Origin of the sequence: Plantactinospora sp. CA-294935, from assembly GCF_050936445.1 — a bacterium.
Taxonomy (GTDB): domain Bacteria; phylum Actinomycetota; class Actinomycetes; order Mycobacteriales; family Micromonosporaceae; genus Plantactinospora.
The window spans coordinates 4,457,315-4,572,657 of the sequence record NZ_JBNJMU010000001.1; the positions used below are offsets into that span (position 1 = coordinate 4,457,315).

Genomic DNA, 115,343 nt, shown 5'->3' on the forward strand with positions numbered 1-115,343 from the left:
CAATGGTTGACATAACTGTAAGCCTCTAGTAGAGGGTGAGGGTTACCCTTCGCCTCTCGTACCGAATGGTCGTCGGCCTCGCTCCGGCCGGATCGCCGGGCGGGGTAACGGCCGCCGAGATCGAAGGAAAGGGACCGGCGATGACACCTCCGCACAACTACCTGGCGGTCATCAAGGTCGTCGGCATCGGCGGCGGCGGCGTCAACGCCGTGAACCGGATGATCGAGGTCGGGCTCAAGGGCGTCGAGTTCATCGCGATCAACACCGATGCCCAGGCCCTGCTGATGAGTGACGCCGACGTCAAGCTCGACGTGGGCCGGGAGCTGACCCGGGGGCTGGGCGCCGGCGCCAACCCGGACGTCGGCAAGAACGCCGCCGAGGACCACCGCGACGAGATCGAGGAGGTGCTCAAGGGCGCCGACATGGTCTTCGTGACCTGCGGCGAGGGCGGCGGTACGGGTACCGGCGGCGCGCCCGTGGTGGCGAACATCGCCCGCAAGCTGGGCGCGCTCACCATCGGCGTGGTGACCCGGCCGTTCTCGTTCGAGGGCAAGCGCCGGCAGGTGCAGGCCGAGGCCGGCATCGACGAGCTGCGCAACCAGTGCGACACCCTGATCGTCATCCCGAACGACCGGCTGCTCGCGCTCGGCGACCGTGGCATCAGCATGATGGACGCCTTCCGGCAGGCCGACCAGGTGCTCCTCTCCGGTGTGCAGGGGATCACCGACCTGATCACCACGCCGGGTCTGATCAACCTGGACTTCGCCGACGTCAAGAGCGTGATGAGTGGCGCGGGCAGCGCGCTGATGGGCATCGGCAGCGCCCGGGGCGACAACCGGGCGGTGGAGGCGGCCGAGGCGGCCATCTCCAGCCCGCTGCTGGAGCAGAGCATGGACGGTGCCCGGGGCGTGCTGCTCTCCATTGCCGGCGGCTCCGACCTCGGCCTCTTCGAGATCAACGACGCGGCGCAACTGGTCACCGACGCCGCGCACCCGGATGCGAACATCATCTTCGGTGCCGTGATTGACGACGCGCTCGGCGACGAGGTCCGGGTGACGGTGATCGCGGCGGGCTTCGACGGCGGAGCCCCGGCGTACAAGCCGGTGGAGCAGGCCCGCAAGGTCACCCCGCCGGCCGTCGCGCCGGTCTCGCCGCCGCCGTCCCCGCCGCCGGCGCAGACCCCGCGTCGGGTGCTCTTCGACGACGTGGACGTGCCGGACTTCCTCAAGAACGGTTCCTGAGCCGCCAGATGACCGAACCACCCCTCCCGGCGCCGGACGACGCGCGCCGGGCAGAACTCGCGGCCAACCTGGCCCGGCTACGGTCCCGGATCGACGCCGCCTGTGCCTCGGCCGGCCGGGATCCGGCCGACGTGACCATGGTCGCGGTGACCAAGACCTACCCGGCTTCCGACGTGGCGCTTCTGGCCGAGCTGGGCGTACGCGACGTGGGGGAGAACCGCGACCAGGAGGCCGCGCCGAAGGCTGCCGAGGTGGCAGCGACCGGTGCCCGGGTGCGCTGGCACTTCGTCGGGCAGCTCCAGCGCAACAAGGCCCGCTCGGTGGTCCGGTACGCCGACCTGGTGCACTCGGTGGACAGCGTACGGCTGGCGGGCGCCCTCGCCGACGCGGCGGAGCGGCACCGGGAGCGCCCGCTGGACGTGCTGGTCCAGGTCAACCTGGACGGTGCGGCCGACCGGGGCGGTGCACTGGTCGCGGGTAACGACCCGGACCGGGGGGTCGGCGCGGTCGCCGCGGCGGTGGCCGGGTCGGATCGGCTGCGCCTGGGCGGGGTGATGGCGGTCGCCCCGCTCGGAGTGGATCCGGAGCCCGCCTTCGCCACGTTGGCCGGGGTCGCCGCCGCGCTGCGGGCCGAATATCCGGGGGCGGTCGCGGTGTCGGCCGGGATGAGCGGTGACCTGGAGGCGGCGATCGCACACGGCGCGACACATGTGCGGATCGGCAGCGCGTTGCTCGGAATGCGTAGCACGCTGCGGTAGCCTGACAACCGGACACCAAACTACATCAGTGTTGTTTGAGGCGGCATCCCCACTGGCGGGGGTCGGGGTGAGACCGGTTTCACGGTCGTGCCGGGGGTTGCCGTCTCGGGCCGGTGGGCACTGCAGTGTTCACGCGCGTGACAGGGGCACGGCACGGGGGGTGTGTGTCGCACGGCGGACGGAGGGGCGCGGGATGGGTGCACTGCGCAAGGCGGGGGTCTGGCTCGGCCTCGTCGAGGAGGACGACGAGCGGGCCTACGACGACGGTGGCTACGAGAAGAGTGGCTACCGCGAGTCGCGTTACCGGCAGAGCCGGTACGCCGACGAGTTCGCCGACGAGGACGAGGAGCAGGACGAGGCGCCACCGCCCCGGCCCCGGGCCGGTGAGCGGACCCGGCTGGCCGAGCGCAACGTCGGCCGTTCCGTCGAGCACGACCGTGCCGACGGTGACCGTCCGGAGCGGACTGAGCGCGCAGAGCGATCCAGCGTACGGTCGATCAGCCGGCCGAGCAGCGCCGAGCCGTCCACCGCGCTGACGTACCAGACCCGGGACAATCTCGCGTTGGCCCCGCAGGCCCAGGTGCGCGAGCGACCGGTGCCTGTCGAGCAGCCGGAGCAGCGCTACCAGATCACGACGCTGCACGTCACGACCTACCGTGAGGGCCGCACCATCGGCGAGCACTTCCGGGACGGCGTTCCGGTGATCATCAACCTCACCGAGATGGACGAGGCCGATGCCCGCCGATTGGTCGATTTCGCCGCCGGTCTGGCGTTCGGGCTGCGCGGTACGATCGAGCGCGTGACCAACCGGGTGTTCCTACTCTCACCGGCTAACGTCCAGGTCACCGCGGAGGACAAGGCCAAGATCGCTGAGGGTGGGTTTTTCAGCCTGAGCTAGCCCGACCGAGGGATCCGCCTGCCGTGTTTCTACCCATCCTGTTTCAGGTCCTCTACCTGATTCTCTACGTCTTCCTCCTGGTGCTTTTGGCCCGGTTTGTCCTAAGTGCCGTTCTGCAGTACGGTCGTCGCTGGCAGCCGAGCCGGGGGGCGGCGGCAGGAATGGAGTCGGTGTGGAGCGTCACTGATCCGCCTCTCAAGGCGTTGAGGCGTGTGATCCCTCCATTGCGAATTGGTACCGTGAGCATCGACCTGGCCTCCCTTGTGCTCCTGGTTATCCTGTTCGTGCTGATGGAGTTCGTGTTAAGGCCGTTGATCTTCAGTTGAACAACCTGGTGACCGGCGTGCCGCGCGGCCGCAACTGACCCGAGGAGTTTCGATGCCGCTGACCCCGGCCGACGTGCACAACGTCGCCTTCAAGAAGCCGCCTATCGGCAAGCGGGGGTATGACGAGGAGGAAGTCGACGCGTTTCTGGACGAGGTCGAGCGCGAGCTCGCCCGTCTGATCGAAGAGAACAACGAACTGCGCGCCCAGGTGGAGCGCGGCGGCCGAGGCGGCGCACCAGCCGGCCCGGGCCCCGACCCACGCCTGGCCGCCGAGCTCAACGACGTCAAGGCCCAGCTCGACCGGGTGCAGCGGGACAAGGCCCAGGCCGAGCAGGCCGCCCGGGCGATGCAGGCCGAGCTGGAGCAGGTCCGGGCCCAGGGCGGCCCGGCGGTCGGCGGCGGCGACGGGGAGCAGCAGGCTCTCCGGGTGCTGATGATGGCGCAGCGCACGGCGGACGACCACGTCTCCGACGCGCGCCGCGAGGCGGACCAGCTCCTCTCCGAGGCGCGGACCAAGGCCGAGGAGGTCACCCGCGAGGCGCGGGCCAAGGCCGACGCGCTGGAGCGGGACGCCCGCCAGCGGCACCAGGAGGCCATGGGCGGCCTGGACGCCAAGCGCACCGCGCTGCAGAAGCACATCGAGGAACTCAAGCAGTTCGAGCGCGAGTACCGCACCCGGCTCAAGGCGTACCTGGAGAGCCAGTTGCGTGACCTCGACGGGCGTGGCCAGGGCCTTGAGGTGGAGATGACCCGGACCGACGGCAATCGGTCCGGCGGCAGCACCCCCGGCCTCGCCACCGCGGGCCTGGCGAACTCGTACGGCGGGAGCGGGCGCTCCGGCGCGCTCGAGACCGGGCGCTGATCCCGTCAGGGACCAACGTCGTACGACAGGACGCCGTACGACAACCGGAACCGATGCGTCGGGGGTGAGCCGTGATAGTCGGCAGTCTGGTGCTCATCCTCGCCGCCGTCGCGCTGCTGGTGCTCGGCCTGGGGAGCGGGTCGAGCGGGCTGCTGATCAGCTCGATCGCGGTCAGCCTGCTGGCCGCCGTCGCGCTGGTGGTGGGCGCCCGGCAGGCGGCCGGGATGCGGGGCGCGGCCAGCGGCTTCGCCCCGGACGGGCTCGATGACGACGGGCGGGCCGCGCGTGGCGGCGGCGAGGCGGGCGAGACCCGCCGTCGCCGGCCACCGACCGGCCCCCGGATGGCACCGACCGACCCCCGCCTCGGCGGCAACGGCGGGGCCGATCCGTTCCCCGAGAGCGGGTCGGTGCAGACCGAGCCCGTCGAGGTCACGGTTCCCGCCCAGGCCACCCGGCCCGGCGCCGACAACGACGACACCGGCTGGCGGCAACCGGCCGGCGCGTCGGAGGGGCCCGCGGCCGGTCCGGTCGGCCAAGGCGAGCCGGACGACGACGTCCCGGCGGACGAGCCGGCACCCCAGCCGGTCTCCGAGGCCGACGCCGCGCTGGTCGCCGCGCTGCTCGACGACGTGTACGTGGTCGACGGCCGGCCGCGTTACCACCTCGCCGACTGTCCACACCTGTCCGGTCGGGAGAGCGAACCGCTTCCGGTGAGCGAGGCGGTGGAGCTCGGCTTCACCCCGTGTGGGCGCTGCGAGCCGGACACTGCCCTGCTCACCGATGCGCACCAGGGCTGACGGCCGGGCGCCGGTGGCTTCCGGCGTGTCGGGGGCGCGGACGGTTCCGGTGTGCCCGACGTGACCGAGCCCGCAGCGCTGACCGTCGCGGTCCGGGTCAAGCCCGGCGCGTCCCGGGCCCGGGTCGGCGGCCGGTTCGACGGCCCGTACGGGCCCGCGCTGGTGATCGCCGTGCATCCGCCGGCGGCCGACGGCCGGGCCACCGAGGCGGCCCGGCGGGCGCTCGCCGAGGCGCTCCGGCTGCGACCGGCGGCGGTCAGCCTGCGTACCGGCGCGGCCAGCCGGGACAAACTCTTCCTGGTCGACAGGGCCGATCCCGACATCGACGCGCGGTTGCGCCAACTGCGCGACGGACCCGTGCGGTGAACCTTCTGCCACCTCCGCTCGGGCTCTGCCGTGGCCGCGAGTCGGGGCGGATACGCCGAGCGGTCCAGGTCGACGAACGCACAGCGCTCGCCCGGCCCCGTGCGCGGCGGCCGTGACCGACCGGCTCGACGTCGCCCTGCTGATCGGCGCGGCGGTCCTGCTCGTCGCGGTCGGCGCGGTCCGGCTCTCGACCCGGCTCGGTGTGCCGAGCCTGCTGGTCTATCTCGCCATCGGGGTGGTGATCGGCGAGTCCGGCCTCGGCATCCGGTTCGACGACGCCGAGTTGACCCGGGCGCTCGGCTTCTGCGCGCTGATCGTGATCATCGCCGAGGGCGGCCTGACCGCCAGGTGGAGCACGCTGCGACCGGTACTCGGCATCTCCGTCACGCTGGCCACCGTCGGGGTGGTGGTCAGCATCGCGGTGGTCGGGGTGGTGGTGCATGCCCTGCTCGGCCTGGACTGGCGGCTCGCGCTGCTCTACGGCGCGGTGCTCTCCTCCACCGACGCGGCGGCGGTCTTCGCCACGCTGCGCTGGCTGCGGCTGCCGCGCCGGCTGGTGGCCACCCTGGAGGCCGAGTCGGGGATGAACGACGCCCCGGTGGTACTGCTGGTGGTGCTGCTCTCCACCTCGTCACTGGCCGGCCACGTCTGGTGGTACGAGGTGCTGCTGGTCTGCTACGAGCTCGCCGTCGGCGCCGTACTCGGCTTCGGGGTGGGGATGCTCGGGCGGTGGACGCTGCGCCGGGCCGCCCTGCCGTCCTCCGGGCTCTATCCGATCGCCGCGGTCGGCCTCACCGTGCTGGCGTACGGGGTGGCGACCGTGCTGCACGCCTCCGGCTTCATCGCGGTCTACGTCGCCGGGGTGGTGCTCGGCAACTCGCGGTTGCCGCACCGGCAGGCGATCCTCGGCTTCGCCGACGGGCTGGCCTGGCTGGCCCAGATCGGCCTGTTCGTGCTGCTCGGCCTGCTCAGCGCGCCGGGCCGGCTGGAGGACGCGCTGCTGCCCGCCGTGGTCGCCGGGCTGGCGCTGACCTTCCTGGCCCGGCCGCTTTCGGTACTGGTCAGCGTGACCGGGTTCCGGGTGGGTCCGCGGGAGCAGGCGTTCCTGTCCTGGGCCGGGCTGCGCGGTGCGGTGCCGATCGTGCTGGCCACGATCCCGCTCTCCGAGGGGTTGCCCGGCGCCGCCCAGCTCTTCGACACCGTCTTCGTGCTGGTGGTGATCTTCACGCTGGTGCAGGCCGGCACCCTTGGCCCGGTGGCCCGCCGGCTGGGCATCGCCGCCCCGGCCGAGCTGACCGAACTGCGGGTGGAGACCGCTCCGCTGGAACGGATGCAGGCGGACCTGTTGCAGTTGGAGATCCCGCCGGGCTCCCGGCTGGTCGGCGTACATCTGGACGAGCTGCGGCTTCCGGTGGGTGCCTCGGTCACCCTGGTCTCCCGGGACGGTGTCGGGTTCGTGCCCGCCCCGGACACCCGGCTGAAGGTCGGTGACAGCCTGTTGATCGTGGCCACCGCCCGGGTCCGGGACGAGGTCGAGCGCCGGCTGCGGGCGGTGAACCGGCGCGGTCGGCTGGCCCGGTGGTTTGGGGAGCACGGCGACGATCGCAACAAATAGTGCTATTGTTCCTTTTGCCCGGTTTACGGATTATTACGGGTTGAAATCGGTAACATCGGTGCGGCATGTTGTCGGACGTCTGTACGTTCCGTATTCTTGCCAACCTCCGGAGTGCGCGGCGTCCCGCCGCGCGCCCGTTTTGCAATTGGGGGACGTCGTGGTCGGACGGGCGAGGGTCGGAGGCAAGACAACCGGAATGTCCGGTTCGTCGCTCGCGCCCGACACCGCCCGGCAGCCCCGCACCGCCGCGCGGCATCGGCGACCGGCGCCCCCGGGACCCGGTGACGGTGGATCCCGTCGCCGGCAGCACCCCACCGGTCGCGCCCGCCGGAGCGACCGCACCGCGCAGGACCCGCCGGACCGTCACGGGAGCGTCGGAGGTTCCTGTCCAGGCACGGCCGATCGCCGCGGAGTCCGCGGCCGAGGGAGCGACGATGGCTAAGCCAGCAGAGACCAGGACCGCCGGCCGCAAGTCGGCACCGAAGACGTCGCGCAGCGCCGCGGAGACCGAGAAGATCCGCGCCGCACTGGCGGCCCGCCGGGACGAACTCCGTGCCGAGTACGATCAGACGCTGAGCGAGATCACCGAGCTGCAGCGCGACCGGTTGACCGACTCGGCCGGGGACGACCAGGCCGACACCGGCACCAAGACGTTCGAGCGGGAGCAGGAGATCTCCCTCGCCAACAGCATCCTGGAACGCATCACCCAGGTGGAGCGGGCCCTGGAGCGGCTTGACGAGGGCAGCTACGGCTGGTGCGAGCGGTGCGGCAATCCGATCCCGGTGGAGCGGCTCGCCGCGTTCCCCTCCGCCACGCTGTGCGTCTCGTGCAAGCAGTTGGAGGAGCGCCGGTGAGCCCCACCGGGTGGTGAATGGAGGAAAGGGACTCCTGCTGAACATCGACGACGAGCGGACGACCAACGACGACGGGCCGACCGCCGAGGCCCTGGCGAGCGGGTCCGGGCCGGATCGAGCCACCCCGGGGCGGACCCGGCGGGTGGCCGTCACGGTACTGCTGGCCACCGCCGTACTGGCCTGGCTCGCCGATCTCGGCACGAAGCACCTCGCCCTGGCGGCCCTGACCGACCGGGACCCGGTACGCCTGCTCGGCGGCGCGGTCTATCTGACCCTGACCCGCAACAGCGGAGCGGCGTTCAGTCTTGCCTCCGACCACACCTGGGTCTTCCCGCTGGTCACCGCCGGGGTGATCGGCTGGATCGGCTGGATGGCGGCCCGGCTGCGCTCGCTGCCCTGGGCCATCTCGCTCGGTCTGGTGCTCGGCGGTGCCCTCGGTAACCTGACCGACCGGATCTTCCGGGCCCCCGGTCCCTTCGTCGGGCACGTCGTCGACATGGTCAGCCTCTTCGACCCGTACGGGCAGATCTGGCCGATCTTCAACCTGGCGGACAGCGCCCTGGTCAGCGGCGTCGTCCTGGCGGTGCTGCTGGAACTGGGCGGCCGGCAGCGGGACGGCACCCGGCTGCGCTCCCGGCCGGAGAGCACCGACCCGGGTTCGGGCACGCCGTCGAGCGGGTCCGGGCGGGACGGGTCCGGAGCCGAGCCGGCCGCCGGGGCGCCGACCGAGTCCTCGACAGCCGTCGGGGCGTCGGTCGAGTCCTCGACAGCCGTCGGGGCGTCGCCCGAGTCCCCGACAGTCCCAGGAGCCTCGGCCGAGCCCGCCGCGGCCGCCGGGGCGCCGACCGATTCCGCGCCGGCCGGGAGCCGGACCTCCGCGCCGGCCGGGAGCCGGACCGAGGCCGAGACCGAGCGACGGGACCTGTCGTGACCTCAATCTCCGACGCGGGTCCGGTGCGGCCCGCCGGCGACCGCCGCTCCCTGCCGGTACCCGACGGACTCGACGGCATGCGCCTGGACCAGGCGGTGTCCCGGCTCTTCGGCCTTTCCCGCACCGTGGCGGCGGCGCTGGTCGAGGCCGGTGACGCCCTCGTCGACGGTGCCGCCCGGCCCAAGTCCGACCGGGTCTCGGCCGGCTCGTGGCTGGAGGTGGTGCTGCCCGCGCCGCCCACCGCCCCGACCGTCATCGCCGAGACCGTGCCCGGGCTGCGGGTGGTCTACTCCGACGACGACATCGTGGTGGTCGACAAGCCGGTCGGGGTGGCGGCGCATCCGAGCCCGGGGTGGACCGGGCCGACGGTGATCGGCGGGTTGGCCGCGCTCGGGCACACCATCGCGACCAGCGGTGCCGCCGAGCGGCAGGGCGTCGTGCACCGGCTGGACGTCGGCACCACCGGCGTGATGGTGGTGGCCAAGAGCGAGCAGGCGTACAGCCTGCTGAAACGGGCGTTCAAGGCACGCGAGGTGGAGAAGCGCTACCACGCGGTGGTGCAGGGCCACCTGGACCCGCTGCGCGGCACGGTCGACGCGCCGATCGACCGGCACCCGACCCACGACTACCGCTGGGCGGTGGTGGCCGACGGCAAGCCGAGCATCACCCACTACGACACCCTGGAGGCGTTTCCGGCGGCCAGCCTGCTCGACGTACGGCTGGAGACCGGGCGTACGCACCAGATCCGGGTACACCTCTCCACCCTGCGGCACCCCTGTGTCGGTGATCTGACATACGGTGCCGATCCCACCCTGGCGGCCCGGCTCCGGCTCACCCGGCAGTGGCTGCACGCCCGCGAGTTGGCCTTCGCGCACCCCCGGACGGCCGAGCAGGTCCGGTTCGTCAGCGACTACCCTGACGACCTGGAAGTTGCACTCCGCATCCTGCGCGACTGACCGACCGGCAGGGATCACCCGACGAGGGAGTTCGTCCGTGCGCCTCGGCGACCTGTTGCGACAGTTGGACAGCCGACTGTTGCCGCCCCTGGCCCGGGGCATGGCCCGGCTCGGGCACGGCCGGCCGCGGCTGCGGCTGCTGGCCACGGTCGCGCTGTTCTGCTCGGCGGCCGTACTGGTCACCGCCGTGTGGGCGGCCGATCGGCGGCCGGCCGGCGACCAGACCGTCGGCGAGGTCACCCGGGTCGGGGTGGTGCAGGGCGAGTCCATCCCCGGTTACCTGGAGGCGACCCGGGGAGAGCTGCGGTCGCTGGTCGCGGCCGGCGCGGCCGACCCGGCGCGGCCGACGTACGCCCTGGTGACCATGTCGGCCTACCTGGCGCCGGACCGGCTGACCCCGGTGCTGACCGGGATCGGTGTCTCGGAGGTCTTCGCCCGGCTGTGGCGCCCCGGCACCCAGACCGAGATCGTGCGCATCCCGGCCCTGCGCCTCCCGGACGACGTGGTCGCCGGGATGTCGGAGGTCGCGGCGCGCAAGGACCGGGAGGCCCGGGACTACCAGGAGCGGGCCGCCGGGGTCACCGGCGAGGGGCCGCAGGAGCAGGAGCTGCGCCGGTTCTACTCCAGTGGTGCCCGGGTCGCCGACGAGGAGGCCACCGCCTACCGGGCCCGGTGCTCGTGCGTCTACGCCGCCGTGGTGCGGGGCGAACCGGCCACGCTGGAGCGGATCGCCGCCCGACCCGAGGTACGTGCGGTGGACCCGGCGCCGGAGGTGCAGCGGCTGGACCGTACCGTCTTCACACCGCCGCTGCCCGAGCAGAAGGACGTGGCGCGTCCGCCGGCCGACGTGAGCCTGCCGGCGATCGACGCTGACGGTACCGACGGGCCGGACGCCGGAGGTGAGCCGGACCGGGCCGTCCCGACGACCTCGGCCGGCCCGGCGGCCGATTCGCCCGTCGCTCCGCCGGCCGTCGTGACCCCCGGCCCGGGCGGTCCCGGTGCGACCGAACCGCCGCCCACCCTGGACCCGCCGCCGGACCCGACAGCCGGATCGCCGCCGGTCGAGATACCGTCGGACCGGCCGCCGGTCGAGGCACCCCCGGCCGACCTGGCCACCATCGGGGGGAGCGGCGGAACATGACAGTGGACGGCAAGATGGACGTCTTCGCCGGCGGGCACGCCGACGGCGGTGGATGCGCTCCTAAGGTGGCCCGAATAGGGTTTGCTTCGTAGCCTGTCAGGGCGGGGACCGATGGTGCTGGGAGGGGCGAGCCGTGGACGGCACCGAGACCGGCTGGGGCCGGCCGGCAGAATCAGCGCCGCGTTGGCGGGCGCTGCTCGACCGGGCCCTGCACGGTGGCCGGACCGACGAGCAGCAGGTTCTCGACGAACGACCCGGCTCCGAACCGGCCGCCGAGGGCGGCCACGCCGCCGGCCGGCTCGCCGGTAACGGTTATCCCGGCAGGCCGGAGGCGGACCCCCGGACGTCCACTCCCGGCCACCCGCCCGCGCCCGGATATCCGCCCGCGCCCGGCTACGGCGGGGCCGGTCATCCGGGCGAGTCCCGCTACGCCGCGCTGGAGGACGGCTACCGGCCCGATCCCGGCTTCGGTGCCGGGCGACCGGCCGACTCCGGCTACCGGCCCGGCCCGGGTCATCCCGCCGAGCCGGGCGTCCGGCCCGGCCCGGACTACCGGTCGGGCGCCGACCGGCGGGAGCCCGACCATCCACCCGGCGGCTACCGGTCCGACCTCGGCTACCGGCCCGACCCCGGCCATCGACCCGAGCCGATGGAGCCCTACCGGCCCGAGTCGGCCGGCCCGGACTATCCGGGCGAGTCCCGCTACGCGGCGCTCGGCAGCGGCTACCAGCCTCCGCCGCCGGTGGTGCCGGGGCCGCGACCGGCCCTGCCGAGCCCGCCGCCCCCGGCCCGCCGCCCCGACCCGGGGGCCGCGCCGGCCCTGCCGCAGCGGGCGGTGCCGCCCCCCGCCACCGGTCGGTCGGTTCCGGCGCCGCGTACCGCGCTGGCGCCGCCGGCCGCACCGTCGATGGCCCCGCCACCCGGCCCGACACCGCCGCATCCGCCGGCCGCCGGGTATCCGGCGGGAGACGTCGGGTACGCCCCGGTCGCCCGTCGGGCCAGCGTCGAGCCCTATCCGAGCCGGCAACAGCGCTCGGCCGACCCGGAGGTGGAACGCGCCCGCAACGTGCTCCGCCGGGAACTCGGCTCACCCCGGGTGGTCGCCTTCGCCAATCCGAAGGGCGGGGTGCACAAGACCACGGCGACGGTGCTGGCCGCCGCGACGGTGGGCAGCGTACGCGGCCGTGGCGTGCTCGCCTGGGACGACAACGAACTGCGCGGCACCCTCGGCCTGCGGGCCGGCAGCGCCCGGCACGCCCGGACGATCCGGCACCTGGTCGCCGACCTGATCGAGATCGAGGCGCTGCCCAGCACCCAGCTCATCGACCGGCTCGACGACTACCTCCGGCACGCCTCCGACGGCTCGTACGACGTGCTGGCCGGCGAGGAGAGCCCCCGGTTCGCCCAGCGCCTCGACCAGCACACCGTCCGGCGGGTGCTGGAGCTGCTCCGCCGCACCCACGACGTGATCTGCGTGGACACCGGCAACAACGTGGAGAGTTCCAACTGGCAGACGGTGCTGCGCGCCGCCGACCAGTTGGTGGTCACCACGGTGCCCCGGGAGGACGCCGCGTTCACCGCCGACTGGATGCTCGACCTGCTGCACGACATCGGGATGAGCGAGCTGGCGGACAACGCGGTCACCCTGCTCTCCTGTCCGACCCCGGGCCGGTCTCCGCTGCTCGACGACCTGTTGCGGCACTTCGCCACCCGGACCCGCGCGGTGGCGGTGGTGCCGTACGACCCGGCGCTGGAGACCGGCTCGTCGATCGAGTACGCCCACCTGGCGCAGGAGACCCGGGACGCCTGGCTCCAGGCGGCGTCGATGATGCTGGAGCCGTTCGCCCGCTGACCCGGCACCGTGCCGTCCGGGCGTGTCCGGTCGCCGGTCCGGCCGGGACGAACGGGTCGGACGACACGCCCGGAGACGGAATGTGGGACACCTCGCCCGGACGGGTGTCAAGCCTGGAGACCGCGCGGCCCTGGGACTAGGCTCGGGGGCCGGTGGTCGCGCGTCGGGGTACGCGCCCTGCCGTCGGGGCACGGATCGTGCCGTCCGGCCTGCGCTCGCCAGGCGCTGCGTGGTGCCGTTTGGGGGATGCGTCGCTGGGTGACCGGCAGCCGCCGTCGACCGTTCGTCGGCGGGCCGGCCGACAGCCGCGTGAGGGAAGGGGGCCCTGGGTGTCTGACTCGTTCGTGCACCTGCATGTGCACACCGAGTATTCGATGCTCGACGGGGCCGCCCGGCTCAAGGAGTTGTTCGCCGAGACCGACCGGCTGGGCATGCCGGCGCTGGCCATGACCGACCACGGCAACCTCTTCGGCGCGTACGACTTCCACAAGCAGGCCACGGCCGCCGGGGTGAAGCCGATCATCGGGGTCGAGTCGTATGTGACTCCGGGGACCGACCGGCGGGAGCGGACCCGGGTCCGTTGGGCGGACGGTGGCGAGAACGACGTCTCCGGTGGTGGTGCGTACACGCACATGACGATGATCGCCGCGGACGTGGATGGTCTGCGGAACCTGTTCCGGCTGAACTCGCGTTCGAGCCTGGAGGGTTACTACTTCAAGCCGCGGGCCGACCGCGAGCTGCTGCACCAGTACGGCAAGGGGATCATCGCCACCACCGGCTGCCCCTCGGGCGAGGTGCAGACCTGGCTGCGGATCGGGAACTTCGACAAGGCGTGCGAGTCGGCGGCCGAGTTCCGGGACATCTTCGGGGCGGAGAACTACTACCTGGAGGTGATGGACCACGGGCTCGACATCGAGACCCGGATCCGTCAGGACCTGATCCGGCTGGGCAAGAAGCTCAACCTGAAGCCGGTGGCCACCAACGACCTGCACTACACGTACGAGAAGGACGCGGAGGCGCACGAGGTGCTGCTCTGCGTGCAGTCCGGCTCGACGCTGGCCGACCCGAAGCGGTTCAAGTTCGACGCCCGGGACTTCTATCTGAAGTCGCCGGCCGAGATGCGCGCGCTGTGGGACTCGGAGGTGCCCGGGGCCTGCGACAGCACGTTGGAGATCGCGGAGCGGATCGGCGACTACTCCGAGCTGTTCGCGCCGCGCAACCTGATGCCGCAGTTCCCGGTGCCGGCGGGGGAGACCGAGGAGACGTTCCTGCGCAAGGAGGTGATGCGCGGGCTGGAGCGGCGGTTCCCGGGCGGGGTGCCGGAGGACCGTCGCCGGCAGGCCGAGTACGAGCTCGACGTCATCCTCAAGATGGGCTTCCCGGGTTACTTCCTGGTCGTCGCCGACCTGGTCGCGTACGCGAAGCGGGAGGGGATCCGGGTCGGGCCGGGGCGTGGTTCGGCGGCGGGTGCGCTGATCGCGTACGCGCTCGGCATCACCGAGCTGGACCCGATGGCGCACGGCCTGCTCTTCGAGCGGTTCCTCAACCCGGATCGTGTGTCGATGCCCGACATCGACATGGACTTCGACGAGCGTAGGCGCGGCGACATGATCCGTTACGCCACCGAGAAGTACGGCGAGGAGCGGGTCGCGCAGATCATCACGTACGGCACGATCAAGGCCAAGGCGGCGATCAAGGACGCGGCCCGGGTCCTGGGTTATCCGTTCGCGATGGGTGACCGGATCACCAAGGCGATGCCCCCGGCGGTGATGGGCAAGGACATCCCGCTCGGCGGCATCTTCGATCCCGGCCACCCCCGTTACCAGGAGGCGGCCGAGTTCCGGCAGCTCTACGACGGCGACGGCGAGGTACGCAAGGTCGTCGACACCGCCAAGGGCCTGGAGGGGTTGAAGCGGCAGTGGGGGGTGCACGCGGCCGGGGTGATCCTGTCCCGGGATCCGCTGGTGGACGTGCTGCCGATCCAGAAGCGGGAGCAGGACGGCTCGATCATCACCCAGTGGGACATGGGTGCCTGCGAGACCATCGGTCTGCTCAAGATGGACTTCCTGGGCCTGCGCAACCTGACCATCATGGACGACGCGCTGGAGGCGATCCGGGAGAACCGGGGCGAGGACCTGGTCCTGGAGGACCTGCCGCTGGACGACAAGGCGACGTACGCGCTGCTCGGCCGGGGCGACACCCTGGGGGTGTTCCAGTTCGACGGCGGTCCGATGCGGGCGCTGCTGCGGTCGATGGCGCCGGACAACTTCGAGGACATCTCCGCGGTCGGCGCGCTCTACCGGCCCGGCCCGATGGGTGCGAACGCGCACAACGAGTACGCCGACCGCAAGAACAACCGCAAGCCGGTGGTGCCGATCCACCCCGAACTCGCCGAGTCCCTGGAAGAGATCCTGGGCGACACCTACGGGCTGATCGTCTACCAGGAGCAGGTCATGGCGATCGCCCAGAAGGTGGCCGGCTACTCGCTCGGCAAGGCCGACCTGCTGCGCCGGGCGATGGGCAAGAAGAAGAAGGAGATCCTCGACAAGGAGTTCGCGCCGTTCGCCGCCGGGATGAAGGACAACGGCTACAGCGACGCGGCGATCAAGACGCTCTGGGACATCCTGGTCCCGTTCTCCGACTACGCGTTCAACAAGGCGCACAGCGCGGCATACGGGGTGGTCTCCTACTGGACCGCCTACCTGAAGGCGAACTATCCGGCGGAGTACATGAGCGCGCTGCTCACCTCCGTCGGCGACGACAAGGACAAGTCGGCGGTCTATCTGGCCGAGTGCCGGCGGATGGGCATCAAGGTGCTGCCGCCGGACGTCAACGAGTCCAGCGCCCGGTTCGCCGCCGTCGGCACCGACATCCGGTTCGGACTGGCCGCCGTCCGCAACGTCGGCACGAACGTGGTCGAGTCGATCCGGCGGTCCCGCAAGGAGAAGGGCAACTTCACCGACTTCTACGACTACCTGCGCAAGGTCGACGCGGTGGCCTGCAACAAGAAGACCGTCGAATCGCTGATCAAGGCGGGTGCGTTCGACTCGCTCGGGCACACCCGCAAGGGGCTGCTCGCCGTGCACACCGACGCGATCGACTCGTTCATCGCGCTCAAGCGCAACGAGGCGGTCGGCCAGTACGACCTCTTCGGCGATGCGTTCGGCGGCGGCGGTGACGGCGGGGCCGGTGGCGGCATGGTGGTGACCCCGCCGATTCCGACCGGCGAGTGGGACAAGACCGACCTGCTCACCTTCGAACGCGAGATGCTCGGCCTCTACGTCTCCGACCACCCTCTCTTCGGCGTCGAGCACGTGCTCGCCGCCGCCGCCGACATGTCCATCGCGGCGCTCGCCGAGGAGGGCGGGGTCGCCGACGGGCAGGTGGTCAACCTGGCCGGCATCCTCTCCGGGGTGCAGCGCCGGATCACCAAGCAGGGCCGGGCCTGGGCCTCGGCCACCCTGGAGGACCTCGGCGGCGCGGTCGAGGTGCTCTTCTTCCCGAACACCTACGAGTTGGTCGGGCAGTACATCGCCGAGGACGCGATCGTGGTGGTCAAGGGCCGGGTCGACCGGCGCGACGACCAGCCCCGGCTGATGGCGATGGACCTGTCGATGCCCGACATCACCGCAGCGGACGAGGTCAAGCCGGTGGTACTGGCCCTGCCGCCGTCCCGCTGCACGCCGCCGCTGGTGGAACGGCTGCGCGAGGTGCTGACCAGCCATCCCGGCTCGGCCGAGGTGCACGTCAAACTCGTCAACGGCTCCCGGGCCACCCTGCTGCGGCTCAGCCCGCTCCGGGTCGCCCCCACCACGGCGCTGATGGCCGACCTCAAGGCGCTGCTCGGGCCGAGCGCCGTCGCGGGCTGAGTCACGCCGAGCCACGCCGACGACCCCCGGCCCGGGACAAACCGCAGCTCCCTGGACACCTCGACAGCCCCCGGACCACGCGACGACGACCGCCGGCCGGGACGGCGCGGTGGGGCGCCGGCCGTGGCGGCACGGGCGACCTCCGGGTCGGGCCTCCGGAGGGTGGCCGGGCCTGAGAGGATCATTTCGTGAGTCCGGCAACCTCCCCTTCCGACGGCCCGCTCGGCGACAGCGACCACGGGGGTACCGGCGTACCGCCGGCACCTCCTCCGGCAGCCCCGAACCCGCCGTCCGGCGTACCCGCCGGGGCGGTGCCGGGCATCCCGACCGGACCGGGCGCGGGTGGCACGCCGACCGGATCTGCCCCGGAAACGCCGGGTGCGCCGGCCGGGGCGGTGCCGGCCGTGGAGCCGCTGGCCTGGCCCGGATCGGATCCGGTCGCCGCGAACGGAAGCTGGCCGGCTCCGGAAGGCCCGCCCGGTGCCGCGCCGCCGGTCGCCGGCAACCCGGCCCGCCGACTGGTCCGGGGCGGGGCGGCCACCGTCGGTGCGTTGCTGGTGCTGATCCTGCTGGGAATCCCGTTCGGCCTGGTCTGGTCGGCCGTCTCGCCGGGTGTGCCGGTGGTGCAGACCGAGGACGGCGCGCTGCTGGCCGCGCCGCAGCCGGAGGAGTTCATCGCCGCCGACGGCTGGTTCAGCGTGCTCGGGTTCGGTCTCGGTGTGCTGGCCGCGATCGCGATGTGGCTGCTGTTGCGCCGCCACCGGGGCCCGGTCGGGATGCTGGTGGTGGTGCTCGGCATGCTCGGCGCCGCCGTACTGGCCTGGCAGCTCGGCCGGCAGATCGGCCTGTCCGGCTACGAGCGGCTGCTGGCCAGCGCCCCACCCGGGGCGACGTTCAGCAAGCCGCCGGACCTGCACGGCGGGCAGTACGACCTGCTGCTCGGGTTCATCCCCGCCATCCAGGACCTGCTGGTGCCGGCGTTCGGCGCCGCGGTGATGTACACCCTGCTGGCCGGCTGGTCCCGGTATCCGGGACTGCGGCCCGAGGCCGAGCCGGCACCCGCGCCGCTCAGTTGGGACTTGCCGGTACCGCCAGCTCCGTCAGCGGCACCGGCACCGCCCGTACCTGACGCAGCAGAGCCGCCTCGCGATTGAGCAGCCGGAGTTCCGCGCTCAGCCGGCCGGCGGTGTCGGGCAGCGCCAGCAGCCGCTGCCGGTCGGTGAGGGTGAGCGCGGCGGTCGCGGCCACCAGGTGCGACAGCACGGTGGGATCGTCCGGCAACTGCTCGGAGATCTCCTCCGGATCGTCCCGGACCAGGGTGAGGTAGCGCCGGAAGACCGCCAGCACCCGGGGCGCCAGCAGGTCGGCGAGCTGCTCCTGTCCGGCCGGCTCGGGCAGCCACTCCACCTCGGCGGTCAGGTACGGGGCGGAGCCCTCCTCGACGCGAGCGATCCGGAACCGCCGGCGGCCGACGGTGACCACGTCCAGCCGGCCGTCCGGCAGCTCGGTCACCTGCCGGAGTTCGGCGGTGCAGCCGACCTCGTGCAGGGTGACCGGCGAACCGTCCGGGCGCCGGTCGGTCAGCTCCGGCTGGCCCGACCGCGGCTCCGCCTCGGTGCCGCGGGACTCCGGCTCGGGGGCGGCGGAGACCGACGCCGGCCCGCCGCTGCGGATCGCCACCACGCCGAACTCCCGGGGCGTGCCCTCCGGCAGGCCGCGCAGGTGCCGCATCAAGTCGAGATAGCGCGCCTCGAAAATGTGCAACGGCAGGACCAGACCGGGAAAGAGCACCGTCCCGAGCGGAAACACCGGCAGCCGCGCGTCCACCGTCCGAGCCTACCCGGACGCCTCAGAGGAAGAGCATCAGCGTTTCGTACTCGGAGCCGCCGGGAAAGGGCCGGCCGTAGCCGACCCTCTTCCAGCCCCAGGCCGCGTACGCCGCCTGCGCCGGCCCGGCTTCCGGGTGCGCGAGCAGCGCCACCTGACTTTCCGGGCGCTCCGACATGAAGGCGTCATGCAGCCGGCGGGCCACCCCCTGGCGCCGAAACCCGGCCCGGACCAGCAGTTCGCTGACGTACGCGGTGAGCTGGAGTGGTGGCGACTCAGCCCTCTCCCCGGCGGACCGGATCAACAGGCTGTCCCACAGCGGCGCGTCGACCTCCAGCCGGAAGCCGTAGAGGAAGCCGATCAACTGATCACCCTGCCACATGCTGGCCAGTCGGAACCCCGGCTCGTGCCGGTGATCCGCGAGCCTGTCCTGGAACGCCCGAACCTCTTCCAGTCCCTCGTGATAAGGCGGCTCGGCGTACACCTCGGCGTAGAGTTCGTCGAGGGCCGGCACGATCTCGCCCACCGATACCCGATCGTCCCGCCTCAGGCTGACAGCCATGGCGACCTCCGCTCTGCAATAGCGCAGCGAGACCGGGACATGCCGGTCGACGACGGCGCCGCAATCCTACACTCGACCGGAATCGGCTCACACTGTCGAACGGTCCGGATTCGGGGAACGATCCGTGCTGTGCGCGGCCAGCCAGGTCCCGTTCGGCGGATCCTCCGTCTCGGCCCGCCGCCACAACTCGTTCAGGCGTGCCACCAGGGCCGGTCGCCCGTCCTGGTCGGCGAGCAGGTCGAGCCGTTCGATCAGTGAGCGGGACTCGGCGTAGGCAACCTCATGCAGGGCGTTAGCTTCGAGCCCGGAAGCGCAGAAAGCCTCGCTGCGTTGCCGAGGGTATCGCCGATGTCGCCCCCCACCTGTCCGGGGAGGCCGCCAGTCGACCGGAAGCCGGCCAGCGCCACCACCGCACGCGGCTCGTCGAACCGGTCCCGCCAGCTCGCACCGCAGGCGCTCCGGCGACGCGTAGCCGCTGTTGCAGATCCGCGTCGCCAGGGCGAGGTCGGTCGACGCCACTCGGTAGGTGACGTTGGGAATGCCGCCGAGATATTCGGTGTCCAGCGGTTCGGCCATGCCGTAGAAGGCGGCGATTTCCCGAATCTCCCCGGACCTGATAGTCCGGTCGGCGAAGTTCATGCCACCCGGTCCTGCCGTCCTTTGGTAATAGATGCTCCGGAAACGGATATGCAGTATGGCAATCGGCCACCAGCAGGCCGTGGACGCACGTCGTCGGGCCCTTGGAACGTACGTCGTGACCGCTGTCTCGTGCACCCCGCCGTTCGGGCGGCACGTGGTGGATGATCAGGCCCACGAGCCGCCCGAGCCGCGAGCCTGCGGGTCTCGAGCTTGATTCCGCTGCGGCGGGCCGTCTCAGTCCGCAGACGCCGCCGACGCGTCGCCGTACCTGCTGGCTACGATGGCGTCCATGCTGTTGGCTGATGGTCTGGTGGTGCAAGACGGCACCCGCGCCGTGCTGCTCGATCTCGACGGAGTCCTGATCGACACGCTCGCGATGGACTACGACCTGGTGGAGACGCTGCTGCGTCCGCACGCCGACGTCACGGTTCCGCGCGAGGTCATCCGCCGCCATTTTCCCCACGCGCTGCCCGACTTCTGGGCCCGGGTCACCGAATCCGTCGGGCTCGAGTTGAGCGGCGACGCTCTGGCGGACCTGGTTGCCCGGCACGAGAAGGAGCGCCGGCTCGTCGTTCCTGTGGTGCACGCCGGGGTTCCCGAGATGCTCCGGGACGCGCGGGCCGCTGGCCTGCAGGTCGCGGTGGTCTCGAACAACCCCCGCGCCGACGTGGCCGCGCTGCTCTCGGCCGCCGGCCTGCTCGACTGGGTCGATGAGGTGGTCGGCAACGACGAGGCGGGACTGCGGAAGAAGCCGGCGCCGGACCCGTACCTCGCCGCCGCAGCCCGTCTGGGCTGCCCGCCCGAGTCCTGCGTCGCGATCGAGGATTCCGTGCTCGGGCTGGAGTCCGCCAGCACCGCTGGTTGCCGGGCGGTCGGGGTGGCCACCGGCGCGGCGACCTTCACCGAGCTGGCCGCCTGCGGCTACGCCACCACCTGCTACACCCACCTCGGACCACGCCAGCTCCGGCTCGGGCGGGAGGGGGTCACCAACAAGATCCTGGAGACCCCAAACGACTTCGTCAGCCACATGGTGGAGCACATCGCGTGGCGGTTGGGCTGCTCGATCGAGCTGCGCTGGACCAGCGACGACTGGGTGGAGCTGGGCAGCGCGCTCGGCCGGGAGATTGCCCGCATGTCGCAGCTGCGTGACAGCTCGGCCGCGCTGGGCATGATCGACGACGGCAGCGCCGAGGTTCGGCTCCGGACGGCCCCGGCGGAGGGCGGCGCTCGGTTCTCCGCCTCCGCCCAGCTCGACCTGGACTGGTTTCTCTCCGTGCGCTGCGAACAGCTCGCCCACGGCGGGCCGCTGGTCGAGATGCTGGACGCTCTGGGCCGGGCCGCCGGGCTCGACATCGCGGTCGCCATCGGCGGCTTCGAGGATCCGCACCACACCTGGGAGGGTGTCTACCGAGCGGTCGGCATCGCGCTGGACCGAATGTACAACCCGCCAGTGCCCGAGCCGCCGCTCGCGGACACGTCGCCCGCCGCCCGGCCGTTGGCCGAGCCCTCGGGGCGCGCCGTCGAACGGGGCTGGTCCGTCGAGACACTCTCTGAGGTGGCGGCCCGGCTGCGCCGCGAGACCGCCGAGAGCGTGGTGACCATCGACGTCCGGATGGCCGGTGAGGCCGAGCCGGGGGCCGAGGTCACCATCGACGTGGCCGACTCGGTCAGCGTGACCGGCCTGGCCGGACTCCTCGACTCGTACGCCAAGGCTGCCGGCCTGCTGCTGTCCGTGGGCTTCCACGCCAGCCGGCTGAGTTCCAGCCACGTGGTGACCGAGGACGTCGGGCTCGGGCTCGGCCGGGCTCTGCGCGGCATGGCCGTCGAGCGGATGAGCGAGTTCGGCATCTACGGTGCCGGCTCGAACGTGCGGGATCCTGACGACGTCGGGCGCCCGGTCCGGGTCGGCCTGAGCATGGAGGGGCGGAAGTTCTGGAAGTACGTCCCGTTCGGCGAGGATTACCCAACTTTCCGGCGCTCGTTCCTGATCGGCCACACCCTCTGCGGCGACCTGTTCAGCGAAGACCTCGACGACTTCGTGGACGGGTTCGCCGGTGGGCTGCAGGCGAGCGTGATGGTGCACGTGGCACCTGGGATTGGTGCCGAGGAGGGGTGGCCGGCGGTCTTCCCGGCGCTCGGCGAGGCCACCCGGGAGCTCCTCTCGGTCAACCCATACCGCAAGGCCCTGGCCCCGGGCGTCAAGGCGACGCTGGCATGATCGGGTGGAGTGGGGCGACGATATGACTCGGATCGAGAACCAGGCCGGTCTGCGTTTTCCTCCGACGGTGCGACGGGCCACGCCGTACGTGCCGGACTGGCAGGGCCAGGACCGCAAGGGACTGATCCGGTTGGACCGCAACGAGGCGACGGTGCCGCTGTCGCCAGCGGTTGCCGAGGCGCTGGTGGCGCACATCGGGCAGCACGGTGTGCACGGCTATCCGGAATATCCGCAGCTCGTGGCAGCGCTGGCGGGGTACACCGCCCTGCCGGCCGACTCGATCCTGCCGACCAATGGGTCCGACCAGGCGATCGACATCTGCCTGCGGGCCTTCCTGGCGCCGGGCGCGACGATGCTGGTGGCGCGGCCGGAGTTCGTGATCTTCGGTCACTCCGCGGGTCTGCTCGGTGCGGAGGTGGTCGGCGTGCCGTACGGCCCAGATCTGGCGTTCCCGTACGCCGAGTTCCGGGCCGCCGCGACCACCCAGCGGGATCTGATCGTCTTCGTCAATCCCAACAACCCGACGGGTACCGCAGTGGACGTGGAGTTCATCGTCGAGACGGTCGAGGCCAATCCTGGCACGCCCGTCGTGGTCGACGAGGCGTACTTCGAGTTCACCGGGGTTACCGTCGCGCCGCTGATCGACCGGTACGCCAACCTCGTCGTGCTGCGTACCTTCTCCAAGGCGTTCGCCATGGCGGGGCTCCGGCTGGGCTACGTGCTGGCCCGACCGGAGGTGATCGACCAGTTGGTGAAGATCCGCAATCCTTTCGACGTGAACTCGCTCGCGGTGGTCGCCGCGCTGACCCAGCTGAGTCGGGTCGATGAGATGCGGGCGTCGGTAGCTGAGACGATGGGCCGGACCAAGCCGATGGTGCTGGAGTTCTTCCGGGAGCACGCGGTCCCGGTCTGGCCGGGCGCGGCGAACTTCCTGCTCGTCCGGCCGGCCCGGTGCGACGAGACGGTGGCCCGACTGCGCGCGGCCGGGATCCTGGTCCGCCGGATGACCCAGCCCGCACTGGCCGGGATGTTCCGGATGAACCTCGGCACTCCGGCAGAGATGGCAACCTTCATGAAGGTCTATCGTGAGCTGCTGCCCGTACTGGGCGGCGGGGAGGCGAAGCAGTGACACTGCAGGTCAACCGATACCACCTGGAAAGCCTCTCGGGTGCGGAGCGGCGGGTGCTGATGCAGCGTGTACGCGCCGACTACCGGTCCGTCGAGGCGGACGTCCGGGCTATCGTCGGGGACGTCCGGGAACGTGGCGACGCCGGTCTGCTGGCGCAGACCGCCCGGCTGGACGGCGTCACGCTGTCGCCCGCCGCGCTGAAGGTCACCGACGAGGAGTTCGAGGCGGCCGAGGCGGCGGTCAGCCCGGCGGTGCGGGATGCGCTGGTCAGTGCGATCGCCAATATCCGGCACCACCACGAGGCCCAGCTGCCAGCGTCGTCCTGGATGCAGGAGGTCCGCCCCGGCGTGCTGGTCGGCGAGCGGTGGACCCCGATCACCTCGGTCGGGCTCTACGTCCCCCGGGGCAAGGGCTCCTTCCCGTCGGTGATGACCATGCTCTGCGCGCCGGCCGTGATCGCCGCGGTGCCGGAGGTGGCGGTCTGCACGCCCCCCGGTCCGGACGGCTCCGTCGACGCGGCCTCCCTGGTCGCGGCGGCGCTGTGCGGGGTGCGGACCATCTACAAGATGGGCGGCGCGCAGGCCATCGCCGCGTTCGCCTACGGCACCGAGAGCGTGCGCCGGGTCGAGAAGATCGTCGGCCCCGGCAACGAGTACGTCTCGACCGCCAAGCGGCTCGTGTACGGCGAGGTGGACCCCGGCCTGCCGGCCGGCCCCAGCGAGTCGGTGGTGCTCTGCGACGGCGCGGCCGACCCGGAGATCGCCGCGCGCGAGCTGCTGGTGGAGGCGGAACACGGCAGCAACTCGGCCGCCCTGCTGGTCACCCATTCGGTGGCGCTGGCCGACGCCGTCGAGAAGCTGCTGCCCGACCTGGTGGACGCGCTTCCCGAGCAGCGCCGGGAGTATTGCACCGCGGTGCTGTCCGGCTACGGCGGCATCGTGCTCACCACGGATCTCGCCGCGTCGGTGCGGTTCGTCAACGAGTACGCGCCGGAGCATCTTCGGGTGCTCGTGACGAATCCGTTCGAACTGCTTCCCAAGCTCGATAACGCTGGCGAGGTGCTGCTAGGAGAGAACACCTCCATCCCGTTCGGCAACTTCGCGGTCGGGGTGAACGCCATCCTGCCCACCGGCGGCACGGCCCGCAGCCAGTCCTGCGTCGGCACGATTGACTTCATGAAGCGGTCGTCCTTCGCCTACGTCTCGGACGAGGGCGTCGCGGAGGTGGGGCCGACGGCGGTGACGTTGGCGACCTACGAGGGTTTTCCCGCGCACGCCGCAGCCGCGCAGTTCGTCGTGGATCGGGCGGCGGCGCGGACCCGGGCTGCGGAGGGCTGATGATCGCTTCCACCGCCAGAGCCCGGTCGTCCCGGTCGGCGGTTCCAGCCGGTCGAGGTGTCAGGGGTAGTTGAAGGTCACCGGCGGACGGGCGGACCGGTCCTGGGAGAGCTGGCTGATCCGGTGCAGTTCCGCCTCCAGGTGATACTTGGCGGCGAGTCGCCGGGCCTTGCCGAGTAGGCGCGCCGCTGCGGTCGGCCGCCCGGCCGACCGCAGCGCCATGGCGGTCGCTTGATAGCACTGCACGGTGCTGTGCCGGAGCTGCTTCGTCTCGTAGGTGGCCCGGACCCGATCGTAGAGCTTGAAGTCCAGCTCGCCGCTCTGCCGTTTCGCCTCGGCGAGACCGACTAGCGCGTGGGCCTGCTCGGTCTCGCTGGCGGTGCTCTCGAAGCGCGCCCCCGCCGCCACGTAGGACTCCCGCGCCCAATCGTTGCGGCATGAGGCCCGGTAGGTCTCAGCCAGCCCGAGCAGGGCCCAACCCTCGCTGCGCGTGTCGCCGACCCGCAGACAGAGGTCGAGCCCGCTCCGATGGTGCCGCTCTGCCTCGGTGTAGTGTCCGGTCAGTCGGAGCACCTCACCGATGCCCCACAGCGCGTACGCCTGCCGTTCCGTGTTGTCCCGGGCCTCGGCCAGAGCCAGCGACCGGCGGTACGCGTCGAGCGCGGCCGGCCAGTCCTCCAGCAACCTCAGCACCTCGCCGAGCCCGAACACCGCCTCGATGGTGCCGCTGTCGTCGAATATGTCTGCGAACGCCTGGCGGGCCTGCTCGTACCGTTCACGTGAACGTCGATAGTCGGCGTGCAGGCGGTCCAGCTTCGCCAGGCCGAGCTGCGCCCGGCCCAGTTCCCGGGCCGCCTCGGCGCCGGCCTGCCCGCGCGCCGAGCGGGCGGCCTCGGCATACTCCTGTGCTGCCTCTGGATAGCGGCTCGCCATCCGGAGGCTGTCGGCACGGCGATTGTGCATGATGGCGGCGTCGAGCGTGCCCCGCCGGCCGGCGACGGCGACCTTCCAGTGGTGTGCCGCCCGCGCGTAGTCGCCGCGGATGCTCTCGCAGCTGGCGATCACCGCGTGCAGCCGGGGCAGCCAGTCCGGGTCGACTCGGCCCCGGTCGTGTACCCGTTGGGTCAACACCCGCATCGCGTTGCCGCCGCCCCGGGCGAGGATGTCGTCCCGATGGGTGAACATCAACTCGATCGCTGCGGCGGCGTCGTCGGCGTCCAGCAGAACCCGTGCCGCGGAGAGCAACTGGCCGGTCTCCCGGAGGTGCTTCGCGGCCCGGTACCGGACCTCGGTGAGGGTAGCCCGGTCAGTGGTGGCCAGCACCGACCGCGCGACGTTGGAGTGCAGGTAGAGCCGTCCGTCGGCGCTGCGGACCAGCGGCGGGCTGTGCCGGAGCGTCTGCAACGTGCTGGAGAAGTCCGCGGTTTCCGCCGTGTTCGCCACCGTCGATCGGGTTGTCGGCGCGGCGATCACCGCGAGGGCCAGCAGCACCTGCCGGGCCGCCGGTGAGACCTGGGCCAGGTAACGGTTCAACCAGTGCTGGTGCAAGTCCTCCGGCTCGGCCGGTTCGAGGTCGCCGCGCTCCACGGCCCGCCGCCAGTCGGCGCTGCGGATGAACTGCTCGACGCAGGTGATGTCTTCGCCCAGCGCGCCGATCCAGTCCAACGCCCGGTCCGAGACGGTCAGCCCGTGCATCCGGACGAGATCGGTGACCTCGTCGGGAGTCAGACCGGTCGTCTCGGTCACCGGGGCGGTGAGCTGCGGGGCGAGCCGGTCCCACGAGGTCAGTACGATCTGGGACTGGCCCTGGCTGGCCGCCCAGAGCAACTGGTCCAGCAGTTCCACGATGTCCCGCAGTCCGTCCCGTCGGGCGAAGTGCGCGTTGTCGAAGACCAGCAGATGCCGGCCGGCCCGCACGGCGTCGATGGCGGCTCGAATCGCCGGTCCAGGATCGCGGAGAAAGGTATCTTCGAGGACGGCCTCGATGGGTTCGATCACGCCCTGGTGTTCGAGCAGGTACAGGGTGAGCCCCCGGAGCAGCCGCTCGATGGTCCGGTTCGGGGGCGGCTCGAAGTCGTACCAGTAGACGGAGTCGACCCGCCCGGACCGCAGGAGGCCGGCCGCCAGGTCGGCGGCGATCATCGTCTTGCCGCTGCCCGACGGGCCGTGCAGCACCACCGCGGACCGGGCCGAGTCGCGCAGTTGGGCCCGGAGGTGCCGGACGGTGTCCCGATCGGCCAGGTAGACTTCGGGCAGCGGTGGCGGCGTGGCCGAGGCGGCCAGCCGGGACAGTTCCGGGTTCGTTGACGCCAGGTGCGCCACGGCGCGCCGCCGCCACCTCCGGGCCAGCTCGGCCAGGTCGAGTGCGAGCCCGACGCCAGCCAGTACGCCCCGGTCGACCAGCGCCGCATCGGCGGTCAGTCTCTCGTCCTCCCGGAAACCCACCACCGAGCCGACCACGGTGTGGCTGCGCAGGTCGACCACCGGACCGCCACTCTGGCCCTGACTGCGTACGGAGAAGGCGATCCGGAAGCGACGGCGTTGGGGGACGGTACGGAGGAACTCGCCGCTGATCGCGCCGAGCCCGGCGCGGCCCTGGTCGGCGACGGTGAATCCGTACACCCGCACCGGGGCGCAGTCGGCGCCGGGCCCGGTGAGTACGTCCGACTCGGCCAGCGGCAGGTAGCCCGGCGGGTCGAGGTCGAGGTGGAGCAGCGCCCAGTCCGCCTCGCGGTCGGCCCAACCGGGCTCGTGCCGGGCCTCGATGCCGGATACGTCGAGCCCACCGGCGAACTGTACGTCGAGCGGAAAGCTACCCGGCGTACGGTGCAGGTGAGCCTTCACCGCGTGAAAGGCGGTCACCAGGTGTCCGACCGGCGAGATGAAGAACCCCGTGAACACCCCCTCGTCGAAGCCGGGATCGCGGAGCCGGACGACGCTCTCGCGCACCGCCTCGGCGAGGAAGCCGCTCAGCGCCGAGGCCCTCTCGATCATGGAGTCGGAGCGACCGCGTCCGGCGGGCAGAGCGTGTCGAGCCGGCGCCGGACCACCAGCACGGCGGCGGTGCTCAGCGGATCGATCACGAGTTCCGCCGCGACATCGGTCAGCAGGGTCGCGACCAGGCCGACGAGCGCTACCTCGCCGACCTGCTTGCTGCGCTCGCCGAGCCGGGCGTACCGGAGCCGCTCGCAGAGCACGATCCGTAGCCGGTCACGGCTGCTGTCCAGCCAGCGGTCAAAGAACTCAGCGAGTTGGCCGGGGCTCGGCCTGCCGCCGCCGGCCAGGATGAGATCCGGATCTTCCTCGGCGGCGAGGTACTGGGCGTACCAAAGCCGTAGCGCCTCGCCCGGGTCGGCGAGCAGCGCGCGGATCTCAGGTTCCGAGGGGGACAAGGGCCTGTCTCCTTTGGTGCGGCGGACTTCCCGTGCGGATCGAATGGAGGCGATGATATCGGCGCGAAGGGTGTCCGTCCCGCTACCGTCGAGTCGGATTTCGTTAGGCCACGGGCGGCGGCTATTGTTCGTTCGGTGAACTCTCTGCTGCCGGTGGCGTTGTTTGCGCTCTCCGGTGTGCTGATCGGCGGATTGTGGTCGATGCGGCGCCAGGGCTCGTCCCGCGCCGTTCTCGGCCTGATGACTGTGCTTGCCCTGCTGGCTGCGGCCGGCGGCGTGCTCTGGCTGCTTCCGGGAGACGGCTGATGCCCCGGGTGGTGGTGCTGGACTACGGCTCGGGCAACCTGCGCTCCGCGCAGCGTGCGGTGGCCCGGGCCGGCGCCGAGGTGACGGTCACCGACGACCTCGACGCGGCGGCCGCCGCCGACGGTCTGGTGGTGCCCGGCGTCGGCGCCTTCGCGGCCTGCATGGCCGGGATCGAGGCGCTGCGGGCCGGTCCGGTGATCGCCGAGCGGGTCGCGGCGGGCCGCCCGGTGCTGGGCATCTGCGTCGGCATGCAGGTCCTCTTCGAGTACGGCGAGGAGCACGGCGTCGTCACCAAGGGGCTCGGGCTGCTGCCCGGCGGGGTGACCGGGCTGGCCGCCCAGCGGGTGCCGCACATGGGCTGGAACACCGTCGCACCGCCGCCCGGGTCCCGGCTCTTCGCCGGCCTGCCGGCCGACGCCCGGTTCTACTTCGTGCACTCCTACGCCCCGACCGACGCGGCCGGACTGGCCGCCGCCGGTGCGCTGCCGACCACCGCCGAGCACGGTGGACGGTTCGTGGCGGCGGTGGAGCGCGGGCCGCTGTCGGCCGCCCAGTTCCACCCGGAGAAGTCCGCCGAGGCCGGCCGGCTTCTGCTGCGCAACTGGCTGGCCACGCTGTGACCGCGCCCCGGACCGGGGGCGTCCCGGTGGGCCGTGCCGGGTCAGGTGTCGCCCGGTGAGCAAGGAACGGGCCCGGCGCCGCGCGGTCCGGCTGGCCGAGGCGGAACGGGAGCGGGCCGCCCGGGCCCGGAAGGTGGCCCGCCGCCAGCGCCGGCGTGCCCTGCTGCGCCGGCTCGCCCCGCGACTGCCGGACCGGCGTACCGGGCGGTTGTTCGCGCGGCGCAGCCGGGGTGAGCGGGCCGGGGTGGTCGTACTCTCGGTGGCGGCGGTGATCGGCATCTGGCTGCTCGTCGACGACCTGGCCCTGCGGCTCGGCCTGATCGCGCTGCTGCTGCTGGTGCTGCCGGCGGTGGTGGTGATCGCGCTGGGCCGCCGGACCTGAGCCCCGGGCAGATGCCTCCGACCCGTCGATCGCCGTACCGGCCGGACGGCCCGGCGGATCCCACGCCCCGGCCCGCCGTGTTTCCCGCCGACCCGTCGGCCAGTCGACCACCACTCTTTCGCCAACCGAGGAGAGCACGTTGAGCCTGACCCTGCTTCCCGCCGTCGACGTCGCGAACGGCCAGGCAGTCCGCCTGGTCCAGGGCGCCGCCGGCAGTGAGACCAGCTACGGCGAGCCGCTGGAGGCGGCCCTGGCCTGGCAGCGCGACGGCGCCGACTGGATCCACCTGGTCGACCTCGACGCCGCGTTCGGCCGGGGCTCGAACGCCGAACTGCTGGCCGAGGTGGTCGGTCGGCTCGACGTCTCGGTGGAACTCTCCGGCGGGATCCGGGACGACGGGTCGCTGCGGGCGGCGCTGGCCACCGGGGCGGCCCGGGTCAACATCGGCACCGCCGCCCTGGAGGACCCGCAGTGGTGCGACCGGGTCGTCGGCGAGTACGGCGACCGGGTGGCGATCGGGCTGGACGTGCGCGGCCGTACCCTGTCCGCCCGGGGCTGGACCCGGGACGGCGGCGACCTGTTCGAGGTGCTGGAGCGGCTCGACAAGGCAGGCGCGGCGCGGTATGTGGTGACCGACATCACCAAGGACGGCACGATGCGCGGGCCCAACCTCGACCTGCTGCGCGAGGTCTGCGCCCGTACCGACGCCCCGGTGATCGCCTCCGGCGGCGTCTCGACCCTGGACGACCTGCGGGCGCTCGCCACGCTGGAACCGATCGGGGTGGAGGGCGTGATCGCCGGCAAGGCGCTCTACGCCGGGGCGTTCACCGTGGCCGAGGCCCTCGCCGTGCTGGCGCAGGCGTGACGGCGTGCGTGGCGGCGACGGCTAGGCTCGGGCCATGACGGTGGCGGTACGGGTGATCCCCTGTCTGGACGTGGACGCGGGGCGGGTCGTCAAGGGGGTCAACTTCGTCGACCTGCGGGACGCGGGCGACCCGGTCGAGTTGGCCGCGGCGTACGACGAGGCGGGCGCCGACGAGCTGACCTTCCTCGACGTCACCGCCTCCTCCGACGACCGGGGCACCATGCTCGACGTGGTACGCCGGACCGCCGAGACGGTCTTCATCCCGCTCACCGTCGGCGGCGGCGTACGGCGGGTCGCCGACGTCGACGTACTGCTCCGGGCCGGTGCGGACAAGGTGGGGGTGAACACCGCCGCGATCGCCCGGCCGGAGTTGATCGCCGAGATCGCCGAGCGGTTCGGGCGGCAGGTGCTGGTGCTCTCGCTGGACGTGCGGCGTACCCCCGCCGGCAGCAGCACCGAGAGCGGGTTCGAGGTGACCACCCACGGCGGCCGGCGCGGCACCGGTATCGACGCGGTCGGCTGGGCCGCCCGGGCCGCCGAGCTGGGCGCCGGGGAGGTCCTGCTCAACTCGATGGACGCGGACGGCACCAAGGCCGGATTCGACCTGGAGCTGATCGGCGCGGTGCGGCGGGTGGTGGACGTACCGGTGGTGGCCAGTGGCGGGGCCGGCGCGGTCGCGCACTTTCCTCCGGCGGTGGCGGCCGGCGCCGACGCGGTCCTGGCGGCCAGCGTCTTCCACTTCGGCGAGCTGAGCGTCGGCGAGGTCAAGGACGCACTGCGCGGCGCCGGGCATCCGGTCCGCTGACTCCGCGCCGGTTCCGCCGGCCCGCCCGCCGTTACCGCCGGGGTGGTAAAGCGGCGCTCATCCCCCTGGGGTAGCCGGCCCGCGCACGCCTGCGCGGGCGCGCGTCAGTTGCCCGGCTGCCCCGGAGGTCGCGAGGGCGGGAGAGGGGGTCGGAACCGCCGCAGTGTGGGGACGGCAGGCCGGGCGCCCCGGAGGTCGGCTCGGTGGACTATCCGCCGTTCTCCGGTGAGCGGCGCGGCATCGGCAGGGTGAACCGGGCGGCGTACTCCTGCACCGCCGCGGCGTGCTCGTCCTCGGCGAGTTCCCAGTCGTGGCTGCCGGGGGAGTGCCGGCGGGTCAGCACCCCGTGCACCGTCTCGACCGTGGTGGCGAGGCCACCGTGCGGCCGGGTACGCCACAGGTGCTCGCCGGCCGAGGTGACCCGGAACCAGCCGTCCGAGACGGTGATCAGCCCGGCTCCCACCAGGCGGCGCACCGCGGCCTCGATCTCGTGACGGGCCGGGAGCGCCCGGTTGAGATGGTCAGCGGTGGAGAGCACGTCGGCGAGCCGGACGCCTTCCGGCCGGCGGGTGCTGCTCGACCGGCGGTGCCGGCCGGCACCGCCGGCGATGATCAGCGATACGAAGATCCATGCGTCGGACCAACGCCATCCCTCATCCCCCATGGGGGAAATGATGCCGTGCCGCGCCATCCGACGGAACCGTTGTGCACCGGTTCATTCCGCCGAACCGGGGCGACCCTCGTTCCACGAGGGATGATCCGGTGCAGATCGACGATCTTTTTCCGACCGTGCGTCGTGCGCCCGCCGGCACCTGTCTCCCCGGCGCCGGAGTGGCTGTGTCGCGGGTCAGCCGGTACCGGCCTCGGTGACCGGTCGGGTCAGGTCGCCGGGGTCGGGCCGCGACGCCGGCGGCACGGTGAACATCGGGATGAAGGCGTGCGCCAGCGGGCCGATGGCGAGGGCGTACGCCACCGTGCCGATCCCGACCTGGCCGCCGAGGGCGAACCCGATCGCCAGTACGGTCAGCTCGATGACCGTACGGACCAGCCGGAGCGACCGGTGCGGGCGGCGGGCGACGTACCCGGTCATCAGGCCGTCGCGCGGGCCGGGGCCGAGGCGGGCGCCGATGTACAGGCCGGTCGCCATCCCGTTGAGCAGGATGCCGGCGACCAGGAAGCCGATCCGGGTCGGTAGTGCCTCGACGGTTGGCAGCAGGGCCAGTGCGAGGTCGACGGCGAGCCCGATGACGACGACGTTGCTCACCGTGCCGAGGCCGGGACGCTGCCGCAGCGGGATCCACAGCAGCAGCACCAGGGCACCGACGGCGATGGTCACGGTGCCGATGGAGGCTCCGGTGAGTTCGGACAGCCCCTGGTGGAAGACGTCCCAGGGGTCGAGCCCGAGGGACGCCTCGACCAGCAGCGCCATGCTGACCCCGTAGAGCGTCAGGCCGACGTAGAGCTGTCCGAGCCGCCGGGCGAGCCGGTCGCCACGGTTGCCAATTTTTGCCATGCATGCCACTCTGAGGGCCAATCCAGTCGCCATGAAGTGCCAATCGAGGTGAAGTGGCTATGACCAGCCTCGTCCGAGGCGCACAGCTCGGCCGGATGCTCGGGCAGTGGCACGCGCTGCCGGGCCGCCGCCGCAGCCCCGACTACGTCGCCCTGGCCGGGGCGGTGCGCGGGCTGCTCGCGGACGGCCGGCTGCCGCTGGGCGTACGACTGCCGGCCGAGCGGGAGCTGGCCGAGGCGCTGCGGGTCAGCCGGACCACCGTCACCGCCGCCTACCGGGAACTGCGGGAGAGCGGGCACCTGAACAGCCGCCGGGGCGCCGGCAGTTGGACCACCCTGCCGGACGGGCACCGGGTGGCCAGTTCGGGACTCTGGACCCCGCAGGACGACCTGGACATGATCGACCTCGGCTGCGCCGCGCTGGCCGCCCCGGCGGCACTCGCCCCGGCCGCCCGGGCCGCCGCCGAGGACCTGCCGCGCTATCTCGGCGGCGCCGGATACCACCCGACCGGGATCGTCGAGCTGCGCGCGGCGGTGGCCCGGTCGTACACCCAGCGTGGCCTGGCCACGAGTCCTGAGCAGATCATGGTGACCAACGGGGTGCAGCACGCTCTGGACCTGGTGCTCCGGCTCGCGCTGCCGACCGGCGGCAGCGTACTCGTGGAGTCGCCGACCTATCCCAACGCGCTCGCCGCGCTCGCCGCCCGCCGCGCCCGGATCGCCACCCACGGCCTGGCCACCGAGGGTACGGGCTGGGACGCCGACCTGCTGCTGGGCAGCTTCCGGCAGACCCGTCCCCGGCTCGCCTACCTGATCCCCGAGTTCCAGAATCCCACCGGTCACCTGATGCCGGCCGAGCTGCGCGAGCGGGTGGTGGCGACCGCGCACGCCAGCGGCACCGACCTGGTGGTCGACGAGTCCTTTGTGGACCTTGCTCTGGACGGCACCGAGGTGCCCCCGCCGACGGCCGTCTTCGACCGGCACTCCCGGGTCGTCACCATCGGCGGGATGAGCAAGCCGTACTGGGGCGGCCTGCGGATCGGCTGGATCCGTGCCTCGGCACCCCAGGTGCAGCGGCTGGCGGCGGTCCGGGTCGGGGTGGACATGGCCGGTCCGGTGCTGGACCAACTGGTCGCGGTGCGGCTGCTCGCCGACGCCGAGACGATCGTGGCGGCCCGCCGGGTGGAGCTGGCGGCCCAGCGCGACGCCCTGCTGGCCGCGCTCCGGGCGGAGCTGCCCAACTGGCGGGTGCGTACTCCGGCGGGCGGGGTGACGCTCTGGGCGGAGCTGGACGGACCGATCGCCAGCGCGCTCGCCCGGGCGGCCGAGGAGGTCGGGGTACGGCTCGCGCCCGGCCCCCGGTTCGGCCTCGACGGCACCCTGGAACGATTCCTCCGGCTGCCGTTCACGCTGCCCGCCGCCGAGCTGACCGAGGCGGTACGCCGGATCGCGGCGGTCCGCTACGACATCGACCGGGCAGAACGCCCGCTCTGGCGGGAGCCCGTGGTGATCGCCTGACCGCCTGGCGGATCCGGCCGGGCGGCGCACCCTGCCGGGGTGTCCGGCCGGCCGGCCTGCGATCATCGGCCGGGTGACCATGATCGACAAGGTTGCCTGGATCCGGCTGGAGGAGGGCCGGATCCTCAGCTCCCGTTCGCACGGCAAGGACGTCTACTACCTCCCGGGCGGCAAGCGGGAGCCCGGCGAGACGGACCTCGAAACCCTGGTGCGGGAGATCGAGGAGGAACTCAGCGTCGCGATCGTTCCCGGCACGGCCGAGCCGGCCGGCGTCTTCGAGGCGCCGGCACACGGCCATCCGGCCGGTACGGTCGTCCGGATGACCTGCTACGCGGCGGACTACCGGGGCGTGCTGCGACCGGCCAACGAGATCGCCGAGATCGTCTGGCTGGGCTATGCCGACCGGCACCGGGTCTCTCCGGTCGACCAGGTCATCTTCGACCACCTCCACGGCACCGGCGAACTTCGCTGACCCCGCCGATCCGGCACACACCTCCCCGGGATCCGCCCGGTGCCGCGTGGCGGGTGCGTGCCGCGACGCGACGTGGCGGGTGCCGCGGGTACCTCGCCGGTGTCCCGGCCGCCCGGTTCGTCGGTCAGGCGGAGTAGCCGGCCCGGGGGACGGTGACCAGGCTGGGCAGGCGCAGCCGGGACGTCGGGGTGGCCGCCAGGCTGGCCCAGACGATCTTGCCATCGGTGCCGGGCAGTACGCCCCAGGTCGCGGCCGACCGGGTCACCATGGCCAGCCCGCGACCGCGTACGGCCAGCGGCTGCCGCGAATCCGGGGCCGCCTTCCGCCGGGGCAGCGCCGGTATGCCGGGGTGCCGGTCCGCGACCGCGATCCGGAGCCGCTGCCGGTGGTGGCAGAGGGTGAGGTCGATGTCGGTGCCGGCATGCTCGACGGCGTTCGCCACGAGTTCGGAGGCGATGAGTTGGGCGTCCTCGGTGACGTCGGAGAGCCGCCACCGCTCGCAGCACTCCCGGACCAGTCCGCGCGCCACGCTCACCGCCTGGGGCACCGGCGCCAGCCGGCAATGGGCCTGGCGGGCGCGGGCCGGAACGGGATAGGGCCGGACCCGGCCGAGCGCCTCGGTGAGCCGGGGATAGAGCCGGATCCGCCGGGTCGGCAGGCGGCGGACCAGCACGGTCAGCGCCGAGGCCGGCGCGCAGACCAGCACGGTGATGCCGCGCCGGCACGACTCCCGGAGCATCACCAACGCCGGCAGCAGGGTCGGCAGCAGCTTGTCCGGAGCGATTCGGGTGCAGTCGACGGCCACGTACGGCGGGTGGTGCGCGGCGCACCGCGAGATCGCCCGCTGCAGTGTGTACGCCTGGGCGACGCTCCACCGGCCCGCCATGGTGATCACCAAGGCGCCGGTCTCCACGTGCGCTGCCACCGTGGTCACCATCACCGGAACCCCCTAGCCGCCCGCGTACCGCCACGACCGGCCACCCGACTCGGCCCGCCGTGCACCTGACCCTGTTCTTACCCCGGTGACGCCCCGGTGAAGCAGCCCGGATGTCACCTTGTCCAGCGGGTAGCCGAGGCCGGACAGCAGGTAGCGCTCCGGACGGCAGGGCCCCTCGGAGCAGCACCGGACCGCCGCGCGATCGCGGGTCGCGCGGCGGTCCGGTTGGGGTGCCGGATCCGATCCCGGGGGGAGGGGTCGGATCTCGGACGGGCTCAGATCTGGGCGAGGGTGCCCTGGTACATCTGGTCGATCTCCGTCTTGAAGCTGCTCTCCACGGCACGACGCTTGATCTTCATCGACGGCGTCATCTCGCCGTCCTCGACGGTCAGGTCGCGGGTCAGCACCGTGACCTTCTTGATCGTCTCCCAGCGGTTGAGCTTCTGGTTCAGCTCGGCGACGTAGCCGTCGACCAGGGCGCGCACCTCGGCCGAGCCGACGATCTCGGCGTACGGGCGGCCGGCGAGGGGACCACCGGCGGCCCAGGTGGCGATCGCGTCGGCGTCCAGGGTGACCAGCATGGTGCAGTAGTTGCGGGCCTGTCCGATCACCACCACCTGTGAGGTGTACGGGCAGAGCGCCTTGAACATGCCCTCGATGTGCGACGGCGAGATGTACTTGCCACCCGACGTCTTGACCAGGTCCTTCTTCCGGTCGGTGATCTTCAGGAAGCCGTCGCCGTCGAGTTCGCCGATGTCACCGGTCCGGAAGAAGCCGTCCGGGGTGAACGCCTCGGCGGTCTCCGCGGGCAGGTTGTGGTAGCCGCGCATCACCGGCATGCCGCGGAGCAGGATCTCGCCGTCGGAGTCGATCCGGCACTCCAGGTCGCCCATGGCCTTGCCGACCGTGCCGATCTTGAGCGCTCCGGGTCGGTTGACGAAGTTTCCGGCACTGGTCTCGGTCAGCCCGTACCCCTCGGAGATCGGCAGGCCGGCCGCGGCGAAGAAGTGCGCGATCTCCTGGCTCAGCGGCGCGGCGCCGGAGACGAGTACCCGGATCCGGCCACCCAGCCGGGCCTGGAGCTTGCTGAAGACCAGCTTCTCGGCGAGCCCGTAGCGTAGCCGCAGCCCGGCCGAGACCGGCTTGCCGGCCTGCTCCAGCGACACCTTGTGCTTGCCGGTCCGCACCGCCCAGGCGAAGATCTTCGCCTTCGCACCGCCTCCCGTCTGCGCGGTGGTGACCGCCCGGTTGTAGACCTTCTCGAAGATCCGGGGCGCGCCGCACATCAGCGTCGGCCTGACCACGCCGAGCAGCTCGACCAGCCGGTCGAGCCGGCCGTCGACGTAGGTCGGCATGCCCACGTGGATCACGCCGCAGATCAGCGTCTTGCCGAACGAGTGCGACAGCGGCAGCCAGAGATATTGCAGGTCCTCCGCCTTGATCAGCCCCAGTTGCGCCTGGGCCACGCCCTCCCAGCACCACCCGGCGTGCAGCAGTTCGACGCCCTTGGGCCGGCCGGTGGTGCCGGAGGTGTAGATCAACGTGGCCAGGTGGTCCTGGTCGATCTCGGCCACCACCCGCTCAATCAGATCCGGGTCGTTCTCCAGGGCCAGCGCGCCCTGCACCTCAAGATCGGCGAGGGTGAGCTGCGGCGGGGTGGCGGCCGGGTCGGCGGGTCCGTCGATCAGTACGACGTGGGTCAGCGCCGGCAGCTCCACTCCGGCGATCTTGGCGGCCTGGTCGGCGTTCTCGGCGATCAGCACCTTGGAGCCGGAGTCCGCGATGATGAAGGCGGTGTCCTCCGGCTCGGTGGTCGGGTAGACCGTGGTGGTCGCGCCACCGGCGCACATGATGCCGAGGTCGGCGAGGACCCAGTCGAGCCGGGTGTTGGCCAGGATTGCCACCCGGTCCTCGGAGCTGACGCCGAGGCCGCGCAGCCCGGCGGCGATGGCCTTCGCGCGCTGGCCGACCTGCGCCCAGCTCAGCCAGACCGGGCCGGAGTCGTCCGGAGCGGGGTGGGCGAATGCGTCCCGGTCGGGGGTGGCCGAGACACGCTTCAGGAACATGTCGGGGATGGACCGGTAGGGGACGTCGAGTGCCATGGCGGGGGGTGCCTCCGGGATATCGTCGCGTGACGGTGATCACGTTAAATCGCGGTTACCAGAGAGTATTGGGTGCCCCCGCGCCTCGGCTAGTGCCGATCGGTCCGGCTGCCCTTACCGATCGGGCCGCGTCGACGGCCCCGGACCGGGTCGACGCCGCCCACCTCGCCCTTTCCGGGGGCCAGCCGGGATCGGGTCCGAGTGGCAAACCCGAAATTTCCGGGTACGTCTCTAAGCTATCGAGGCGTCGGCCCAGGTCGGCCGGACAGGAAGCGCCGCCGGACCAGGGCGCGGAGGTCATCAACCACGGGTGAGGGTCATCAACCATGGGTCATGCAGGGCCGGTCATGGGAAGTCCCGGTCGCGGCGACGCGGCGCCGGGCCATGTCATCCACCTTCCGGTTGCCGTACCCACTTTGCAGGCCGCCACCGAACTGGCCGCGCGGCTGACCGAGTCGCTGGCCTTCCTGCCGGAACTCGACGCCGGTGAGGTCACGGTCTCGGCCGAGGACGCGCAACACGAGCGGTACCGGGTGTTCTGCGACCGGTTGTTGCTCGGCACCGGCCGGTGCGGCGAGCGGGAGGGGCACCGGGGCGCCTGTGTCGCCGGCCCGCCGGCCGCGGCCGGGGCGACGAGCGGGCGCCGGGCACTGATCGACGCGACCTCGGGTTGGGCCGGGGCGGTGCCGCCGGCCGGATGACCGCCCGGGCGCGGGACCGCCGAGGGGTCAGGCCCAGGGCACGGTACGCAGGTCGCCCAGCTCGGCCACCGCGACCCGGTCCTCGACCGCGAGTACGCCGACCATCCGTTCGGCCTCCGGAATCGTCACGTGCCGACCGAGCGAGGCGCCCGCCTCCGGATCCGGCGTCTCCAGCCAGAGCCTCCGCTCCGCCCACCGCATCTGCACGATCCCGCCGGAGCGGCCGAGGAAGGAGGCCCAGGCACCGGTGCGGACCGGCATCCGGCGCAGCAGGTCGACACTCTCCCGGGGGGTGAGTGGCACGCCCTGGTATTCGTGCCCCGCCGGATGCTCCCAGGTCGCCTCCACCAGCCCGCCGTCGCCGCCGACCCCCGACGCGCCGTCGGGTCCGTCCGGCGCCGTGCCGGCGGCACCGCCGGACCGGAGCTGCCGGACCAGGGTCATTCCGGCGTACCGGTCGACCCGGGAGTCGGGCCGGTCGGGGGCGGCGAAGGAGCCGACCAGGGTGTCCCAGTCCCGCCGCACGCTGAGGGTAGCGCCGTCCAGCGTGATGCCGAGCCGGGTGCCGGCGGGCAGCCAGGGAAGATAGAGACTTGCCAGCCGGGTGGCCGAGATCGGCCCGGTGGTCGGGGCGTACACCCCGCGCCAGGCGTCGGGGACCTCGATCTCGACGGTGACGTCGTCGTCGACCGGGGGCGGGAAGGCCGCCAGCCGGCCGGTACGGCGCCGCTGCCAGGTCAGCGGGACCCGGATCCGGGCTCCGGTGTCCCCGGCCCAGTCCACCGGCAGGTCGTGCTCGCGCAGTGCCGCCGCCACCTCCGCGCCGATCTCCGCCGACGGCGGCTGCTCGAAGAGCCCGTACGCGACCCAGACGGCCTCGCCGTCGGCGCCGCGCTCCGCGTCCTGCTGGTGGTAGAAGGCGTACCCGCGCGGCGTCTCGCCGTCGGCGACCTCGGCGCCGATCTCGGCGAGGCCGCAGTTCTGGCAGCAGGTGAAGTTCTCCCGGGCGACGATCCCGGCCGCGTCCAGGGCCCGGAAGGCGAGAGTGAGCCGGTCGCTGTCGGTCGGCTCCGGCCAGCCGGCCTGCGCGGCGGCGTGCGCGGCCAACTCCGCGGCGGCCACCTCCCGGGCCAGCGCCTCGACCCGCACCGGATCGTATTCGTCGTCCAGGTATTCGACCGCACCCACCACGATCGCGTCGTACGGCAGCTCGCCGAGCGCGACGTGCCGCCGGACGTACTCCTCGACCAGGTGCCCGAACTCCTCGGCGTCGTCTCCAGGTTCCACGGCCGGGAACGCTAACAGCACCCCCGGACAGCGGGGGACGGCCGACACCGGCCGCCCCGCCGACCCGGTCAGTCGTCGTCGCGGTCGTCGTCCCGGTCGCCGTGGTCGTCGTCCTCGTCGCGGTCGGTCTTGACGATCTCGCCGGTGGTCGCGTCCACGTCCACCTCGATCTCCCAGCCGTCCTTGACGAACTCGACGCTCCACACCGTCCGGCCGTGTTCCTGTTCCCGCTCGACCTCCTCGATCTGGCCGCCACCGGCGCTGGCCAGCGCGATCTGGACCGCCCGCGCCGAGTCGACCGATCCGGCCGGCGCGGCGCCGGTCGGGGCGGGCGAACCGGTCGGGGTGCCCGACGTCGTGCCGCTCGGCACCGTCGTCGGACCGCCGGTCGGGCCGGCACCGGGGGTACCCGTCGGGTCGGCGCCGGGCGTCGGTTCACCGGGCGCGGTGGTGGCGACGGCGCCGAACCCCTGCCGCTCGCCCTCCGCCGCGCTGGCCCCGATCGCGGTGCCCACGACGGCGGCCGCCGCCAGCGCGCCGCCGATGCTCAGGACCAGTGTCTTACGCCGCATCGCAGTCTCCTCCATCGTCGCGGAACACCTGTTCCGGATTTCTCGACAGAGCTTCGCCGGGATCGGGATAGCGGCGCGCTGTGCGAACGCTAAGCCCCGGTAAAGAGTGCGACCCGGGCCGGTGCCACCACCCTCGACCCGGCAAACACCGGCGGGCCTCGACCCGGCCGACACCGGCGGGCCTCGACCCGGCCGACACCGGCGGGCCGGGCCGGGTAGCCCCTTCAGCTCAGCGACGATGCGGTGGTGACCTGCGGGGAGCGGGGAACCGGCCGGCCGTCACCTCACGGTTGCGCCCGTTTCGGCAAGGTGAGAACTTCGGCTCCGTCGTTGGTGATGGCGATGGTGTGCTCACTGTGCGCCGTCCGACAGCCTGTCGCGCTTCGGAGTGTCCAGCCATCGGCATCGGTGACGAGCTCGGCGGTGTCCGCCATGACCCACGGCTCCAGCGCCAGCAGCAGTCCGGGGCGCAATCTGTATCCGCGACCGGGCCGCCCCGTGTTCGAGATGTGCGGGTCCTGGTGCATCGTCGATCCGACGCCGTGACCGCCGAACTCGGTGTTGATCGAATACCCCGCCGCACTGAGGACCGAGCCGATGGCATGGGAGATGTCACCGATGCGGGCTCCGGGGCCGGCCGCGGCTATCCCCGCGCTCAATGCGCGCTCGGTCGCGTCGATCATCGCAACGCTCTCCGAGGGCTTCGAGTCGCCCACGATGAAGCTGATGGCGGAGTCCGCGACGACTCCGCCCTTGGACACGGCGAGGTCGAGCGACAGCAGGTCGCCGTCGGCGAGCGGGTAGTCGTACGGCAGTCCGTGCAGCACGGCATCGTTGACCGACGTGCAGATGTAGTGCCCGAACGGCCCGCGCCCGAAGGACGGCTCGTAGTCGACATAGCAGGACAGCGCCCCGGCCTCGGCGATCATGTCCCTGGCCCACCGGTTGATGTCCAGGAGGTTCGTGCCGAACGTGCTACGGCTCTTCAGGGTCTGCAGGATGCCGGCGACCAGGGCACCTGTCTCCTTCGCTCGTGGCAGTTCCGTCGGGCTCAGGATCTCGATCATCTGGCGCCTTCCTCGCGCGACCAATAACTATCCCGGCCATATTATCCCGGTACTAGAATTGGAGCCATGGTCAGGTTGCCGCTCACTCCCGCAGAGGTCGAGCGCGGGCAGCGCCTCGGCGCCCTGCTGCGTCGCGCCAGGGGCGGACGCTCGATGCTCGATACCGCGCTGGACGCAGGTGTCTCGCCGGAGACCCTTCGGAAGATCGAGTCTGGTCGGGTGGCCACCCCTGCCTTCCCGACCATCGCGGCGATCGCCGATGTCCTCAGCCTTTCCCTCGATGTGGTCTGGGCTGAGATCAACCAGCCCGACGGTGGTGCCGAATCGTCGAGTTCCAGCCCTCGCGCCGCGTGACCGCTCGGCCTCGTGGAGGCCACACTCTCCGCTACCGGAGAGAGATCGTGTCGGCGCAGATCTCAATCAACGTCCCCGGTCAGGACAGCTAGGTCAGCTCGGTGCTGTCCCGGACGGCGACTGGCGGGCGGCGAGCGGCGGGCCGAGGACGACCGCCACCCGGGCGCCGCCACCGTCCGCGTCAGACAGCTCGAACCGGCCGCCGCTGGCCCGGGCCGCCCGGCGGGCGATGTCCAGGCCCAGCCCGGTGGAGCCGGCGGCACTCGCCCCACGTCGTACCAGCCCGGCTTGGTCGAGCGGGGTCGAGGCGGGACCCACCAGGGCCGGTGGCAGTCCGGAGCCGCTGTCGGTGACCGTCAGCAGCGCACCGCCGCCGGGGCGCGGCGCCAGCGCGACGGTGCAGCCGGTCCCGTCCGGGGTGTGCGCGAAGACGTTGCCGAGCAGCGCGTCCAGCACCGCCGCCAGCTCGTCGGCGGGCAGCCGTACCGGAAGCGGGCGATCGGCCAGGTCGAGGCCGAGCGACCGTCCGGTGTCCTCGGCCAGTACGGTCCAGAACGCGACCCGCTCCCGGACCACCGCCGTGGCGTCGCAGACCGGCTCGGTACCGGTGTCGGTGCCCCGGCGCCGGGCCTGCCGGATCAGTCCGGTCACCGCCCGCTCCACCGCGTCGACCCGTTCGGTGATCCGGGCCGCCTCCCCGGGGTCGGCCAGCGACTCGGACTCCAGCCGCAGCGAGGTCAACGGGGTACGCAGCCGGTGCGACAGGTCGGCGAGCTGTTCGCGTTCGTCCCGCAGCAGCTCCTGGATCCGGGTGGCGAGGTGGTTGAGCGCGCCGGCCACCGCGCGCAGCTCCGCCGGCCCGGACGGGGTGGCCCGGGCGGTCAGCTCCGCGCCGGCCAGTCGGTGCGAGACAGCCGACAGCTCGGTGATCGGGGCGGTCAGCGACCGGGCCAGCCGGTCGGCGACGGCGAGGCCGAGCAGCAGCAGCGCCACCCCGAGCGCGGCCAGCACCAGCCAGGAGCGGTAGACGCCGTGGGTCAACTCGTCGGCGGAGACGAAGGTACGGATCACCGCCGTACCGTCCGGACGGCCCTGCACGGCGACCAGGATCTCCCGGCCGTCCTCCCGGGCGACGGTGAGGCTCTCGCCCCGGGCGGCCAGCTCCACCCCGTCCGTCAGCGGCGCGCCGTCGCCGAGCACCGCGCCGTCCGGCAGGAAGACCGTGACCGGCCGGTCGGCCGCGGCACCGACCTGCTCGGCGGCGAGCCGCAGCCCGTCCTGGCCGGCGGTGCCGACCAGCGGGACCAGCGCCTGCACGTCGGCGGTGGCGGCCACCACCGCCCGGTCGGCGGCAACCCCGCGCAGCAGCACCGCGAGCGGGACCAGGAAGGCCAGCAGCACCAGGCCGGTGGTGGCCGCGACGAGCAGGGTCAGCCGGCGCCTCACGACGGAGTCCCGGGTACGTCGAGCCGGACCCCCACCCCGCGCACGGTGTGCAGGTACCGGGGCTGTTGCGCGGTCTCGCCGAGCTTGCGGCGCAGCCACGACAGGTGTACGTCCACCGTCTTGTCCGCGCCGCCGTAGGGGAGCTGCCACACCTCGGTCAGCAGTTCCCGCTTGCTCACCACCCGACCGGCCCGAGCGGCCAGGTGGTGCAACAGGTCGAACTCCCGGGGCGTCAGCTCCAGCGGTGCGCCGGCCAGGGTCGCCTGCCGGGCCGCCGGATCGACCCGCAGTTCCCCGACGGTCAACACCGCCGGGCCGTTCGCCGGGCCGGCGCCACGGCGCAGTACCGCCCGGATCCGCGCGTCGAGTTGGGCGGCGGTGAACGGCTTCACCACGTAGTCGTCGGCGCCGGCGTCCAGCCCCCGGATGATCTCGGCCTCCTCGTCCCGGGCGGTGGCGATGATCACCGGGGTGCTGTTCACCGCGCGGAGCATCCGGAGCAGCTCCAGCCCGTCCAGGTCGGGCAGCCCGAGGTCGAGTACGACGAGGTCGGGCCGGTCGTCGAGGATCCGTTGCAGCCCGGTCATCGCGGACTGCACCGCGGCCACCGCGTGCCCCCGGTCGCGCAGCGCGTGCAGCAGCGGGGTACGGATCGCCGGGTCGTCCTCGATCAGCAGTAGGCGCGCCACACCCGGCACGGTAACCCGGAAACGCCCACCGGTACCCGGTCGGCGGTGCCGTGGCGGCGGGACGGGGTGGGCGTATGCCACGTCGCCGACCGTCCCGCCGGACACCCACCGGCAGCGCGCGGTGCCGGCGGAACGGGTCCGTTAACGGTCCCTTAGGGTCCGCCGGCGCCGGTCTTAACGCGGCGGCGGGCATCATCGGAGGATGCGTCGACGTACCCTGCTCGCCGTCGCCGGCTGGCTGCTCGCCGCGCTGGTCGCGACCGGCACCGGGCTGGCGGCCGTACAGGTGATCGGGGCCGGGCTGACCGGGCCGGCGGGTGAGGTGCGCAGTCCGGACGAGGTGGCCCGGGCACTGGCCGCCACCCCGCCGCCGTCCGCCCCGGGCGCTGTTCCGCCGGGCGGTCCGACGCCGTCCGGCGGCACCGCCAGCGTGGCCCCGACGCCCTCCGCCGCACCGGGCTCGCCGGCCGGCGCGGACGACGCGCGCCGGCTGGTCTCCACCCCCGGGGGTACGGTGGTGGCCGAGTGCGACGGCCGGCGGGTGTGGCTGACCGCCTGGACCCCGGCCCAGGGCTACCGGGTCGGCGAGGTCGAGCGTGGCCCGGACGACGACGCCGAGGTGACCTTCCACGGCTCGGGTGGACGGATCGAGGTCGAGGTCGAGTGCGTGGCCGGCAGGCCGGTGCCGACCTGGAAGTCGCACGGCGACGACGACTGACCGCACCGGTCGCGCCGCGACTGACCGCACCGGTCGCACGGCGGGCCGGCTCAGCGGTAGCGGCCCGCCCCGAGTGACCAGTCGTAGCTGCCCCGGATCCAGGCTCGGCGGGCGGTGACGAACCGGAGGGTGTCCGGGTCTCCGCCGGCCAGCAGTTCGGACTCCAGCCTCAGGTACGCCCGCAGCCCGGCGTTGAACCGGCGGGCCGCGTCGAGGAGTCCGGCGTGTTCCTCCCGCCCCGCCTCCCGGGCCAGTACGACGATCAGGTTGTGCCCGTCCCGCCCCTGCCGGCGTTCCTTGGCGTACGAGAAGACGTCGTTGCACCAGCAGACCAGGTCGGCGGCGAGGTCGTCGAGCTGGGACGCGTCCAGGTCGGCCTGGCAGATGGCTTCGGCCAGTCCGCCGTACGCCAGGTCGGTGAGGGTGAAGCTGGGGCGTACCCCGCCGGTGTGCCGGCGCATCTGGAGGTACTCGGCCACCGCCGGTACCCGGTCCCGTTCCCGGTTCGCCGCCTCCCAGAGCAGTGCCAGCAGGTAGTCCCGCATCTGGGCGGCGAACCGGAGCAGCAGCCGGGGCGGGCCGTGTGCGCGCACCCGTCGGCAGAGGTCGTGCAGGCCGGCGGCGGTCGGGTCGGCGACGGTGGCCGAGCCGGGCGGTGCCGGCCCGCCGCGCAGGTCGAGTACGTCGAGCAGTTGCCCGACGACCGGGGCGAGCCGGCCCGGGTCGTCGCCCAGCCCGTCGTCGTCGCAGCGGTCGTCGAAGGTGAACAGCCAGGTGAACAGGTCGGCCAGCAGCCGGAGCTGCTCGGGTCGGGCGTCCGGGCAGGCCCGGCCGGCCAGGTCGGCCGCGTTCGCCCGGTCCAGCCGGCGGGCCGCGGCGGAGCTGCCGACCAGGCCGAGTTCGGTGGCCCACCGGGTCGACTGCGGCCGGATCTCCCCGACGTGCGCGCTGACCCGTTCCGGGAAGGGGGGCCGGGTCAGCCACGCCAGGGCGAAGGCGCGCATCGGCACGTCCGGCCGCCCCGTGGGTCAGAGTCCGAGTTTCGCGGTCCGCAACCGCTCGGTGAGTGCGGGGGGACCGACCAGTTGCACCCGGGCGACGCGCTGCCGGCCGAACAGGAACATCAGCAACTCGCCGGGCGAGCCGACCATCCGGAGCTGCTCGCCGCCGGCTCCGGCGGTCGTCTCGCCGTGCTCCGGTGCCTGGATCAGCAACGCGGCCGGAAACCGGCGCAGCGACATCCGGGCCATCGTCGGGACGCGCTTCCAGAGCGCGGCCCGCTGCCCGGCCGGAAGCTGCCGGGGCTGCCAGTCGGGCCGGGCCCGCCGGACGTCCTCGTGGTGCACGAAGAACTCGATCAGGTTCGCCAGCTCGTCGACCGGCGGCAGCGTCATCGGGCTCCACCGGGGCGGATGCCGGACCAGCTCGACCAGGTCCGGGTACGGCTTGCCGGCCACCGCCGCCTGGACCCGTGCCCCGTGCCGCCGCAACGGCGGGAGCAGCAGGCCGGCCGCCGCGTCCGGGCGGCGCTCCCGGACCACCAGGTGTGCGGCGAGGTCCCGGGCGGCCCACTCCGGGATGATCGTGGGCGCGTCCGGCCCGATCGCCAGGAGGAGATCGGCCAGCGACTGTCGCTCCGTGTCCGCGTAGCGGGGCATGCCTTGATCGTAAATGCTGATCCGGTCGACCGGCGCGTCATGGCCCGACCGTCTCCGCCCCGCGCGCGGTCCGGCACCGGGGACCAGGTTGTGACAGCAGACACAATCAGGGCCGAGTCGGTATCACCCACGCCAATCGGTTCGTCATCCCCGCGCCTGATCAGTAAGGATGAGCTGGACGCAGGAGGCTTACGGCGGGGGACAGCGTGGCGGGCAAGACAAGCCGGGACATACTCATCCGGGGGATCAGGGTCCTCGGCTACGCGGTCCGCGACGAGCCAAGGATCTTCGCGGTCGCCGTCGGCGGCAGCGTCCTCTACAGCCTGTTGATCATAGCCGGCGCGTACGTGGTCGGCGCCGTCGTCGGCGACGTGGTGGTGCCGTCGCTGGAGACCGGCCGGGCCGACCTGGCCGCGGTGCTGCTCGGCGCCGCCGCGCTGCTCGCGGTCAGCCTCGGCCGGGTACTCGGCATGTTCGGCCGCCGGCTCGGCGCCGGATTCATGCAGTACCGGTTGCAGGCCAGCTACCGACGCCGGATCACCCGCCGCTACCTGGAACTGCCGCTGTCCTGGCACCACCGGCATGCCACCGGCACGCTGCTGTCCAACGCCAACTCCGACGTCGAGGCGGCCTGGTTCCCGATCGCGCCGCTGCCGTTCGCGGTCGGCACCCTGGTGATGCTGGTCGCGGCGATGGGCTCGCTCTTCGTCACCGACTGGGTGCTCGCGCTGGTCGGCGTGGCGATCTTCCCCGCGCTGTTCGCCCTGAACGTCGTCTACTCCCGACGGATGGCACCCCGGCAGGCCCGGGCTCAGCAGATGCGGGCCGAGGTCAGCGCGATCGCGCACGAGAGCTTCGACGGGGCGCTGGTGGTCAAGACCATGGGCCAGGAGGCCCGGGAGACGGCCCGGTTCGCGGCCCAGGCCGGCGAGCTGAGGGACGCGCTGATCTCGGTCGGCCGGCTGCGGGGCGTCTTCGACCCGATGCTGGAGACCCTGCCCAGCCTCGGCACCCTGGCCGTGCTGCTGGTCGGCGCGGTCCGGTTGCAGCAGGGGGCGGTCACCATCACCGAACTGATCAGCGTGGCGTTCCTCTTCACCGTGCTGGCGTTCCCGGTCCGGGCGATCGGCTGGGTCCTCGCCGAGCTGCCGCGCAGCGTCGCCGGCTGGGACCGGTTGCAGTCCGTGCTCACCGCGACCGGCGAGATGCCGTACGGCGACACCACCCTGGACCGCCGGGACGGCCGCCCGGCCACCCTCGTCTTCGACCGGGTCACCTTCGGGTACGCGCCGGCCGAACCGCCGCCGGCGACCGCCCCCGCCGAGCCGGGCCTGGCCACCGAGCAGCCGGAGGCGGCGGCGCGGCCGACCGGGGCGGCACCGCCGACCGATCCGGCCTCCGCTGACCCGGTTCTCGTCGAACCGGCTCCGGCCGAGCCGCCGGCACCCGGGCCGGTGCCGGTGCTGCACGACGTCTCGTTCACCGTGCCGGCCGGCCGCACGGTGGCGCTGGTCGGGCCGACCGGCTCCGGCAAGTCGACGATCGTCTCCCTCGCGGTACGGCTGGTCGACCCGGACGCCGGCACGGTGACCCTGGACGGGGTCGACGTGCGCTCCCTCACCGCCGCCTCGCTCGCCGGCAACACCGCGCTGGTCGCCCAGGTGCCGTTCGTCTTCGACGACACCATCCGGGAGAACATCGCCCTCGGCCGGGACGGCATCACCGACGACGACGTCTGGGCGGCGCTGCGGCTGGCCGAGGCGGACGGCTTCGTGGCGGCCCTGCCGGAGGCGCTGGACACCCTGGTCGGGGAGCGCGGAGCGGCGCTCTCCGGCGGCCAGCGGCAGCGGCTCACCCTGGCCCGGGCGCTGGCCGGCCGGCCCCGGCTGCTGGTGCTGGACGACGCCACCAGCGCGGTCGACCCGAGGGTGGAGGCGGCGATCCTGGCGGCGCTGCGGGGCGGGCGGTCGGAGCCGACCGACTCCGACGGCGCGCCGGGACCGGGGGCCTCGATCCTGGTGGTGGCGTACCGGCGGGCGACGATCGCGCTGGCCGACGAGGTGGTCTACGTCGAGCACGGCCGGGTGGTCGGCCGGGGCACCCACGCCACGCTGCTGCGTACCACACCCGGGTACGCGGCGCTGGTCACCGCGTACGAGCGGGCCGAGGCGGAGCGGGAACGGGAGCGGTCGTACGAGGATCCGGCGACCCCGCGAGGCGAAGAGGTGGACGCGTGAGCACGACCACGGCCGGGGCGGTGCCGGAGCGGGCGGAGAGCGCCTGGGGGACGTTCCGGCGAGGGCTGGCGCTCTCCCCGGAGCTGCGTACCGGCCTGGCCGGCACCCTCGGGCTGGCCCTGGTCTCGATGGTCGGCCGGGCCGCCGTACCGGTGGCGATCCAGCAGGGCATCGACCGTGGGCTGCGTGCGCCCGGCGGGCCGGACATCGGGGTGGTCGGCATCGTGGTCGCGGCCACCGCGGCGGTGCTGGTGGTGACCACGATCTGCGGTTACCTGATGATGCGCCGGCTCTTCACGGTCAGCGAGACGGCGCTGGCCGGGGTACGGGTGCGGGCCTTCCGGCACGTGCACGACCTGTCGACCCTGCACCAGCAGGCGGAGCGGCGCGGCTCGCTGGTCTCCCGGGTCACCAGCGACGTGGACCAGATCACCCAGTTCCTCCAGTGGGGCGGGGTGATCCTCCTGATCAACCTCGGTCAGGTGGTGGTGACGACCGTGGTGATGGCGGTCTACTCCTGGCAGTTGACCCTGGTGGTGTTCGGCGCGTTCATCCCCGCCCTGGCGGTGATCCGGGTGTTCCAGAAGCGGCTCGCCGCCGCGTACGGGGTGGTCCGGCAGCGGCTCGGCGCGATGCTGGCCGCGGTCTCGGAGAGCGTGGTGGGCGCGCCGGTGATCCGGGCGTACGGGGTCTCCGGCCGGACCGCCGAGCGGCTGGACCGGACCATCGACGCGCAGCGCCGGGCCCAGCAGCGGGCCATCCGGACCAGCGTGGTCAGCTTCTCGACCGGCGAGATCGCCGCCGGGCTGGCCCTGGCCGGGGTGGTGGTGCTCGGCGTCAAGCTGGGTGTCGACGGCTCGCTGGGGATCGGCGAACTCACCGCCTTCCTCTTCCTGGTCACCCTCTTCATCCAGCCGGTGCAGATTGCCACCGAGGTACTCAACGAGGCGCAGAACGCGGTGGCGGGCTGGCGGCGGGTGCTGGACGTACTCGACGTGGCGCCGGACGTGGCGGACCCGGGCGAGCAGGGCGTCGACCTGCCGGCCGGGCCGATCGACATCCGCTTCGCCGGCGTCGACTACCGCTATCCGGGCGGCCCGCCCGTGCTGGTCGACGTCACCGTGGACATCCCGGCCAAGACCCGGGTCGCGGTGGTGGGCGAGACCGGCAGCGGCAAGACCACCTTCGCGAAGCTGCTGACCCGGTTGATGGACCCGTCCGACGGGGCGGTGCTGCTCTCCGGGGTGCCGCTGGACCGGGTGCGGTTCGGCTCGCTGCGCTCCCGGGTGGTGATGGTGCCGCAGGACGGCTTCCTCTTCGACTCCACGGTGGCGGAGAACGTCCGGTTCGGCCGGCCGGAGCTGACCGACGAGGAACTGGCGCTGGCCTTCACCGAGATGGGCCTCGGCGACTGGGTGGAGGGGCTGCCGCTCGGGCTGGCGACGCCGGTGGGGGAGCGCGGCGAGGCGCTCAGCGTGGGCGAGCGGCAGTTGGTCGCGCTGGCCCGGGCGTACGTGGCCGACCCGGACCTGCTGGTGCTGGACGAGGCGACCAGTGCGGTCGACCCGGCCACCGAGGTACGCCTGCAACGCACCCTGGACGCGGTGACCCGGGGCCGGACCACGGTGGCGATCGCGCACCGGCTCTCCACCGCACAGGCCGCCGACGAGGTGATCGTGGTGGACCGGGGCCGGATCGTGCAGCGCGGGCCGCACGAGGAGCTGGTCAGCGACCCGGGTTCGGTCTACGGCCTGCTCTACGCGTCCTGGCTGGAGCAGACCCGGTGAGGAGCGGCGAGGAGTGCCGGCGACGAGATGGACGCCGCCTGCGCGATAGGTTAGCCTCCCCTTACTAAGGTCAGGCTAACCCGTCGGAGGTCGACGTCATGCAGCCCAGCTCCGCGGAGGTGGCCCGTACCCTGGCCGCCGGTCGGCTCCCCGGCACCGCCCAGGCCGCGTACCGGCCCGGGCCGCACCAGGTCCGGCACGCCACCGATTCGTCCGGCCGGGTACTGCTGCTCGTCTCGATCGTCAGCGACCTGGCCGCGGCCCTCCGGCCGACCAGGGACAGCCGGGGCACCGCGCTGGTACTCGACGTCCGCGACCTGCCGCCGGCCGCCGGAGCGCCGCCGCTCGGCCGGGTCTGGATCTCCGGCTGGCCGGAGCCGCTCGCCGGTGCCGAGGCGCGGCAGGCGGCCGTCGACTTCGCCGAGGTGATCCCGACCGGAGACCTGCTGGACGTCGGCCGGGGGTTCACGCTGTACCGGTTCGAGCCGGCGGAGATCCGGCTGGAACGTGCCGGCACGGTGCGGCACGTCGAACCGGCCGAGTACGCCGCCGCCGAACCGGATCCGCTGCACGCGATGGAACGGGACCTGCTGGCCGACCTCGCGGACCACCACGGGCCGGAGATCGCCGCCTTCCTCCGGCGCCAGCTCGGCGACCTCGTACCGCCGGGCGGTGCGGACGAGCCGCCGCCCCGGGTGCTCCGGCTGGACCGGTACGGCATGGTGGTGGCGCTCGGCGGACGCGGTACCCGCTGCCGGGCCCGGCTCGCCTTCCCCCGCCCGCTCGCCGGCCAGGCGGAACTGGTCGAGCTGCTGCATCCGGTGCTCTGCCGGCGGCGGCACCAGGCGCAGCGCCCGGACCGGGAGTGTCCGGTGGCCAGCTCCGCCGACCAGGCGTGGTCCGACCGCTGACCTCGGGATCCAGCCGCGCCGCTACGGCCCGCCCGGTGTGCCGGGTTCGGCCGGCCGGCCGGTGAGCCGGGTGAGGTCCCCGGTCAGATAGCGCTGCACGTTCGGCCCGACCGCCGCGACCACGACGTCCGGTGGTGCCGAGGCGAGCGGCTCCAGCCGCAGGATGTACCGGGCCATGACCAAGCCGGCCATCTGGGTGGCGACCAGCGACGAGCGCAGCGGCGCCTCGGCCGGGTCGATCTCGAGCAGCCCGGTCGCCCGGCGGAGCACCTGGGTCTCCAGGAACTCCCGGAGCAGCCGGGCGGTCCACTCGTTGTTCACCGCCGACCGGAACAGCGCGACCCCGGCCGTACCGGCGGGGGAGTCCCAGACCCGCAGGAACGTCCGGACCAGCCGCTCGCCGATCCCGTCGAGCCCACCGGCGGCGATCTGCGGCAGCAGCTCCTGCGGGTCGAACGGGATGTCGATGGTGGCCAGGAAGAGCTGGTCCTTGGTGCCGAAGTAGTGGTGCACCAGCGCCGGGTCGACTCCGGCGGCGGTCGCGATGGCCCGGATCGAGGTGTGGTCGAAGCCGCGTTCGGCGAACGCCTCCCGGGCGGCTCTCAGGATCCCCTCCCGGGTGTCGGGGTTGCCCGGTCGCCGTCCGCTCCGTCGTGCCATCGCCGTCCTCGTGCTCCTTCCTCCGGTGCCGGCCGGCGCCGCCCGCGGCGGGCGCCGACCGGCGACCCGGACCGTCAGCCGGTGCGCCGCCGCAGCGTGCCCGCGGCGAGCACCAGCGCGACGACCACCGCCGCGGCCACCACCGCCACGTCGCGCCACATCGTGCCGGTCGGCTCGGCGTGCGCGCCGACCTCCTGTAGCGCCTCGACGGCGTACGACAGGGGCAGGACGTCGCTGATCGCCTGTAGCCAGCCGGCCATCTGGTCGCGGTTGACGAACAGACCGCAGAGCAGGATCTGCGGGATCACCACGACCGGCATGAACTGTACGGCCTGGAACTCGGTCTGGGCGAAGGCACTGCAGAAGAGACCCAGTGCCACCCCGAGTACGGCGTTGACCACCGCGATCAGCACCACCAGTCCGGCGTTGCCGGCGGTGGAGAGGTCGAACAGCCAGTACGCCGCGCCGGCCCCGACGCCGGCCTGGACCGTGGCGGCGAGCCCGAACGCGAGGCCGTACCCGAAGAGCAGGTCCAGTTTGCCCAGCGGGGTGGTGAGCAGCCGCTCCAGCGTGCCGGAGGTGCGCTCGCGGAGCATCGCGATACTGGTGACCAGGAACATGATCACGAACGGGAAGACGCCGAGCATGACCAGGGCCATCCGGTCGAAGACGGTCGGCTGTCCCGGCGGCGCGGGCTGGTCGCCGAACATGTGGTAAAGGAGCGTGAGCAGCACCACCGGCACCACCAGCAGCATCGCCACCGTACGCCGGTCGTGCCGCAGTTGGCGCAGGATGCGGCCGGTGGTGACGGCGAGAATCCGCGGGCTCATCGGGTCGAGCTCCCGTCGCCGGTGCGGGCCAACCGGTCCTGGTCGGCCAGCTCGTTCGCCCGGATCAGCCGCAGGAACGCCTCCTCCAGGTCGTCGGTGCCGGCCGCCGTGCGTACCGCCGGCACGGTGTCGTCGGCGATCAGCCGGCCCTCCCGGATCAGCATCAGCCGGTCGCACCGGGCCGCCTCGTCCATCACGTGGCTGGAGACCAGCAGCGTGGTGCCCTCGGCGGCCATCGCGTGGAACCTCTGCCACAGCTCGGCCCGGAGCACCGGGTCCTGGCCGACCGTCGGCTCGTCCAGGATCACCACCTCGGGGCGGCCGACCAGGGCGCAGGCCAGTGAGGCCCGGCTGCGCTGACCGCCGGAGAGGGTCCCGACGAGCTGGTCGGCCGCGTCGGCCAGGCCGACGTCGGAGATCGCCCGGTCGGAGTCGGCCCGGCCGAGGCCGTGGAGCCGGCCGAAGTAGCGGGTGTTCTCCCGGACGGTCAGGTCCGGGTAGACGCTCGGCGCCTGGGTCAGGTAGCCGAGGCGCCGCCGCAGGCCGCGGGTGCCGGCCGGCTCGCCGAGCACGGTGACGGTGCCGCCGGACACGATCTGGACGCCGACGATGGCCCGCAGCAGCGTGGTCTTGCCGCTGCCGCTCGGGCCGAGCAGGCCGGTGACGCTGCCGCGCGGGACGGTGCAGTTGATCCGGTGCAGGACCTGCCGCTTCCCGCGGGTCACGACGAGGTCGCGGACCTCGATCGCGGTCTCCATGGCGCCTCCCTCAGAAACTCATCAAGTGTTGAAATCAACGCTAGTTGAAATCTTGGTCGCGGACAATCGCCGGTCGGCGACCGGACCGCTCCGTCCGTCCTGATCGGTCCTGCCGCACCGGCCACGGCGCACGACCGGCCCACCGCGACCGGGTCGACCGGGGTCGGCCGGTTTCCCGGCGGCCGGAGGCCGGGTATCGGTCCGGGATGGCCGGGACGATGCTGGGCTGGAAGCCTGGTCCGGGCGGACGGAACGTACGGCGGACGGAGCGGAAACGATGCGGAAGCGCAGGATCGGTGCCATCGGGCCGGAGGTCTCGGCGATCGGGCTCGGCTGTATGGGGATGAGCATGGCGTACGGGGCCGCGGACGACGAGGAGTCGACCCGGACCCTGCACCGCGCCCTCGACCTGGGCGTCAACCATCTGGACACCGCCGACATGTACGGGCGGGGGCACAACGAGGAACTACTCGGCCCGGTGGTGCGCAAGCGCCGCGACGAGGTGTTCCTGGCCACCAAGTTCGGCCACCGGTCCACCGGCCAGGGCAGTACCACCGCCTCGCCGGGGGCGTACGTCGACAGCACCGGAGAGTGGGCCCGCGAGGCGTGCGACGCCTCGCTGGCCCGGCTCGGGGTCGACACGATCGATCTGTACTACCTGCACCGGCGCAATCCGGCCACGCCGATCGAGGAGACCGTCGGTGCGATGGCGGACCTGGTGGTGGACGGCAAGGTCCGGTTCATCGGGCTCTCCGAGGTGAGCCCGGCGACGCTGCGGGCCGCGCACGCGGTGCATCCGGTCGCGGCGGTGCAGATGGAGTACTCGCTGTTCAGCCGGGACGTCGAGCGGGAGATGCTGGCGACCTGCCGGGACCTGGGCGTGGCACTGGTGGCGTACTCGCCGGTGGGTCGGGGACTGCTCACCGGGACGATCGGCAGTCGGGAACAGCTCGACGCCGAGGACTTCCGCAACCGGGTGCCCCGGTTCGCCGAGGAGAACCTCGGTGCCAACCTGGAGTTGGTCGACCGGGTCCGGGCGGTGGCCGCCGAGATCGACGCCACCCCGGCACAGGCGGCGCTGGCCTGGCTGCTCGCCCAGGGCGACGACATCCTGCCGATCCCGGGCACCAAGCGGGTGCGCTATCTGGAGGAGAACGCCGCCGCCGTGGAGCTGCGGCTCACCGGCGACCAGGTGGCTCGGCTCTCCGCCGCGGTACCGGTCGGCGCGGCGGCCGGCGAGCGCTACCCGGAGCAGTCAATGCGATTTATCGGCAGATAACGGACGAAACGCCCAGGCAATGCATGATCGGGCGTTGCGTCATGATCGGACCTGCGGCACGATGACGCCGTGGATCACGGTCCGTTACGGCAACTCGGGTTCCTCGACGACTGGACGGACCGGTTGCGCCGGATGCCCGGCCCGCCCGTCGTCGGGGTGCTGCTGCGCGGCAGCTACGCCCGGGGCGCCGCCACCCCGTACAGCGACGTGGACATCGATGTCCTGGTCAGAGGGGGACCGTACGCCGCGTACCGGGCCTTTCTGGTGGAGGCGGGCGACCGGCTGACCCACCTCTCGGTCGCCGTCCGGGACGTCGAATCCTGGCTCGAACGCCTCGACCGGCCCGCCGAATGGTCCTTCGGACTGCCGGTCGTCGCGCCGGTACGGTTACTCTGGGCACACGACGCCTGGCGCTCGTCCGTCGACGTGACCGAGATCCGCCAGCGCCCCGCCGACCCCGATCTCGAGGAACTGGTCGCCGCGCTCGGCAAGGTCGGCGGGGCCCGCGCGAGCGGTGCCGAGTACGACGCCCGGCTCGCCGCCGCCGAACTGGCCCGGCGCTGCCCGTCGGTGCTCCGGCTCGCCAACCCGGCGGTCACGGTGGCCAGCCGACGGGACGCGCTGGCCGCCGCGCTGGAGCTGCCGGTCGCGCCGGACGGCTACCGCGACGACATGCTCAGCTGCCTCGGGCTGCGCCCCGACACCCTGCCCCGGCTGCACGCCGCCGCGTACCGCCTGGTCGCCGGCACGGTGGCGCTGGCCCGCCCGTACGCCGAGCAGTTGGTCGAGGTGGTCGGCGCGGATCTCGCCGCCGCCCTGCGCGACGGCCGGCTCGACCGCTACGTCGCCCAACTCGCCGGCCCGGACCCGACCGGGGCGGGCACCCCGCCAGGGGCAGGCGGCCCGCCGGGCGGCGTGGCGCGGGCCACTTCGGGGGGCGGGAGCGGGGACGGGTGGACGGTTCCGGTGCCGCGTGCGAAACAATCGGGAACTATGCCCGTACCCGATCTCTCCCCGGTGACCGCGCCCGGGCCGGCGCCGAGCGGCCCCGCGCGGCCCTCGGCCCTCGATCCGGCGATCGCCGCGCGCCTGCGCCGCACCCCCGACGGACTCGTCGCCGCCGTGGTCCGGGCGCACGGCACCGGCGACGTGCTGATGGTCGCCTGGATGGACGACGAGGCGCTGCACCGCACCCTCACCACCGGCCGGGCCACCTACTGGTCGCGCAGCCGGCGGGAATACTGGGTCAAGGGCGAGACCTCCGGCCACCACCAGTACGTCCGCTCGGTCGCGCTGGACTGCGACGGCGACGCCCTGCTGGTCAGCGTCGACCAGGTCGGCGCGGCCTGCCACACCGGAGACTGGACCTGCTTCTCCGACGAACTGCCGGTCAGCGGCGCGACCTCCGCCGGGCCGACGACATGACCGAGGCTGGGGCGGTGACCCGATGACCACCGGAGCGGTGAGCCCGGACGAGGCGACCTTCCGGGAGCTGGCCCGGACCCGGCGGGTGGTGCCGGTGGTCCGGCGGCTGCTCGCCGACGGGGAGACCCCGGTGGGGGTCTACCGCAAGCTGGCCGGCGGGCCGGGGACGTTTCTGCTGGAGTCGGCGGAGCAGGGGGCCGGCGCGGCCGGGATCGCCTGGTCGCGCTACTCCTTCGTCGGGGTACGCAGCGCCGCCACCCTGGTCGAGCGGGACGGCCAGGCGCACTGGCTCGGTACGCCCCCCGCCGGCCTGCCGACCGGCGGCGACCCGATGGCGGCGCTGCGGGCCACCGTGGCGGCGCTGACCGGCCCGGCCGTCCTCGGTCCGGTCGGATCCGAGCGGGACTCCAGGCCACCGCTGCTCGGCGGCATGGTCGGCTACCTCGGCTACGACGTCGTACGCCGGTTCGAGCGGCTGCCGTCGCTGACCGAGGACGACCTGCGGCTGCCCGAACTGGGCATGATGCTCGCCACCGACCTGGTCGTGCTGGACCACTTCGACGGCTCGGCGATCCTGGTGGCGAACGCCCTGCTGCCGGCACCGCCGAGCGGCGTCGTCGACGGCGCGACGGGCCGTGCCGCCGCCGACGGCGGTGGGCGAGCCGATGCCGCCGCCGACGGCGGTGGTCGAGCCGATGCCGTCGCCGACGACCCGGAGCGGGCGGCCCAGGTGACGGCGGCGTACCACCAGGCGGTCGGCCGGCTGGACGCGATGACCACCGCGCTGTCCCGACCGATCCCGCCGATGATCGCCACGGTCGACCGGCCCTCCCCGGGCGAGGTGTTCAGCCGCACCGCCGAGGGGGAGTACCCGAAGGCGGTCGAGGTGGCCAAGGAGGCGATCCGGGCCGGCGAGTGCTTCCAGATCGTGCTGGCCCAGCGCTTCGAGCGGGAGACCGCGGCCGACCCGCTGGACGTCTACCGGGTGTTGCGGGCCACCAACCCGAGCCCGTACATGTATCTGCTCCGGTTCGACGACTTCGACATCGTCGGGTCGTCCCCGGAGGCGCACCTGAAGGTCAGCACCGGCGCCGACGGTCAGCGCCGGGCGATGTTGCACCCGATCGCCGGCACCCGGCCCCGGGGGAGCAGCCCGGCCGACGACGGCCGGCTGGCCGCCGAGCTGATCGCCGACCCGAAGGAGCGGGCCGAGCACGTGATGCTGGTCGACCTGGGCCGCAACGACCTCGGCCGGGTCTGCCGGCCGGGCACGGTCGAGGTGCCGGAGTTCGCCACCATCGAGCGGTACAGCCACGTGATGCACATCGTCTCCACCGTGGTGGGGACGCTGCGGGAGGATCAGACCGCGTTCGACGCACTGGCCGCCACCTTCCCGGCCGGTACCCTCTCCGGCGCACCCAAGGTGCGGGCGATGGAGATCATCGAGGAGTTGGAGCCGACCCGTCGCGGCCTGTACGGCGGCACGGTCGGCTACTTCGGCTTCGGTGGCGACCTGGACATGGCGATCGCGATCCGGACCGCGCTGATCCGGCACGGTCGGGCGTACGTGCAGGCCGGTGCCGGGATCGTCGCCGACTCCGACCCCGCCGCCGAGGACCGGGAGACCCGGAGCAAGGCGGCGGCGGTACTGGCCGCGATCGCGGCGGCCGAGACACTGCGACCGGCCCGGTGAACACCGACCGGGCCCGGGCGGCAGGGCGGCGAGAGTTGACGTACACCGTGCTGCTCTGCCTGCTCGGTGCCGGCCTGGCGGTCTTCGCGGCGACCCGGACCTGGTCCGTCGAGCTGACCGCCCGCCCGGCGCCGCTGCCGCCCGGCCGGGTGACCCGGACCGGCGGCGACCTGCTGCCCTGGCTGCCGGCGCTGGCCCTGGTCGGGCTGGCCGCCGCCGGAGCCGTGCTCGGCACCCGGGGAATCGGGCGCCGGCTGGTCGGCGGGCTGCTGGCGTTCCTCGGTGTCGGCGTGGCGGCCGGTGCCGGCTACGCCGGGTTCGGCACCGGCGGCGAGGTGAGTGCCGGCTGGCCACTGCTCTGCGTGCTGGGCGGCCTGCTGGCCGGCGCGGCCGGCGGCTTCACGGCGGTGCGGAGCGGTGGATGGCCGGTGATGGGTGCCCGCTACGAGCGGGCCCGGCCGGCCGGGGCGGGCCGGGAGAGTCCGGTGCTCGCCTCCGACGGCCGGGTGGACGGCCGACGGACGACGGCCGCCTGGGACGCGCTGGACCGGGGCGAGGACCCGACGGTCAGCTGACCGGCTGCCGGGCGGCGGTCGCACCGCGTCGCGCGGCGCCGCGGTGGGTGGTCGGGCCGGGTACCGCCGCGGTGCGGGTGACCCGGCCGCCGGCCGGGCGTGCGGAGTTGCCGCGTGCGGTGTTCGCGGGTCCGGTCGGTGGTGCGGCGGCGAGCGCCGCCACCAGGGCCCGGATCTCGTCGCGGCGCAGCGCCCGGTCCCGGTCCGCGCAGATCGCCTCCCAGGCGTTGCCCCGGGCGGTCCGCATCCGCGCGTCGCCGATCACCGCCCGCTCCACGCTGTGCACCATGCCGACGGCGACGGAGAGTACGGCCCGGGGAATGCTGGTCAGGTCGATGGTCGAGTCAGGCTTCGCAGCGCTCATGGTCTTCCCCGCACGGAAATCGATCCGACTGGTCGGCGGCGGCCCCGCGACCAGTGTGCCCGACGTTGATGGTGCCCATCCGGTGTTTCCGGCCGGTCACCCCCGGATCAACGTTCGTCCCGGGCCCGGTCCACCATCCGGGACAACCCCCGCCGCCGCGTCCGGCTTCCTTGACGTCCGTCACAGCCCTCGTCCCCGGTACCGCCGGGTGCGGGCGAACTGCGCCGGCGCCTTTGATGGCGCAGCGTGATATTCCGCTCACAGGGTCGGCCATTATGCCGCAGCCCATCTCGTGAAGCACGCCATACCCCCGAGGGCGTCCGCCCGGTGGCGGCGCCTAGCATCGGCCCATGACACCCGGAGAGGGGAGTCCGTTGGTGACTGCTGAGCATCCGCACGCGGCGGGAGACGAAGCCGGATCGGCCACGTCCGCCAACGTGCTCGACGAGATCCTCGCCGGAGTCCGTGAGGACGTCGCACGGCGGCAGGAAGAGGTGCCGCTGGAGCAGATCAAGCAACTGGCGGCGGCGGCCACGCCACCCCGCGACGCGTACGCGGCACTGCGCCGTCCGGGCGTCGGGGTGATCGCCGAGGTGAAGCGCTCCTCGCCGTCCAAGGGGCAGCTCGCCGAGATCGCCGACCCGGCCGACCTGGCCGGTGACTACGCCGCCGGTGGGGCGCGCTGCATCAGCGTACTCACCGAGGGGCGGTGGTTCGGCGGGTCGCTGGAGGACCTGGCGGCGGTCCGGAGCGCGGTGGACATCCCCGTGCTCCGCAAGGACTTCGTCGTCTCCAGCTACCAGGTGCACGAGGCCCGGGCGCACGGCGCCGACCTGGTGCTGCTGATCGTCGCCGCGCTGGAGCAGAACGTCCTGGTCGGCCTCTTGGAGCGGATCGAGTCGCTGGGCATGACCGCGCTGGTCGAGGTGCACGACGAGGAGGAGGCGGACCGCGCCCTGGAGGCCGGTGCCCGGGTGATCGGGGTGAACGCCCGCAACCTGCGCACCCTGGAGGTCGACCGGTCGGTCTTCGAGCGGATCGCCCCCGGCCTGCCGAACAAGGTCGTCAAGATCGCCGAGTCCGGGGTACGCGGCCCGCACGACCTGATCCGGTACGCCTCGGCCGGCGCCGACGCCGTACTGGTCGGCGAGGGGTTGGTCACCCAGAAGAGTCCCCGGGAGGCGGTGGCCGAGCTGGTCAACGCCGGCAACCACCCCGCGACGCCCCGGCCGGTCCGATGAGCGAGCGCAGCGAGCGAATGGGTCGGCTCAGTGTGGGTGTGCCTCATGGCGGCACGGAGCGAAGCGGAGTGCCGGCATGAGCGAGCGTAGCGAGCGAATCAGCCAGCTCAGTGTGGGTGTGCCTCATGGCGGCACGGAGCGAAGCGGAGTGCCGGCATGAGCGCCCCGACCCTGCCCGACCTCGCCGGGCACTTCGGCCCGTACGGCGGCCGGTTCGTCCCCGAGGCGCTGGTCGCCGCGCTCGACGAACTCGACACGGCCTACCGGGAGGCGCTGGCCGACGAGTCGTTCACCGCCGAGTTCACCCGGATGCTGCGTGAGTACGCCAACATCCCGTCCCTGCTCTACCGGGCCGAGCGGCTCTCCGCCCGGGTCGGGGCGCGGGTGCTGCTCAAGCGCGAGGACCTCAACCACACCGGCGCGCACAAGGTGCGCAACGTGCTCGGCCAGGCGCTGCTGACCAAGCGGATGGGCAAGCCTCGGGTGATCGCCGAGACCGGTGCCGGCCAGCACGGGGTGGCCAGCGCGACCGCGGCCGCGTACCTCGATCTGGAGTGCGTGGTCTACATGGGCGAGCTGGACACCCAGCGGCAGGCCCTCAACGTCGCCCGGATGCGGATGCTCGGCGCCACCGTCGTCCCGGTGACCGCCGGCTCGCGCACCCTCAAGGACGCGATGAACGAGGCCATGCGGGACTGGGTGGCCAATGTCGACCGGACGCACTACCTGATCGGCACCACCGCCGGCCCGCACCCGTTCCCGGCGATGGTCCGGGAGTTCGTCCGGGGCATCGGGGTGGAGGCCCGGCAGCAGTGCCTGGAGCTGACCGGCGCGCTGCCGGACGCGGTGACCGCCTGCGTCGGCGGCGGCTCCAACGCGCTCGGCGTCTTCCACGCCTTCGTGCCGGACGCCGACGTCCGGCTGTACGGCTTCGAGGCCGGCGGCGACGGCGTGGAGACCGGGCGGCATGCGGCGAGCATCACCGGCGGCTCCTCCGGAGTGCTGCACGGCACCCGCACCTATGTGCTGCAGGACGACGACGGGCAGACGGTCGAGTCGCACTCGATCTCGGCCGGGCTGGACTATCCCGGGGTCGGCCCCGAGCACGCCTGGCTCAACGACGCCGGGCGGGCCCGGTACGCGCCGGTCACCGACGCGGAGGCGATGGACGCGTTCCAGTTGCTCTGCCGGACCGAGGGGATCATCCCGGCGATCGAGAGCGCGCACGCGCTCGCCGGCACGCTGAAGATCATTCCTGAACTCACCGCCGAACTCGGTCGCGAGCCCACCATCGTGGTCAACCTCTCCGGCCGGGGGGACAAGGACGTGCACACCGCCGGGGAATACTTCGGCATCCTCGACGGGGACCGGAGGTGAGCGGGATGGCCACCACGTCCGAGCGGAGCATCGGGGTCGCGTTCGAGAAGGCCCGGGCCGAGGGGCGGGCGCTGCTGGTCGGCTGCATGCCGGCCGGCTTTCCGACCGTGGACGGCAGCATCGCGGCGATGCGTGCCATGGTCGACGCCGGGGTCGACGTGATCGAGGTGGAGATCCCCTACTCCGACCCGGTGATGGACGGGCCGGTCATCCAGCGAGCCAGCGACATCGCCCTGGCCGGCGGCGTACGCACCCGGGACACGCTGCGGATCATCGAGGCGGTGGCCGCGACCGGGGCTCCGGTGGTCACGATGACCTACTGGAACCCGATCGAGCGCTACGGCGTCGACGCCTTCGCCCGGGACCTCGCCGCCGCCGGCGGCACCGGCCTGATCACTCCGGATCTGATCCCGGAGGAGGCCGGCGAGTGGCTGGCCGCCTCCGACGCGTACGGGCTGGACCGGACGTTCCTGGTCGCGCCCTCCTCGACCGACCGGCGGCTGGCGATGACCGTCGAGCACTGCCGGGGCTTCGTCTACGCCACCGCCCTGATGGGGGTGACCGGCGCCCGGGAGAAGACGTCGGAAGCCGCACCGACCCTGGTCGGCCGGGTCCGGGCGATCAGCGGGCTGCCGGTCGGGGTGGGCCTCGGCGTCGGCACCGGAGCACAGGCAGCCGAGGTCGGCCGGTACGCCGACGGCGTCATCGTGGGCAGCGCCCTGGTCCGGTGCGTGCTGGACGCCGCCGACGAGGCGGCCGGGCTGGCCGCGCTCGGCACGCTCAGCGCCGAACTCGCCGAGGGCGTCCGCGCCGTCCGGCGGTGACCGGGGCCCGGCGCTCCGGGCCGGTCGCCGCGCAGGCAGACTCTTCGCGCTCCACGCCACGGCGTCGGCGAGCGCGTTAGCTCCTCGTGCCGGTGGCGAAAAGGGACGACTGGCCAGCTCAACGCAGGTAACGGGGCGAAACAGGCGGGAATCGCCCGGGGTCGAGAACCGGACCGGGGTGCCGCTGGCAGGGGTCGCGACGGTAGCCTGTGCACCCGTGACCCTCGCCTCGCTCTCTCCTCAGGCGGCCCTGCCGAGTCCCGCCACCGCCGTGTGGCAGCTCGGGCCGGTGCCGATCCGGGCGTACGCACTCTGCATCGTGCTCGGAATCGTGGTCGCCTGCGTGGTGACCGAGCTGCGACTGCGCCGCCGTGGCGTCGCCCCCTGGGCGGTGCTGGACATCGCCGTCTGGGCGGTGCCGTTCGGCATCGTCGGCGCCCGGATCTACCACGTGATCACCTCACCCGAGTCCTACTTCGGCGAAGGCGGTGACCCGGTCAGGGCTCTCTACATCTGGGAGGGCGGGCTCGGCATCTGGGGCGCCGTCGCGGGTGGCGCGGTCGGTGCCTGGCTCGCCGCGCGGCAGCTCGGCCTGCCGCTGACCGTGGTGGCCGACGCGCTCGCCCCGGGCCTGCCGTTGGCCCAGGCCGTCGGCCGGGTCGGCAACTGGTTCAACAACGAGCTGTTCGGCGGGCCGACCACGCTGCCGTGGGGCCTGGAGGTCCACCGGATGGACCCGACCAACCCCGGGCACGCGCTCCGCGACGACAGCGGCAACCCGGTCCTCGAACCCGGGCTCTTCCACCCGACCTTCCTCTACGAGGCGCTCTGGAATGTCGGCGTCGCCGGCCTGGTCCTCTTCCTCGACCGGCGATTCAAGCTCGGCCGGGGTCGGGCGTTCGCGCTCTACGTGATGGGCTACACCGCCGGACGGTTCTGGATCGAGATGATGCGTACCGACCCGGCGACCGAGATCCTCGGGGCGCGGCTGAACGTCTGGACCGCGGTCCTGGTCTTCCTCGGCGCGCTGGTCTACTTCGTCCGGGTCCGGGGTCCGCAGGAGTTCCTGGTGCCGGTCGGTGGCGCGCCCGCCCCGCTGGCCGCGGGCGATGCCGCCACCAGCGACGTGTCCCAGGTCGACGTCTCCCGGGAGCCGACCGCGGTCGGCGCGCCCACCGCGTACCGGGTGGTGACCGAGGAGGAGTACCGGCGCTTCCAGGAGACCGGCGAGGTCCCGCCGGCCGAACCGGCCTCGGCCGAGCACGGCGACTCCGTCGGCGAGCACGCCGATGACGCCGATGACGCCGATGACGACGATGACGACGATGACGACGAGACCCGGCCGGAGGCTCCGGCCGGGTCGTCCGAGGCTGCCGGGGAGCCGGCCGCCGCCGCAGAGTCGGCCGACGCCCGGGACGGCGAGCCCGCTGACGCCGGGGCCGCGCCGGGGACTGCCGACCGGGACCGTTGAGCGAGGGAGCCGGCCCGATGCGTACGGCCGTGGTGGTGGGCGCCGGGATCGGCGGGCTGGCGACCGCCGGTGCGCTGGCCCGCTCCGGGTGGCAGGTGACCCTGCTGGAGCAGGGCGACCGGGTACGCGCTGAGCGCACCGCGCTGGTGCTCTGGCCCAACGGGGTACGCGCGCTGCGCGCACTCGGCCTCGGCGAGGGGCTGGCCGCCATCGCGACCCCGCTGCCCGACGTCGGCGTCCGGCGCCCCGACGGGCACTGGCTGGTGCAGCCCCGTCCCGGGCTCGGCGAACGCGCGCCGGTCGTCGTACACCGGGAGGACCTGCACGACGCGCTGGTCGCCGGCCTCGGCGACCGGGTGGAGATCCGGACCGGCGCCGAGGTCCGGACCGTCCGGGTCGGCGACGGCGACCGGCCGGCGGTCGGTGACGGGCGCGGCAGCTACGAGGCCGACCTGGTCGTCGCCGCCGACGGCATCGACAGCACGGTACGCCGCCGGCTCGCGCCGGAGGCCACCGTGGTCAGCTCCGGCTGCGCGGCGTGGCGGGCGGTCATCCCGTGGTACCGGGCGCCGCAGCTTCCGGCCGACCGGCCGGTGGACGGCGAGACGCTCGGCGCAGGTTACCGGTTCGTCGCGGCCTCGCTGGGTGATCGCGGCGACTCCGGCGGCTCCACCCGGGGCGGGATCTACTGGGTGGCGACGGCGGCCGGTGCGTCCCGCCCCGAGTCACCGGCCACCCAGCTCGCCCTGCTCCGGCGCTGGTTCGCGAACTGGCCGGCGCCGATCGGCGACCTGCTCGCCGCCACCGAGCCGGAGGACCTGGTCCAGCAGGAGGTCCGCGAGCTGCGTCCGCTGCCCCGCACGTACGGCTTCCCGTCCGGCACCGGTGGGGTGGTGCTGATCGGCGATTCCGCGCACGCCATGCCGCACCACCTGGGTCAGGGCGCCTGTCTCGCCCTGGAGGACGCCGCGACGCTGCGCTCGCTGGTCCGGGAGGCGATTCCCGGTGCGCCGCTGCGCGAGGCGGTCGAGTCGTACAACCGGCTGCGCCGTCCCCGGACCGTGACGGTGGTCCGGCAGACCCGGCGGATGTCGGCGGTGTTGCAGGCCCGGGGGCGGCTGGCGCTGCGCGCCCGGGACGCTGCCCTCGGCACCATCACACCCCGGCTGCTGGGCAGCGCGGCGAGCGTGGCGGCCCAGTGGCGGCCGCCGGAGTGAACCTCGTCAGCCCGGCCTGCGGTCCGTGCTGACCGCGGGCGGGGGTCGGGGCGCACCCGCCGCGCTGTCCGGGTCGAAACCGGTTCGGTGATCGACCGGGGATCGGCCACCGGCTGACCGTCGACGGATCTTCGATCGCCGGTCCGGGTTCGGTCGACCGGCCGGTATCCGAATCGAACCGAGCCGCTGCCCGAGCGGGTCGCGCCGGACCCTCCGGTTCGTCGGCCAACCGACCGATCGGGAGGATGCCCGGCACGCCGCCGCGTCGCGCACACTACCCGGGAGCGAAGGTGAGGGCTCCCAGTTGCGGCACAGCGTGCCTGATCAACAGGCGAGTACGGAGCGGCGGCACGCCACCCCGGGCGAGGTACGGCTGCTCGGGCCGGTCCGCCTGGTCGGGCCCCGGGGACCGGTCGCGTTGCCGGACGGTGCCGGCCCGCTCCTCGGACTGCTGGCGCTGCGGCCGAACGAGCCCGTCCCGGACGCCGAGTTGCTGGCCGCACTCGCCGGTCGGGACGCGCTGTCCCGGGCCGGCGCCCGTCCCCTGGACCGGGCGGCCACCCTGCTGGCGGCCGCGCTGGCCGGCTGCGGATCACCGGGCACGCTGGAGATCCGACCCACCGGATACCGGCTCCGGATGTCGAGCGGTCGGATCGACGCGAGCCGGTTCAGCCGACTGCTGGACCGGGCCCGGCGCCGGATGGCTGCCGGAGAGCTGCGGGCCGCCGCCCGGCTGTTCCGGGCCGCCCTGGCCGTCTGGCCCGAGCCGCTGCCGGGCCGGTCCGCCGGGCGGCGGACGGAGCCCGGTGCCGACGCCGGCGATCCCTACCGGCTCTGCCCGTCCGGTTGGGCCGCCGTCGAGCTGGGGCGGCTGCGGCAGGCCAGGATCGACGCCTTCGAGGACCGCTGGGCGTGCGCGCTGAGACTCGCCGTGGCGGCGCACACCGCCGCCGGTGGCCCGGTCGCCGACCGGGCGGTGGTGGCCGCCGGGGCGACGGCCGCCCGGGTGGCCGGGGCGGCGGTCACCGAGCTGACCTCGGCGGTGGCCGCCCATCCGCTGCGGGCACGGCTGTGGGAGCTGCTGCTCGTCGCCGCGTACCTGGACCAGGGGCGCCGGGCCGCCGCCGACGTGCACCAGCGGGCCCGGGACGTCTTCGGAGAGCAGTTGGGCGTCGAGCCGGCCGGCCGGGTGTGCGTACTCGCGGCGGCGGTGCGCGCCGGTGAGCTGCCCGAGGACTGGGCCACCGGGCCCCGTCCGGCGCCGACGATCGACGTCACCGCCGTCCCGTCGGCGTCCCGAGCGCGTCCGGCCGCCCGGCTACCGGTCCCGCTCACCGCCCTGCTCGGCCGGGACGACCTGCTCGACGTCGTCGCCGAACGGCTGGACCGGCACCGCCTGGTCACGCTCACCGGAACGGGCGGAGCCGGCAAGACCCGGCTGGCGGTCGCGGCGGCGGGGAGCCGTACCGACCGGCCGGTCTGGTTCGTCGACCTGACCGCCGTGGAGAGCCCGGTACGGGTACCGCAGGCGGTGGCCGCCGCGCTCGGCGTACCGGACGTGGGGCGGGACATCGTCGAGGCGCTCGCCGCCGACCTGGGTCCGGTCCGGGCACTGCTGGTGCTGGACAACTGCGAACACCTGGTCACCGGCTGCGCGGAGCTGGTGGAACGGCTGCTGTCCCGCTGCCCGGGACTGCGGGTGCTGGCGACCAGCCGGGTCCCGTTGCGGCTGCCCGCCGAGGCGCGGATCCGGGTGCCGGCGCTCGCCGTGCCCGAGGCGGGCACCGGGCACAGCCTCGCGGCACTGGCCGCACATCCGGCCACCCGGCTCTTCCTCGAACGGGCCCGGGAGTTCGCCGGCCGGCCGCTCCCCGAGGCCAGTGCCGACGCGGTCGTGCGGCTCTGTGCCGATCTGGACGGGTTGCCATTGGCGATCGAACTCGCCGCGGCGCGTACCCCGATGCTGACGGTCCAGGAGATCATCGCGCGGCTGCGTACCGACGTACGGCTGCTACGCAGCCCGGACCCGAGGCCACCGGACCGGCACCGGAGTGTCGCCGCCGCGGTGGAGTCCAGCCTGGCCCTGCTGGACGCCGACGCCTGCCGGCTGTTCGACCGGCTCTCGATCTGTGCGGCCGGGTTCGACGCCGAGGCGGCCCGGTCGATCGGCGGCCCGTCCGCACCGGCCGCCCTGGCCGCCCTGGTCGAGGCGTCCCTGGTGGAACCCCTGTCGACCGGCCCGGCCGAGTCGGTGGTTCCGGTTGGGTCGGCCGAGCCGGTGGATCTGGCCGGGCCGCCAGAGCCGACCGGTCGAGCCGGGTCGTTCGGGGGCCCGTCGGAGCCGGCCGAGCCGAGCGGCGGCGCCGGGTTGCCCGGCCCGGGCGAGGGCGGCCGGACCCGCTACCGGATGCTGGAGCCGGTCCGCCGGCACGCGCTGGCCCGGCTGGTCGGCTCCGGTGCCGAGGTGGCTGCCCGGCAGGCGCTCGCGACGTACTGCCTGAGCCTGGCCGAGCGGGCCGACGCCCGGCTGCGCGGTGCCGCCCGGGACTGGTGGCTGGCCCGGCTGCGCGCCGAGGAGCCCAACCTGCGGTCCGCGATGACCTGGCTGGCCGAGGCCGGCGCCGGCGGGCCCGCCCACGGCGACCTGCGGCTGGCCGCCGCGCTCGCCATGTACTGCCGGCTGGAGGGGAACTACCGGGAGGGCCACGGATGGCTGTCGACGGCGCTGGCCCGGCACCCGGACGCCCCGGCCGCGCTGCGGTCCCGGGCCGGGATCGGTGCGGCCATGCTGGCGATGCTGGCCTGCGACTACCCGGCGGCGATCCGGCACGCGGAGCTGGCCCGGGCCGCCTGCCGGATCACCGGGAACCGCCGCGCCGAGGCGCAGGTGGAGCAGATCCTCGGTTCAGTGGCCCGGGAGCAGGCCCGGTACGCCGAGTCCGCCGTTCACCTGGCCACCGCCGGCGCCATCTTCGCCGACTGCGACGACGAGTGGGGCGAGGCGCAGACCACCGAGCTGCGCGGCTTCACCGCCTGGCTCGCCGGTGACCTGGACCGGGCCGACTCGCGGCTGCGGGCGAGCCTGCGCCGGCACGAGCGGCTGGGCGACGCGCTGGCGGCGGCGAGCGCGCTGATGAACCTCGGTGCGGTCGCGCTGTACCGGGGCGACATCGACCGGGCGTCGTCGCTGCTGGACGTGGCGCTGAAGCGGTACTCCGCGATCGGCTTCCCGGAGGGGGTCGGCTGGGCGCACAACCTGCGCGGCCTGGTCGAACTGCGCGCTGGGCGTACCCGGCGGGCCGCCCGGCACCTGCGGCTCAGCCTGGCCGCGCACCGCCAGGTCGGCGACCGGTGGCGTACCGCCAGTGTGCTGGAGGCGCTCGCCGAGGTGGCCCGGCAGGACGGCGACCCGGAACGCGGGGCCCGGCTGCTCGGCGCGGCCGACCGGATCCGGGAGGAGATCGGCGCTCCGGTGCCGGCCTGCGAACGGGCGGACACCGAGGCGACGGAGCGGGCCCTGCGGGCCCAGTTGGAGGCTCCGGTACGCCAGCCCAGAGTCACCGTCAGCGGCGGTTTCGCCCTGGCACACCGGTACGGCCGGGAGGCGCCGCTGGACGCCGTCCTGGCCGGTGGTGCCCGGTCGAAGGAGGGCCGTCCAGGGTGAGTCGGTTCAGTGGCCGGAGCCGGCGTTGGGGTCGTAGGTGGTCGGCAGCTTGCCGAGCACGCCGTTGACGATGTGGATCCGGCCGCCCGCGACCTGGTAGTCGGCACAGACGCTCTGCACGTGCTCGCCGATCCGGGCCATCGGCCCGGCCGCGCTGACCGGCACCGTGCTGCCGTCGAGGGTGCGTAGCGAGCCGTCGGCGACCAGGTCCGCCAGCGGGTGCGCGCCGGCCACCAGGTGGGCCCGGACGAGGTCGCGCAGTTCGTCCTTGCGGTGGATCAACAGGTCGTCGAGGTTCTCCTCGGAGAACTTCTTCGCGAAGGCGTCGTCGGTCGGGGCCAGGATGGTCACCCCGCCCGGGGCGCGCAGCTCGGCCGAGAGGTCGGCGGCGCGCACCGCCGCCTCGAACCGGGTCAGCACGGGGATCCACTGCAACGCCACGTCGCCGGGCTGGCCGGCCAGCGCGGCCGGGTTGCCCGGGTCCGTGCCGGAGGGCAGCGCGTCGCAGAGCGGTCCGGTCACCCCGGAGCCGGCCGCCCCGCCGGAACCGGCCGCCGCCGCGTCCCGCCCGTCGGGACCGTCGTCGGTGCAGCCGGCGACCGTGCCGGCCAGCAGCGCGGTGGTGGCCAGCGCAAGCGCGGCCCGGAACCGGGTGCGGCCGATCCGGGTACGGCCGGCCGGTCGTCGCCCGGCGGAATCGTCGGCCGGGTACGGCGGGATGAACGGCTCGGTCACGGCAACCTCCACGACTGAACGTCTTTCAACCTGGACAGGTCGGCGCGTACGCCCCGACTCACACCTGCGGACACCACGGACCGCAAGGGGAGGTTGAACGGTTCACTGACGGACGGGTGCCGTACCGGTGGGGCGGGCGTCGGCGGCCCGACCCACCGGTACGGCGGATGGTGCGGGGTTCAGCGGTGCGCCGCGCCGGTCACAGCGAGGCGCACTGGCCCGACCTCGGCCCGTTCACCGAGTTGGCGACCTCGATGTTGGTCGGTGCCGGGCTGTTGACCGCACAGCTCAGCGGACCGCTCACCGAGTTGCCGGCGATCAGGGCCGGGTCGCTGCCGGTGTTGTTCACCGCCACCGAGACCGGACCGGAGATCTTGTTGTCGACCAGCGAGACCGCGCCGGTGGTGCCGGAGACCGACACCGGGCCCCGGACGGTGCTGTCCGCCAGGAAGACGCCGGTGGCGCCGGCCGCGCTGACCGGGCCGCTGATCGTCGTACCGGTGGCGATCAGGACGGCGCCGGGCCGGACGGTGACCGGGCCGTTCACCGTGGCGTCCGAGAGGCAGGCGAAGCCGGAGATGGTCAGCGGCCCGTTGTGCCGGCCGGTACGGGTCGGGTAGACCCGGGTGCCGTCGACCCACTCCTCGGCGCCCTGCGCGTCCAGCAGCAGCGGGATCAGGCCCCGCTCCGGCTGGGCCAGCGGCACGTAGTACCCGTCGGTGCCCTTGACGACCTTCCAGCCGTGCGCGGCGATCCGCTGCGCCACCGTGGCGCCGACCCCGCCGGGACCGTCGGTACGCGCACCGTTGTACTGCTCCTCGGTGAGCTTGTACGCGCACGGCGCGTTGTCGAGGATCATCTCCGGCACCGGCAGGTCGTCCCGCGGCCCCGCCTCGCCCGGGTGCGGCGCCGGGTGCAGCGGGATCGGCCGGGAGCCCCGGAAGACGAGCCGGCCGGTGTTGCTGGCCTGGAACTCGATCGCCTCGCCGCGGGCCTTCTTGATCTCCGGCAGCTTGGCCCGGTGGTAGTCGAGGAACTGGCTGAACGTCCAGAGCGCCGAGTACGTCTTGCGGCGCCGGTTGTTCGCCGAGTTGCCCTCGTCCGGCCGGGTCTGCCCGCCGGAGCTGCGCAGCTCCAGCAGCGAGTTGACGGTGTTCTTCAGCCCGAGGGTGTTGCGCAGGATGGTCTCCTCGCTCAGCCCCACGCCGCTGCCGCCCTGGCAGCCGTACGGGCAGGCCCACCAGCCGTCCTTGGCGCCCTCGACGTACATGTGACCCTCGATCATGTCCAGCGACTCGTCGAAGATCTGCTTGGCCACGTTCTGGTGCCGTGGCGGCAGCATCGGCAGGTCACCGGCTTGCGAGTTGCCGTACTCGTGCCCGTCGTAGCCGGCCACCGGCCGGTAGTCGCGGAGCATCTTCACGTACGCCGCGGTCTCCGGCTGGCGGATCAGCGAGTAGTCGCGGTTGAGGTCCTGCCCGGTCGAGTTGCCCCGGGTGTTGGCGGCCCGGCCGTCGCCGTTGATGGTCGGCACGATCAGCACGGTGGTGTGCTTGAGCAGGTCGATCGTCTTGGCATCGGAGCCGAACGCCAGCTTGCGGGCCAGCACCAGGCAGGCTTCCCGGTCACCGGGCTCGTTGCCGTGCACGTTGCAGTTGATCGCCAGTGGCGAGGTCGCGGCGACCGCCGCCGGGGTGGCCGGCGGGGCCGGGTAGCCGATCACCAGCATGTTGATCGGCCGGTTCAGCACGGTACGCCCGAGCTCCACCACCCGGACCCGGTCGCTGAGGCGGTCGATCTCGGCGGTGTAGGCGTACTCGTCGACGTCGCTGGTGTACTGCGCGGCCTTGGTGGTCTCCCACTGGGTACGCAGGTTCTCGCCGGGGACGGCCGGGTCGCCCCACGGCTGCCGGGTGGTACCGGTGACCGGTGCCGAGTACGGCTGCTCGACGGTGCCGATCCGGGCCCGTACCCGCCACTGGAACCGCAGGCCGGGGTCGAAGCCGGCGTCGGCGAAGGTCGGCGACTCGTTGTTGATCTGACGGTTCGGCCGCCAGACGCCGACCACCACCGCCGGGCCGGTGGCCACCTCGGCAGCGTCGACCGGGGTGCGCTCGATCTGGTAGTCGGTGGCACCGGGGACCGGCGTCCAGGCGACCGTGGCGTAGCCGTTTGCCTGGGTGACGGTGAGTCCGGTGACCTGGTTGGGCTCCGCGGCCGTGGTGCCGGGCACCGCCGAGGCCGGCTGGCCGAGCGCCGCCGAGGGGGCGGTGACGGTGCCGAGGGTGGCCGCGAGCAATGTAGACAGTACGACTACCGTCGGTTTTCTTAACCGCATGTGAACTCCGAGGGGGAGGAGTCGGGGGGACAGCACTGCGGGTCATCATGATCCCCGACGTGCGGCTATGCAATGATCTTGAGGATGTCTTGAGCAATCCTCAACCGTCCCCGGCCTCTGCCTCCGCCAGGCGTCCACCACTGCCTCCCCCGGAAGTTCAGGCTCCCGTCGACTCAGCCCACCGGGGCGGGCTCGGCGATGCAGGCCGTGCCGATCCGGCGGAACCCGACCCGCAGGTAGACCCGGGCGATCTCCTCGCTGCCGGCGGAGAGGAAGACCAGGTTCGTGCCGTCGTCGAGCAGCCGGCGGGCGAGCGCGGCGGTGACCGCGGCACCGAGACCCCGGCGGCGGGCCGTGGGCAGGGTGGCGATGCCGGCGATCTCGGCGACGTCGTCGACCCGCAGCGCCATGCCGCTGGCCACCGGGCCCTGCCCGGGCAGTTCGACCACGGCGGAGATCCGGCGGCCGGCGGCGGTGCGGGTGCGCTCCTCGTCCAGCGAGTCCACCGGCAACTCGACCAGGGCGGTGTCCCGGGCGGCCGGGCCGGCCACCCCGACCTCGGTGCCCGGCGCGGCGAAGCCGACCGCCGCGACCGCGCGCCGGGCCGCCACGTCGGCGGCGAACGTCGGCGCCGTCGGGTCCAGGATCCGCACCGGCGCCGCCGCGAAGTTCTCGGGCGGGGGCAGGGCGGCCGGATCGAGCACCATCAGCGGCGCCTCCAGCACCGCCAGCCCCGCCGACCGGGCCACCGCGAGCAGGTCCGGGTGGTTCTCGTGTACCCACTCGAAGGCCTCGGGCAGCCCGAGGTCGCGCTGGCGCTGGCGGACCGCCGTCACGTCGGCGGCCGACGGCGGCTCCGTGGCGTCCAACCTGGGTCGGGCGTAGAATGGCCATCCCGCCCCGTCGCGGACGAACAGCACCAGCCCGCCGAAATCCTCCGTGTGTGCCCCGTCACGCGGCACCGCATCGTAAAAGCGTTCCAACCGGTCAAACGGCTCGTCTCGTACAGATGCCACCGGGGGAGCGTACACGTACGGGACCCGGGGTATGTGATCAATTCCGCTGCCTGTGATCGGCCGAACTGGTGGACCCCGCCGGCCCCTACCGTAGACTCGAGAGACCCCGCAGGGCCGACGTCGTCCCGACCTAATGATTGAACGTGAGTGACGACAGGAGCCCCGGTGGCCTTTCCGTACCCCCAGGAACCGCACCTCTCCTCGTCGGCGGGTGCCGACTCCGCGTCGACCGGCCCCGGCCGGGTCCCGGAGCACGCCGGCCGGACGGCCCGGACGCCGGAGCCGCAGGGGCTCTACGACCCGGCTACGGAGCGGGATGCCTGCGGGGTGGCCTTCGTCGCCGACCTGCACGGCCGCCGGTCGCACGACGTCGTCGCCAAGGGCCTCGCCGCGCTCTGCCGGCTGGACCACCGGGGTGCCCGGGGTGCCGAACAGAACACCGGCGACGGCGCCGGGATCATGCTCCAGGTGCCGGACGAGTTCCTCCGGGCGGTCGTCGACTTCCCGCTCCCGCCGGCCGGGCAGTACGCCACCGGCCTGGTCTTCCTGCCCACCGACCCGGCCGACGAGGCCCTGGCCAGGACCGTGCTGGAGAAGTACGCCCTGGTCGAGGGGGCGGACATCCTCGGCTGGCGGGACGTACCCGTCCGCCCGGGCGACCTCGGCGAGAGCGCGCTGGCGGCCCGGCCGGTGATCCGGCAGGTCTTCCTGGCCGCGCACCGGCTGACCGACTCCCCGGCCGGCCGGGCCGGCACCCCGCTGACCGGGATCGACCTGGACCGGGTCGCGTTCTGCGTCCGCAAGCAGGCCGAGCGGGAGACCGCCGAGCGGGGCGTGCCGGCGTACTTCCCGTCGCTGTCCGCCCGGACCGTGGTCTACAAGGGCATGCTCACCCCGGACCAGCTCCCGGAGTTCTTCCCGGACCTGACCGACGCCCGGGTGGCCAGCGCGATCGCCCTGGTGCACTCCCGGTTCTCCACCAACACCTTCCCGTCCTGGCCGCTGGCCCACCCCTACCGGTTCATCGCGCACAACGGCGAGATCAACACGATCCGGGGCAACAAGAACTGGATGCAGGCCCGGGAGGCGCTGCTGCGCAGCCCGAGCATTCCGGGGAACATCCGGCGGCTCTTCCCGATCTGCACCCCGGCCGCCTCCGACTCGGCCAACTTCGACGAGGTCCTCGAACTGCTGCACCTGGCCGGCCGGAGCCTGCCGCACGCGGTGCTGATGATGATCCCGGAGGCCTGGGAGAACGACCCCGACATGGCCCAGGCCAAACGGGCCTTCTACCGCTTCCACGCCAGCCTGATGGAGCCCTGGGACGGCCCCGCCTCGGTCGCCTTCACCGACGGTTCGCTGGTCGGCGCGGTGCTCGACCGCAACGGGCTGCGCCCGGGCCGGTGGTGGCTCACCTCCGGCGGCCTGGTGGTGCTGGGCAGCGAGGCGGGAGTGCTCGACCTCGACCCGGCGACCGTGGTCGCCAAGGGGCGGCTCCAGCCGGGCCGGATGTTCCTGGTCGACACGGCCGCCGGCCGGATCGTGCTGGACGACGAGATCAAGTCCGAGCTGGCCGCCGAGCACCCGTACGACGACTGGCTGCACGCCGGCCTGATCGACCTGGCCGACCTGCCGCCGCGCCGGCACACCGTCTACGCCCACCACTCCGTCCGGCGCCGGCAGCAGACCTTCGGCTACACCGAGGAGGAGCTGAAGATCCTGCTCGGCCCGATGGCCCGGGCCGGTGCCGAACCGGTCGGCTCGATGGGTACCGACACCCCGATCTCGCCGCTCTCGACCCGGCCCCGGCTGCTCTACGACTACTTCCACCAGCTCTTCGCCCAGGTGACCAACCCCCCGCTGGACGCCATCCGGGAGGAGCTGGTGACCAGCCTCCAGGCCACCATCGGGCCGGAGGGGAACCTGCTCGACCCGGGCCCGGCGAGCTGCCGGCAGGTCGTGCTCCCCTACCCGGTGATCGACAACGACGAGTTGGCCAAGATCCTCAAGATCGACGCCGACGGCGACCTGCCCGGCTTCAAGGCGGTCCGGGTCTCCGGGCTCTACCGGATCCGGGACGGCGCGACCGGGATGAAGGCCCGGCTGACCGAGATCTGCCGGCACGTCTCGGAGGCGATCGAGGACGGCGTACGCATCCTGGTCCTCTCCGACCGGGACTCCACCGCCGACCTGGCGCCGATCCCGTCGCTGCTGCTCACCGCCGCCGTGCACCAGCACCTGGTGCGGGAGCAGACCCGTACCCAGGCGGCGCTGATCGTGGAGTCCGGCGACTGCCGCGAGGTGCACCACACCGCGCTGCTGATCGGGTACGGCGCGGCGGCGGTCAACCCCTACCTGGCCTTCGAGTCGGTCGAGGACCTGATCAACACGGGTGCCCTGACCGGAGTCGAGCCGGCGTCGGCGGTCCGCAACTACGTGAAGGCGCTCGGCAAGGGCGTACTCAAGATCATGTCGAAGATGGGCATCTCGACGGTCTCGTCGTACTGCGGTGCCCAGGTCTTCGAGGCGGTCGGCCTGGACAACCGGCTGCTCCAGCGCTATTTCGCCGGCACGCCGGGCAAGATCGGCGGGGTCGGGCTGGCCGAGATCCACGCCGAGGTCGCCGCCCGGCACGCCCGGGCGTACGCCGAGAACGCCGGTCAGCACACCCACCGGCCGCTGGAGGTCGGCGGCGAGTACCAGTGGCGCCGCGAGGGTGAACTGCACCTGTTCAACCCCGAGACGGTCTTCCTGCTCCAGCACGCCACCCGCAGCCGGCAGTACGAGGTCTTCCGCGAGTACACCGCCAAGGTCGACGGGCTGGCGGAGCAGGCCGGTTCGCTGCGCGGGCTGTTCCGGCTCCGCACCGGGGTACGCGAGCCGGTGCCGCTGGAAGAGGTGGAGCCGGCCAGCGAGATCGTCAAGCGGTTCGCCACCGGCGCCATGTCGTACGGGTCGATCTCGGCCGAGGCGCACGAGACCCTCGCGGTCGCGATGAACCGGCTCGGCGGCAAGTCCAACACCGGCGAGGGCGGCGAGGACGTCGAACGGCTCTACGACCCGACCCGGCGCTCGGCCGTCAAGCAGGTCGCCAGCGGCCGGTTCGGGGTGACCAGCGAGTACCTGGTCAACGCCGACGACATCCAGATCAAGATGGCCCAGGGCGCCAAGCCCGGCGAGGGCGGGCAGCTCCCCGGCAACAAGGTCTGGCCGTGGATCGCCCGTACCCGGCACGCCACGCCGGGCGTCGGACTGATCTCCCCGCCGCCGCACCACGACATCTACTCGATCGAGGACCTGGCCCAGCTCGTGCACGACCTGAAGAGCGTGAACCCGGCCGCCCGGGTGCACGTCAAGCTGGTCAGCGAGGTCGGGGTCGGCACGGTCGCGGCCGGGGTCGCCAAGCTGAAGGCCGACGTCATCCTGATCTCCGGGCACGACGGCGGCACCGGCGCCTCTCCGCTCAACTCGCTCAAGCACGCCGGCACCCCGTGGGAGCTGGGCCTGGCCGAGGCACAGCAGACGCTGTTGCTCAACAAGCTCCGCGACCGGGTCACCGTGCAGGTCGACGGCCAGCTCAAGACCGGCCGGGACATCGTCGTCGCGGCGCTGCTCGGTGCCGAGGAGTACGGCTTCGCCACCGCCCCGCTGATCGTCGCCGGCTGCGTGATGATGCGGGTCTGCCACCTGGACACCTGCCCGGTCGGCATCGCCACCCAGAACCCGGTGCTGCGGGAGCGCTACACCGGCCGCCCCGAGTTCGTGGAGAACTTCTTCCTCTTCCTCGCCGAGGAGGTCCGGGGCTACCTCGCCGAGCTGGGCTTCCGATCGCTGGAGGAGGCGATCGGCGCGACCGAGCTGCTCGACTTCGCTCCCGCCCTGGACCACTGGAAGGCGCACGGGCTCGACCTGCGGCCGGTGCTGCACGTACCGGAGCTGCCGGCCGGCGCGGCCCGGCGCGGCGTACGGGCCCAGGACCACGGGCTGGACAAGTCGCTCGACAACGAACTGCTCGCCCTCGCCGAGCCTGCGCTCGCGAACGGCAGCCCGGTCCGGGCGGCGGTGGAGGTCCGCAACGAGCACCGCAGCGTCGGTGCGATGCTCGGCGGCGCGGTCACCCGGCGGTTCGGCGGGGCCGGGCTGCCCGCCGACACCATCGAGTTCGACCTCACCGGCACCGCCGGGCAGTCGTTCGGTGCCTTCCTGCCCAGCGGCGTGACGCTGCGGCTGGCCGGCGACGCCAACGACTACGTCGGCAAGGGACTCTCCGGCGGGCGGATCGTGGTCCGGCCCGATCCGGCGGCACCGTTCGCCGGCGGCCTGGACGCGCCACCCGGCCCCAACGGCCGGGCCGAGGACCAGATCATCGCCGGCAACACCATCCTGTACGGCGCCACCGGCGGCGAGCTGTTCCTGCGCGGCCGGGTCGGCGAGCGGTTCGCGGTGCGCAACTCCGGCGCGGTGGCCGTGGTCGAGGGGGTGGGTGACCACGGCTGCGAGTACATGACCGGCGGCATCGTGGTGGTGCTCGGCGGCACCGGGCGGAACTTCGCCGCAGGCATGTCCGGCGGTACGGCGTTCGTCTGGCAACTGGACCGGCGCCGGGTCAACCCCGAACTGGTCGACCTGGCCCCGCTCACCGACGACGAGCGGGTCACCCTCTACGACCTGGTGCAGCGGCACTTCGCCGAGACCGACTCGTCGGTGGCGGAGGGACTGCTCAAGCGCTGGCCGGAGGCGGTGCGGGAGTTCACCGCGGTGGTGCCCCGGGACTACAAGCGGGTCATGGAGATCATGCGGGTCGCCCGGGCCGAGGGCCGGGACGTGGACGAGGCGGTGATGAGCGGACTCGCGGCACCGGGCGTACCGGCCCAGCCCGCCGCCAGCACACCGCCGGCCGCACCGGCCCCGCCCTCGTCCCCGACCCGACCGGTCGCCCCCGGTTCGCGCCCGTCCCAGGAGGTGGCTCGTGCCTGACCCGAGTGGATTCCTCAAGCACGACCGGAAGCTGCCGGCCCGCCGCCCGGTGCCGGTGCGGATCTCCGACTGGCGCGAGGTCTACCCCTCCGCCGACGAGGGCCTGATCCGCGACCAGGCCACCCGGTGCATGGACTGCGGTATCCCGTTCTGCCACGACGGCTGCCCGTTGGGCAACCGCATCCCGGACTGGAACGACCTGGTCCGGACCGGCAACTGGGCGACCGCGATCGAGTCGCTGCACGCCACCAACAACTTCCCGGAGTTCACCGGGCGACTCTGCCCGGCGCCCTGCGAGGCGGCCTGCGTACTCGGGATCAGCGGCGGTGCGCCGGTCACCATCAAGCAGGTCGAGGTGGAGATCGTCAACCGGGCCTTCGACCTGGACCTGGTGAGCCCGCAGGAGGTGCCGGCACCGTCCGGCCGGTCGGTCGCGGTGGTCGGCTCCGGACCGGCCGGGCTCGCCGCCGCGCAGCAGCTCGCCCGGGCCGGGCACGCGGTGACGGTGTACGAGCGGGACGACGCGGTCGGCGGCCTGCTTCGCTACGGCATTCCCGACTTCAAGCTGGAGAAGGGGCACATCGACCGGCGGCTGGCCCAGCTCACCGCCGAGGGCGTCCAGTTCCGCACCGGGGTGAACGTCGGGGTCGACGTCACCGCCGAGCAGCTCCGGGCCGGGCACGACGCGGTGCTGCTGGCCTGCGGCGCGCTCGCCAGCCGGGACACCCCGGCGACCCCGGGGCGCTCGCTGCGCGGCGTGCACCAGGCGATGGAGCACCTCGTGGCGGCCAACATCGCGGTCGCTTCGGCGGCCGGCGGCCAGCGCAGCGTCAACGGCCGGGAGTCGTCGACCCCGATCGACGCGGCCGGCAAGCACGTGGTGATCATCGGTGGTGGCGACACCGCCGCCGACTGCCTGGGCGTGGCGCACCGCCAGGGCGCGGCCGGGGTACACCAGCTCGACCTGTATCCGCGACCGCCGCGAGAGCGCGACGAGGCCCGCGACCCGTGGCCGACCTGGCCGTGGATCCTGCGCGAGTACCCGGCGCACGAGGAGGGCGGCGAGCGGGTCTTCGCGGTCGCGGTCCAGGAGTTCGTCGACGACGGCACCGGCCAGGTACGCGCGGTCCGGATCGCCGAGGTGACCGTCGAGAAGCGGGACGGCCAGCGGTTCCTGACCGTGCTGCCCGGCAGCGAGCGGGAGTTGCCGGCCGACCTGGTGCTGCTGGCGATCGGCTTCGACGGCACCGAGGAGCAGCCGCTGCTCGACCAGCTCGGCGTGGTACGCAACCGGCGCGGCGCGATCGACGCCGACCCCGAGTGGCAGGCCGGTACGCCGGGCGTCTTCGTCGCCGGTGACATGCACCGGGGCGCCTCGCTGATCGTCTGGGCGATCGCCGAGGGCCGGGCCGCCGCTGCCGCGATCCACCGGTACCTGGGCGGGGCCAGCCAGCTCCCGGCTCCGGTGGCACCGTCCGCCCAGCCGCTGGCGGTCCCGGCCGGCTGATCGGCGCTGTCGGCGCAGCCGTTGGCGGTCCCGGCCGGCTTGGCCGGCGGGTCGGGACCGCGGCGGCGCCGGGCCCACAGTGGGCTGCCGCCGGTCGCCGACGGTTCTGGAGTGTTCACCGCCGGCCCGGGCGGCCGCCGGTCGTGGCCGCGTGACGTGGTCGCATGATGAGGGCCGCGACGTGGTACGTACACGGCGTGGATCCGGGGTTGGCATAGCCGTGGGTGACGTCGGCGGCAAAGTAGACCGAGTCGCCGGCGGCGAGTTCGACGGCCTCGTCGCCGATCGTCAGTCGTAGCCGCCCGGAGTCGACCGCGACGAACTCGTGCGAGCCCGGGGCGTAGCCGGGATAGCTGCCAGCGTCGCAGCCGGGTGGCAGGGTGGAGCGGATCCACTCGAAGTTGATCCCGGGGACCACGGGCGTGAGGATGACCCGACGCCATCCGCCCGGCTCGTCGACGACATCCTGATCGGCGGCGCGTCGCACGATGAGGCGCTCGTCGCGGGCGGCGGCGACCAGCGTGCTCAGCGGCACGCCGAGGCCGTCGGCGATGCGGGCCAGGACCACGATGGTCGGTGCCTTGAGGCCGCGCTCGACCGAGGAGAGCATGCTCACGCTCACCGACGCGGCCTCGGCCAGCGCTTGGAGCGTCAACTGGCGATCGGATCGCAACTGCTGTATGCGGCGGCCAAGCTCGACGAGATCCATGTTTGCTATAGTAGTGCCAATATTTCCTATAGAGAAATCGGGGCCTCGTGGTGACGACCGAAGCGGTGACCATCTGCCCGGCGACGCCTGCCGATGTGGCGGCGATCGCCGGCATCTTCTCCCACTACGTGCTCAACAGCGTCGCGACCTTCGAGGAGACTCCACCCAGCAAGGCTGACTGGTGGCGCAGGATCGACGGGTTGGCGGCCCGCGGCCTGCCGTTCCTGGCGGCGAAGGCCGGTGACGAGGTGTTCGGATTCGCCTATGTGGCCCCGTGGCGGTCGAAGCCCGCCTATCGGAAGACGGTGGAGGACACGATCTATCTGGCGCCGGACGCTGCCGGCCGGGGCGTGGGTCGTGCGCTGCTGTCTGCCCTGTTGCGGCAGTGCGGGGAACGCGACGTTCGCCAGGTCATCGCGGTCATCGCGGACAGCGGGGATCCCGCGTCGGCCGCCCTGCACCGCTGGGCCGGCTTCGGCGAGGTCGGCCGGCTGAGGGCGGTGGGCCACAAGCACGGGCGTTGGATCGACACGGTGCTGATGCAACTGGATCTGGGCGCTCGGAGAGTCAGCGGGGAGCGCGCGGCAGGGTAGGCGCAGCGGGTGCCTGGCCGGGCTGGCGCACTCAGCGGTCGTGGTAGGTCCGTCAGTCGACCGCCGATGCGTCCAGCACCTGGCGTAGCGCGTTGTCGAGTGCGGCGCGGGTGCTCGGACTGAGGCGGCCGAAGAGTTGCCGCCCCACGTCGTCGGCGATCCGCTGCGCCGCCGCGACGCGCTGCCGGCCCTGCTCGGTCAGGTGGATGGCATGGGCACGGCGGTCACCCGGCACGGCCCTGCGCTCCGCCAACCGCTGTCGTTCGAGTTCGTCCACGATCCGGCCCAGCGACGACTTGTCCAGGTCGAGCAGGTCGCCCAGTCGACGCTGGGTCAGCGGTCCCGCCCCGTCGAGTACGGCCAGTACAGCGAAGTGCCGTTCCTCGATCCCGAGCGGACGCAGCGCGTCGTTGAAGAGCTTCTGCGAGTGCCGGTGCACCGTGCTGAGCTGCATGGCGGTGATGACGTCCGCCGGCAGGAAGGCGAGCCGGGAGGCGTCGGCGGGGGAGCGCGCGGAACTCATCTCTGGATCTTAGGACGGCGAACGGATACTCTCATTTGAGAATGTATCAGTTGGCCCTATCTAGGAGGAGCCTTGACCCGGAACGTGGCGGCCGTCAGCGGGACGGCGTACCCGTCACCCATGGCCGGACAGACGGCCACCCGGCTGCGGATCGCGATCGTGCTGACCTGGATGCTGGTGCTGGAGCACCTCTACGCACTGGTCACCCCGCCGTACGAACTCGGCATCGAGCACGGGTTCCACCTCAGCTTCGGCATCGCGTACGCCTGGCTGGCGCTGCGGCTGCGCACGGCGCGGCCCTGGCAGCGGACCCTGCTCACGGTCCTGCTCGCGGTGCAGTTCGTCGGCAGGTTCTTCGTCTTCGCCGCGATCCCCGAGACCTGGGTCAGGGTCAGCCTGGTCCCGGGCGCACTGGTCACGCTGGTGCTCGTGGCGCTGCTGTGGTGGCCGGCCGGACGTCGCTCCCGGTGAGGCGGAGGGCGGGGATCGGCCCTCGGCGGCCGGTGGACTGTCTGGTTCGGAGACTGTCGGCCTGCCCCGTTCGTGCGCGCAGCCCGCGTAGCCCGCTGTCGACCTGCCCAGTTCGTGCGCCCAGCCCGCTGTCGACCTGCCCCCGTTCGTGCGCGCAGCCCGCGTAGCCCGCTGTCGACCTGCCCCGTTCGTGCGCCCAGCCCGCTGTCGACCTGCCCCGTTCGTGCGCGCAGCCCGCGTAGCCCGCTGTCGGTGCCCCGTTCGTGCGCCCAGCTCGACAGTGTGTGCGCCAGACCCTGTCGGCCGGCTGTGCGCCAGACCCTGTCGGCCGGCCCGGCTGGCGCCGGTCGGTCCCCGCACCGACCCGTGACCGATGCCCGACGACCCGGCAGGGGTAGGCATCCGCCCCGCCCGCCGCGCCCGACCGTTCCGCCCGGCCGCGTCGATCAGGCGGCGAGCACCGCCTGCACCTCGTGCCGGCGGCCGGCGGCCAGGCCGGTCAGCAGCGCGGGCGCCTCGTCGAACGGCAGCACCGCCGAGACCAGGTGTGCCCGTACCAGGTCGCCGTGGTCGCGGAGCAGGGTGATCGTCTCCGCCGACAGGCGGTCGCGGTCCCAGGTGGGGGCCAGCCCGCGCGGTACCCGGCCGATCTGCGCACAGCGCAGCGACAGCCCGTTGTGGTGGAACTCCTCGCCGAGCCGCACCAGGTCGGCGCCACCCTGATAGAAGGCGAGGTCGACGACGGTGCCCTGCGGGCGGAGCAGCCGCAGCGCCAGATGCAGGGCCGACGCCTGGCCCCGGCACTGGAAGACGACGTCGGCGCCCCGGTCGTCGGCCGCGTGCCGCCACCGCGTCTTCAACACCACGGCCGGATCGTCCTCGGCCGGGTCGAGCGTCTCCAGGCCGAGCGCCTCGGCCACCGCCCGCCGCTGCGGTGTGGGATCGAGTACCACCACCGAGGCGGCACCGGCCCGCCGGGCGAAGAGCGCGGTCAACAGCGCCACCACCCCGGCCCCGGTCACCGCCACCCGGCGCCCCCGCACCCCGTCGCCGAGGTCCCGCACACCGCTGCCGTACAGGTCGGCGGCGGCGTGCAGCAGCCCGTTGGCACAGATCGGTCCCATGTGCGCCACGTAGATCCCGAGCAGCGGATCCAGGTCGGCCGGCACCGGCACCACCCGGTCGAGGCGCGGATCGCCCCGGTACGCCGTCCGGTGCCCGTACGTCATCGCCACCACCGCGCCCTCGGCGACCGCCGGGGTACGGCTGCCGGTCACCCGGCCGACCTCCATGTAGCCGAGCCGGGTCACCGGGTACGGCGTACTCGGCGCGCCCTCGACGAACAGCCCGAGAGTGCCGTCCCAGCCGGCCGACAGGTACGGGTTGGTGCCCTTGACGTAGCTCAGCTCGGTGCCGGCGGAGACCCCGCTGAACAGGGTCTCGACCCGGAACGTGCCGTCGGTCAGCGGCTCCGGCTCCTCGTACCGGAACGCGACCTCGTGCGGTCCGGTGACCACCAGGTTCCGGTCCCGCTCAGACATTCGCCGGCTCCAGCGGCGGCACCCGGACGGGCTGGCCGGTCACGGCCGACTCGGCGACCGCCAGCGCCACCAGGTGAGTCCGGAGCGCCTCCGGGTACGGCACCCGGACGTCCGCGCCGATCCCCCGGACCGCGTCGACGAAGGCGCGGTCCACCGCCGTCCGGCCCTGCTCCAGGTCGCCGGAGACGCGCCGTTCACCGTCGGCGTCCCGGACCAGCAGGCCCTCCTCGCCGACCGACAGGGCCAGGCCGTCGGCGTACACCTCCAGGCCGGCCCGGTGCTTCCAGTCCAGCGCGCAGGTCGTGCCGAGCGTGCCCACCGCGCCGGTGGAGAACCGCAGCGCGGCGGCGGTCGCGCCGTCCACGTCCGCACCGTGCACGGCCGGCGGCCTGCCGTTGCCCACCGCCCAGACCTCGTCGACCTCGCCGACGAGATAGCGGGCCAGGTCGAGGACGTGCGCGGCCTGCTCCACGACCGGGCCGCCGGACTGGTCCCGGCGCGGCCACCAGCCGACCGGCGGCACCTTGTCCAGCCAGGCGCCGGTGACCAGCCGGACCGGCCGGTCGGCCAGCAGCCGCCGGGCCCGGTCGACCGCCGCCAGGTAGCGCCAGTAGTGCCCGACCGCCGTCACCGTGCCCCGCTCCTCGACGAGCCGGTTGATCCGGGTCGCGGTCTCCCGGTCCAGCGCGAGCGGCTTCTCCACGAAGAGGGCCAGCCCGGCGTCGAGCACCGCCTCCTCGGGCGCGCCGTGCGCGAACGGCGGCACGCAGACGTACACCGCGTCCAGCTCCGCCGAGAGCAGCGTCGTGACGTCGGGAAAAACCCGCGCCCGCGTCGACTCGGCCAGCCGGGCGGCCCGCTCCGCCGCCACGTCGGTGACCCCGACGATCCGTACGTCGTCGAACCCCGACAGCACCCGCGCGTGCCGCTGCGCCACGCCACCCGCACCGATCAGCCCCACCCGGCAGACCCGCATCCTCGACCTCCCGTTCCCCGACCTCGACCGGACTTTCGCCTTCTCCGGCCTCGGCCGACGGGAAACCTCCGACCGGTATCCGAAACGAACCGTTCACCGGGCCGCTGCGGGGACGGCGTCATCCGGAGATCAAGCTGTTAGCCGGCCTCGGGTTTGCCCGAGCGGCTCGGGGAAAAGGTTCGGCCCGGCGCTGCGGATCACGACATTGGGGGTGTGCCCGTGCGGCATTCAGAAGCGACAGTTTCACCCATCGTAGAAGCGTGGACCACGTACCGCACCGGAAACTCGACAAAGTGGACGGCCCGCCGGCTGCTGAAGATCAAGGGCGATCAGCGGGTCAGCGTGGTGCTTCCGGCCCGCAACGAGGAGGCCACCGTCGGCGCTATCGTCGGCACGCTACGGCGACACCTGGTCGAGAAGACCCCGGTCATCGACGAACTGATCGTGGTGGACTCGCGATCCACCGACTCGACGGCGGCGGTGGCCTCCGCCGCCGGGGCCCGGGTGGTGAGCCAGGACGAGATGACCCGGGGGCTGCCCCGGCTCGACGGCAAGGGCGACGCACTCTGGTCCGGGCTGGCCGCCGCCACCGGTGACATCGTCGCCTTCGTCGACGCCGACCTGCGCCGCTTCTCGCCCCGGTTCGTCACCGGGCTGGTCGGCCCGCTGCTCGCCGACCCGACCGTCGCGTTCGTCAAGGGCTTCTACCACCGCCCGCTGGTCGGCGGCGGCGCCGTCGAACCCGACGGCGGCGGCCGGGTGACCGAGCTGATGGCCCGGCCCCTGATCAGCATGTTCTGGCCCGAGCTGGCCGGCTTCGTCCAGCCGCTGGCCGGGGAGTACGCCGGCCGCCGCGAAATTCTCGAACAGCTCCCGTTCGTCTCCGGGTACGGCGTCGAGATCGCCATGCTGATCGACCTGCTGGACCTGGTCGGGCTGGACGCCCTGGCCCAGGTCGACCTCGGCGAGCGGTTCCACCGGCACCAGGACACCGAGGCGCTGGGCCGGATGTCGGCGCAGATCCTCTACACCGTCTGGTCCCGGCTGCACCGGCGCGGACTGGTCGCCGAGCCGGTGCCACCAACCGCCGCGCTCACCCAGTTCCGGCGCGGTGGTGACCAGGCACTGCCCAACCTGGACCGGAAGATCGTGGTCACCGACGTGACGGTCGCCGAACGTCCGCCGCTGGCCAGCCTGTCCCGACGGACCCGGATCGCCCGCGGCCGGGCCCGCCGGCCGGCGGTCGCCGCACCGGCCGTGACCGGGGCGGTGACCGGCGCGTGAGCCTCACCGTACTGGTCAACGCCGGCCCGTGGCTGCCGGTGCCGCCGAACGGGTACGGGGGCATCGAGAACGTGATCGCCACCCTCGTACCCGAGCTGCGCCGGCTCGGCGTACGGGTGGTACTGGCCACCGTGGGCAGCAGTGAGCTGGCCGTCGACGAGCGGCTGGCGGTCTTCGCCGACGGCCAGTTCGACAGCCTGCAACGGCCGTACAACCAGGCGTGCGGGGTGGTGCAGAGCCACCTGCACGCGGTGGTACGCACACTGCGGCACCGCGACGACATCGACCTGGTGCACGACCACGTCGAGGCGGCCGGCCTGGCCACTCTGGCCGCCCTCGGCCGGGACGCCCCGCCGGTGCTGCACACCCTGCACTGGGACCTGGCCAAGCACCCCGAGCTGTACGGCAACTTCGACGGCGCCGACCGGGTACGCGTCAACGGCGTCTCCGCCTCGCAGCTCGCCCGGGCACCGGAGGCGCTCCGCGCGCACTCGGTCGGGTACGTCCACCTGGCCACCCCGCTGGCCGCCGGTGCGGACCGGCGTCGCCCCGCCGACAAGGCCGGGCACGTCGTCGTGCTCGGCCGGATCAACCCGGGCAAGGGCCAGGATCTCGCCGCCCGGCTGGCCCACCGGGCCGGCTTCGACCTGGTCCTCGCCGGGCCGGTCGGCCCGTACCGGCAGCCGGCCGATCTCGCCGCCGCCGCGCACGATCCGGTGGCGGCGGCCAACCCCGACGTGCGGTTCTGGCGGGAGCGGGTCGCGCCGCACGTCGACGGGGTACGGGTGCGCTGGGTCGGCACCGTGGCCGGCCGGCAGCGCGACGAACTGGTCGCCACCGCCCGGGCCTCGCTCTTCCCGCTGCGCTGGGCCGAGCCCGGTGGTACGGCCGTGGTCGAGTCCCTGGCCCTCGGCACCCCGGTCGTCGGGCTGGCCGAGGGCTGCCTGCCGGAGTTGATCGAGGACGGTGAGACCGGGCTGCTCACCCGTGACGAGGAGGAGCTTGCCGGGCTTGTCCACGCCTCCGGTCGGATCGACCCACGCCGCTGCACGGCGGAGGCGGCCCGCCGGTTCACCCCGGAGGTGATGGCCCGGTCCTATCTGGAACTCTACGAACGCGTACGCAGCCTGGCGGTCGTACCCGTGCCGGGCTGATCATTGAGGCGGCGGAGGCGGGCACCTCCGTCTGTCGGCAATTGCTCGTCGATCGAACCTGGTCAGCTATGCGGACGGTGGCTATGCGGTGGAATTCGGCACCCTGCTGCCCGGGGGTGGGGCGGCCGATCGGCCGGAAAGCGGTCGCAGCGTTTGCTCGGCCCGTCCTGGTCTGCCATATTCTCTGCGACGACGTAGGGGCACGGATCTATTGCCTGCGGCGAAGGCAGGGGACACGGCCGTGGACGAGGGACGCAGTCAAGATCAGACAGCGCCACCGAAGGAGCTTCTTGATGACCTCCTATCGATCAACCGTGACCTTCCGTCGGAGGCGCTCCTTCCGGCGCTGCTCGGCGTGCCTCTCACTCCGGAGAACATCTGGGAGCTGATGGCCCGGGCAGCCGTCGAGCACGATGCGTTCGAGGGCGCGTTCCAGAGAGACCGGCGCGTGGTGATCGAGGTGCTGCGGGATTTCCATTCGGGACTCTCCGGTCGCCAAGAGAAGTGCGTCGGGCTAATCGGCCTGCTGCTCAGTGGGCTGATCATTGCGCACGAATTCGACCGACGCCGGGGTGCCGGTCCGGAAGGGGCGACGGACGAAGCCGCGGGAGTGGCGGAGGCGGAAGTCGGAGAATTGTTCGAGGACGCCCGGGTGCTCCGCGCGTTGGCGGCCGTATACGGTCTTGCCAACCGGAATAGTCGGCCCGGCGTACCGGACCCGGCCGAACTCTGGGACGAGATCGATTTCGTACAGTTGCGGCTGCTCCGGTTCGGCACCACCTCGTTCATTCTGAAAGGTCCGTGGAAGGACCGGCACGGACGCCGGGCCAGGATCGCGCTCAAGTGCGTACTGCCGCCGTACACCCGGATCGAGGCGATCGCCTCGGCGACCGAGGCGTACGTCGAACGCTACGGTCCGCAGCTCTCCGCGGCCGGTGCCGAGGCGGAGGGGCACGGGCAGGGGCCTTCCGTGCACCTGCCCGAGATCTACGCCAGCACCCGGGCCTGGGTGGCGATGGAGCTGATCGACGGCCGTACCCTCGAGGAGGTGATGACGGCCCGGCTCGGTCGGGCGGTGACCGAGGGCCGGTCGAACCCCCGACCCGGGCTGCGCGGACCGGCGCTACTGCGGCTCGACGCCCTCTGCGACCTGGTGCCGCCGCTGTTCCGGGCGCTCGCCGCCATCCAGAAACTGGGCCTCACCCACCAGGACCTCACCCCGTCGAACGTCATCTTCACCAGCGACCGTGGCTACGGCAGCGGGCTGAAGGCCGTCCTGATCGACCTCGGCCGCAACCACCTGTACACCCGGACGATCGGCGCGCTCGAAGGCCGGGAGGCCGGCTACGTCGCACCGGAGATGAAGCAGCAGGCGACGGTCGCCAAGCCGGCCCTGGCCGACCTGTACTCGCTGGGCAGGCTGTTGATCGCCATCGGCGGGGCGGACCCGACACAGGGGTCGGAGGTGCCCGACGTCTTCTACCTCCGCACGCCGCTGCTGGCGAGGTTCATCGAGGACCTCGTCGAGCGGGACCCCGCCCGGAGGCTGCTGCTCTACGGGGACACCAATTGGACGTACGCCGAACTCGGCACCGAGTTCGCGATGGAACTCCAGGCGGTGACGGTCGCGGAACGGGAGGGCCTGCTCGGCGAGGAGCGGCCCAGCCTACGGGGCCTCTTCGACCTGGCCTCGCCGACCACCCGGACGACGGCCCGGCAACGCCGGCTCCGCCGGGTACGGGTCCAGCAGCGGCGTCTGCTCCGGCAGTGGTACGAGGCGAGCCGGCCGGACGGCACCGGGCCGGCGGCACCCCGGGCGGAGGATCCACCGATCAGCGCTGATCCGTCCGACCCGGAGTTCATCCGGATCGGACAGCCCTCGGAGCAGGCGCTCGGCCGGCTGTCCGACCGGGCGAGGCGGAACAATCACCGAGCCGACATGCTGCTCTTCTGGTCGGCGCTCTGCGGGGCCTGCTGGGCGCTGGTCTTTCTGGTGCTCTCCATCCAGATCTGCCGGGACTTCGGTGTCGACCCCACGCCGGCGGCCGTCGACCTGGTCCGGCGGGGTACCGAACTCGTCAACTGGACCGCCGCCGCCGAACTGCTGATCGGATGGGAGCGGTGGATACTCGACACCCTCGGACCGCCCGGTGTGGAAAATCTCGACGCGCGGATCGTCGCCGGCACGTTTGCGCTGGTGAACGTGAAGCACTACCAGAACATCTTCGCCGGGCTCAGCGCGGCGTACGGCAGCGGTCGGCTCCCGCTGCTGCGTCGCCTGCACGCCTGGGCCGCCGAGTTCTGGATCAGGCTCTTCGCCTTCTGGTGGATCATGGTGGTGCTGCCGCCGAACCTCGGGCACCCGCTCTGGTGGCCGATCTGCACGGCGATCGGACTCAGCGTGCAACTGATGCTCAACGCGACGGTCTCGTCGTTCGCCAACCGGACGGTGAAGGACGCCCGGGACAACCGGTCCTCGTCGACCGTCCCGCCCAGTTCCCGCGAGATCACCGGACTCAAGATGTTCAGCCGGTGGACGCCGTCGATGTTCGTCTTCCTGCTGATGGTCTGGCCGTTGGCGTACTTCATCTTCCAGGGCGACCTCGACGGCCGGCCGTACGCGCTGATGCTCGGCGTCTCCAACATCGGGATCTTCTACGTGGTGAAGTGCGGCATCGATGCCCCGGCCATCCGTAGCGGCCTGGCCAGGGCGTTCCTCGCCTCGGAGCGGGCGGCGGCGGGCGAGCGCGTCGGCACTACTACTGGGACAGCCCGCTCGACGCGTCCAGCGGCACCACGTGCTCGACAGCCGTCAGCCGGGGGATGATCCGCAGTGTGTTGTCCCGGATCCGCTCCGGCGAGACGTTGTTCAGGGCGCAGTACATCACGCCATAGGCGGTGCGGGCGCCGGCGAGCAGCTTCGCGAGGTCGAGTTCGTGCCGCTGGACCTGCCGCATCCATGGCAACGGTGCGAGGTCCAGAATGGCGGGAGCGTCCTTCGGCCGGGTCATCTGGTCCTGGAGGTCCCGGCGGTCCTGCCAGCCCTCCCGGACGGCGCGGAGGTATCCCTCGCCCAGCCCGTGCTGGAGCTTGTTGATCCGGGACGCGGCGAACCGCTGGGTGACCGAGTGCCGCCGCTGGGGCAGGCTCATCGGCCGGGTACTCAGCGAGAGGATGTGCGTGCAGCCATCCCGCTGCGCCAGCCGGAACGGAAACGCCGTCAGCACGCCGCCGTCGATGGCGCGCTGCCCGCGCCAGACCGCGGTGCCCGGTACGGCCACCGGCAGCCAGGCGCTGGCCCGCAGCGTCTCCTTGAGATCCGCGCGGCTCTCGAAGCCACTGACGTCGAGCGTACGCAGCTCGTCGACGAGGGTCACCGAAACATGAAAGCGGATCGGCGCCTTGAGGACCGCGGAGAAATCCAGCGGCTTGATGACCTCGACCACATTTTCGAACGCGTACTCCATGTCGAGGATCGGTCGACCGGTGAGTGCCCGACGGAAGTCGACGAACTTGCGACAGGCAAGATCATCGTAGTAGATGGAGAGCGGATACCAGGTATTGGTGGCCAGAAAGTACGCCGAATTGATGGCTCCCGACGACGCTGCGTAGACGTCGTCAAAGGCATAGTGGAAACCCAGGTCCTCGATGGCGGTGAGCATCGCGGCGGAGACTATCCCGCGCATTCCACCACCCTCGACGGCGAGCCCGATCTTCCATGGATCGTTCCGGTTACCCGGCCTCGAGTCGGTCGCGCGTCGCTGGCGGAGCGCCTCGAGCACCGGATGAGTTTCGAGCCAACGCCCGGAAGGGGCCTGTTCGATTGTCTGCCCGGTCGCCAATTCGTGCTCCAGGACACTGGGAGGAGACATAGACGTAGCTACGGTTCCACAGTGATGTTGGCCCGTCAATGGGCGTTCGGCGGCCTCCGCCGTCCTTGCGGACGAGGACGTCGGGCCGGCGGGCAGTCGGACATCGGCCGCCGATATGCCGGGTCCGACGACGTCGTCGCGGCGGTCCGATCACCGCAATTGTGAGATCAACAGGGTTTCGAGATCGACAATTGACAACCGGCCGTCAGCGTGGACGCCGAACGGTTGCTTGATCCAATTCGGATTCAGTACGGGTGTCGACCGAGGTACGTCGACGTGGCCCTGGCCCACCGCCTGTCACCCCCGGCCTGATACGTTCCCGGCCCGGCTTCGGTTAGTGTTCGGGTTACTACGCGTACCCGACGGTTGGGGGCAGGGCAGGGTGGGACTCGCAGCCACATTCGGGCGGGCGGTGGCCGCCCACCGGCAGGCCCGGGCACACCTGGACGCGGCCCGGCACGGGTTGGCGCAGCTCCAGCCGCCGCCCGACTCCGGCGAGACCGCCGACGTCGTGGCCCGGCTGCGCCGGGTCGGCGAGGCGGTCAGCGGCGAACCCGAGCCGGCCCGGTTCTTCGCCGGCCCGCTGCCGGTACGGCTCGGCGTGGCGAGCACGGTGGACGGAAGCTTTCCGGCGGTCGTACCGCTGAGCGGCGGCACCCACCTGGCGATCGACGCGGACGCCCGGGACGGGCGGGTGGCGGCCCTGCTGCGTACCCTGGTGGTCCGGCTGCTCGCCGCCGCACCCGCCGGCTCGGTCCGGGTGTCCGCCCTGGACAGCGCCGCGCTCGGCGCGACCTTCCTGCCGCTGCGGGTGCTGGTCGAGGCCGCGGCGGTGTCGCCGCCGGCCACCACCGACGCGGAGATCGCCGCCGCGCTCGACGCCGCCGAACGGCACGCCCGGACCGCCCAGCAGGCCACCTCCGGCACGCCGGAACTGCTGCTCCTGGTCGCCGCCTCGATGCCGGCGGGTCGGGAACTCGGCCGGCTCGCCGCGCTCACCCACGCCGGCCCGACCGCCGGGGTCTGCGTGATCGCCGCCGGATATCCGCCCCCGGGCGCCGGGCTCGCCCCACCGCCGCTGGGCGGCAGCACGCAGGTCCGCCTCGACCCGCAGGGGTACGCCTGGATCGGCGATCCGCCCGGTCACCCGTTCAGCTCCGACGGCACCGGCCTGGCCGCCCCGGTACGCCTGGACGGCGAACCGCCGGCCGGCACGGTCGCGGCGCTGGCCGACCGGCTCGGCGAGGTCTACCGGCGGGAGTCGAGTTTCACCTTCACCGACCTGCTGCCGGCCCGGCCCTGGGCCGAGGCGTCCGGCAACGGGCTGCGTGCGGTGGTCGGCCGCGCCGGCCGGGAGCAGGTGATCTGCGCCTTCGACGACCAGACCCCGCACTGGCTGGTCGGCGGCCGGACCGGTGCCGGCAAGACGGTCTTCCTGCTCGACGTCCTCTACGGACTCGCCGCCCGCTACTCCCCGGACGAGCTCTCGCTCTATCTGCTCGACTTCAAGGAGGGCGTCAGCTTCACCGAGTTCGTGCCGACCGGCCGTGACCCGTCGTGGATCCCGCACGCCAGGGCGGTCGGCATCGAGTCCGACCGGGAGTACGGCGTCGCCGTCCTCCGCGAGCTGCGCCGCGAGCTGAACCGGCGGGCCTCGGCGCTGAAGCGGCACGGCGTGACCAAACTGGCCGACCTGCCCCGGGACGGCAGACCGGTGCCGAGGATCGTGGCCGTGATCGACGAGTTCCACGTGCTCTTCGCCGGCAACGACGCGGTGGCCAGGGAGGCAGTGTCGCTGCTGGAGGAGCTGGCCCGCAAGGGTCGTTCCTACGGCATCCACCTGGTGCTGGCCAGCCAGAGCATGACCGGGATCGAGGCGCTCTACGGAAAGACCGACTCGATCTTCGGGCAGTTCCCGCTCCGGGTGGCCCTGCCCGGCGGCGGGGGAGTGCTGGACACGCTCAACGACGCCGCCGGAGCCCTGCCGATCGGCTCGGCGATCGTCAACCCGTCCGCCGGGCTGGCCGCCGCCAACACCGTGGTCCAGTTCCCGGACGCGCACGCCAGCGCCGCCGAGGTGGCCCAGCTGCGGCACGAGCTGTGGCAGGCCCGCAAGCCGGGCTCGCGGCCACCGGCGGTCTTCAAGGGGTACGAGTCGGCGCACGTCGAGGACGACCCGACGTACCGGGGACTGGTCCCGGGTGGACGGCGGCCGTTGGCGCTGGTGGGCCGTTCCGTCGACGTGGACCTGACCTCGGCACTGTTCCCGCTGGACGCCACCCCGGGCCGGCACCTGGCGGTGGTCGGCACCTCACCGGTCGGGGCGAGCGTGCTGCACGCCGCCACGGTCAGCCTGGCCCGGCAGCACACCCCGGGCAGCGCCCGGTTCCTGGTCGCCCCGCTGGTCGCGGTCGCCGACGAGATCGCCGAGGAGACGATCGCCGAACTGACCGGGGCGGGACACCCGGTGGACCGGCTCGACGCCGCCGGGCTCCGCGACGAGCTGCGCAAGCTCGCCGTACAGCCGGCCGACGGGTCGCCGGCCCGGACCTTCCTGGTCGGGTACGGCATGGACGGTGCCAGCGGCGTCCTCGGCGTCCGGGACGAGAACTACAAGTCCGGGCTGGACGACCTCCAGGCGGTGCTCCGGCAGGGCCCGGCGTACGGGGTGCACCTGCTGGGCTGGTGGCGCGGGCTGCGCCGGCTCTCCGACGACATCGGCGGGTCGAGCAACCGGGACGACGTCGCCTGCCTGGTCGCGCTGAACGTGCCCGGGTCGGAGCTGAGCATGTATCTCGGGCTGCACGACCTGGCCTACACCCCGAGGGCGAACCGGGCGCTGCTGGTCGACCGGCACGACCAGCGGGTACGCCTGATCGTGCCGTTCGTCCGGGCCGGCTACGAGCACGACGACGAGGGGAGCTGAGTTGGCGAGCTTCGCCGAGTACGCGGCCCTGGCCCGGCACCTGCACGAGCTGCGCCGCAGCGGTGAGCGGACCACCGCCCAGCTCGCCGAGGCGCGGGGCAGCACCGGCGCCGCCGCCGACCGGCTCGACCAGCGGCTCGCGGTGCAGCAGCAGCGGTTGACGGCCCTCGGCCAGATGATCGGCAAGTCGGTGCCGACCGCACCGCCGGCCGGCCCGGGACTGCCCGGCCCTCCGCCGCCGGCCGGATATCCCCCGCCCGGGGCCGGCGGCCACCCCACCGTGCCGGCCCAGTACGCCGGGCCGGACCACGTCGACCCGTCCGAGCCGTCGCCGCCGGCCGGGCACGTCTACCGGCCGGGCGGCTTCGGCAACCCCGTCCCGGGTGAGTCGGGGAGCGGAGTGGATCCGGCGGCCGGTGCGGCGTACCCGGAACTGCCAGCCGGTCCGGCGCGGCGCGCGCTGCCGGCGACTCCGGCGGCCGGCCCGGTGCCCGGCCCTCGGTTGCCCTCGGACGCGGCGCCGTCCGCTGCCGTCGCGGGCCCGGGAACGCCCCCTGCCCAGCCGGTCGATCCGGTGCGCGAGCTGGAGCTGGCCCGGCAGGCCGCCGACGGCGCGGACGTGATGATCGTGCAGGTGGAGACGATGGCGCAGCAGGCGCCGCTGTTTCCGTCGATGTCACCGCTGGCCCGGGCGACGACGGTCTACCTGATCTGCGCCGGGCTGCTCACCGTCGTCATCTGGATCGTGCTCACCGTCGCCGAGGTGCAGGGCATGAAGGGGCTCGACGCCAGCACGTTCGCGGTCTTCTCCTGGAGTTGTGCCGGGCTGCCGACGATGGTCTTCTTCCTCGGCTATCTCGCGCTCAGTGTCTGGGGCAAGCCCCGGATGATCGTCGGCCGGCCCGCCCGGTACGCCCGGCTCGGCTTTCTGATCTGCTTCCTCGCCGCCCCGTTCGCCTTCCTCACCTACTACCTGGTGTGAGGCGCGACCCGGAGCAGCCGTCCGCCCGGCCCGGAGCCCTGGCCGCGCTCGCCGGCACCGACGTCCGGCAGACCCGGCGTACCCTGGACCGGCTCGTCCGGGCGCACCTCGTCCAGCTCAGCACCCCCGGCCGGTACGGGATGCACGACCTGATGCGCGGGTACCCGGGAGCCCTGGCGGCCAGTACCGCCGACGAGTCCGGCGGCGACGCACCCGATGCCGCCCTCGGCCGGCTCTTCGACCACTATCTGCGAGCGGCCGCCGCCGCGATGGACGTGCTGCATCCGGCCGAGGCGGCCCTGAACGAGCGGCCTCGGCTCCCGGCCGTCAGCCGACGATGAGTTCCCGGGCCCGCTCGGCAACCGGTTCGGCCGCCCGGTGGTAGTTGCCGAGGACCGCGGTCACCCAGCCGGAGTCGGGAAACCACTGCACGTGGGCGGAAACCCCGGGCGCACCTCCGCCGTGCCCGAGAACCCACTGGTTGTTCCGGAGGGATCCGACCGTGAGGTAGTTGCCGAATCCCATCGGGCGGCCAGCGCCGACGTCCTCCGCCGACTGCGCCCTCGGCACCTTCGGGCTGCTGGCGAGCTGGGCGTAGACCGGGTCGAGCAGTCTGCCGCGCTGGAGCGCCCGGACGATCCGGACCAGGTCGCCGACGGTGCCGAAGGAGCCGCCCGCCGGGGTGCCGACGAAGGTCTGCCGGTCGTCGATGACGTCGACGGGCTCGCCGTTCTCGTCCTGCACGTACGGGTGGGCGATGCGCCGGTCAGCCCGCCACTGGGGTGCCGTGAAGAAGTCGGAGCGGGTCGTACCGGCCGGCCGGAAGATGTGCTCGCGGACGTGCTCGTAGTAGCCACGGTGTTCCCCGCCGGGCTGTCCGGACAGCCGCGCCACGATGGCGCCGAGCGCGACGAAGCCGGAGTTGCTGTACTGGTGCCCGGAGCCCGGTGCGAAGCCGAGCGTGTCCCTCCGGACGTACCTGAGGTTGCCCTCCCACGCCTCCTCGACGCTGTCCCAGGTTTCCGCCTCCGCCCAGAAACCGTCGACCCGCATGTAGTCGCCGAGCCCGGAGGTGTGGGTGAGCAACTGGTGGATGGTGACGTTCTCCGCGATCTCCGGCGCGAACCCGTCGAGGTGGCTGCCGAGCTTGTCACCGTAGGACAGTTCTCCCCGCTCGACGAGCTGGGCGATGGCGATGCCGGTGAGAAGTTTGGTCACCGAGGCGAGCGAGAAGATGGTGTCCGGCCCGTGCGGGATCGACCGGGACCGGTCGGCCATCCCGTAGGACCGCTCCAGCACGGGCTGGTCCTGGTGCACCAGCACCAGCGTGCCGGCGAATCTGTCCTCGGCGGCCAGTTGCGCGACGAACGTGTCGAACGCGCCGCCGGGCCGAAGTTCCGGCGGAATCCGACCGGATCCCGTCGACCCGGTGTCGGCGTACGCCGGGGTGCCGTGCCATGCGGTCCCCAGGGCGGGCAGGACCGCGGCGGTGCCGGCGGCCAGCCCGGCGTGGCGCAGAAACGCGCGCCGTCCGACGGTCTCGGAGTGGTTGTCGTTCATTCCGACGATGCTCCTCAGGTGATACTCGGAGTGCGGTGCCGAATTCGACTTCGGCCGGTCACCCCGAATACAACCGGTCCGCCCGTTTCCCCGGTGTCATCACGCCATCGCCGGGCCGTACCCGACGTGCTCGCCGAGCTTCCCGACGGCGGAACTCGCGGAAGCTTCCTGACGGCGGAACCCGCGGAGCTTCCCGACGGCGGAGGCAGGTGGCGGTAAATGGGCCCGAAGGGCAGGAAGTCGTAGAGCCGGATCTCCAGGTCGACCTCACCGACCCGGCGACCGATCCCGGTATCCCGCCCTGGTCGTCGTCCGGTCATCGGCGGCCGGCCGAACGTCCCACCCGGCTCCCGGAAAATCGCCCGGCGCGTCCAGTCGTTGTCCAGTCGTGCTTGGCAGGGTGACTCCGGAATCAGCGCCGCAACGACGGGCCTGGCCCTGGTCGCGGCCAGAGCGGAGGGAGAATCTAGGTGAGAGCCAGATTGTTACGCGGCATTGCCGCAGCGGCGCTGGCGGTGGTGGTGGCCCTGCCCGGTACGGCCACGCCGGCTCAGGCGACCGTCGGCGTCGACGCGATCAAGAAGGTGGGCCGAATCGCCTTCAGCCTCTTCCTGGACGCCCGGGCGGGCGACCTGACCGAGCAGCAGCTCTTCCAGGCGCTACAGGAGTTCGTCGGGGTGGTCGGCGAGGCCGAGGACGCGATCCTCTCGCATCTGGACGCCGTCGCCGCGGCCCCGTGGGTCGGCGCGGCCGAGCACGCGATCCTGGAGGTCCCGTCCCTGCCCCTGCTCACCGAGGACGCGTTGCAGGACTACGCGCTGGAGGTCGCCCTGCACGCGCGTCAGGCCAAGAGCGTCTTCGACGCGGTCGAATCCCCGGTCGAGGCCGATCACCTCGGTTTCGCCATCTACTCGCTCTACTCGGTCGGGCTGGAGGCGCGGATCGCGGCCGGGCTCGGTACGGCCACCTACCTGCCGAACTACCGGGCGGCGATGCAGGCGATCGTCGACCGGCTGAAGCCGAGGTGTGTCCCCCGGGAGGGTGACATGGACTGGCATCCGTCGATCTACCACGTGGTGTACGAGTGCGCCACCCCGCACGGCCCGCGCACCTTCCAGGACTACCAGGTCAACGGCGACTGGCAGGAGGGGCCGTGGACCGCGGCGACGCTCGAGGCCGCGGCCGGCGCTGGTACGAGCTGGGAACTTGCCAAGGACGCCCTGCAACGGATGAACGACGGAGGAGTCTGATGATGAAGGCCGGGCTGAGAAAGATGGCTACCCGAGGACTGGTCGCCACGGTGGCGGCCACCGGACTGGCGGTGCCGGTCGCCCCGCGCCCCGCGCAGGCGGTGGACCCGGGCACGATCATCCAGGTGGCACAGTTCGCCTACGCCGCGTACTCGTTCTACAACGACTCCAAGAGCGGCGGGCTGACCCTGGAGCAGGCGGTGACGATGATGATCAGCGAGGTCCGCCGCTCCGAGCAGGCGATCAAGAACCACATGGACGCGCTGACCGTCGCCGAGGTCCGCGGCTGCACCGAGCACGCCATGCTGGAGTTCGTCGAGAGCCAGGACTTCCCGATGAGTCTCAAGCAGCGGTTCGCGCAGGATGCCACCGGCTGCGTCACCGCCATCAACGTCCGTTACGACGTGGTGGGGCAGAACTTCAACTTCGAGGCGATGCGCGACCTCGGGGTCCTGCTCGTCTCGCTCGGACCGGTCGCGTTGGCGGCGCGGGCGCAGGCCAACCTCCAGACCGCGCAACTGGAGCAGTACCTGATCGCGGCGTTCACCAAGATGCAGGCCACGTTCCAGGTGTTCTGCCACGAGTACTTCGACCGGTTCTTCCTGCCCATTCCGAACGAGGAGGAGGTGTGGCAGGTCTATCCCGAACTGTTCATCCCCGGCTACTTCCAGTGCGTCGAACACGGCGGCGGACCCATGGCCAGCCGGCATGAGTACGCGTTGTGGCGCTGGGGGGCTTTCGCCGGGTACCCCGATCCGGCCAACCCTGGTCGGATGTTGAACCACTACCCGCACTACCCGGCGCTGCGCGACGAACTCGCCCAGAGGTCGCTCTCCGGAATGCTCGCGGCGGCCCTGACCGAGCTGCGGTCCTGACCCGACGACGGCGCACGGCGGGGATCCGCCGTGCGCCGTCCAGAGCGGGGAAGCTGGCCCCGGTCGTCCCGGTCGGGAGACGCTCAGTTCCAGGGGTTACCCGCCTGGTCGTTGAGGTGCACCCAGAACGCCCGGCGGCACTTCACACCCGCGCTGGCCGGCTACACCGAGCTGGATCCGCTGGAGGCCGAGCACCTCCGTACCGCGCTCGCCGGGCTCGCCGCCGCGGACGAGGACGGCTGACCGGATCGGCGGCGGCCACGGCTGGGAGTTGACTTCAACCCTGGTCGAGGTGCTGGACTCGGGCCATGTTCTCGAACGGACTGCGGGTCGTCGTCACCGGCGCGGGCCGGGACACCGGCCGTACCCTGGCACTGGCGTTCGCCGAGCGCGGCGCGCACGTCGCGGTCTCGGCCCGGGATCCGGCGGCGGCCGGCCGCACCGCGGACCTGATCGCGCAGGGCGGTGCCGGCAGCGCCGAGGCGTTCGGCTGCGACCTGGCGAACCCCGATTCGGTACGCGGCTTCGCGGCGGCGCTGGCCGACCGGACCGACCGGATCGACATCCTGGTCAACAACGGTGCCGCCTATCTGCCCGGTGCCGGGCTGGACGACGCCTCGGACGACGACATCGTCGCCACCATCGCCGGAGCCGCCACCGGCACGGTGCTGCTGACCCGGCACCTGCTGCCGCTGCTCCGCGCCTCGGACCGGCCCGACATCGTCAACCTGGTCTCCGCCTGCGGCGAGGTCGGCCACCACCGGTCCGACGCGCACCCGGCGTACTACGCCGCCAAGCACGCCCAGGCCGGGTTCGCCGGCATCCTGTCGCACCGGCTGCGCGCCGAGGGGATCCGGGTGATCTCCCTCTATCCGCCGGACTTCGAGCAGGACGGTCCGCGCGGACCGGGCACGCCACTCACCGCGCGGTCGGTCGTGGAGTGCGTGCTGTTCGCGGTCGGGCAGCCCCGGGACTGCTTCATCCGGGAGTTCCACTTCGAGCAGGTACGGCCGGAGTAGCTCGGCCTATCGGCCTCAGGGTGCGCTCGGACCGGCGGGCGGGTCCGGGGCGTAGAACTGCGTGGTGTTGGCGACCATCACCGCCACCGCGTCCGGGTGGTCGCCGCCGGCCACCGTCGCCGCACCCCACGCGTTGCTGCTCAACGTCATGAACTCCCGGGCCTCCCGGGACTCGCCCCAGGCGTTCGGGTCGGTGATGGCGCCGCCGCCCAGATAGAGGCCGAGGCCGAGCAGGGCCAGGTCCCAGCCGACGCCGACCGCCCCGGGGCCGTACTCGGTCCACCGCTCCGGGTCGATCACCGCGACGTGTTCCAGTTCGAGTACGGACCGTTCGGCGCCGTCGCCGGGGGAGAGCCGTACCTCGACCTCGCTGAACCCGCCCTCGACCGGCTCGCCGAAGATCCAGGTGAGCCTGAGCAGCCGGGGCGGCTCGCAGCGGATGATCTCGCCGCCCGCGTTCCCCTCGAGCTGGTACCGCCCGCCGAGCGTGAAGTCGCCGCTGACCGGCAGGAACCAGCGGGGCAGCCGTTCGGGGTTGGTGACTGCGTCCCAGAGGTCGTCCACCGAGGTGTCGTAGGTCCGGCGCAGCAGGACGGTCCGGGCCTCGCCGGCCGGTGTCTCGGCCCGGCCGACCGTCCGGTGGATCGCATTGATCTCGTCGACGATGTCCACCATCACTCCTCACGCTGGCCTTCGGGGCGGAACGGGTGGCAGCGTATCAGGAGCAACTTATATAAGTGCAACGCTGTGCGAGATCGGCGTGGCTGCCGCGCTTCCCGCGACAGCCCGCTCGGTGCCGGCCCGCCTACCGCACCCCGACCACGAAGTCGGCGGACCGGCTGACGCCGCGATAGCTCACCGTCGCGGTGATCGTGGCGACCCCGGTCGACACCGCCCGGATGCCACCCGACGGGTCCACCGACACCACCCGCGGGCGGTTGCTGCGGTACCGCACGGTCGCGCCGGCCGGCAGCGGCGTACCGGCACCCTCGGCGCGGTAGCTGTACCGGGTGTCGTCGGTCATCGCCACCGTCAGCTTCGGGGAGAGGGCGGTGCCGGGGGAGACCAGCGTCGGCGCGGTCGCGGTGACGACCGACAACGCCGGCCGCAGGGTGCCCCGGACGGTCACCACCGCCCGCAGCCGGGGGTCGGTGTCCGCGCTGGACCGGCCGACCTGGAAGGCGTACGCGCCCGGGTCGACCACGTACCGGCCGGCGCGCTCGTCGAAGAAGGCGAGGTCGGCGACGGGTACCCGGAACTCCACCCGCCTGGTCTGCTTCGGGCGCAGCGAGACCTTCTCGAAGCCGGCCAGCCGCTTGGCCGGGCGTTCCCGGCCCGCCGGTGCGCCCGGCGTGCCGACGTAGAGCTGTACCACCTCGGCGCCCGCCGCCCGACCGGTGTTGGTGACGTCCACGCCGACCCGGACGGTGCCGTTCGGGTCCACCATCCGGCGGTCCACCCGCAGCCTGGCGTAGCCGAATTCGCTGTAGCCGAGGCCGTGGCCGAACGGGTACGACACCTCGCCGTCGAAGTACATGTAGGTCCGTCCGGGGCGCCCGTCCCCGCCCCGGATCGCGTAGTCGTCGATCGCCGGGAGCTGTCCGGCGTCCCGGTACCAGGTGAACGGCAGGTGCCCGCTCGGGTTGCGCGCCCCGAGCAGTACGTCGGCCAGCGCCTCGCCCTTGCGCTGCCCGTTGTACGAACTCCACAGGATCGCCGGCACCGCGCCCTCGAAGCCCTCGACGTCCACCTGGCCGACGGTCTCCAGGTAGACGACGGTGTTCGGGTTGCTGGCCGCCACCTGGCTGATCAGGGACGCCTGCGCGCCGGGCAGCGCCAGGGTGCGCCGGTCGACGTCCTCCCGGGAGTGCCGTTCGTCGGTACCGGCGTACACGATCACCGCGTCGTAGCCGGCGGCGGCCGCCACCGACGCCGGGTCCACCTCGGCCAGGCTCTCCCCGGTGACCCCGGGCAGGTGGTCGACGACCGCGCCCGGGTTGATCCGTTGGATCGCCGCCCTGAGCCCCTGGTAGCCGTTGACCTCGTTGGCCTGCCCGGCACTGGCCTGGATGCTGGAGTAGCCGCCGAGGTACATGCTCGGCGGGTTGGCGTAGTGCCCGAGCACCGCCACCCGGTACGGCCCGGACGGCGGCACCCGCAGCGGCAGCAGCGCGGCCCGGCCGGCACCGGCCCGGGTCTTCGGCGCCTGGTTCCTCAGCAGCACGATGCTCTCCGCGCCGACCTCGCGGGCCATCGCCAGCCGGGCCGGGGTCTGGGTGATCGCGCCGTTGGCGTCCGAGTTGGTCCAGGTGCCCGGCGCGACCCGGGACCGGGCGGCGGTCACCCACGGTACGTCCTCCGGCCGGTCGAACTCGCCGAGCCGGATCCGGGTGGTCAGCAGCCGGACCAGCGAGGCGTCGACGTGCTCCTCGGTGTAGCGGCCGTACGGGGTGTCGATGCCCCGGGCGATCGCCTCCGGGATGGTGTTGGCGTAGCTCCACTCGTCGTGGTAGCCCTGCTGGCAGTTCAGGTCCTCGCCGGCCGCGTTGGCCCAGGCGTGCCGTTCGACGTGGTCGAGCGGGGCCGGGTGGCCCGGCGGCTGCCAGCGGTGGCCGTGCTGGATCTCCCGGATCGAGTCGCAGTCAGAGGTGAAGAAGCCGTCGAACCCGAAGGTCTGCCGGGCCAGCTCGTCCATCAGATAGCCACTGGCCGAGGTCGGCACCCCGTTGACCCGGTTGTACGAGGTCATGATGGATGCCGGTGAGCTGCGCTCGACCACCTCCCGGAACTGCGCGGTGTAGTACTCGCGCAGCGTCCGGTCGTCCATGTCGGCGGTGCCGCGCAGCCGGTCGAACTCGCTGTTGTTCGCCGCGTAGTGCTTGAGCGTGGTGCTGGTCTTCAGATAGCCGCCGCCGGACGGCAGCGGCCGGCCGGTCCGGTCCTTGCCCTCCATGCCGTTCACGAACTGCGCGGCGAGCGCGGCGGTCAGCAGCGGGTCCTCGCTGAACGCCTCGTCGTTGCGGCCCCAGCGCGGATCCCGGGCCAGGTTGACGGTGGGGGAGTAGAAGTTCAGGTCGAGCCGGTTGTCCCGGACCACCTCACGGGCCTCGTCCGAGATCAGGGTCGCCTCCCGGTGGACCAGGTCGGGGTTCCAGGTGGCGCCGAGCGACAGGTCGACCGGATAGGAGGTGGTGTTGGTCAGGATCGGCGGGTTGGCGTTGTGCAGGGTGCCCTCCCGGGCGACGCCGTGCGCGGCCTCGTTCCACCAGCCGTAGGCTTCGATGCCGAGCCGGGGCAGCGCCGCCGACTGGCTGCTGACCAGCTGGGCGGCCTTCTCCGCCAGCGTCATCCGGGAGACGAGGTCGACGGCCCGTTCCTCCGGCGAGTAGGACCGGTCCAGGTAGATGGCGCCGCCGTCGCCGCTGGTCCCGGCCGGAACCGCCGCCTCCGGCTCCGCCGCACATCCGCTGCCGCTGATCAGTACGACGGCCACCACCGTCGCCGTCCAGGCACGCGCTCGCATCCCGCCATCCCCTTCGCCGATCCGGTGGACCCCGGGCGAACGTAGGGCTCATATCGATGAACGTCAAGGTGGCTGTCGGTAGTAGCCTGCCCTGAGCTGCCGTACCGGGGATGGTGGTGGCGGCTCGGGGCGGGCGTTCGGCGACCTGGCAAAGCGGATCAGCACCGTCGGCTGACCCTGCCGGGTGAATTGGTGCCGCTGGCTGCTAGTCCTTCGAAACCTCGACGATGAGGTGGCTGGTGCCTGGCACTGGATGAGTGCCAGGCACCAGCGCGTCAGGCAGCGCGGCGACCGCCTCCGCTGGAAGGTCCACTTCCAGCAGGCCGTCGCCTGGTCGGCGGATGGCGAAGACCTCCGCGCCCAGCAACACGACGCGAGTGCCGTTGCCGTCCAGAAGCAATTCGCGGCCGTGTGGCAGTCGGTCGCGCACCGCTTGGGCCACCGTGGCGGTGGTGACGTTCTTGAACCGCAGCCGGACCGTGTCGTTCTCGGTGGCCCACCCGAAGCCAGCGACCACGATCAGCCCGGTCGACGAACCGTCGCGGGCCCGCCCGGTTTCGATCTCGGCCCGTACCGCTGGATCGTCTGTCAGCGACGGCCGGTCCAGATCGGTGACCAGCAGCGGCTGCCGTTCGGCGAGCAGGCCGAGCACACCGTCGGTGTCCCACTGCCGAACTGCCGCGTACTCATCGCTGGTCAGGCCCACCACTTGCAGGAATTGCACTCGGCCGTGCGGGGTGGCGATCGTGCCCAGTTCTGGGTCCTCGGCGAAGGCTAGCGCGGTCAGCGCTGTCTCGTACTCTTGCCGGATGGGTCCGTTCGCGTTCATGTGATGGCCCGGCTCGAACCAGTTGCCGCTGGAGAACACGTAGCGGGCGAGGTTCTGCAGCAGGTTCGCCGCCCACATCGGTGGTTCGGCGTCGCCGGTGTCGCGGGCGACCCGGAAGGTGAACTCGAAGCCCCAGCCCGACTCGTCGGGGTTGTCGCTCTCCTTGGCGTACAGCTCGCTCATGCCATAGCCGACGATGTGCCAGTGCGGCATCGGCTCGTCGCGCGAGTAGAAGCTGATGCCATCGAGCGGGTCAGGCCCACCCAGCGCGAATCGGTGCAGCGTGCCGTAGTGCTTCGGCTCGACATTGGGGTACAGCTCGGCGAGTCGGGCGTCGATCGCGTCCCAACCAGGGGCATCGGAGGTCATTGGAGGATCAGAACATGCCGGTCCGGGCGCCGCGCGCCGGACCACCCGGGTGAGTCAGCACAGCGAGACGGGGCCTTCTCGTTGAGTGAACCTTTTTCAACCTCCCCTTGCGGTCCGGCGGACCGCAAGGTCGGACGCGGTGCGTGAGCGCCGCGCGGTTCAGGTTGAAAAAGGTTCAGTGGTCAGTCACGGCAGGATCTCGACGTACCCGTCGGTTCCGTGCACGCGGATCCGCTGCCCGTCGGGGATCAGTCGGGTGGCGTCCTCCACACCGACGACGGCCGGCAGTCCGTACTCCCGTGCGATCACTGCGCCGTGCGTCATCAATCCTCCGACCTCCGTCACCAAGCCTGCGATGGCGACGAAGAGGGGCGTCCAGCTCGGGTCCGTGTGAGTCGTGACGAGGATGTCGCCCGGTTCGAGATCGGCCCGTGCCAGGTCCAGGATGACGCGGGCCCGCCCTTCGATGATCCCGGCGGAGACCGGTAGGCCGATCAGCGCGCCGGCCGGCAGATCGTCGCGCCGGTACGCTCCGGCGACGACCTCGCCGTCCGAGGTGAGCACCCGGGGCGTCGTGAGCGCCTGATACGACCTGAAGTCGTCCTTGCGCCGGCCGATGAGCTGGTCATCCACCCGGTTCGTGCGCACGACGTCGTGGAGCTCCTCGAACGTGAGGTAGAAGATGTCCTCCTTCTCCCGGAGTACGCGGGCCCGCACGAGGCGCTCGGCTTCTTCCAGCAGGGCCTTCTTGTACACGAAGTAGCGGCTGACCATGCCGTACTTCGGATACTCCCGGTACCCGATGAAGGTCCGGACCCGGTCGATCATCCGCTTCGTCTCTTCGGCCTTGTGCTCCCCGTCCGGCAGGGCCCGCAAGCGTTCCAGCAGCTCCTGCTCGTTCTCCCACGCCTCCTGCCGCCCTTGCTCGAAGCGCCGCTCGCCGGCTCCCGGCGGGAAGTTCCGGATATTGCCGAGGATCAGGGGCACGAGCGTGGAGGGGCGCTCGCTCCACCGCGGCCGCGTGATGTCGATCTCGCCGACGCAGCGCATGCCGTACTTGTCGAGCCAGCCCTCGATGGCGTCTCGCGCTTCCCGCCCGCCCGCGAGCGTGGGCAGCTCGTCCAGGAAACCCTCGTCCTCGACGTGCTGCAGAAACGCCACCACGTCCGGATGCGGGCGGATCACGTCAGCGACGGCCAGCAGCGCCAGCCCCATTTCCGACGTGACGTTGTGGGGCACGGACTGGGTGAGCGTGTCCGCCGCGTTCTTCTCGCCCAGCCACGCCTCCAGCCGCTCGTTGAGCCACCACGTGGCCTCCATCGCCGACATGAACACCTGATGGCTCTGCGGATCGAACAAGATCCGCCTCAGCTCCTGGATGTCCGCCCGGATGAAGTCGAGCAGCGCCTCCCCGGACTTCGTCCGGATGTCGCGTTCCGAGGCGGCGATGGATGCCTCGCTGCGCCCGATCAGCTCGGTGACGATGGCCGGATCGGTCTCGATCGGGGCTGGCGTGCCGCCCGGCAGTGGCTCGGGGGGACCCTCGTCAGGGAGTGGCCGGATGAAGCCGTCGCGCTCCAGGATGGTCCGCAGCGCGTCCCCGGTCAGTGGATCGGATCTTCCCGCCAGGTCCAGGAGGCCGGCGCGGGTCGTCGGCGAGGCCAGCCTCCGGGTGACGTCGACGAACAGGCGGCCGCCGGCCTCGGCCATGGGGGCGGGGGTCGTCATCTGCCAGAAGGAGAGCCCGAGGGGCTTCATGGGGTCGGTCATCATCTGCTGATGGCCGACGGAGAGATAGACGTGGTTCTCCCCGTCGCCGGACTCGGGGATGGGGAACAGTGTGGTGATCGGCCGGCTCTGGACGATCTGAAAGTCGTCGTCGACCAGGCACCATTCGATGTCCTGCGGGCGTCCGAAGTGCGCCTCGATCCGCCGGCCGAGCCGCACGAGCCGCACGACCTGCGCATCCGTCAGCGCCGGCTGCTCCTGCCGCTCCGGGTCGATCGCCTGTTCCCGCGTACCGCCCGCCGGCGAGGCGTGCACGGCGAGCTGCTTGGCGCCGATCGCCTTGGCGACGACCTCGCCGTCGCGCACCTTGTAGACGTCCGGGTTCACCAGGCCGGAGACCAGGGCCTCGCCGAGGCCGAAGCTGGCCTCCACGGAGGCGACCTTCCGGTGGGACGTGACGGGGTCGGCGGTGAACAGGATGCCGGCCGCCTGCGGGAAGACCATCTGCTGCACGACCACGGCCATCTGGACCGTACGGTGGTCGATGCCGTTGCGCTGGCGGTAGGCCACGGCCCGCTCGGTGAACAGCGAGGCCCAGCAGCGGCTGACGTGCTGGAGGATCGCGGCGCCGCCCACGACGTTCAGGTACGTGTCCTGCTGGCCGGCGAAGGAGGCCGTCGGCAGGTCCTCCGCCGTCGCGCTGGATCGGACGGCGTAGGCGGCGTCCTCGCCGAGCTGGGCGAGAGCGCGGGTGATCGCCGCCGCGAGGTCGCCCGGGACGGCGATCCTCTCGATGGTCCGGCGGATCTCCGCGCTGAGCATGCGGATCGCCTCCCGGTCGTCCGGGTTCAGCCGCGACAGTTGATCGAGCCGATCGTCGATCGCGGGCGCTTCCGCCAGGATTCGCCGGTAGGCCTCCGTCGTCAGGCAAAAGCCAGCCGGCACGCGGATGCCGTCGATCCGCGACAGCCCGCCCAGGTGCGCGCCCTTGCCGCCAGCGACCGCGACCTGCGTCTCGTCAACCTCTTGAAGGCCCAACACGTACGGCTCACTCATCACGACACCTCCGGGCAGCCGTGCTCCGTTGCCCTGCACCGGCCGCTCCGCCCGGTCGGGCGACGCGCAGCTACCTTGATTATCCCCTGATCAGACCGCAGCGGTGCGCGACGTCCAGCGCGTCGGGCAACTCGCCGTGCCGGGCCAGCAGCATCGCGGCGCGGCCGGCCACTCGCCGGGTACTTTCGGCGTCCGGTGCCGCGTCGAGCATGGCGGCGAGCAGACCGGAGTCGCCGACCCGCTCGGCGAAGCGTGCGACGGCGACCACCTGGCGGCGGCTGTCGGCGGGCAATGCCGCCACCGCGTCCGGCACGACAGTCCGAGCCTCGGCGTCGAGGGTTGGCAGCAACGCCTCGGCGACCCACCAGTAGCCGTCCCGCAACGCGCCGGCCACCAGACGGGTGAACAGCTCGCGATCCCGTGCCAGCAGTCCGGTGCGGCTGGCCAGCCGGGCCAGCACCAGGCTCAGCCGCGAGTCGGGTCGGCCACCGGCAGCCTGCGTGTACACCGGGTCGAGCGCGGTGGCGTCGCCCGTTTCGACAAGCGCGGCGCCGAGCCCGGCGTCGGCCAGCAGCGCCCACGGCATGTTCCGCAGGCGGGCCCGCAGCCGCGGTACGTGCACGTCGACGATCTCGGTGCGCAGCGGCTCGTCGGCCAGGGCATGCGCGAGCGGTACGACGTCCGCGACGACGGCGGCCAACTCCTGAGGGATGACCCCGGGGCCGGCCAGTACGTCCAGTAGGGCGCGGAGCCGCTCCGGGGTTGCCGCCACGCGCCGGCCGTCGAGCCAGCGCAGCACCTCAAGGGCAAGCGGGCCCGGCCCGTATCCCGACACCCGGCAGTCCCGCATCCGGCTCAGCACGGCAAGCGCCTCGTCGACTCGCTCCAGTGCCAGGAACAGCCGGGCGAAACGGTGCTGATAGATCATCTGTACGTCGCGCTCGCGGCCTCCCTTCGGGCACTTCCGGAACGCGGCCACCAGCGCCTTCGCCCGGGTCGGGGTGAGCCCGGGCGTCGCCAGCGTCAGCAGCGCGCGCTGCTGCGGACTCGGGTCGAGCCGGGTGGCCAGCGTGAGCGCGTCGTCGAACCGGTCCGCCGCGACGAACGCGGCGACGAGTCGCTCACCGTCGATCTCCCGGACGGCTCCACAGCGCCGGTCAACCTCGGCGAGGCCGAGCGGCCCCCACAGGACGGCTGCCGCCGCCAGGCAGGGGCGGTCGTCCCCGTCCAGCAGCGCCGACCAGCGGTCGAGATGCTCGGGCTCGCCGACGTACGCCTCGGCCAGCGCCGCGAACACCGCCGAGATACGCGCGGCCCTAAAGCGGGCCCACATCCCGTCCTCGTCCGGCCGGATCACCAGCACGGCCCGAAGCAGCGCCGCCTCCGCGTCGGGGTTGCCGGCCACGAGGCGGGCCAGCGTCCCGGCGACCGCGTGCTCGGGACCGCTGCGTCCACTCTCGAACAGACGGTACGGGTGCTCGCCGTCGAGTGCGGCGGCCACCACCTGCACGGCCTGCTCGCCGGTGAGGACCCGGGGTGCCGCCTCGGCGAACTCCCTCGGTAGCCAGCCGTCCAGGCACGCCACCAGTTCCTCGGCGGCACCGGCGTGGTCGCCGCCGTCGAACCGGGCCACCGCCCACCCGATCCGGTCAGCCGGGTCCACCCTCCACTCCGACGGCACTGCTTCGAAGCGTGCGAGGGCGGATCGGGCCCGGTCGGCGAGGTCGGTGGAGATGCTCACGTCGACTGGCACCCGGCGACCTTACCCAAGTCGGGGCACCCGCACGGTCCAGGACTGTTCGTCCAGGACGAGCACCCGGCGGCCGGTAACGGGAACCGGTGCGGTGCGGCCGGGCGAGCTGGCCGGCCGCGACCCCACGACGACGGAAGAGGGCCCTCAGCACCATGGCTGAGAGACCCTCTCCGCGTCCGCGTACCCGATCGTCTACTGGGTCAGCTCGGCGACCAGCTCGGCGGTGAGCCGGCCCCGGGACTCGTCCGGCTCCGGCGCCGCGAGCGTGCCCCGGGCGGCCCGGGCGTCCGTCGCCGGGGCCGGCGGATCGGCCGGCCGGCGCCAGTGCCAGTCGGTGACCTCCTGGTACGCGGCCACGACCGACAACAACCGCTCCTCCCCGTACGGCAGGCCGCCGAGGATGGTGCCGATCGGTACCCCGGCCGAGGTGAACCCGATCGGGAAGCCGATCTCCGGCAGCCCGAGGATGTCGAACGGCACCGGACCGGTCTGCACCACCACGTCGCAGACGTCGAAGAGCTGGTCCAGCACCCGCTCCAGGAAGAGCAGCTTGGCCCGCTGTCCGGTGAGGAACTCGTTGCCGCCGAGCAGCGCCCCCTGCAACCAGCTTGTCACCGAGACTCCGAAGCCGCGCAGGTCGGTCCGGAGGTACGGCATGAACGGCTCGCTGCGCTCCGGCAGCCGGATGTTGTTGAAGCTGCCGCCGGAGAGCAGGTTCCAGTCCTCCGGCAGGGTCACGTCCACCAGGGTCACGCCGGAGATCTTCGCCAGCTCGGCGAGGAACGCCTGCCGGGCCAGCGCGGTCGCGGACGTGCCGGTGGCGTAGCCGGGGAGTACCCCGATCCGGGTCTTCCAGCGCAGCTTGACCCGCCTGCCGGCGTACACCGGAGTGGCCGCCTCGATCAGCCGGGGGACCGGTGGCAGGCCCTGGCTGCGCGGGTCGGCCGGGTCCTCGCCGGCCATCGCGGTCAGCATGATCGCGGCGTCCCTGGCGTCCCGGGCCAGCGGGCCGGGATGGTCCCGGGTGTAGCTGAGCGGGATGATGCCGTTGCCCGAGACCCGGCCCATGGTCGGCTTGAGGCCGGTCAGGTTCTGCGCGTTCGACGGCGCGGTGATCGAGCCGCCGGTCTGGGTCCCGGTGCCGGCGGTGGCCAGCCGCCCGGCGACCGCCGTGGCGGTACCGGTCGACGAGCCGCCCGGGTCGGTTCCCGGGTTGGTCGGGGTCCAGGCGTTGACCGTGGTGACGATTCCGGCCGGCGTGGTGGCCCGGGTGGTGGCCAGCGGACCCATCTGGGTCTTGCCGAGCACGATCGCCCCGCCCGCCTTGAGCCGGGCCACCGCCGTCGCGTCGAACGGCGGCACGAAGTCCTGGAACAGGTAGGAGTTGGCGGTGGTCGGCACCCCGGCGGTGTAGTAGTTGTCCTTGATCGCCAGCGGGATGCCGTGCAGGGCGCCGGAGCGCCGCTGCCGGGCGGCGGCCCGGGCGGCGGCCAGCGCCGCGTCCGCGAGCACCAGGTTGAACGCCTGGTACGTCCGGTCGTACGCCCCGATCCGCGCCAGGTACGCCTCGACCAGTTCCGCCGGGCTGAGCCGGCCGGCCCGGATCAGCCAGGCCGCCTCGGCGACGGTCAGTTCGGTCGGGTCGGCGAGCGCCTCCGGGCGGGGCCGCCGGTACGCCTCCGGCCGGTCCAGCGCCGGGTTCGGCCTGCCGGTGCCGCCGCCGTGCCCGGCCGGGCCGGTGGCACCGGGGGAGAAGGCGCCGGCCACCCGGGGCAGCGCGACGGTACCGCCGACCGTTCCGGCGGCAGCCAGCGCGGCGGCCCGGGCCAGGAAGGCGCGCCGGTCGACGGCCCGGTCCTGCGGCGCGAAGTTCTCGGTCATCAGCGCCGCCATTCCGTGCTGATCGACGGGTAGAGCATCGGGGCCGCCTGCTGGGACAGTGCCCTGGCGTGCGCCGGGTCGGTCCCGGCCGGGGCCGGCAACTGGTACGCGGCCAGGTCCGCCACGGTGCCCCGGACGAACGAGCGCAGCGAGGCGAGTACGGAGTCCCGACCGGGCGATCCGGTCTCCGGGTCGGCGGCGGTGCCGGGTGGCAGTTGATCGAGGTCGATGCCCAGGCTGGCCAGCCGGGCCCGGATCAGGGTGTTGAGTTCGGCGTCGGTGGGCGGGGTCGGTGCCATGGCGCTCCTCGCGACGATCGGTGCGACTCGGACGGTGCTGCGTCGACCGGGCGGTCCGGTGCTGGTCGTCGGTCTTCCTACCGGGAGTCCCGGGGCGGTCGACCGCCAGCGGTGCCGGACCTTGATCAACTACATCGAGCCTGACTGTCCGGCCGGACGGTATCGAGGTGATAACGGCAAGATCACGCCACGGTGAACTCGCGGCCGGCGGCGTAGACTTTCTGCTCGGGCGCCGCAGGTCGCCCGCGCACGGACCCGGACCAACGCCAGCCGGGAGCACGGCGGTGGCGCGGCGGGAGTAGGCTCGGCGCCGCGCGGTCGCTGACGCCCGCCAACGACGTCCCGGTGTGACGACCCGCCGGTCACCTGACAGCCGCGTGACGTTGGTCAAGACTTCGGCATCCCGAGGGTCCGGCGGGCCGATCCGAGAGAGAGACTAGCCTGATGGCCGTGACACGCCGCGCGAAGATCGTCTGCACGCTTGGTCCCGCGACCTCCTCACCGGAGCGCATCCGCGGACTCGTCGAGGCGGGCATGGACGTAGCCCGGCTGAACTTCAGCCACGGCAGCCATGCCGACCACGAGCAGGTCTACCACCTGGTCCGCGAGGCCGCCCGGACCACCGGTCGGGCCGTCGCGGTCCTCGCCGACCTCCAGGGCCCCAAGATCCGGCTCGGCCGGTTCGCCGACGGCCCGCACGAGTGGCGTACCGGCGACTCGGTGGTGATCACCGGTGACCTCGTCCTCGGCACCCGGGACCGGGTCTCCTGCACCTACGAGAAGCTGCCGGCCGAGGTGAAGCCGGGTGACCGGCTGCTGATCGACGACGGCCGGGTGGCGGTCGAGGTCAGTGAGGTGCACGGCAACGACATCCGGGTGCTGGTTACCGAGGGCGGCGCCGTCTCCAACAACAAGGGCGTCTCGCTGCCCAACGTCGCGGTCAGCGTGCCGGCGATGTCGGACAAGGACGCCGAGGACCTGCGCTTCGCGCTCGGGCTCGGTGTCGACATGGTGGCGATGTCCTTCGTCCGCTCGCCCGACGACATCAAGCTGGCGCACAACATCATGCACGAGGTCGGGGTGCACCGGCCGGTGATGGCGAAGGTGGAGAAGCCGGAGGCGGTGACCCACCTGGAGGCGATCGTCAACGCCTTCGACGGCATCATGGTGGCCCGCGGCGACCTCGGCGTGGAGCTGCCGCTCGACCAGGTGCCGCTGGTGCAGAAGCGGGCCGTGCAGCTCTGCCGGGAGAACGCCAAGCCGGTCATCGTGGCCACCCAGATGCTCGACTCCATGATCGAGAATTCCCGGCCGACCCGCGCCGAGGCGTCGGACGTCGCCAACGCGGTGCTGGACGGCGCCGACGCGGTGATGCTCTCCGGCGAGACCAGCGTCGGTAAGTACCCGGTGCTCACGGTCAGCACGATGGCCAAGATCGTCACCACCACCGAGTCCGGGTCGATCGGCGTGCCCCGGCTCCAGCACGACCCGCGTACCCACGGTGGGGCGCTGACCGTCGCCGCCTCGCAGATCGCCAAGGCGATCGGCGCGAAGGCGCTGGTCGCCTTCTCGCAGACCGGTGACACCGTGCGGCGGCTCTCCCGGCTGCACTGCGACCTGCCGCTGCTCGCCTTCACCCCGGTCCCCGAGGTCCGCGACCTGCTCGCCCTCTCCTGGGGTGTGCAGACCTTCCTGATGCCGTTCGTGCAGCACACCGACGACATGTTCCGGCAGGTCGACCAGGCGCTGATCGGGCTCAGCCACGCCAACCCGGGCGACTACGTGGTGATCGTCGCCGGTACCCCGTCCGGCACCCCCGGCTCGACCAACACGCTGCGGGTGCACCAGCTCGGCTCGCTGGTCGACCCGGCGACGGTGGCGCGGACCGGGCAGTGAGTCCGGACGGCCCCGGCGAGGTCGTCGTCGGGCAGGCGGCGGTCGACCAGCTACTGGAGGTACTCGATCTCCGCCAGCTCGACGAGATGACCTTCCGGGGCATGAGCCCTCCGGTCGGCCCGCAACGGGTCTACGGCGGCCAGGTCGCCGGCCAGGCCCTGGTCGCGGCCGGCCGGACGGTCGACCCGGGCCGGTTCGTGCACTCCCTGCACGGCTATTTCGTCCGGCCCGGCGACCCGGCCGAGCCGATCGAATACCAGGTGGAGAACATCCGGGACGGCCGCTCCTTCTCGGTACGCCGCTCGGTCGCGCTCCAGCACGGCAAGCCGATCTTCTTCATGTCGGCCTCCTTCCACCACGAGGAGGAGGGGCTCGACCATCACGCTCCGGCACCGGTCGACGTGCCGGCGCCGGAGGCGCTGCCGACCATGGCCGACCGGCTGGCCCGCTATCCGGAGCGGCTCGGCATCTGGGCGATGATCCCCCGCCCGATCGACGTCCGCTACGTCGGCGAGCCCGGCTGGGTACGCCCCGGCGACCGGCCCGCCGATCCGCACCAGCGGGTCTGGATGCGGATCGACGGCAAGCTGCCGGACGACCCGCTGCTGCACGCCTGCGCGCTCACCTTCGCCTCCGACATGACGCTGCTCGACTCGGTCCTCTCGGTGCACGGCGAGGTGTGGGGGCCGGGCGGGCTGGTCGGAGCCAGCCTCGACCATGCGCTCTGGTTCCACCGCCGGTTCCGGGCCGACGAGTGGTTCCTCTACGACTGCTGGAGTCCGTCCGCCTCGGGCGGCCGGGGGCTCGCCACCGGCCGGATGTTCACGGTCGACGGCCGGCAGATCGCCAGCGCGGTGCAGGAAGGGCTGCTCCGCCGGGTCGGGGCCTGACCGGGCCGGTTAACCTTTCCGACATGCGTCTCTCTGCCCGGGTCGACTACGCGCTGCGCGCCGTTGCCGAAATCGCCGCACGCGCGGAGGAGGGCGGGCTGGAACCACGTCCGGTGGCCGCCGGCCGGTCCCGCGCCGCCCGGGCCGCCGACGCCGGGCCGAACCGGCGTCCGGCGCCGCTGACCGCCGAGCAGATCGCCCGGGCCCAGGACATCCCGCCGAAGTTCCTGGAGAGCATCCTGCTGCAACTGCGCCGGGGCGGCATCGTGCACGCCCAGCGTGGCCCCGAGGGTGGCTACTGGCTGGCCCGCCCGGCCCCCGAGATCTCGCTGGCCGAGATCATCCGGGTGATCGACGGCCCGCTGGCCAACATCCGGGGGCAGCGCCCGGAGGATCTCGGCTACGCCGGTGCGGCGCGGGCCCTCCAGGAGGTCTGGATCGCGCTGCGGGCCAGCGAGCGGGAGATCCTGGAGTTGGTCACCGTCGCCGACGTGGCGAACGGCAAGCTGCCGGACCGGGTCCGGGAGCTTGCCGCCGACCCGGCCGCCTGGACCTGACCCGGCCGAATCGTACCGCCAGCCGCCCTCGGTGCCGACGCGTCGAGACAGAACCCCTTTCGACCTGGACAGCGCGGGCCATGCGCCCCGACTTCCGGCTGCCGCCGTGATGGACCGCAAGGGGAGGTCGAAAGGGTTCAATGGACTTGAGTCTCCAGCGGCTGGAAGGTTGATGCTCGTCCCGTGAACGACCGGTTCCGGCGGAGCCCTTCCGGGCGTGTGCCGGGCGGCGGTCCGCAGCTTCGCCGACCGCCGCCCGGCGCGGCTCAGCCCCGCCGCTCCGGCAGCGCCGCCGCGATCTCGCCGATCAGCCGCCAGGTCTGCGCCACGTGCTCCTCCCGGGTGTACGGCGAACCCGGCACCAGCCGCAGCGTGTAGCGGCCGCCCACCCGGGTGTGCGTCAGGTACGCCCGGCCGGTGGCGTTCACCCGGTCCAGCAGTTCGGCGTTCGCCCCGTCGTCGGCGGCACCGTCGGAGGTGGACCGCAGCCGGAAGCAGACCAGCGCGAACGGGCTCGGCGCGACCAGCTCGAACCGCTGGTCGGCCCGGACCCGGTCGGCGAACCGCTCGGCCAGCGCTACGGTGTCCCGGATGTGTGCGCGCAGCCCCTCGGCGCCGTACCAGCGGAGCACGAACCAGAGTTTCAGGGCCCGGAACCGCCGCCCGAGCGGTACCTGCCAGTCGCGGTAGTCGAGCACCTCGCCGGACTCGGTCGCGGCGTTGCGCAGGTACTCCGGCAGCACGGTCAGCGCCTCGACCAGTTCCGCCCGGTCCGCCACCCAGAACGCGTCGCAGTCGAAGCCGGTCAGCAGCCACTTGTGCGGGTCGAAGCAGTACGAGTCGGCGTACTCCAGCCCGGCGTGGGTGTGCCGCAGTTCCGGGCAGACCGCGGCGGCTCCGGCGTACGCGGCGTCGACGTGCAGCCAGAGGCCGTACTCCCGGCACAGCTCGCCGATCGCCGGGATCGGGTCGACCGCGTTGGTGGAGGTGGTGCCGATCGTCGCCACCACCGCCGCCGAGACCAGCCCGGTCGCCAGATCCGCCTCGATCGCGGTACGCAGCGCCGCCGGATCCATCGCCAGGGTCTCCGGATCGACCCCGACCGTACGCAGCCCCGCGTCGCCGAGCCCGGCGATCCGGGCCGCCTTCTCGATCGCCGAGTGTCCCTGCGTGGAGGTGTAGACCCGGTACGCCCGCTCCACCCCGTGCCCCCGCCACCGCCCGGCACCGGCCCGGTGCAGCGCGGCCAGTACGGCGATCAGGATCGCCGAGGAGGCGGAGTCCTGGATCACGCCGCCGCCGGAGCCGCTGGAGCGGAACCGCGCCGGCAGGTCGAGCAGTTCCGCCAGCCAGTCCAGCACCACCGTCTCGACCTCGGTGCAGGCCGGGCTGGTGGACCAGAGCATGCCCTGCACGCCGAGGCCGGCGCCGACCAGGTCGCCCAGCACGCTGGGCCCGGAGGTGTTCGCCGGGAAGTAGCCGAAGAACCGCGGATGCTGCCAGTGGGTGAGGCCGGGCGCGATCACCGTGTCCAGGTCGGCGAGGAGCCGGTCGAACGGCTCACCCCGCTCGGGCGGGCCGGCCGGCAGCCGGGCGGCGACCGTGCCGGGTGGATCGGCCGAGGTGACCGGGCGCCGGTCCAGTGTGGACCAGTAGTCGGCGATCCAGTCGACGACCTGGTGCCCGTGTCGCCGGAACTCGTCCGGGGTCATGTGGTTGGCCATGTCCCCGAGTCGACCAGCCCGGCCGTTGCCGATCAAGAAGCCGGGCGGCCGGGAAGCCGCTGGATGTGGTCAGGCGGCCGGCGAGCCGGTGGGTACCCGACGGGACCGGACCCGGTCCGGCGGCGGCGCGGCTGCCGTGCTGGCCCGGACGGTCAGCCGGGGTGGCAGCAGGGTGCCCTCCGGGACCGGCTCGTCCTCCAGCTTGCGCATCAGCAGCGACACCGCCTGCCGGCCCACCTCCTCAGCCGGGATCAGCACCGAGGTCAGCGCCGGACTGGCCCGCTCGGCGACCTCGTCCGGGCAGATCGCCACCACCGAGATCTCCTCGGGCACCCGCCGGCCCAGCGTCGGCAGCGCGGCGAGCACCTGGCCGACCGCCGCCTCGTTGTGCACCACCAGTGCCGACAGGTCCGGCGCTCGGGCCAGCAGCCCGGCCACCTCCTGGACGACCGCCTCGAAGTTCTCCTCGCACGGCTGGGCGATCGCCGCGATCCCGTGCCGCTGCGCGGTCTCGGCGAACCCGGCCCGGGTGCGGTGGGCGAAGCCGGTGTCCCGGTCGTAGACCACCGCCGGGGCGCCGAGCAGCGCGATCGTGCGGTGGCCGAGCCCGGCCAGGTGCTCGACACAGACCTGACC

94 protein-coding genes and 3 pseudogenes (1 of these 97 cut by a window edge) are annotated in these 115,343 nt (G+C 72.8%); 59 read left to right on the forward strand and 38 right to left on the reverse strand.

The annotated features are described in order from the left end of the window. Positions 1 to 140: 140 nt before the first annotated feature. The 15 genes and pseudogenes from ftsZ (at position 141) to ACQEVC_RS19995 (ending at position 17,620) form a co-directional block, all read left to right on the forward strand. Positions 141 to 1,241, forward strand: coding sequence for a cell division protein FtsZ (gene ftsZ / locus ACQEVC_RS19925; RefSeq protein WP_432879609.1), 1,101 nt, complete (start codon positions 141 to 143; stop codon positions 1,239 to 1,241). A gap of 8 nt (positions 1,242 to 1,249) precedes the next feature. Beyond that, positions 1,250 to 1,999 (forward strand): YggS family pyridoxal phosphate-dependent enzyme, encoded by a 750-nt coding sequence (locus ACQEVC_RS19930; protein WP_432879611.1) that lies wholly within the window; start codon positions 1,250 to 1,252, stop codon positions 1,997 to 1,999. 193 nt (positions 2,000 to 2,192) lie between these two features. Further along, positions 2,193 to 2,897, forward strand: a complete 705-nt coding sequence (locus ACQEVC_RS19935; RefSeq protein ID WP_432879614.1) for a cell division protein SepF — start codon at positions 2,193 to 2,195, stop codon at positions 2,895 to 2,897. Between the two features lie 23 nt (positions 2,898 to 2,920). Further along, a complete protein-coding gene (locus tag ACQEVC_RS19940) occupies positions 2,921 to 3,223 on the forward strand; it encodes a YggT family protein (protein ID WP_432879616.1) in 303 nt (100 codons plus the stop codon). 52 nt (positions 3,224 to 3,275) lie between these two features. After that, positions 3,276 to 4,085, forward strand: coding sequence for a DivIVA domain-containing protein (locus tag ACQEVC_RS19945; protein WP_346262500.1), 810 nt, complete (start codon positions 3,276 to 3,278; stop codon positions 4,083 to 4,085). A gap of 71 nt (positions 4,086 to 4,156) precedes the next feature. Next, positions 4,157 to 4,882, forward strand: a complete 726-nt coding sequence (locus ACQEVC_RS19950; RefSeq protein ID WP_432879619.1) for a hypothetical protein — start codon at positions 4,157 to 4,159, stop codon at positions 4,880 to 4,882. A gap of 60 nt (positions 4,883 to 4,942) precedes the next feature. Further along, positions 4,943 to 5,248, forward strand: coding sequence for a DUF167 domain-containing protein (locus tag ACQEVC_RS19955; protein WP_432879621.1), 306 nt, complete (start codon positions 4,943 to 4,945; stop codon positions 5,246 to 5,248). Between the two features lie 112 nt (positions 5,249 to 5,360). Then, entirely contained in the window at positions 5,361 to 6,863 is a 1,503-nt protein-coding gene (locus tag ACQEVC_RS19960; protein ID WP_432879623.1) for a potassium/proton antiporter, read from the forward strand. Between the two features lie 434 nt (positions 6,864 to 7,297). Continuing rightward, positions 7,298 to 7,717 carry a TraR/DksA family transcriptional regulator gene (locus tag ACQEVC_RS19965; RefSeq protein WP_101367140.1) on the forward strand — a complete coding sequence of 140 codons (420 nt, stop codon included), beginning with the start codon at positions 7,298 to 7,300 and terminating at the stop codon, positions 7,715 to 7,717. 91 nt (positions 7,718 to 7,808) lie between these two features. After that, positions 7,809 to 8,345: pseudogene (gene lspA / locus ACQEVC_RS19970) on the forward strand (signal peptidase II); the annotation flags it as partial. 380 nt (positions 8,346 to 8,725) lie between these two features. Next, positions 8,726 to 9,604: an RluA family pseudouridine synthase gene (locus ACQEVC_RS19975; RefSeq protein ID WP_432891573.1), complete on the forward strand. Its 879-nt coding sequence runs from the start codon at positions 8,726 to 8,728 to the stop codon at positions 9,602 to 9,604. A 37-nt stretch (positions 9,605 to 9,641) separates the two neighbouring features. Next, positions 9,642 to 10,745: a hypothetical protein gene (locus tag ACQEVC_RS19980; protein WP_432879627.1), complete on the forward strand. Its 1,104-nt coding sequence runs from the start codon at positions 9,642 to 9,644 to the stop codon at positions 10,743 to 10,745. Positions 10,746 to 10,878: 133 nt separating this feature from the next. Next, positions 10,879 to 12,597 carry an AAA family ATPase gene (locus ACQEVC_RS19985; protein ID WP_432879629.1) on the forward strand — a complete coding sequence of 573 codons (1,719 nt, stop codon included), beginning with the start codon at positions 10,879 to 10,881 and terminating at the stop codon, positions 12,595 to 12,597. 329 nt (positions 12,598 to 12,926) lie between these two features. Further along, positions 12,927 to 16,466, forward strand: coding sequence for a DNA polymerase III subunit alpha (dnaE, locus tag ACQEVC_RS19990; protein ID WP_432879632.1), 3,540 nt, complete (start codon positions 12,927 to 12,929; stop codon positions 16,464 to 16,466). 188 nt (positions 16,467 to 16,654) lie between these two features. Further along, complete coding sequence (locus tag ACQEVC_RS19995; RefSeq protein ID WP_432879634.1) at positions 16,655 to 17,620, forward strand: DUF2567 domain-containing protein; 966 nt, start codon at positions 16,655 to 16,657, stop codon at positions 17,618 to 17,620. On the opposite strand, the gene ACQEVC_RS20000 is transcribed toward ACQEVC_RS19995, so the two are convergent. From ACQEVC_RS20000 to ACQEVC_RS20010, 3 genes are all read right to left on the reverse strand, one after another. Beyond that, positions 17,535 to 18,293, reverse strand: coding sequence for an LON peptidase substrate-binding domain-containing protein (locus ACQEVC_RS20000; protein ID WP_432879636.1), 759 nt, complete (start codon positions 18,291 to 18,293; stop codon positions 17,535 to 17,537). The genes ACQEVC_RS19995 and ACQEVC_RS20000 overlap by 86 nt on opposite strands. Before the next feature lie 22 nt (positions 18,294 to 18,315). After that, positions 18,316 to 18,855, reverse strand: a complete 540-nt coding sequence (locus ACQEVC_RS20005; protein WP_432879638.1) for a GNAT family N-acetyltransferase — start codon at positions 18,853 to 18,855, stop codon at positions 18,316 to 18,318. A gap of 87 nt (positions 18,856 to 18,942) precedes the next feature. Next, positions 18,943 to 19,494, reverse strand: a complete 552-nt coding sequence (locus ACQEVC_RS20010; RefSeq protein WP_432879640.1) for a hypothetical protein — start codon at positions 19,492 to 19,494, stop codon at positions 18,943 to 18,945. 289 nt (positions 19,495 to 19,783) lie between these two features. Here ACQEVC_RS20010 and ACQEVC_RS20015 point away from each other — a divergent pair, with 289 nt between their 5' ends. The 3 genes from ACQEVC_RS20015 to hisD all read left to right on the forward strand — a co-directional run bounded on the left by ACQEVC_RS20015 (position 19,784) and on the right by hisD (position 24,178). Then, on the forward strand, positions 19,784 to 21,712 hold the full coding sequence (locus ACQEVC_RS20015) for an HAD-IA family hydrolase (protein ID WP_432879642.1): 1,929 nt from the start codon (positions 19,784 to 19,786) through the stop codon (positions 21,710 to 21,712). Between the two features lie 67 nt (positions 21,713 to 21,779). Beyond that, on the forward strand, positions 21,780 to 22,841 hold the full coding sequence (locus ACQEVC_RS20020; protein WP_432879644.1) for a pyridoxal phosphate-dependent aminotransferase: 1,062 nt from the start codon (positions 21,780 to 21,782) through the stop codon (positions 22,839 to 22,841). After that, the gene (gene hisD / locus ACQEVC_RS20025; RefSeq protein WP_432879646.1) at positions 22,838 to 24,178 is read left to right on the forward strand and encodes a histidinol dehydrogenase; all 1,341 of its coding nucleotides are present in this window, start codon (positions 22,838 to 22,840) and stop codon (positions 24,176 to 24,178) included. The genes ACQEVC_RS20020 and hisD overlap by 4 nt, the downstream gene beginning before the upstream one ends. A gap of 60 nt (positions 24,179 to 24,238) precedes the next feature. On the opposite strand, the gene ACQEVC_RS20030 is transcribed toward hisD, so the two are convergent. Beyond that, positions 24,239 to 27,172: a trypsin-like peptidase domain-containing protein gene (locus ACQEVC_RS20030; protein ID WP_432879649.1), complete on the reverse strand. Its 2,934-nt coding sequence runs from the start codon at positions 27,170 to 27,172 to the stop codon at positions 24,239 to 24,241. Then, positions 27,169 to 27,570: a hypothetical protein gene (locus tag ACQEVC_RS20035; protein ID WP_432879651.1), complete on the reverse strand. Its 402-nt coding sequence runs from the start codon at positions 27,568 to 27,570 to the stop codon at positions 27,169 to 27,171. Before ACQEVC_RS20035 ends, ACQEVC_RS20030 begins: the two co-directional genes overlap by 4 nt. 135 nt (positions 27,571 to 27,705) lie before the next feature. On the opposite strand from ACQEVC_RS20035, the gene ACQEVC_RS20040 reads away from it, so the two are divergent. The 5 genes from ACQEVC_RS20040 (at position 27,706) to hisF (ending at position 30,548) form a co-directional block, all read left to right on the forward strand. After that, on the forward strand, positions 27,706 to 27,876 hold the full coding sequence (locus ACQEVC_RS20040; RefSeq protein WP_432879653.1) for a hypothetical protein: 171 nt from the start codon (positions 27,706 to 27,708) through the stop codon (positions 27,874 to 27,876). Continuing rightward, on the forward strand, positions 27,876 to 28,496 hold the full coding sequence (gene hisH / locus ACQEVC_RS20045; RefSeq protein WP_432879656.1) for an imidazole glycerol phosphate synthase subunit HisH: 621 nt from the start codon (positions 27,876 to 27,878) through the stop codon (positions 28,494 to 28,496). The genes ACQEVC_RS20040 and hisH overlap by 1 nt, the downstream gene beginning before the upstream one ends. 55 nt (positions 28,497 to 28,551) lie before the next feature. Further along, positions 28,552 to 28,878, forward strand: coding sequence for a hypothetical protein (locus tag ACQEVC_RS20050; protein WP_346262514.1), 327 nt, complete (start codon positions 28,552 to 28,554; stop codon positions 28,876 to 28,878). 139 nt (positions 28,879 to 29,017) lie between these two features. Then, entirely contained in the window at positions 29,018 to 29,743 is a 726-nt protein-coding gene (gene priA, locus ACQEVC_RS20055) for a bifunctional 1-(5-phosphoribosyl)-5-((5-phosphoribosylamino)methylideneamino)imidazole-4-carboxamide isomerase/phosphoribosylanthranilate isomerase PriA (RefSeq protein WP_432879659.1), read from the forward strand. Positions 29,744 to 29,777: 34 nt separating this feature from the next. After that, entirely contained in the window at positions 29,778 to 30,548 is a 771-nt protein-coding gene (gene hisF, locus ACQEVC_RS20060) for an imidazole glycerol phosphate synthase subunit HisF (protein WP_432879662.1), read from the forward strand. 208 nt (positions 30,549 to 30,756) lie between these two features. On the opposite strand, the gene ACQEVC_RS20065 is transcribed toward hisF, so the two are convergent. Next, positions 30,757 to 31,212, reverse strand: coding sequence for a hypothetical protein (locus tag ACQEVC_RS20065; RefSeq protein ID WP_318394461.1), 456 nt, complete (start codon positions 31,210 to 31,212; stop codon positions 30,757 to 30,759). 183 nt (positions 31,213 to 31,395) lie between these two features. Then, positions 31,396 to 32,061 (reverse strand): YczE/YyaS/YitT family protein, encoded by a 666-nt coding sequence (locus ACQEVC_RS20070; RefSeq protein WP_432879664.1) that lies wholly within the window; start codon positions 32,059 to 32,061, stop codon positions 31,396 to 31,398. A gap of 59 nt (positions 32,062 to 32,120) precedes the next feature. Between ACQEVC_RS20070 and ACQEVC_RS20075 the strand changes: the two genes are divergently transcribed. Next, positions 32,121 to 33,578 (forward strand): PLP-dependent aminotransferase family protein, encoded by a 1,458-nt coding sequence (locus tag ACQEVC_RS20075; RefSeq protein WP_432879667.1) that lies wholly within the window; start codon positions 32,121 to 32,123, stop codon positions 33,576 to 33,578. Between the two features lie 73 nt (positions 33,579 to 33,651). After that, complete coding sequence (locus ACQEVC_RS20080) at positions 33,652 to 34,050, forward strand: NUDIX hydrolase (RefSeq protein ID WP_432879669.1); 399 nt, start codon at positions 33,652 to 33,654, stop codon at positions 34,048 to 34,050. Between the two features lie 124 nt (positions 34,051 to 34,174). On the opposite strand, the gene ACQEVC_RS20085 is transcribed toward ACQEVC_RS20080, so the two are convergent. Both ACQEVC_RS20085 and ACQEVC_RS20090 read right to left on the reverse strand, forming a co-directional pair. Then, a complete protein-coding gene (locus ACQEVC_RS20085; RefSeq protein WP_432879671.1) occupies positions 34,175 to 34,975 on the reverse strand; it encodes an ATP-binding protein in 801 nt (266 codons plus the stop codon). A gap of 287 nt (positions 34,976 to 35,262) precedes the next feature. After that, positions 35,263 to 37,089: an AMP-dependent synthetase/ligase gene (locus ACQEVC_RS20090; protein WP_432879673.1), complete on the reverse strand. Its 1,827-nt coding sequence runs from the start codon at positions 37,087 to 37,089 to the stop codon at positions 35,263 to 35,265. A gap of 347 nt (positions 37,090 to 37,436) precedes the next feature. Here ACQEVC_RS20090 and ACQEVC_RS20095 point away from each other — a divergent pair, with 347 nt between their 5' ends. Further along, positions 37,437 to 37,790: a hypothetical protein gene (locus ACQEVC_RS20095; RefSeq protein WP_432879676.1), complete on the forward strand. Its 354-nt coding sequence runs from the start codon at positions 37,437 to 37,439 to the stop codon at positions 37,788 to 37,790. Between the two features lie 27 nt (positions 37,791 to 37,817). Here the strand turns inward: ACQEVC_RS20095 and ACQEVC_RS20100 are convergent, their stop codons facing one another. The 3 genes from ACQEVC_RS20100 to map all read right to left on the reverse strand — a co-directional run bounded on the left by ACQEVC_RS20100 (position 37,818) and on the right by map (position 40,716). Next, a complete protein-coding gene (locus ACQEVC_RS20100; protein ID WP_432879679.1) occupies positions 37,818 to 39,077 on the reverse strand; it encodes a DUF6891 domain-containing protein in 1,260 nt (419 codons plus the stop codon). A gap of 68 nt (positions 39,078 to 39,145) precedes the next feature. After that, entirely contained in the window at positions 39,146 to 39,649 is a 504-nt protein-coding gene (locus tag ACQEVC_RS20105; protein ID WP_432879681.1) for a PepSY domain-containing protein, read from the reverse strand. Between the two features lie 284 nt (positions 39,650 to 39,933). Further along, positions 39,934 to 40,716, reverse strand: coding sequence for a type I methionyl aminopeptidase (gene map, locus ACQEVC_RS20110; protein WP_432879684.1), 783 nt, complete (start codon positions 40,714 to 40,716; stop codon positions 39,934 to 39,936). A gap of 66 nt (positions 40,717 to 40,782) precedes the next feature. On the opposite strand from map, the gene ACQEVC_RS20115 reads away from it, so the two are divergent. Beyond that, positions 40,783 to 41,070, forward strand: coding sequence for a helix-turn-helix domain-containing protein (locus ACQEVC_RS20115; protein WP_346262527.1), 288 nt, complete (start codon positions 40,783 to 40,785; stop codon positions 41,068 to 41,070). A gap of 93 nt (positions 41,071 to 41,163) precedes the next feature. On the opposite strand, the gene ACQEVC_RS20120 is transcribed toward ACQEVC_RS20115, so the two are convergent. Then, positions 41,164 to 42,516: a sensor histidine kinase gene (locus ACQEVC_RS20120; RefSeq protein ID WP_432879689.1), complete on the reverse strand. Its 1,353-nt coding sequence runs from the start codon at positions 42,514 to 42,516 to the stop codon at positions 41,164 to 41,166. Further along, positions 42,513 to 43,205 (reverse strand): response regulator transcription factor, encoded by a 693-nt coding sequence (locus tag ACQEVC_RS20125; protein ID WP_432879692.1) that lies wholly within the window; start codon positions 43,203 to 43,205, stop codon positions 42,513 to 42,515. The genes ACQEVC_RS20120 and ACQEVC_RS20125 overlap by 4 nt, the downstream gene beginning before the upstream one ends. Before the next feature lie 202 nt (positions 43,206 to 43,407). Here ACQEVC_RS20125 and ACQEVC_RS20130 point away from each other — a divergent pair, with 202 nt between their 5' ends. Then, on the forward strand, positions 43,408 to 43,923 hold the full coding sequence (locus ACQEVC_RS20130) for a septum formation initiator (protein WP_432879695.1): 516 nt from the start codon (positions 43,408 to 43,410) through the stop codon (positions 43,921 to 43,923). Positions 43,924 to 43,973: 50 nt separating this feature from the next. Here ACQEVC_RS20130 and ACQEVC_RS20135 read toward each other — a convergent pair whose 3' ends face one another. Together ACQEVC_RS20135 and ACQEVC_RS20140 are read right to left on the reverse strand one after the other, a co-directional pair. Next, positions 43,974 to 44,927, reverse strand: coding sequence for a terpene synthase family protein (locus ACQEVC_RS20135; RefSeq protein ID WP_432879698.1), 954 nt, complete (start codon positions 44,925 to 44,927; stop codon positions 43,974 to 43,976). A gap of 24 nt (positions 44,928 to 44,951) precedes the next feature. Continuing rightward, on the reverse strand, positions 44,952 to 45,581 hold the full coding sequence (locus tag ACQEVC_RS20140) for a TIGR03085 family metal-binding protein (protein ID WP_432879700.1): 630 nt from the start codon (positions 45,579 to 45,581) through the stop codon (positions 44,952 to 44,954). 206 nt (positions 45,582 to 45,787) lie between these two features. Here ACQEVC_RS20140 and ACQEVC_RS20145 point away from each other — a divergent pair, with 206 nt between their 5' ends. The 3 genes from ACQEVC_RS20145 (at position 45,788) to ACQEVC_RS20155 (ending at position 50,516) form a co-directional block, all read left to right on the forward strand. Next, positions 45,788 to 47,818, forward strand: a complete 2,031-nt coding sequence (locus tag ACQEVC_RS20145) for an ABC transporter ATP-binding protein (protein WP_432879703.1) — start codon at positions 45,788 to 45,790, stop codon at positions 47,816 to 47,818. Then, complete coding sequence (locus tag ACQEVC_RS20150) at positions 47,815 to 49,605, forward strand: ABC transporter ATP-binding protein (RefSeq protein ID WP_432879705.1); 1,791 nt, start codon at positions 47,815 to 47,817, stop codon at positions 49,603 to 49,605. Before ACQEVC_RS20145 ends, ACQEVC_RS20150 begins: the two co-directional genes overlap by 4 nt. 98 nt (positions 49,606 to 49,703) lie before the next feature. Next, positions 49,704 to 50,516 (forward strand): DUF2470 domain-containing protein, encoded by an 813-nt coding sequence (locus ACQEVC_RS20155; protein WP_432879708.1) that lies wholly within the window; start codon positions 49,704 to 49,706, stop codon positions 50,514 to 50,516. Between the two features lie 21 nt (positions 50,517 to 50,537). On the opposite strand, the gene ACQEVC_RS20160 is transcribed toward ACQEVC_RS20155, so the two are convergent. The 3 genes from ACQEVC_RS20160 to ACQEVC_RS20170 form a co-directional block, all read right to left on the reverse strand. Next, positions 50,538 to 51,176 carry a TetR family transcriptional regulator gene (locus ACQEVC_RS20160; RefSeq protein WP_432879710.1) on the reverse strand — a complete coding sequence of 213 codons (639 nt, stop codon included), beginning with the start codon at positions 51,174 to 51,176 and terminating at the stop codon, positions 50,538 to 50,540. Between the two features lie 74 nt (positions 51,177 to 51,250). Continuing rightward, on the reverse strand, positions 51,251 to 52,006 hold the full coding sequence (locus ACQEVC_RS20165; RefSeq protein WP_432879713.1) for an ABC transporter permease: 756 nt from the start codon (positions 52,004 to 52,006) through the stop codon (positions 51,251 to 51,253). Continuing rightward, complete coding sequence (locus tag ACQEVC_RS20170) at positions 52,003 to 52,764, reverse strand: ABC transporter ATP-binding protein (RefSeq protein WP_432879715.1); 762 nt, start codon at positions 52,762 to 52,764, stop codon at positions 52,003 to 52,005. Before ACQEVC_RS20170 ends, ACQEVC_RS20165 begins: the two co-directional genes overlap by 4 nt. 277 nt (positions 52,765 to 53,041) lie before the next feature. On the opposite strand from ACQEVC_RS20170, the gene ACQEVC_RS20175 reads away from it, so the two are divergent. From ACQEVC_RS20175 to ACQEVC_RS20195, 5 genes and pseudogenes are all read left to right on the forward strand, one after another. Further along, a complete protein-coding gene (locus tag ACQEVC_RS20175; RefSeq protein ID WP_432879718.1) occupies positions 53,042 to 54,043 on the forward strand; it encodes an aldo/keto reductase in 1,002 nt (333 codons plus the stop codon). A gap of 132 nt (positions 54,044 to 54,175) precedes the next feature. Next, a pseudogene (locus ACQEVC_RS20180) lies at positions 54,176 to 54,799 on the forward strand (nucleotidyltransferase domain-containing protein); the annotation flags it as partial. Positions 54,800 to 55,036: 237 nt separating this feature from the next. Further along, entirely contained in the window at positions 55,037 to 55,468 is a 432-nt protein-coding gene (gene hisI, locus ACQEVC_RS20185; RefSeq protein ID WP_432891575.1) for a phosphoribosyl-AMP cyclohydrolase, read from the forward strand. Positions 55,469 to 55,490: 22 nt separating this feature from the next. Beyond that, positions 55,491 to 57,161, forward strand: coding sequence for an anthranilate synthase component I (locus tag ACQEVC_RS20190; protein ID WP_432879721.1), 1,671 nt, complete (start codon positions 55,491 to 55,493; stop codon positions 57,159 to 57,161). Beyond that, positions 57,158 to 57,736, forward strand: a complete 579-nt coding sequence (locus ACQEVC_RS20195) for a Trp biosynthesis-associated membrane protein (protein WP_432879723.1) — start codon at positions 57,158 to 57,160, stop codon at positions 57,734 to 57,736. Before ACQEVC_RS20190 ends, ACQEVC_RS20195 begins: the two co-directional genes overlap by 4 nt. Positions 57,737 to 57,857: 121 nt before the next feature. Here the strand turns inward: ACQEVC_RS20195 and ACQEVC_RS20200 are convergent. Next, positions 57,858 to 58,100: pseudogene (locus tag ACQEVC_RS20200) on the reverse strand (hypothetical protein); the annotation flags it as partial. 437 nt (positions 58,101 to 58,537) lie between these two features. Here ACQEVC_RS20200 and trpC point away from each other — a divergent pair. The 6 genes from trpC to ACQEVC_RS20230 all read left to right on the forward strand — a co-directional run bounded on the left by trpC (position 58,538) and on the right by ACQEVC_RS20230 (position 67,894). After that, complete coding sequence (gene trpC, locus ACQEVC_RS20205; protein WP_432891578.1) at positions 58,538 to 59,341, forward strand: indole-3-glycerol phosphate synthase TrpC; 804 nt, start codon at positions 58,538 to 58,540, stop codon at positions 59,339 to 59,341. A 156-nt stretch (positions 59,342 to 59,497) separates the two neighbouring features. After that, complete coding sequence (gene trpB / locus ACQEVC_RS20210; RefSeq protein ID WP_432879725.1) at positions 59,498 to 60,718, forward strand: tryptophan synthase subunit beta; 1,221 nt, start codon at positions 59,498 to 59,500, stop codon at positions 60,716 to 60,718. A 5-nt stretch (positions 60,719 to 60,723) separates the two neighbouring features. Further along, positions 60,724 to 61,542: a tryptophan synthase subunit alpha gene (gene trpA, locus ACQEVC_RS20215; protein WP_432879728.1), complete on the forward strand. Its 819-nt coding sequence runs from the start codon at positions 60,724 to 60,726 to the stop codon at positions 61,540 to 61,542. Positions 61,543 to 61,759: 217 nt separating this feature from the next. Further along, positions 61,760 to 63,013, forward strand: coding sequence for a prolipoprotein diacylglyceryl transferase (gene lgt / locus ACQEVC_RS20220; RefSeq protein WP_432879731.1), 1,254 nt, complete (start codon positions 61,760 to 61,762; stop codon positions 63,011 to 63,013). Positions 63,014 to 63,030: 17 nt separating this feature from the next. Continuing rightward, positions 63,031 to 64,230, forward strand: coding sequence for an FAD-dependent oxidoreductase (locus ACQEVC_RS20225; protein ID WP_432879734.1), 1,200 nt, complete (start codon positions 63,031 to 63,033; stop codon positions 64,228 to 64,230). Positions 64,231 to 64,546: 316 nt separating this feature from the next. Beyond that, positions 64,547 to 67,894, forward strand: a complete 3,348-nt coding sequence (locus tag ACQEVC_RS20230; RefSeq protein WP_432879737.1) for an AfsR/SARP family transcriptional regulator — start codon at positions 64,547 to 64,549, stop codon at positions 67,892 to 67,894. A 6-nt stretch (positions 67,895 to 67,900) separates the two neighbouring features. Here ACQEVC_RS20230 and ACQEVC_RS20235 read toward each other — a convergent pair whose 3' ends face one another. The 3 genes from ACQEVC_RS20235 to ACQEVC_RS20245 all read right to left on the reverse strand — a co-directional run bounded on the left by ACQEVC_RS20235 (position 67,901) and on the right by ACQEVC_RS20245 (position 71,983). Next, positions 67,901 to 68,629, reverse strand: a complete 729-nt coding sequence (locus tag ACQEVC_RS20235; protein ID WP_432879740.1) for a fasciclin domain-containing protein — start codon at positions 68,627 to 68,629, stop codon at positions 67,901 to 67,903. Positions 68,630 to 68,828: 199 nt separating this feature from the next. After that, positions 68,829 to 70,967: a M14 family zinc carboxypeptidase gene (locus ACQEVC_RS20240; RefSeq protein ID WP_432879743.1), complete on the reverse strand. Its 2,139-nt coding sequence runs from the start codon at positions 70,965 to 70,967 to the stop codon at positions 68,829 to 68,831. A 173-nt stretch (positions 70,968 to 71,140) separates the two neighbouring features. Further along, positions 71,141 to 71,983, reverse strand: coding sequence for a GNAT family N-acetyltransferase (locus tag ACQEVC_RS20245; RefSeq protein WP_432879745.1), 843 nt, complete (start codon positions 71,981 to 71,983; stop codon positions 71,141 to 71,143). 327 nt (positions 71,984 to 72,310) lie between these two features. On the opposite strand from ACQEVC_RS20245, the gene gltB reads away from it, so the two are divergent. Both gltB and ACQEVC_RS20255 read left to right on the forward strand, forming a co-directional pair. Continuing rightward, complete coding sequence (gltB, locus tag ACQEVC_RS20250; RefSeq protein ID WP_432891580.1) at positions 72,311 to 76,960, forward strand: glutamate synthase large subunit; 4,650 nt, start codon at positions 72,311 to 72,313, stop codon at positions 76,958 to 76,960. Further along, complete coding sequence (locus ACQEVC_RS20255; protein ID WP_432879747.1) at positions 76,953 to 78,467, forward strand: glutamate synthase subunit beta; 1,515 nt, start codon at positions 76,953 to 76,955, stop codon at positions 78,465 to 78,467. Before gltB ends, ACQEVC_RS20255 begins: the two co-directional genes overlap by 8 nt. Before the next feature lie 115 nt (positions 78,468 to 78,582). On the opposite strand, the gene ACQEVC_RS20260 is transcribed toward ACQEVC_RS20255, so the two are convergent. Further along, complete coding sequence (locus ACQEVC_RS20260) at positions 78,583 to 79,176, reverse strand: helix-turn-helix domain-containing protein (protein WP_432879749.1); 594 nt, start codon at positions 79,174 to 79,176, stop codon at positions 78,583 to 78,585. Positions 79,177 to 79,223: 47 nt separating this feature from the next. On the opposite strand from ACQEVC_RS20260, the gene ACQEVC_RS20265 reads away from it, so the two are divergent. Next, on the forward strand, positions 79,224 to 79,769 hold the full coding sequence (locus ACQEVC_RS20265; RefSeq protein ID WP_432879751.1) for an N-acetyltransferase family protein: 546 nt from the start codon (positions 79,224 to 79,226) through the stop codon (positions 79,767 to 79,769). 52 nt (positions 79,770 to 79,821) lie between these two features. On the opposite strand, the gene ACQEVC_RS20270 is transcribed toward ACQEVC_RS20265, so the two are convergent. Next, complete coding sequence (locus ACQEVC_RS20270) at positions 79,822 to 80,292, reverse strand: MarR family winged helix-turn-helix transcriptional regulator (RefSeq protein WP_432879754.1); 471 nt, start codon at positions 80,290 to 80,292, stop codon at positions 79,822 to 79,824. Positions 80,293 to 80,364: 72 nt separating this feature from the next. Here ACQEVC_RS20270 and ACQEVC_RS20275 point away from each other — a divergent pair, with 72 nt between their 5' ends. Beyond that, positions 80,365 to 80,763, forward strand: a complete 399-nt coding sequence (locus tag ACQEVC_RS20275) for a hypothetical protein (protein ID WP_432879756.1) — start codon at positions 80,365 to 80,367, stop codon at positions 80,761 to 80,763. Positions 80,764 to 81,209: 446 nt separating this feature from the next. Here the strand turns inward: ACQEVC_RS20275 and ACQEVC_RS20280 are convergent, their stop codons facing one another. Together ACQEVC_RS20280 and ACQEVC_RS20285 are read right to left on the reverse strand one after the other, a co-directional pair. Further along, positions 81,210 to 82,304 (reverse strand): zinc-dependent alcohol dehydrogenase, encoded by a 1,095-nt coding sequence (locus tag ACQEVC_RS20280; RefSeq protein WP_432879758.1) that lies wholly within the window; start codon positions 82,302 to 82,304, stop codon positions 81,210 to 81,212. After that, a complete protein-coding gene (locus tag ACQEVC_RS20285; protein ID WP_432879760.1) occupies positions 82,297 to 83,280 on the reverse strand; it encodes a Gfo/Idh/MocA family protein in 984 nt (327 codons plus the stop codon). Before ACQEVC_RS20285 ends, ACQEVC_RS20280 begins: the two co-directional genes overlap by 8 nt. 219 nt (positions 83,281 to 83,499) lie before the next feature. Here ACQEVC_RS20285 and ACQEVC_RS20290 point away from each other — a divergent pair, with 219 nt between their 5' ends. From ACQEVC_RS20290 to ACQEVC_RS20300, 3 genes are all read left to right on the forward strand, one after another. Continuing rightward, entirely contained in the window at positions 83,500 to 84,564 is a 1,065-nt protein-coding gene (locus tag ACQEVC_RS20290) for a glucosyl-3-phosphoglycerate synthase (RefSeq protein WP_432879763.1), read from the forward strand. After that, on the forward strand, positions 84,561 to 85,718 hold the full coding sequence (locus ACQEVC_RS20295; RefSeq protein WP_432879765.1) for a glycosyltransferase: 1,158 nt from the start codon (positions 84,561 to 84,563) through the stop codon (positions 85,716 to 85,718). Before ACQEVC_RS20290 ends, ACQEVC_RS20295 begins: the two co-directional genes overlap by 4 nt. A 355-nt stretch (positions 85,719 to 86,073) precedes the next feature. Continuing rightward, positions 86,074 to 88,545: a hypothetical protein gene (locus ACQEVC_RS20300; protein WP_432879768.1), complete on the forward strand. Its 2,472-nt coding sequence runs from the start codon at positions 86,074 to 86,076 to the stop codon at positions 88,543 to 88,545. Here the strand turns inward: ACQEVC_RS20300 and ACQEVC_RS20305 are convergent. Then, on the reverse strand, positions 88,478 to 89,590 hold the full coding sequence (locus tag ACQEVC_RS20305; protein ID WP_432879771.1) for a patatin-like phospholipase family protein: 1,113 nt from the start codon (positions 89,588 to 89,590) through the stop codon (positions 88,478 to 88,480). The two genes, ACQEVC_RS20300 and ACQEVC_RS20305, sit on opposite strands and share 68 nt — an antisense overlap. 382 nt (positions 89,591 to 89,972) lie before the next feature. Here ACQEVC_RS20305 and ACQEVC_RS20310 point away from each other — a divergent pair, with 382 nt between their 5' ends. From ACQEVC_RS20310 to ACQEVC_RS20320, 3 genes are read left to right on the forward strand one after another with little or no spacing between them, the layout of a single operon-like run. Further along, positions 89,973 to 92,516: an FtsK/SpoIIIE domain-containing protein gene (locus tag ACQEVC_RS20310; RefSeq protein WP_432879773.1), complete on the forward strand. Its 2,544-nt coding sequence runs from the start codon at positions 89,973 to 89,975 to the stop codon at positions 92,514 to 92,516. 1 nt (position 92,517) lies between these two features. Beyond that, positions 92,518 to 93,498 carry a hypothetical protein gene (locus ACQEVC_RS20315; RefSeq protein WP_432879776.1) on the forward strand — a complete coding sequence of 327 codons (981 nt, stop codon included), beginning with the start codon at positions 92,518 to 92,520 and terminating at the stop codon, positions 93,496 to 93,498. Continuing rightward, positions 93,495 to 93,839 (forward strand): hypothetical protein, encoded by a 345-nt coding sequence (locus ACQEVC_RS20320; protein ID WP_432879778.1) that lies wholly within the window; start codon positions 93,495 to 93,497, stop codon positions 93,837 to 93,839. Before ACQEVC_RS20315 ends, ACQEVC_RS20320 begins: the two co-directional genes overlap by 4 nt. Here the strand turns inward: ACQEVC_RS20320 and ACQEVC_RS20325 are convergent. Further along, positions 93,826 to 95,058 carry a serine hydrolase domain-containing protein gene (locus ACQEVC_RS20325; protein WP_432879780.1) on the reverse strand — a complete coding sequence of 411 codons (1,233 nt, stop codon included), beginning with the start codon at positions 95,056 to 95,058 and terminating at the stop codon, positions 93,826 to 93,828. The two genes, ACQEVC_RS20320 and ACQEVC_RS20325, sit on opposite strands and share 14 nt — an antisense overlap. Positions 95,059 to 95,528: 470 nt before the next feature. On the opposite strand from ACQEVC_RS20325, the gene ACQEVC_RS20330 reads away from it, so the two are divergent. The 4 genes from ACQEVC_RS20330 to ACQEVC_RS20345 all read left to right on the forward strand — a co-directional run bounded on the left by ACQEVC_RS20330 (position 95,529) and on the right by ACQEVC_RS20345 (position 98,202). After that, entirely contained in the window at positions 95,529 to 96,308 is a 780-nt protein-coding gene (locus ACQEVC_RS20330) for a hypothetical protein (RefSeq protein WP_432879782.1), read from the forward strand. Between the two features lie 23 nt (positions 96,309 to 96,331). After that, positions 96,332 to 97,183, forward strand: coding sequence for a hypothetical protein (locus tag ACQEVC_RS20335; protein ID WP_432879785.1), 852 nt, complete (start codon positions 96,332 to 96,334; stop codon positions 97,181 to 97,183). Positions 97,184 to 97,294: 111 nt separating this feature from the next. Beyond that, positions 97,295 to 97,426, forward strand: coding sequence for a hypothetical protein (locus tag ACQEVC_RS20340; RefSeq protein WP_432879787.1), 132 nt, complete (start codon positions 97,295 to 97,297; stop codon positions 97,424 to 97,426). A 65-nt stretch (positions 97,427 to 97,491) separates the two neighbouring features. Further along, positions 97,492 to 98,202, forward strand: coding sequence for an SDR family oxidoreductase (locus ACQEVC_RS20345; RefSeq protein WP_432879789.1), 711 nt, complete (start codon positions 97,492 to 97,494; stop codon positions 98,200 to 98,202). 15 nt (positions 98,203 to 98,217) lie between these two features. On the opposite strand, the gene ACQEVC_RS20350 is transcribed toward ACQEVC_RS20345, so the two are convergent. The 7 genes from ACQEVC_RS20350 to ACQEVC_RS20380 form a co-directional block, all read right to left on the reverse strand. Continuing rightward, positions 98,218 to 98,877 carry an SRPBCC family protein gene (locus ACQEVC_RS20350; RefSeq protein ID WP_432879791.1) on the reverse strand — a complete coding sequence of 220 codons (660 nt, stop codon included), beginning with the start codon at positions 98,875 to 98,877 and terminating at the stop codon, positions 98,218 to 98,220. A gap of 130 nt (positions 98,878 to 99,007) precedes the next feature. Then, entirely contained in the window at positions 99,008 to 101,725 is a 2,718-nt protein-coding gene (locus ACQEVC_RS20355; RefSeq protein WP_432879794.1) for a glycoside hydrolase family 3 C-terminal domain-containing protein, read from the reverse strand. A 205-nt stretch (positions 101,726 to 101,930) separates the two neighbouring features. Further along, positions 101,931 to 102,923: a suppressor of fused domain protein gene (locus ACQEVC_RS20360; RefSeq protein WP_432879797.1), complete on the reverse strand. Its 993-nt coding sequence runs from the start codon at positions 102,921 to 102,923 to the stop codon at positions 101,931 to 101,933. 186 nt (positions 102,924 to 103,109) lie between these two features. Then, complete coding sequence (rph, locus tag ACQEVC_RS20365) at positions 103,110 to 105,707, reverse strand: rifamycin-inactivating phosphotransferase (protein WP_432879800.1); 2,598 nt, start codon at positions 105,705 to 105,707, stop codon at positions 103,110 to 103,112. A 79-nt stretch (positions 105,708 to 105,786) separates the two neighbouring features. Beyond that, on the reverse strand, positions 105,787 to 107,460 hold the full coding sequence (locus ACQEVC_RS20370; protein WP_432879803.1) for a hypothetical protein: 1,674 nt from the start codon (positions 107,458 to 107,460) through the stop codon (positions 105,787 to 105,789). Positions 107,461 to 107,652: 192 nt separating this feature from the next. Continuing rightward, on the reverse strand, positions 107,653 to 109,341 hold the full coding sequence (locus ACQEVC_RS20375) for an amidase (RefSeq protein ID WP_432879805.1): 1,689 nt from the start codon (positions 109,339 to 109,341) through the stop codon (positions 107,653 to 107,655). Continuing rightward, the gene (locus tag ACQEVC_RS20380; protein WP_432879806.1) at positions 109,341 to 109,640 is read right to left on the reverse strand and encodes a hypothetical protein; all 300 of its coding nucleotides are present in this window, start codon (positions 109,638 to 109,640) and stop codon (positions 109,341 to 109,343) included. Before ACQEVC_RS20380 ends, ACQEVC_RS20375 begins: the two co-directional genes overlap by 1 nt. A 444-nt stretch (positions 109,641 to 110,084) precedes the next feature. Here ACQEVC_RS20380 and pyk point away from each other — a divergent pair, with 444 nt between their 5' ends. The 3 genes from pyk to ACQEVC_RS20395 are packed head-to-tail and all read left to right on the forward strand — an operon-like array spanning position 110,085 to position 112,983. Next, positions 110,085 to 111,536, forward strand: a complete 1,452-nt coding sequence (gene pyk, locus ACQEVC_RS20385) for a pyruvate kinase (protein WP_432879809.1) — start codon at positions 110,085 to 110,087, stop codon at positions 111,534 to 111,536. Continuing rightward, the gene (locus ACQEVC_RS20390) at positions 111,533 to 112,426 is read left to right on the forward strand and encodes an acyl-CoA thioesterase (protein WP_432879812.1); all 894 of its coding nucleotides are present in this window, start codon (positions 111,533 to 111,535) and stop codon (positions 112,424 to 112,426) included. The genes pyk and ACQEVC_RS20390 overlap by 4 nt, the downstream gene beginning before the upstream one ends. A 23-nt stretch (positions 112,427 to 112,449) precedes the next feature. After that, positions 112,450 to 112,983, forward strand: coding sequence for an RrF2 family transcriptional regulator (locus tag ACQEVC_RS20395; RefSeq protein ID WP_432879815.1), 534 nt, complete (start codon positions 112,450 to 112,452; stop codon positions 112,981 to 112,983). A 266-nt stretch (positions 112,984 to 113,249) separates the two neighbouring features. On the opposite strand, the gene ACQEVC_RS20400 is transcribed toward ACQEVC_RS20395, so the two are convergent. After that, positions 113,250 to 114,707 (reverse strand): pyridoxal-dependent decarboxylase, encoded by a 1,458-nt coding sequence (locus tag ACQEVC_RS20400; protein WP_432879818.1) that lies wholly within the window; start codon positions 114,705 to 114,707, stop codon positions 113,250 to 113,252. A gap of 69 nt (positions 114,708 to 114,776) precedes the next feature. After that, positions 114,777 to 115,343 carry the 3' portion of a LacI family DNA-binding transcriptional regulator gene (locus ACQEVC_RS20405; protein WP_432879821.1) on the reverse strand. 489 nt of this gene lie beyond the right edge of the window, so 567 of the gene's 1,056 nt are visible here — the last part of the coding sequence; its start codon lies beyond the right edge, outside the window — the gene reads right to left on this strand; its stop codon occupies positions 114,777 to 114,779.

Excerpts from the sequence above, each read along its gene's own strand:
- ftsZ (WP_432879609.1), top strand. The coding sequence starts at position 141 with ATGACACCTCCGCACAACTACCTGGCGGTCATCAAGGTCGTCGGCATC.
- ACQEVC_RS19930 (WP_432879611.1), top strand. The coding sequence starts at position 1,250 with ATGACCGAACCACCCCTCCCGGCGCCGGACGACGCGCGCCGGGCAGAA.
- ACQEVC_RS19935 (WP_432879614.1), top strand. The coding sequence starts at position 2,193 with ATGGGTGCACTGCGCAAGGCGGGGGTCTGGCTCGGCCTCGTCGAGGAG.
- ACQEVC_RS19945 (WP_346262500.1), top strand. The coding sequence starts at position 3,276 with ATGCCGCTGACCCCGGCCGACGTGCACAACGTCGCCTTCAAGAAGCCG.
- ACQEVC_RS19965 (WP_101367140.1), top strand. The coding sequence starts at position 7,298 with ATGGCTAAGCCAGCAGAGACCAGGACCGCCGGCCGCAAGTCGGCACCG.
- ACQEVC_RS19975 (WP_432891573.1), top strand. The coding sequence starts at position 8,726 with ATGCGCCTGGACCAGGCGGTGTCCCGGCTCTTCGGCCTTTCCCGCACC.
- ACQEVC_RS20005 (WP_432879638.1), bottom strand. The coding sequence starts at position 18,855 with ATGGCTGTCAGCCTGAGGCGGGACGATCGGGTATCGGTGGGCGAGATC.
- ACQEVC_RS20010 (WP_432879640.1), bottom strand. The coding sequence starts at position 19,494 with ATGAACTTCGCCGACCGGACTATCAGGTCCGGGGAGATTCGGGAAATC.
- ACQEVC_RS20015 (WP_432879642.1), top strand. The coding sequence starts at position 19,784 with ATGCTGTTGGCTGATGGTCTGGTGGTGCAAGACGGCACCCGCGCCGTG.
- ACQEVC_RS20030 (WP_432879649.1), bottom strand. The coding sequence starts at position 27,172 with ATGATCGAGAGGGCCTCGGCGCTGAGCGGCTTCCTCGCCGAGGCGGTG.
- hisH (WP_432879656.1), top strand. The coding sequence starts at position 27,876 with ATGCCCCGGGTGGTGGTGCTGGACTACGGCTCGGGCAACCTGCGCTCC.
- hisF (WP_432879662.1), top strand. The coding sequence starts at position 29,778 with ATGACGGTGGCGGTACGGGTGATCCCCTGTCTGGACGTGGACGCGGGG.
- ACQEVC_RS20065 (WP_318394461.1), bottom strand. The coding sequence starts at position 31,212 with ATGGGGGATGAGGGATGGCGTTGGTCCGACGCATGGATCTTCGTATCG.
- ACQEVC_RS20070 (WP_432879664.1), bottom strand. The coding sequence starts at position 32,061 with ATGGCAAAAATTGGCAACCGTGGCGACCGGCTCGCCCGGCGGCTCGGA.
- ACQEVC_RS20075 (WP_432879667.1), top strand. The coding sequence starts at position 32,121 with ATGACCAGCCTCGTCCGAGGCGCACAGCTCGGCCGGATGCTCGGGCAG.
- ACQEVC_RS20090 (WP_432879673.1), bottom strand. The coding sequence starts at position 37,089 with ATGGCACTCGACGTCCCCTACCGGTCCATCCCCGACATGTTCCTGAAG.
- ACQEVC_RS20095 (WP_432879676.1), top strand. The coding sequence starts at position 37,437 with ATGGGAAGTCCCGGTCGCGGCGACGCGGCGCCGGGCCATGTCATCCAC.
- ACQEVC_RS20105 (WP_432879681.1), bottom strand. The coding sequence starts at position 39,649 with ATGCGGCGTAAGACACTGGTCCTGAGCATCGGCGGCGCGCTGGCGGCG.
- map (WP_432879684.1), bottom strand. The coding sequence starts at position 40,716 with ATGATCGAGATCCTGAGCCCGACGGAACTGCCACGAGCGAAGGAGACA.
- ACQEVC_RS20115 (WP_346262527.1), top strand. The coding sequence starts at position 40,783 with ATGGTCAGGTTGCCGCTCACTCCCGCAGAGGTCGAGCGCGGGCAGCGC.
- ACQEVC_RS20130 (WP_432879695.1), top strand. The coding sequence starts at position 43,408 with ATGCGTCGACGTACCCTGCTCGCCGTCGCCGGCTGGCTGCTCGCCGCG.
- ACQEVC_RS20135 (WP_432879698.1), bottom strand. The coding sequence starts at position 44,927 with ATGCGCGCCTTCGCCCTGGCGTGGCTGACCCGGCCCCCCTTCCCGGAA.
- ACQEVC_RS20140 (WP_432879700.1), bottom strand. The coding sequence starts at position 45,581 with ATGCCCCGCTACGCGGACACGGAGCGACAGTCGCTGGCCGATCTCCTC.
- ACQEVC_RS20155 (WP_432879708.1), top strand. The coding sequence starts at position 49,704 with ATGCAGCCCAGCTCCGCGGAGGTGGCCCGTACCCTGGCCGCCGGTCGG.
- ACQEVC_RS20160 (WP_432879710.1), bottom strand. The coding sequence starts at position 51,176 with ATGGCACGACGGAGCGGACGGCGACCGGGCAACCCCGACACCCGGGAG.
- ACQEVC_RS20165 (WP_432879713.1), bottom strand. The coding sequence starts at position 52,006 with ATGAGCCCGCGGATTCTCGCCGTCACCACCGGCCGCATCCTGCGCCAA.
- ACQEVC_RS20170 (WP_432879715.1), bottom strand. The coding sequence starts at position 52,764 with ATGGAGACCGCGATCGAGGTCCGCGACCTCGTCGTGACCCGCGGGAAG.
- ACQEVC_RS20175 (WP_432879718.1), top strand. The coding sequence starts at position 53,042 with ATGCGGAAGCGCAGGATCGGTGCCATCGGGCCGGAGGTCTCGGCGATC.
- hisI (WP_432891575.1), top strand. The coding sequence starts at position 55,037 with ATGCCCGTACCCGATCTCTCCCCGGTGACCGCGCCCGGGCCGGCGCCG.
- ACQEVC_RS20190 (WP_432879721.1), top strand. The coding sequence starts at position 55,491 with ATGACCACCGGAGCGGTGAGCCCGGACGAGGCGACCTTCCGGGAGCTG.
- trpB (WP_432879725.1), top strand. The coding sequence starts at position 59,498 with ATGAGCGCCCCGACCCTGCCCGACCTCGCCGGGCACTTCGGCCCGTAC.
- trpA (WP_432879728.1), top strand. The coding sequence starts at position 60,724 with ATGGCCACCACGTCCGAGCGGAGCATCGGGGTCGCGTTCGAGAAGGCC.
- ACQEVC_RS20225 (WP_432879734.1), top strand. The coding sequence starts at position 63,031 with ATGCGTACGGCCGTGGTGGTGGGCGCCGGGATCGGCGGGCTGGCGACC.
- ACQEVC_RS20240 (WP_432879743.1), bottom strand. The coding sequence starts at position 70,967 with ATGCGGTTAAGAAAACCGACGGTAGTCGTACTGTCTACATTGCTCGCG.
- ACQEVC_RS20260 (WP_432879749.1), bottom strand. The coding sequence starts at position 79,176 with ATGGATCTCGTCGAGCTTGGCCGCCGCATACAGCAGTTGCGATCCGAT.
- ACQEVC_RS20270 (WP_432879754.1), bottom strand. The coding sequence starts at position 80,292 with ATGAGTTCCGCGCGCTCCCCCGCCGACGCCTCCCGGCTCGCCTTCCTG.
- ACQEVC_RS20280 (WP_432879758.1), bottom strand. The coding sequence starts at position 82,304 with ATGTCTGAGCGGGACCGGAACCTGGTGGTCACCGGACCGCACGAGGTC.
- ACQEVC_RS20285 (WP_432879760.1), bottom strand. The coding sequence starts at position 83,280 with ATGCGGGTCTGCCGGGTGGGGCTGATCGGTGCGGGTGGCGTGGCGCAG.
- ACQEVC_RS20305 (WP_432879771.1), bottom strand. The coding sequence starts at position 89,590 with ATGTCTCCTCCCAGTGTCCTGGAGCACGAATTGGCGACCGGGCAGACA.
- ACQEVC_RS20325 (WP_432879780.1), bottom strand. The coding sequence starts at position 95,058 with ATGAACGACAACCACTCCGAGACCGTCGGACGGCGCGCGTTTCTGCGC.
- ACQEVC_RS20335 (WP_432879785.1), top strand. The coding sequence starts at position 96,332 with ATGGCTACCCGAGGACTGGTCGCCACGGTGGCGGCCACCGGACTGGCG.
- ACQEVC_RS20345 (WP_432879789.1), top strand. The coding sequence starts at position 97,492 with ATGTTCTCGAACGGACTGCGGGTCGTCGTCACCGGCGCGGGCCGGGAC.
- ACQEVC_RS20350 (WP_432879791.1), bottom strand. The coding sequence starts at position 98,877 with ATGGTGGACATCGTCGACGAGATCAATGCGATCCACCGGACGGTCGGC.
- ACQEVC_RS20355 (WP_432879794.1), bottom strand. The coding sequence starts at position 101,725 with ATGCGAGCGCGTGCCTGGACGGCGACGGTGGTGGCCGTCGTACTGATC.
- ACQEVC_RS20360 (WP_432879797.1), bottom strand. The coding sequence starts at position 102,923 with ATGACCTCCGATGCCCCTGGTTGGGACGCGATCGACGCCCGACTCGCC.
- rph (WP_432879800.1), bottom strand. The coding sequence starts at position 105,707 with ATGAGTGAGCCGTACGTGTTGGGCCTTCAAGAGGTTGACGAGACGCAG.
- ACQEVC_RS20375 (WP_432879805.1), bottom strand. The coding sequence starts at position 109,341 with ATGACCGAGAACTTCGCGCCGCAGGACCGGGCCGTCGACCGGCGCGCC.
- ACQEVC_RS20380 (WP_432879806.1), bottom strand. The coding sequence starts at position 109,640 with ATGGCACCGACCCCGCCCACCGACGCCGAACTCAACACCCTGATCCGG.
- pyk (WP_432879809.1), top strand. The coding sequence starts at position 110,085 with ATGGCCGTGACACGCCGCGCGAAGATCGTCTGCACGCTTGGTCCCGCG.
- ACQEVC_RS20395 (WP_432879815.1), top strand. The coding sequence starts at position 112,450 with ATGCGTCTCTCTGCCCGGGTCGACTACGCGCTGCGCGCCGTTGCCGAA.
- ACQEVC_RS20400 (WP_432879818.1), bottom strand. The coding sequence starts at position 114,707 with ATGGCCAACCACATGACCCCGGACGAGTTCCGGCGACACGGGCACCAG.